Origin of the sequence: Acinetobacter sp. YH12137, assembly GCF_013418535.1 — a bacterium.
Taxonomy (GTDB): domain Bacteria; phylum Pseudomonadota; class Gammaproteobacteria; order Pseudomonadales; family Moraxellaceae; genus Acinetobacter.
The window spans coordinates 1-103,083 of record NZ_VPBW01000010.1 but is presented as its reverse complement, the minus strand read 5'-3'; the positions used below and the strand labels follow the sequence as shown (position 1 = coordinate 103,083).

General features: G+C 40.5%; 130 protein-coding genes and 1 pseudogene. 93 read left to right on the top strand and 38 right to left on the bottom strand.

Annotated features, from left to right (window positions below; all coding sequences use genetic code 11):
* Nucleotides 1–508 precede the first annotated feature (508 nt).
* Nucleotides 509–718: a hypothetical protein gene (locus FTU72_RS07725; protein ID WP_179992343.1), complete on the top strand. Its 210-nt coding sequence runs from the start codon at nucleotides 509–511 to the stop codon at nucleotides 716–718.
* Nucleotides 719–811: 93 nt separating this feature from the next.
* Here FTU72_RS07725 and FTU72_RS07720 read toward each other — a convergent pair whose 3' ends face one another.
* Complete coding sequence (locus FTU72_RS07720; protein WP_179992344.1) at nucleotides 812–1,153, bottom strand: hypothetical protein; 342 nt, start codon at nucleotides 1,151–1,153, stop codon at nucleotides 812–814.
* A gap of 581 nt (nucleotides 1,154–1,734) precedes the next feature.
* On the opposite strand from FTU72_RS07720, the gene FTU72_RS07715 reads away from it, so the two are divergent.
* From FTU72_RS07715 to FTU72_RS07700, 4 genes are all read left to right on the top strand, one after another.
* Entirely contained in the window at nucleotides 1,735–1,881 is a 147-nt protein-coding gene (locus FTU72_RS07715) for a hypothetical protein (RefSeq protein WP_179992345.1), read from the top strand.
* A gap of 556 nt (nucleotides 1,882–2,437) precedes the next feature.
* Nucleotides 2,438–2,728: a type II toxin-antitoxin system HigB family toxin gene (locus FTU72_RS07710; RefSeq protein WP_034706646.1), complete on the top strand. Its 291-nt coding sequence runs from the start codon at nucleotides 2,438–2,440 to the stop codon at nucleotides 2,726–2,728.
* 1 nt (nucleotide 2,729) lies between these two features.
* Complete coding sequence (locus FTU72_RS07705) at nucleotides 2,730–3,131, top strand: type II toxin-antitoxin system HigA family antitoxin (protein ID WP_004785978.1); 402 nt, start codon at nucleotides 2,730–2,732, stop codon at nucleotides 3,129–3,131.
* 212 nt (nucleotides 3,132–3,343) lie between these two features.
* Complete coding sequence (locus FTU72_RS07700) at nucleotides 3,344–3,496, top strand: hypothetical protein (protein ID WP_179992346.1); 153 nt, start codon at nucleotides 3,344–3,346, stop codon at nucleotides 3,494–3,496.
* Between the two features lie 41 nt (nucleotides 3,497–3,537).
* On the opposite strand, the gene FTU72_RS07695 is transcribed toward FTU72_RS07700, so the two are convergent.
* The 4 genes from FTU72_RS07695 to FTU72_RS07680 form a co-directional block, all read right to left on the bottom strand.
* Entirely contained in the window at nucleotides 3,538–4,173 is a 636-nt protein-coding gene (locus FTU72_RS07695) for an SOS response-associated peptidase (RefSeq protein ID WP_179992347.1), read from the bottom strand.
* A gap of 358 nt (nucleotides 4,174–4,531) precedes the next feature.
* Complete coding sequence (locus FTU72_RS07690; protein ID WP_373684485.1) at nucleotides 4,532–5,761, bottom strand: alpha/beta hydrolase family protein; 1,230 nt, start codon at nucleotides 5,759–5,761, stop codon at nucleotides 4,532–4,534.
* Between the two features lie 182 nt (nucleotides 5,762–5,943).
* Nucleotides 5,944–7,086 carry a catalase family protein gene (locus FTU72_RS07685; RefSeq protein ID WP_179992349.1) on the bottom strand — a complete coding sequence of 381 codons (1,143 nt, stop codon included), beginning with the start codon at nucleotides 7,084–7,086 and terminating at the stop codon, nucleotides 5,944–5,946.
* A 155-nt stretch (nucleotides 7,087–7,241) separates the two neighbouring features.
* Complete coding sequence (locus FTU72_RS07680; protein WP_064096117.1) at nucleotides 7,242–7,457, bottom strand: hypothetical protein; 216 nt, start codon at nucleotides 7,455–7,457, stop codon at nucleotides 7,242–7,244.
* 122 nt (nucleotides 7,458–7,579) lie between these two features.
* Here FTU72_RS07680 and FTU72_RS07675 point away from each other — a divergent pair, with 122 nt between their 5' ends.
* From FTU72_RS07675 to FTU72_RS07665, 3 genes are all read left to right on the top strand, one after another.
* Nucleotides 7,580–7,975: a transposase family protein gene (locus FTU72_RS07675; protein WP_008306679.1), complete on the top strand. Its 396-nt coding sequence runs from the start codon at nucleotides 7,580–7,582 to the stop codon at nucleotides 7,973–7,975.
* Nucleotides 7,923–8,393, top strand: coding sequence for a transposase family protein (locus FTU72_RS07670; protein ID WP_179992471.1), 471 nt, complete (start codon nucleotides 7,923–7,925; stop codon nucleotides 8,391–8,393). Before FTU72_RS07675 ends, FTU72_RS07670 begins: the two co-directional genes overlap by 53 nt.
* A gap of 136 nt (nucleotides 8,394–8,529) precedes the next feature.
* Nucleotides 8,530–8,670: a hypothetical protein gene (locus FTU72_RS07665; protein WP_179992472.1), complete on the top strand. Its 141-nt coding sequence runs from the start codon at nucleotides 8,530–8,532 to the stop codon at nucleotides 8,668–8,670.
* A gap of 113 nt (nucleotides 8,671–8,783) precedes the next feature.
* Here FTU72_RS07665 and FTU72_RS07660 read toward each other — a convergent pair whose 3' ends face one another.
* Complete coding sequence (locus FTU72_RS07660; protein WP_179992473.1) at nucleotides 8,784–9,641, bottom strand: IS982 family transposase; 858 nt, start codon at nucleotides 9,639–9,641, stop codon at nucleotides 8,784–8,786.
* Between the two features lie 279 nt (nucleotides 9,642–9,920).
* On the opposite strand from FTU72_RS07660, the gene FTU72_RS07655 reads away from it, so the two are divergent.
* Nucleotides 9,921–10,262, top strand: coding sequence for a hypothetical protein (locus FTU72_RS07655; protein WP_034170370.1), 342 nt, complete (start codon nucleotides 9,921–9,923; stop codon nucleotides 10,260–10,262).
* A 3,208-nt stretch (nucleotides 10,263–13,470) separates the two neighbouring features.
* On the top strand, nucleotides 13,471–14,637 hold the full coding sequence (locus FTU72_RS07650) for an MFS transporter (protein WP_179992474.1): 1,167 nt from the start codon (nucleotides 13,471–13,473) through the stop codon (nucleotides 14,635–14,637).
* A 15-nt stretch (nucleotides 14,638–14,652) separates the two neighbouring features.
* On the opposite strand, the gene FTU72_RS07645 is transcribed toward FTU72_RS07650, so the two are convergent.
* Together FTU72_RS07645 and FTU72_RS07640 are read right to left on the bottom strand one after the other, a co-directional pair.
* Nucleotides 14,653–16,143: an amidase gene (locus FTU72_RS07645; RefSeq protein WP_179992475.1), complete on the bottom strand. Its 1,491-nt coding sequence runs from the start codon at nucleotides 16,141–16,143 to the stop codon at nucleotides 14,653–14,655.
* Between the two features lie 49 nt (nucleotides 16,144–16,192).
* Nucleotides 16,193–17,623 carry a diguanylate cyclase gene (locus tag FTU72_RS07640; RefSeq protein ID WP_179992476.1) on the bottom strand — a complete coding sequence of 477 codons (1,431 nt, stop codon included), beginning with the start codon at nucleotides 17,621–17,623 and terminating at the stop codon, nucleotides 16,193–16,195.
* Nucleotides 17,624–17,948: 325 nt separating this feature from the next.
* Here FTU72_RS07640 and FTU72_RS07635 point away from each other — a divergent pair, with 325 nt between their 5' ends.
* Nucleotides 17,949–18,395: a hypothetical protein gene (locus FTU72_RS07635; protein WP_034171190.1), complete on the top strand. Its 447-nt coding sequence runs from the start codon at nucleotides 17,949–17,951 to the stop codon at nucleotides 18,393–18,395.
* A 62-nt stretch (nucleotides 18,396–18,457) separates the two neighbouring features.
* Here the strand turns inward: FTU72_RS07635 and accC are convergent, their stop codons facing one another.
* The 3 genes from accC to aroQ are packed head-to-tail and all read right to left on the bottom strand — an operon-like array spanning nucleotide 18,458 to nucleotide 20,735.
* A complete protein-coding gene (accC, locus tag FTU72_RS07630) occupies nucleotides 18,458–19,828 on the bottom strand; it encodes an acetyl-CoA carboxylase biotin carboxylase subunit (protein ID WP_175967543.1) in 1,371 nt (456 codons plus the stop codon).
* An 18-nt stretch (nucleotides 19,829–19,846) separates the two neighbouring features.
* Nucleotides 19,847–20,263 carry an acetyl-CoA carboxylase biotin carboxyl carrier protein gene (accB, locus tag FTU72_RS07625; RefSeq protein ID WP_004785952.1) on the bottom strand — a complete coding sequence of 139 codons (417 nt, stop codon included), beginning with the start codon at nucleotides 20,261–20,263 and terminating at the stop codon, nucleotides 19,847–19,849.
* Nucleotides 20,264–20,279: 16 nt separating this feature from the next.
* A complete protein-coding gene (gene aroQ, locus FTU72_RS07620) occupies nucleotides 20,280–20,735 on the bottom strand; it encodes a type II 3-dehydroquinate dehydratase (RefSeq protein ID WP_004785950.1) in 456 nt (151 codons plus the stop codon).
* Nucleotides 20,736–21,768: 1,033 nt separating this feature from the next.
* Between aroQ and ybaK the strand changes: the two genes are divergently transcribed.
* The 3 genes from ybaK (at nucleotide 21,769) to FTU72_RS07605 (ending at nucleotide 24,259) form a co-directional block, all read left to right on the top strand.
* Nucleotides 21,769–22,236 (top strand): Cys-tRNA(Pro) deacylase, encoded by a 468-nt coding sequence (ybaK, locus tag FTU72_RS07615; protein WP_159122961.1) that lies wholly within the window; start codon nucleotides 21,769–21,771, stop codon nucleotides 22,234–22,236.
* Nucleotides 22,237–22,458: 222 nt separating this feature from the next.
* The gene (locus tag FTU72_RS07610) at nucleotides 22,459–23,712 is read left to right on the top strand and encodes a YncE family protein (RefSeq protein WP_034705621.1); all 1,254 of its coding nucleotides are present in this window, start codon (nucleotides 22,459–22,461) and stop codon (nucleotides 23,710–23,712) included.
* 64 nt (nucleotides 23,713–23,776) lie between these two features.
* The gene (locus tag FTU72_RS07605; RefSeq protein ID WP_179992477.1) at nucleotides 23,777–24,259 is read left to right on the top strand and encodes a hypothetical protein; all 483 of its coding nucleotides are present in this window, start codon (nucleotides 23,777–23,779) and stop codon (nucleotides 24,257–24,259) included.
* A gap of 109 nt (nucleotides 24,260–24,368) precedes the next feature.
* Here the strand turns inward: FTU72_RS07605 and FTU72_RS07600 are convergent, their stop codons facing one another.
* The 4 genes from FTU72_RS07600 to tusD are packed head-to-tail and all read right to left on the bottom strand — an operon-like array spanning nucleotide 24,369 to nucleotide 25,760.
* Nucleotides 24,369–24,680, bottom strand: coding sequence for a TusE/DsrC/DsvC family sulfur relay protein (locus tag FTU72_RS07600; RefSeq protein ID WP_034705617.1), 312 nt, complete (start codon nucleotides 24,678–24,680; stop codon nucleotides 24,369–24,371).
* A 14-nt stretch (nucleotides 24,681–24,694) separates the two neighbouring features.
* The gene (locus tag FTU72_RS07595) at nucleotides 24,695–24,979 is read right to left on the bottom strand and encodes a DsrH/TusB family sulfur metabolism protein (protein WP_125279645.1); all 285 of its coding nucleotides are present in this window, start codon (nucleotides 24,977–24,979) and stop codon (nucleotides 24,695–24,697) included.
* A 17-nt stretch (nucleotides 24,980–24,996) separates the two neighbouring features.
* Nucleotides 24,997–25,347, bottom strand: coding sequence for a hypothetical protein (locus FTU72_RS07590; protein ID WP_005235449.1), 351 nt, complete (start codon nucleotides 25,345–25,347; stop codon nucleotides 24,997–24,999).
* A 44-nt stretch (nucleotides 25,348–25,391) separates the two neighbouring features.
* A complete protein-coding gene (tusD, locus tag FTU72_RS07585) occupies nucleotides 25,392–25,760 on the bottom strand; it encodes a sulfurtransferase complex subunit TusD (RefSeq protein ID WP_166135495.1) in 369 nt (122 codons plus the stop codon).
* A gap of 280 nt (nucleotides 25,761–26,040) precedes the next feature.
* Here tusD and FTU72_RS07580 point away from each other — a divergent pair, with 280 nt between their 5' ends.
* Nucleotides 26,041–27,060, top strand: a complete 1,020-nt coding sequence (locus FTU72_RS07580; RefSeq protein WP_180052635.1) for a site-specific integrase — start codon at nucleotides 26,041–26,043, stop codon at nucleotides 27,058–27,060.
* On the opposite strand, the gene FTU72_RS07575 is transcribed toward FTU72_RS07580, so the two are convergent.
* From FTU72_RS07575 to FTU72_RS07505, 16 genes are all read right to left on the bottom strand, one after another.
* Complete coding sequence (locus FTU72_RS07575; RefSeq protein ID WP_034171181.1) at nucleotides 27,057–27,335, bottom strand: hypothetical protein; 279 nt, start codon at nucleotides 27,333–27,335, stop codon at nucleotides 27,057–27,059. The two genes, FTU72_RS07580 and FTU72_RS07575, sit on opposite strands and share 4 nt — an antisense overlap.
* Nucleotides 27,335–27,697: a hypothetical protein gene (locus FTU72_RS07570; RefSeq protein ID WP_180052634.1), complete on the bottom strand. Its 363-nt coding sequence runs from the start codon at nucleotides 27,695–27,697 to the stop codon at nucleotides 27,335–27,337. Before FTU72_RS07570 ends, FTU72_RS07575 begins: the two co-directional genes overlap by 1 nt.
* A complete protein-coding gene (locus tag FTU72_RS07565; RefSeq protein ID WP_180052633.1) occupies nucleotides 27,690–27,917 on the bottom strand; it encodes a hypothetical protein in 228 nt (75 codons plus the stop codon). The genes FTU72_RS07570 and FTU72_RS07565 overlap by 8 nt, the downstream gene beginning before the upstream one ends.
* Nucleotides 27,910–28,272 carry a hypothetical protein gene (locus FTU72_RS07560; protein WP_180052632.1) on the bottom strand — a complete coding sequence of 121 codons (363 nt, stop codon included), beginning with the start codon at nucleotides 28,270–28,272 and terminating at the stop codon, nucleotides 27,910–27,912. The genes FTU72_RS07565 and FTU72_RS07560 overlap by 8 nt, the downstream gene beginning before the upstream one ends.
* Entirely contained in the window at nucleotides 28,272–28,556 is a 285-nt protein-coding gene (locus FTU72_RS16405; RefSeq protein WP_257220881.1) for a hypothetical protein, read from the bottom strand. The genes FTU72_RS07560 and FTU72_RS16405 overlap by 1 nt, the downstream gene beginning before the upstream one ends.
* Nucleotides 28,557–28,633: 77 nt before the next feature.
* Nucleotides 28,634–30,064, bottom strand: coding sequence for a hypothetical protein (locus FTU72_RS16400; protein ID WP_257220253.1), 1,431 nt, complete (start codon nucleotides 30,062–30,064; stop codon nucleotides 28,634–28,636).
* Nucleotides 30,061–31,137 carry an ATP-binding protein gene (locus FTU72_RS07545; RefSeq protein ID WP_034171179.1) on the bottom strand — a complete coding sequence of 359 codons (1,077 nt, stop codon included), beginning with the start codon at nucleotides 31,135–31,137 and terminating at the stop codon, nucleotides 30,061–30,063. The genes FTU72_RS16400 and FTU72_RS07545 overlap by 4 nt, the downstream gene beginning before the upstream one ends.
* Complete coding sequence (locus FTU72_RS07540) at nucleotides 31,137–31,673, bottom strand: hypothetical protein (RefSeq protein ID WP_180052631.1); 537 nt, start codon at nucleotides 31,671–31,673, stop codon at nucleotides 31,137–31,139. Before FTU72_RS07540 ends, FTU72_RS07545 begins: the two co-directional genes overlap by 1 nt.
* Nucleotides 31,670–32,137 (bottom strand): hypothetical protein, encoded by a 468-nt coding sequence (locus FTU72_RS07535; RefSeq protein WP_373685626.1) that lies wholly within the window; start codon nucleotides 32,135–32,137, stop codon nucleotides 31,670–31,672. The genes FTU72_RS07540 and FTU72_RS07535 overlap by 4 nt, the downstream gene beginning before the upstream one ends.
* A gap of 188 nt (nucleotides 32,138–32,325) precedes the next feature.
* Nucleotides 32,326–32,679, bottom strand: a complete 354-nt coding sequence (locus FTU72_RS07530; RefSeq protein WP_005104451.1) for a hypothetical protein — start codon at nucleotides 32,677–32,679, stop codon at nucleotides 32,326–32,328.
* A gap of 205 nt (nucleotides 32,680–32,884) precedes the next feature.
* Nucleotides 32,885–33,220: a hypothetical protein gene (locus FTU72_RS07525; RefSeq protein WP_180052630.1), complete on the bottom strand. Its 336-nt coding sequence runs from the start codon at nucleotides 33,218–33,220 to the stop codon at nucleotides 32,885–32,887.
* A gap of 93 nt (nucleotides 33,221–33,313) precedes the next feature.
* Nucleotides 33,314–35,035, bottom strand: coding sequence for a hypothetical protein (locus FTU72_RS07520; protein WP_180052629.1), 1,722 nt, complete (start codon nucleotides 35,033–35,035; stop codon nucleotides 33,314–33,316).
* Nucleotides 35,011–35,256 carry an ABC-three component system middle component 6 gene (locus FTU72_RS16560; protein ID WP_373685625.1) on the bottom strand — a complete coding sequence of 82 codons (246 nt, stop codon included), beginning with the start codon at nucleotides 35,254–35,256 and terminating at the stop codon, nucleotides 35,011–35,013. Before FTU72_RS16560 ends, FTU72_RS07520 begins: the two co-directional genes overlap by 25 nt.
* Nucleotides 35,243–35,818 (bottom strand): ABC-three component system protein, encoded by a 576-nt coding sequence (locus FTU72_RS07515; protein WP_180052628.1) that lies wholly within the window; start codon nucleotides 35,816–35,818, stop codon nucleotides 35,243–35,245. Before FTU72_RS07515 ends, FTU72_RS16560 begins: the two co-directional genes overlap by 14 nt.
* Nucleotides 35,818–35,988 carry a hypothetical protein gene (locus FTU72_RS07510; RefSeq protein ID WP_180052627.1) on the bottom strand — a complete coding sequence of 57 codons (171 nt, stop codon included), beginning with the start codon at nucleotides 35,986–35,988 and terminating at the stop codon, nucleotides 35,818–35,820. Before FTU72_RS07510 ends, FTU72_RS07515 begins: the two co-directional genes overlap by 1 nt.
* A 111-nt stretch (nucleotides 35,989–36,099) precedes the next feature.
* Nucleotides 36,100–36,801, bottom strand: coding sequence for a LexA family transcriptional regulator (locus tag FTU72_RS07505; protein WP_180003582.1), 702 nt, complete (start codon nucleotides 36,799–36,801; stop codon nucleotides 36,100–36,102).
* 115 nt (nucleotides 36,802–36,916) lie between these two features.
* Between FTU72_RS07505 and FTU72_RS07500 the strand changes: the two genes are divergently transcribed.
* The 35 genes from FTU72_RS07500 (at nucleotide 36,917) to FTU72_RS07330 (ending at nucleotide 58,281) form a co-directional block, all read left to right on the top strand.
* The gene (locus tag FTU72_RS07500; RefSeq protein ID WP_180003580.1) at nucleotides 36,917–37,171 is read left to right on the top strand and encodes a YdaS family helix-turn-helix protein; all 255 of its coding nucleotides are present in this window, start codon (nucleotides 36,917–36,919) and stop codon (nucleotides 37,169–37,171) included.
* Nucleotides 37,172–37,228: 57 nt separating this feature from the next.
* A complete protein-coding gene (locus tag FTU72_RS07495; RefSeq protein ID WP_180003578.1) occupies nucleotides 37,229–37,720 on the top strand; it encodes a phage regulatory CII family protein in 492 nt (163 codons plus the stop codon).
* 51 nt (nucleotides 37,721–37,771) lie between these two features.
* Nucleotides 37,772–38,536, top strand: a complete 765-nt coding sequence (locus FTU72_RS07490; protein WP_180052626.1) for a phage antirepressor KilAC domain-containing protein — start codon at nucleotides 37,772–37,774, stop codon at nucleotides 38,534–38,536.
* A 223-nt stretch (nucleotides 38,537–38,759) separates the two neighbouring features.
* Nucleotides 38,760–39,686, top strand: a complete 927-nt coding sequence (locus FTU72_RS07485) for a YdaU family protein (RefSeq protein WP_180052625.1) — start codon at nucleotides 38,760–38,762, stop codon at nucleotides 39,684–39,686.
* Nucleotides 39,679–40,455 carry a hypothetical protein gene (locus FTU72_RS07480; protein ID WP_180052624.1) on the top strand — a complete coding sequence of 259 codons (777 nt, stop codon included), beginning with the start codon at nucleotides 39,679–39,681 and terminating at the stop codon, nucleotides 40,453–40,455. The genes FTU72_RS07485 and FTU72_RS07480 overlap by 8 nt, the downstream gene beginning before the upstream one ends.
* 71 nt (nucleotides 40,456–40,526) lie before the next feature.
* Nucleotides 40,527–40,739, top strand: a complete 213-nt coding sequence (locus FTU72_RS07475; protein ID WP_180052623.1) for a hypothetical protein — start codon at nucleotides 40,527–40,529, stop codon at nucleotides 40,737–40,739.
* The gene (locus FTU72_RS07470; RefSeq protein ID WP_179992496.1) at nucleotides 40,736–41,146 is read left to right on the top strand and encodes a DUF559 domain-containing protein; all 411 of its coding nucleotides are present in this window, start codon (nucleotides 40,736–40,738) and stop codon (nucleotides 41,144–41,146) included. Before FTU72_RS07475 ends, FTU72_RS07470 begins: the two co-directional genes overlap by 4 nt.
* Nucleotides 41,143–41,631 carry an antiterminator Q family protein gene (locus tag FTU72_RS07465; protein ID WP_180052622.1) on the top strand — a complete coding sequence of 163 codons (489 nt, stop codon included), beginning with the start codon at nucleotides 41,143–41,145 and terminating at the stop codon, nucleotides 41,629–41,631. The genes FTU72_RS07470 and FTU72_RS07465 overlap by 4 nt, the downstream gene beginning before the upstream one ends.
* Before the next feature lie 59 nt (nucleotides 41,632–41,690).
* Entirely contained in the window at nucleotides 41,691–41,966 is a 276-nt protein-coding gene (locus FTU72_RS07460; RefSeq protein ID WP_257220252.1) for a hypothetical protein, read from the top strand.
* Nucleotides 41,967–42,248: 282 nt separating this feature from the next.
* The gene (locus FTU72_RS07455; RefSeq protein WP_046205780.1) at nucleotides 42,249–42,434 is read left to right on the top strand and encodes a hypothetical protein; all 186 of its coding nucleotides are present in this window, start codon (nucleotides 42,249–42,251) and stop codon (nucleotides 42,432–42,434) included.
* Nucleotides 42,435–42,551: 117 nt separating this feature from the next.
* Entirely contained in the window at nucleotides 42,552–42,941 is a 390-nt protein-coding gene (locus FTU72_RS07450; RefSeq protein ID WP_180052621.1) for a hypothetical protein, read from the top strand.
* An 80-nt stretch (nucleotides 42,942–43,021) separates the two neighbouring features.
* Complete coding sequence (locus tag FTU72_RS07445) at nucleotides 43,022–43,195, top strand: hypothetical protein (protein WP_180052620.1); 174 nt, start codon at nucleotides 43,022–43,024, stop codon at nucleotides 43,193–43,195.
* A 90-nt stretch (nucleotides 43,196–43,285) separates the two neighbouring features.
* Entirely contained in the window at nucleotides 43,286–43,591 is a 306-nt protein-coding gene (locus FTU72_RS07440) for a hypothetical protein (RefSeq protein ID WP_168377685.1), read from the top strand.
* 39 nt (nucleotides 43,592–43,630) lie between these two features.
* Entirely contained in the window at nucleotides 43,631–44,068 is a 438-nt protein-coding gene (locus FTU72_RS07435) for a hypothetical protein (protein WP_180052619.1), read from the top strand.
* The gene (locus tag FTU72_RS07430) at nucleotides 44,028–44,669 is read left to right on the top strand and encodes a putative metallopeptidase (RefSeq protein WP_180052618.1); all 642 of its coding nucleotides are present in this window, start codon (nucleotides 44,028–44,030) and stop codon (nucleotides 44,667–44,669) included. The genes FTU72_RS07435 and FTU72_RS07430 overlap by 41 nt, the downstream gene beginning before the upstream one ends.
* Nucleotides 44,670–44,716: 47 nt before the next feature.
* Nucleotides 44,717–45,181 carry a DUF2280 domain-containing protein gene (locus FTU72_RS07425; protein WP_005236588.1) on the top strand — a complete coding sequence of 155 codons (465 nt, stop codon included), beginning with the start codon at nucleotides 44,717–44,719 and terminating at the stop codon, nucleotides 45,179–45,181.
* On the top strand, nucleotides 45,182–46,717 hold the full coding sequence (gene terL / locus FTU72_RS07420; RefSeq protein ID WP_180052617.1) for a phage terminase large subunit: 1,536 nt from the start codon (nucleotides 45,182–45,184) through the stop codon (nucleotides 46,715–46,717).
* A gap of 9 nt (nucleotides 46,718–46,726) precedes the next feature.
* A complete protein-coding gene (locus FTU72_RS07415; protein WP_180052616.1) occupies nucleotides 46,727–48,211 on the top strand; it encodes a DUF935 family protein in 1,485 nt (494 codons plus the stop codon).
* Nucleotides 48,211–48,414 (top strand): hypothetical protein, encoded by a 204-nt coding sequence (locus FTU72_RS07410; RefSeq protein ID WP_180052615.1) that lies wholly within the window; start codon nucleotides 48,211–48,213, stop codon nucleotides 48,412–48,414. Before FTU72_RS07415 ends, FTU72_RS07410 begins: the two co-directional genes overlap by 1 nt.
* Nucleotides 48,392–49,597: a phage minor head protein gene (locus tag FTU72_RS07405; RefSeq protein WP_180052614.1), complete on the top strand. Its 1,206-nt coding sequence runs from the start codon at nucleotides 48,392–48,394 to the stop codon at nucleotides 49,595–49,597. The genes FTU72_RS07410 and FTU72_RS07405 overlap by 23 nt, the downstream gene beginning before the upstream one ends.
* 66 nt (nucleotides 49,598–49,663) lie before the next feature.
* A complete protein-coding gene (locus FTU72_RS07400; protein WP_180047634.1) occupies nucleotides 49,664–50,053 on the top strand; it encodes a hypothetical protein in 390 nt (129 codons plus the stop codon).
* A gap of 88 nt (nucleotides 50,054–50,141) precedes the next feature.
* The gene (locus FTU72_RS07395; RefSeq protein WP_180052613.1) at nucleotides 50,142–51,113 is read left to right on the top strand and encodes a hypothetical protein; all 972 of its coding nucleotides are present in this window, start codon (nucleotides 50,142–50,144) and stop codon (nucleotides 51,111–51,113) included.
* 3 nt (nucleotides 51,114–51,116) lie between these two features.
* Nucleotides 51,117–51,488, top strand: a complete 372-nt coding sequence (locus FTU72_RS07390; protein WP_034171155.1) for a hypothetical protein — start codon at nucleotides 51,117–51,119, stop codon at nucleotides 51,486–51,488.
* 5 nt (nucleotides 51,489–51,493) lie between these two features.
* A complete protein-coding gene (locus FTU72_RS07385; RefSeq protein WP_180052612.1) occupies nucleotides 51,494–52,573 on the top strand; it encodes a major capsid protein in 1,080 nt (359 codons plus the stop codon).
* Between the two features lie 10 nt (nucleotides 52,574–52,583).
* Nucleotides 52,584–52,943 (top strand): hypothetical protein, encoded by a 360-nt coding sequence (locus FTU72_RS07380; RefSeq protein WP_180052611.1) that lies wholly within the window; start codon nucleotides 52,584–52,586, stop codon nucleotides 52,941–52,943.
* A gap of 7 nt (nucleotides 52,944–52,950) precedes the next feature.
* Complete coding sequence (locus FTU72_RS07375) at nucleotides 52,951–53,391, top strand: gp436 family protein (RefSeq protein ID WP_180052610.1); 441 nt, start codon at nucleotides 52,951–52,953, stop codon at nucleotides 53,389–53,391.
* A 7-nt stretch (nucleotides 53,392–53,398) separates the two neighbouring features.
* Entirely contained in the window at nucleotides 53,399–53,896 is a 498-nt protein-coding gene (locus FTU72_RS07370; protein ID WP_180052609.1) for a phage virion morphogenesis protein, read from the top strand.
* Nucleotides 53,871–54,293 (top strand): hypothetical protein, encoded by a 423-nt coding sequence (locus tag FTU72_RS07365; protein ID WP_180052608.1) that lies wholly within the window; start codon nucleotides 53,871–53,873, stop codon nucleotides 54,291–54,293. Before FTU72_RS07370 ends, FTU72_RS07365 begins: the two co-directional genes overlap by 26 nt.
* Nucleotides 54,294–54,302: 9 nt before the next feature.
* On the top strand, nucleotides 54,303–54,473 hold the full coding sequence (locus FTU72_RS07360) for a hypothetical protein (protein ID WP_162835337.1): 171 nt from the start codon (nucleotides 54,303–54,305) through the stop codon (nucleotides 54,471–54,473).
* Nucleotides 54,473–55,228, top strand: coding sequence for a hypothetical protein (locus FTU72_RS07355; protein WP_180052607.1), 756 nt, complete (start codon nucleotides 54,473–54,475; stop codon nucleotides 55,226–55,228). Before FTU72_RS07360 ends, FTU72_RS07355 begins: the two co-directional genes overlap by 1 nt.
* A gap of 266 nt (nucleotides 55,229–55,494) precedes the next feature.
* Complete coding sequence (locus FTU72_RS07350) at nucleotides 55,495–56,019, top strand: Rha family transcriptional regulator (protein WP_180052606.1); 525 nt, start codon at nucleotides 55,495–55,497, stop codon at nucleotides 56,017–56,019.
* Nucleotides 56,020–56,021: 2 nt separating this feature from the next.
* Nucleotides 56,022–56,285: a hypothetical protein gene (locus tag FTU72_RS07345; protein ID WP_180052605.1), complete on the top strand. Its 264-nt coding sequence runs from the start codon at nucleotides 56,022–56,024 to the stop codon at nucleotides 56,283–56,285.
* Between the two features lie 314 nt (nucleotides 56,286–56,599).
* On the top strand, nucleotides 56,600–57,160 hold the full coding sequence (locus tag FTU72_RS07340; protein ID WP_180052604.1) for a hypothetical protein: 561 nt from the start codon (nucleotides 56,600–56,602) through the stop codon (nucleotides 57,158–57,160).
* A 167-nt stretch (nucleotides 57,161–57,327) separates the two neighbouring features.
* Complete coding sequence (locus tag FTU72_RS07335; RefSeq protein ID WP_180052603.1) at nucleotides 57,328–57,798, top strand: hypothetical protein; 471 nt, start codon at nucleotides 57,328–57,330, stop codon at nucleotides 57,796–57,798.
* Nucleotides 57,799–58,281 (top strand): Pmp3 family protein, encoded by a 483-nt coding sequence (locus tag FTU72_RS07330; protein ID WP_180052602.1) that lies wholly within the window; start codon nucleotides 57,799–57,801, stop codon nucleotides 58,279–58,281.
* On the opposite strand, the gene FTU72_RS07325 is transcribed toward FTU72_RS07330, so the two are convergent.
* Nucleotides 58,278–58,568 (bottom strand): Arc family DNA-binding protein, encoded by a 291-nt coding sequence (locus FTU72_RS07325; protein WP_180052601.1) that lies wholly within the window; start codon nucleotides 58,566–58,568, stop codon nucleotides 58,278–58,280. The genes FTU72_RS07330 and FTU72_RS07325 overlap by 4 nt on opposite strands.
* 116 nt (nucleotides 58,569–58,684) lie before the next feature.
* On the opposite strand from FTU72_RS07325, the gene FTU72_RS07320 reads away from it, so the two are divergent.
* From FTU72_RS07320 to FTU72_RS07220, 21 genes are all read left to right on the top strand, one after another.
* Complete coding sequence (locus FTU72_RS07320) at nucleotides 58,685–58,840, top strand: hypothetical protein (RefSeq protein ID WP_180052600.1); 156 nt, start codon at nucleotides 58,685–58,687, stop codon at nucleotides 58,838–58,840.
* A gap of 74 nt (nucleotides 58,841–58,914) precedes the next feature.
* On the top strand, nucleotides 58,915–59,739 hold the full coding sequence (locus tag FTU72_RS07315) for a BRO family protein (RefSeq protein WP_257220256.1): 825 nt from the start codon (nucleotides 58,915–58,917) through the stop codon (nucleotides 59,737–59,739).
* A gap of 95 nt (nucleotides 59,740–59,834) precedes the next feature.
* The gene (locus tag FTU72_RS07310; RefSeq protein ID WP_180052598.1) at nucleotides 59,835–62,900 is read left to right on the top strand and encodes a tape measure protein; all 3,066 of its coding nucleotides are present in this window, start codon (nucleotides 59,835–59,837) and stop codon (nucleotides 62,898–62,900) included.
* Nucleotides 62,897–63,316 carry a hypothetical protein gene (locus FTU72_RS07305; protein WP_034171144.1) on the top strand — a complete coding sequence of 140 codons (420 nt, stop codon included), beginning with the start codon at nucleotides 62,897–62,899 and terminating at the stop codon, nucleotides 63,314–63,316. The genes FTU72_RS07310 and FTU72_RS07305 overlap by 4 nt, the downstream gene beginning before the upstream one ends.
* The gene (locus tag FTU72_RS07300) at nucleotides 63,306–65,276 is read left to right on the top strand and encodes a hypothetical protein (protein WP_180052597.1); all 1,971 of its coding nucleotides are present in this window, start codon (nucleotides 63,306–63,308) and stop codon (nucleotides 65,274–65,276) included. The genes FTU72_RS07305 and FTU72_RS07300 overlap by 11 nt, the downstream gene beginning before the upstream one ends.
* A gap of 9 nt (nucleotides 65,277–65,285) precedes the next feature.
* Complete coding sequence (locus FTU72_RS07295) at nucleotides 65,286–66,905, top strand: hypothetical protein (protein WP_180052596.1); 1,620 nt, start codon at nucleotides 65,286–65,288, stop codon at nucleotides 66,903–66,905.
* Nucleotides 66,906–66,958: 53 nt separating this feature from the next.
* A complete protein-coding gene (locus FTU72_RS07290; RefSeq protein ID WP_180052595.1) occupies nucleotides 66,959–68,173 on the top strand; it encodes a hypothetical protein in 1,215 nt (404 codons plus the stop codon).
* A gap of 55 nt (nucleotides 68,174–68,228) precedes the next feature.
* Nucleotides 68,229–68,519 (top strand): carboxypeptidase regulatory-like domain-containing protein, encoded by a 291-nt coding sequence (locus FTU72_RS07285; RefSeq protein WP_257220251.1) that lies wholly within the window; start codon nucleotides 68,229–68,231, stop codon nucleotides 68,517–68,519.
* The gene (locus tag FTU72_RS07280; RefSeq protein WP_180052593.1) at nucleotides 68,516–68,902 is read left to right on the top strand and encodes a hypothetical protein; all 387 of its coding nucleotides are present in this window, start codon (nucleotides 68,516–68,518) and stop codon (nucleotides 68,900–68,902) included. Before FTU72_RS07285 ends, FTU72_RS07280 begins: the two co-directional genes overlap by 4 nt.
* A gap of 17 nt (nucleotides 68,903–68,919) precedes the next feature.
* On the top strand, nucleotides 68,920–71,007 hold the full coding sequence (locus FTU72_RS07275) for a hypothetical protein (protein WP_180052592.1): 2,088 nt from the start codon (nucleotides 68,920–68,922) through the stop codon (nucleotides 71,005–71,007).
* Nucleotides 71,000–71,233, top strand: coding sequence for a hypothetical protein (locus FTU72_RS07270; protein ID WP_180052636.1), 234 nt, complete (start codon nucleotides 71,000–71,002; stop codon nucleotides 71,231–71,233). The genes FTU72_RS07275 and FTU72_RS07270 overlap by 8 nt, the downstream gene beginning before the upstream one ends.
* A 61-nt stretch (nucleotides 71,234–71,294) precedes the next feature.
* Nucleotides 71,295–71,864 (top strand): hypothetical protein, encoded by a 570-nt coding sequence (locus FTU72_RS07265; RefSeq protein ID WP_179992526.1) that lies wholly within the window; start codon nucleotides 71,295–71,297, stop codon nucleotides 71,862–71,864.
* Nucleotides 71,851–72,606 carry a TIGR02594 family protein gene (locus FTU72_RS07260; protein ID WP_179992527.1) on the top strand — a complete coding sequence of 252 codons (756 nt, stop codon included), beginning with the start codon at nucleotides 71,851–71,853 and terminating at the stop codon, nucleotides 72,604–72,606. The genes FTU72_RS07265 and FTU72_RS07260 overlap by 14 nt, the downstream gene beginning before the upstream one ends.
* Nucleotides 72,603–72,881, top strand: a complete 279-nt coding sequence (locus tag FTU72_RS07255) for a hypothetical protein (RefSeq protein ID WP_179992528.1) — start codon at nucleotides 72,603–72,605, stop codon at nucleotides 72,879–72,881. The genes FTU72_RS07260 and FTU72_RS07255 overlap by 4 nt, the downstream gene beginning before the upstream one ends.
* Nucleotides 72,882–73,116: 235 nt before the next feature.
* Nucleotides 73,117–74,127, top strand: coding sequence for an NAD-dependent epimerase/dehydratase family protein (locus FTU72_RS07250; protein ID WP_179992529.1), 1,011 nt, complete (start codon nucleotides 73,117–73,119; stop codon nucleotides 74,125–74,127).
* 135 nt (nucleotides 74,128–74,262) lie between these two features.
* Nucleotides 74,263–75,657 (top strand): class II fumarate hydratase, encoded by a 1,395-nt coding sequence (fumC, locus tag FTU72_RS07245; protein WP_179992530.1) that lies wholly within the window; start codon nucleotides 74,263–74,265, stop codon nucleotides 75,655–75,657.
* A 236-nt stretch (nucleotides 75,658–75,893) separates the two neighbouring features.
* Nucleotides 75,894–76,067: a hypothetical protein gene (locus tag FTU72_RS07240; protein WP_166135486.1), complete on the top strand. Its 174-nt coding sequence runs from the start codon at nucleotides 75,894–75,896 to the stop codon at nucleotides 76,065–76,067.
* 339 nt (nucleotides 76,068–76,406) lie between these two features.
* On the top strand, nucleotides 76,407–76,898 hold the full coding sequence (locus FTU72_RS07235; protein WP_005235543.1) for a hypothetical protein: 492 nt from the start codon (nucleotides 76,407–76,409) through the stop codon (nucleotides 76,896–76,898).
* Nucleotides 76,899–77,317: 419 nt separating this feature from the next.
* Nucleotides 77,318–77,920: a nitroreductase family protein gene (locus FTU72_RS07230; RefSeq protein ID WP_034706681.1), complete on the top strand. Its 603-nt coding sequence runs from the start codon at nucleotides 77,318–77,320 to the stop codon at nucleotides 77,918–77,920.
* Nucleotides 77,921–78,051: 131 nt separating this feature from the next.
* The gene (locus tag FTU72_RS07225; protein WP_034706678.1) at nucleotides 78,052–78,417 is read left to right on the top strand and encodes a hypothetical protein; all 366 of its coding nucleotides are present in this window, start codon (nucleotides 78,052–78,054) and stop codon (nucleotides 78,415–78,417) included.
* Nucleotides 78,418–78,432: 15 nt separating this feature from the next.
* Nucleotides 78,433–78,801 (top strand): hypothetical protein, encoded by a 369-nt coding sequence (locus FTU72_RS07220; protein WP_180012506.1) that lies wholly within the window; start codon nucleotides 78,433–78,435, stop codon nucleotides 78,799–78,801.
* A 34-nt stretch (nucleotides 78,802–78,835) separates the two neighbouring features.
* Here FTU72_RS07220 and FTU72_RS07215 read toward each other — a convergent pair whose 3' ends face one another.
* A complete protein-coding gene (locus FTU72_RS07215; RefSeq protein WP_180012504.1) occupies nucleotides 78,836–79,117 on the bottom strand; it encodes a damage-inducible protein J in 282 nt (93 codons plus the stop codon).
* Nucleotides 79,118–79,798: 681 nt separating this feature from the next.
* Here FTU72_RS07215 and FTU72_RS07210 point away from each other — a divergent pair.
* The 6 genes from FTU72_RS07210 (at nucleotide 79,799) to urtE (ending at nucleotide 86,505) form a co-directional block, all read left to right on the top strand.
* On the top strand, nucleotides 79,799–80,566 hold the full coding sequence (locus FTU72_RS07210; RefSeq protein ID WP_180012343.1) for an alpha/beta fold hydrolase: 768 nt from the start codon (nucleotides 79,799–79,801) through the stop codon (nucleotides 80,564–80,566).
* Nucleotides 80,567–80,883: 317 nt separating this feature from the next.
* Nucleotides 80,884–82,170, top strand: a complete 1,287-nt coding sequence (gene urtA / locus FTU72_RS07205) for an urea ABC transporter substrate-binding protein (protein WP_159123013.1) — start codon at nucleotides 80,884–80,886, stop codon at nucleotides 82,168–82,170.
* Nucleotides 82,171–82,264: 94 nt separating this feature from the next.
* Entirely contained in the window at nucleotides 82,265–83,902 is a 1,638-nt protein-coding gene (urtB, locus tag FTU72_RS07200; protein ID WP_005235555.1) for an urea ABC transporter permease subunit UrtB, read from the top strand.
* A 4-nt stretch (nucleotides 83,903–83,906) separates the two neighbouring features.
* The gene (gene urtC, locus FTU72_RS07195; RefSeq protein WP_034705328.1) at nucleotides 83,907–84,980 is read left to right on the top strand and encodes an urea ABC transporter permease subunit UrtC; all 1,074 of its coding nucleotides are present in this window, start codon (nucleotides 83,907–83,909) and stop codon (nucleotides 84,978–84,980) included.
* A complete protein-coding gene (gene urtD, locus FTU72_RS07190; protein ID WP_179992534.1) occupies nucleotides 84,977–85,795 on the top strand; it encodes an urea ABC transporter ATP-binding protein UrtD in 819 nt (272 codons plus the stop codon). Before urtC ends, urtD begins: the two co-directional genes overlap by 4 nt.
* A gap of 11 nt (nucleotides 85,796–85,806) precedes the next feature.
* Nucleotides 85,807–86,505, top strand: a complete 699-nt coding sequence (gene urtE, locus FTU72_RS07185) for an urea ABC transporter ATP-binding subunit UrtE (protein WP_180012340.1) — start codon at nucleotides 85,807–85,809, stop codon at nucleotides 86,503–86,505.
* A 61-nt stretch (nucleotides 86,506–86,566) separates the two neighbouring features.
* On the opposite strand, the gene FTU72_RS07180 is transcribed toward urtE, so the two are convergent.
* Nucleotides 86,567–87,271, bottom strand: coding sequence for a phospholipase D family protein (locus FTU72_RS07180; protein WP_004785869.1), 705 nt, complete (start codon nucleotides 87,269–87,271; stop codon nucleotides 86,567–86,569).
* A gap of 249 nt (nucleotides 87,272–87,520) precedes the next feature.
* Here FTU72_RS07180 and ureE point away from each other — a divergent pair, with 249 nt between their 5' ends.
* The 9 genes from ureE to FTU72_RS07135 all read left to right on the top strand — a co-directional run bounded on the left by ureE (nucleotide 87,521) and on the right by FTU72_RS07135 (nucleotide 93,821).
* Nucleotides 87,521–88,003, top strand: a complete 483-nt coding sequence (gene ureE / locus FTU72_RS07175; protein ID WP_180012338.1) for an urease accessory protein UreE — start codon at nucleotides 87,521–87,523, stop codon at nucleotides 88,001–88,003.
* Nucleotides 87,990–88,655: an urease accessory protein UreF gene (locus FTU72_RS07170; RefSeq protein WP_180012336.1), complete on the top strand. Its 666-nt coding sequence runs from the start codon at nucleotides 87,990–87,992 to the stop codon at nucleotides 88,653–88,655. Before ureE ends, FTU72_RS07170 begins: the two co-directional genes overlap by 14 nt.
* An 81-nt stretch (nucleotides 88,656–88,736) precedes the next feature.
* Nucleotides 88,737–89,351, top strand: coding sequence for an urease accessory protein UreG (gene ureG, locus FTU72_RS07165; protein ID WP_004785864.1), 615 nt, complete (start codon nucleotides 88,737–88,739; stop codon nucleotides 89,349–89,351).
* Between the two features lie 13 nt (nucleotides 89,352–89,364).
* Complete coding sequence (locus tag FTU72_RS07160; RefSeq protein WP_180012334.1) at nucleotides 89,365–89,931, top strand: HupE/UreJ family protein; 567 nt, start codon at nucleotides 89,365–89,367, stop codon at nucleotides 89,929–89,931.
* Between the two features lie 43 nt (nucleotides 89,932–89,974).
* Complete coding sequence (locus tag FTU72_RS07155) at nucleotides 89,975–90,850, top strand: urease accessory protein UreD (RefSeq protein WP_180012331.1); 876 nt, start codon at nucleotides 89,975–89,977, stop codon at nucleotides 90,848–90,850.
* A gap of 160 nt (nucleotides 90,851–91,010) precedes the next feature.
* Nucleotides 91,011–91,313, top strand: a complete 303-nt coding sequence (ureA, locus tag FTU72_RS07150; RefSeq protein WP_004785859.1) for an urease subunit gamma — start codon at nucleotides 91,011–91,013, stop codon at nucleotides 91,311–91,313.
* A gap of 9 nt (nucleotides 91,314–91,322) precedes the next feature.
* Nucleotides 91,323–91,634, top strand: coding sequence for an urease subunit beta (locus FTU72_RS07145; protein WP_004785857.1), 312 nt, complete (start codon nucleotides 91,323–91,325; stop codon nucleotides 91,632–91,634).
* A gap of 33 nt (nucleotides 91,635–91,667) precedes the next feature.
* The gene (gene ureC / locus FTU72_RS07140) at nucleotides 91,668–93,368 is read left to right on the top strand and encodes an urease subunit alpha (RefSeq protein ID WP_180012330.1); all 1,701 of its coding nucleotides are present in this window, start codon (nucleotides 91,668–91,670) and stop codon (nucleotides 93,366–93,368) included.
* Nucleotides 93,369–93,554: 186 nt separating this feature from the next.
* Nucleotides 93,555–93,821: a hypothetical protein gene (locus FTU72_RS07135; RefSeq protein ID WP_180052591.1), complete on the top strand. Its 267-nt coding sequence runs from the start codon at nucleotides 93,555–93,557 to the stop codon at nucleotides 93,819–93,821.
* Nucleotides 93,822–93,823: 2 nt separating this feature from the next.
* On the opposite strand, the gene FTU72_RS07130 is transcribed toward FTU72_RS07135, so the two are convergent.
* A protein-coding gene (locus FTU72_RS07130) for an IS3 family transposase (RefSeq protein WP_179993407.1) occupies nucleotides 93,824–94,983 on the bottom strand; the annotation gives its coding sequence in 2 pieces (ribosomal slippage) (nucleotides 93,824–94,749 and nucleotides 94,749–94,983; 1,161 coding nt in all).
* Nucleotides 94,984–95,170: 187 nt separating this feature from the next.
* Between FTU72_RS07130 and FTU72_RS07125 the strand changes: the two genes are divergently transcribed.
* The 6 genes from FTU72_RS07125 to FTU72_RS07100 all read left to right on the top strand — a co-directional run bounded on the left by FTU72_RS07125 (nucleotide 95,171) and on the right by FTU72_RS07100 (nucleotide 99,868).
* Nucleotides 95,171–95,629: a DUF2971 domain-containing protein gene (locus FTU72_RS07125; protein ID WP_180052590.1), complete on the top strand. Its 459-nt coding sequence runs from the start codon at nucleotides 95,171–95,173 to the stop codon at nucleotides 95,627–95,629.
* Between the two features lie 85 nt (nucleotides 95,630–95,714).
* On the top strand, nucleotides 95,715–96,680 hold the full coding sequence (puuE, locus tag FTU72_RS07120; RefSeq protein ID WP_180012326.1) for an allantoinase PuuE: 966 nt from the start codon (nucleotides 95,715–95,717) through the stop codon (nucleotides 96,678–96,680).
* A gap of 142 nt (nucleotides 96,681–96,822) precedes the next feature.
* Nucleotides 96,823–97,326 (top strand): 2-oxo-4-hydroxy-4-carboxy-5-ureidoimidazoline decarboxylase, encoded by a 504-nt coding sequence (gene uraD, locus FTU72_RS07115; protein ID WP_180012324.1) that lies wholly within the window; start codon nucleotides 96,823–96,825, stop codon nucleotides 97,324–97,326.
* The gene (gene uraH, locus FTU72_RS07110) at nucleotides 97,323–97,643 is read left to right on the top strand and encodes a hydroxyisourate hydrolase (protein ID WP_180012322.1); all 321 of its coding nucleotides are present in this window, start codon (nucleotides 97,323–97,325) and stop codon (nucleotides 97,641–97,643) included. Before uraD ends, uraH begins: the two co-directional genes overlap by 4 nt.
* Nucleotides 97,644–97,677: 34 nt before the next feature.
* Nucleotides 97,678–99,033 carry a nucleobase:cation symporter-2 family protein gene (locus FTU72_RS07105; RefSeq protein ID WP_125278692.1) on the top strand — a complete coding sequence of 452 codons (1,356 nt, stop codon included), beginning with the start codon at nucleotides 97,678–97,680 and terminating at the stop codon, nucleotides 99,031–99,033.
* 121 nt (nucleotides 99,034–99,154) lie between these two features.
* Nucleotides 99,155–99,868, top strand: a complete 714-nt coding sequence (locus tag FTU72_RS07100) for an outer membrane protein OmpK (protein ID WP_180012320.1) — start codon at nucleotides 99,155–99,157, stop codon at nucleotides 99,866–99,868.
* Between the two features lie 53 nt (nucleotides 99,869–99,921).
* Here the strand turns inward: FTU72_RS07100 and FTU72_RS07095 are convergent, their stop codons facing one another.
* Both FTU72_RS07095 and alc read right to left on the bottom strand, forming a co-directional pair.
* Nucleotides 99,922–100,419 carry an ureidoglycolate lyase gene (locus tag FTU72_RS07095; RefSeq protein WP_175967571.1) on the bottom strand — a complete coding sequence of 166 codons (498 nt, stop codon included), beginning with the start codon at nucleotides 100,417–100,419 and terminating at the stop codon, nucleotides 99,922–99,924.
* Nucleotides 100,420–100,431: 12 nt separating this feature from the next.
* The gene (gene alc, locus FTU72_RS07090; RefSeq protein WP_180001969.1) at nucleotides 100,432–101,436 is read right to left on the bottom strand and encodes an allantoicase; all 1,005 of its coding nucleotides are present in this window, start codon (nucleotides 101,434–101,436) and stop codon (nucleotides 100,432–100,434) included.
* 213 nt (nucleotides 101,437–101,649) lie between these two features.
* Between alc and hpxO the strand changes: the two genes are divergently transcribed.
* Complete coding sequence (hpxO, locus tag FTU72_RS07085) at nucleotides 101,650–102,807, top strand: FAD-dependent urate hydroxylase HpxO (protein WP_180001970.1); 1,158 nt, start codon at nucleotides 101,650–101,652, stop codon at nucleotides 102,805–102,807.
* 55 nt (nucleotides 102,808–102,862) lie between these two features.
* Here hpxO and FTU72_RS16265 read toward each other — a convergent pair.
* A pseudogene (locus tag FTU72_RS16265) lies at nucleotides 102,863–103,083 on the bottom strand (DDE transposase); the annotation flags it as partial.

Here is a 103,083-nt window from a genome sequence, read left to right as displayed (position 1 = left end):
TTCTTGACTCAAGCATTAATGCAGTACGATCTTCAAAGTTAAGATGATGGTATGACAATTTTATATACTCCATAAACCCTTTAAATTAATTAGGTGGTTTATGTCGCACTTCAAGTTTTACTCTGCCATGTATAAGAAATTATAATTTTAAATAATTAATAAAATTCAATATCTTATAAATATAATCATATTTTATATAAGTAGCAAAATGTATTTCTAAATTTTATTTTAAATTTAAGTTTATATACAATTTTTTGATTAAGTTATGACTTTAATTGAAAAATAAAATTTATAAAAGATAGAAAGCTTTCAATATGTGTTCATTCTATTATTAAAAGTAATTTATGTTTCTTATAAATCCAGACTTCAATTACTTAACTTACCTTTTTTTACATTGAATTAATATGTAACAGGTAATAACTTGGCGAATTTTTAAAAATAGGTAGAGTAAATATTAAGTCGAATCCTAATCATCGGCGATTTAAAGCAAATAGTAAGGAGTTACACCATGGCTAATAATCAACAGCAAAATCAGCAAGACCAACAGAACCAACAACAACAGCAAGACCAACAACGTCAGCAAAACCAGAATCAAAATCAGCAACAGCCGAACCAGCAGCAACAACAGCCGCAGGGCCAACAGGACCAGCAACGCAATCAGCAACAACAGCAACAGCCACAACAAGATAACCAGCAGCAAAATTTGCGTAATCAATAAGATTAGTCAAAGCTGCAGCGTTCATATCTAAGCTGTGTAATCTCTACAAAAAACCGCCTTCTTTAAGGCGGTTTTTTTATTGTTCAGAATAAATCAGCATTGAATATTGGATTTTACTTTATAAAAGTCGAGCGCATTTTTCAGATCTTTCAGTAATTCCTGCTCCTCATATTCTTGTGGCATTAGTTTTATTAGGGCCGGCATATAATAAGTTTTATATTCTTTAGGATAATCCTCACATAAAATATGTGTTCTTTCCTCAAGGCTAATAGTAGAAGAATCTAATTTATCTAAATAAGCACTCAATCGGGCATCGGATTGTTCAAACTGAGCTTTCACTGCCGGATCAGGTTCAGCTGATACATCTGCCTGTTGTTTTTGGCAGCCTGTGATGGCCAATGCCAATAGGGCAATTATGAATAATGATATTTTCATGGCAACAATATATTGTTATCAGTCGTTGGAAAAATTATAAAGAGAAATGAGTGAAAGAGCACCTGCCTTTAAACTCATTGACAGCTGAGAAAATAGAAAATTAAAAGGACTTTGATAAAATAAATAAAATATCTACCAATATGTATAAGTTGCATCTCTGCTTTTATGACTCACTTGATTGAATGAAAACTGAATGAATCAAAGTTTTTTGTATTTAATTGCATCTAAGTTGATGAAAAATAGCCAATAAAATATAAAACATAACCTATATTCAACATTTGGTAAAATAGCCTCTATATTTCATATACATATTAGATGCATGACAAGTGGTACTTTATCACCACTATAACAACTCAGATAAAATAATTTAAAATCAGCAAGTTAAAAAGCCTTGTTTAATCTAGACAGTTAAACAGGGCCCATTTTTTAGATCATAAATATGTCTAAAACAGATGATTCTCCGATATTTATCCTTCACATAAGTTTTCATATACAACATAAAACCTGAAAATACGTTCAAGTGTGAAACATGAATAGATGTTATTTATATATCTCTTTTCATGAAAAGACAGGGTAGAGCTATGATGAGATGTATCTGTGCATTTGGTATGGGTGTCATGGTGGGATGTTGCTTTAAATCTTGCAAAGAAAAAATGTGCCGGATGATGAGCAAGGATCAGGGTACCAAAGACCAAGCGCCAAAACATGAAGAGAGTGTACAAATTTAGAGGCTATAGCTTGCCTGTGCGATCGCAGTACAGGTGAGTGATTCAATCGTTTCAAGGTAAATAAATCGTGGAGCTGTAAGCCATTATCTTTAAAGCAACTAAGCTCGATCCATGATCGAGCTGTTCACAGTCAGGAGAAACACATGTTCCAATTTATATGTTGTTTATTTGGTCTTCATGGTGCGACTGAAATTGATTACACAGTCGATGATTTTGAAGTCAAAAAGTGTCGTGATTGCTTGAAAGATTTAAATTAACTCTCTAGACCTTCGCGGTATAGATGGATGTTGAACCCCCGTTTGATATAGATCGACGGGGTTTTCATTTTTTATTATTGATATTTGATATTTGAAAATAGAACTAATATATCAAAGCGATATTTTTATAAGTTATTGATAGTTAATTAATAAAATTACTAAAAATAAGGGTTTATTTAATTTTAACTTGTGATTTGACCATAACAATACTCATCTCAACTAAATTCATCCTTTAAGCGTTATTGCAATATGCGATATTTAGGTTATACTCTGAATATAGCAAAATGCGATAAATAATTATGCATGTGATCACTCACGCTCGGATTCTGGAAGCAATGCAAAAGTGGCCACACGCTGAAACTGCATTGGATGGTTGGTATCGAATTATCAAGGCCAATGATCCTAAGGATTTTGCCGACATGAAGCGATTATTTCCCGCAGTCGATAAAGTCGGGAAATTTCATGTCTTTGATATTGGTGGCAACAAGATCAGGTTGATCGCAGTTGTGATGTATCAAGCAAAACGTGTCTATATTCGCCATGTCTTATCCCATCAGGAATATGACAAAGGTCATTGGAAGGAGGCTTAATATGAATGCAATGATTAAACAGGCCGTTGATCACTGGCGTTATGTTGCACCTTTGCTCAGCAAGCCAGAAACTGAAGAAGACTTTAATACGCTCACTGAAGCTTTAGATGAACTTCTGGATATTGTAGGTGATGATGAGTCGCATCCCTTAATGGGGCTGATTCTTCAACTGGGTGATTTAGTCTCAGCTTATGAACATGAGCATTTGCCGATGCCAGAAGGCGATGGTCGTACTGCACTGGCTTTCCTGATGGAACAGCATGGTCTCAGCCAATCAGATCTATCTGACATAGCTACCCAGTCGGTCATTTCTGAAATCCTGAATGGTAAACGTCAGCTCAATATCCGTCATATTAAAGCTTTGTCTGAACGTTTTAATGTTTCTGCAGATACTTTCTTTTAAGTAATAAGAAACCAAATTTTAAGATCGATGAGCTGTGTTTCCTGAAAGCAGGTTGCACAGCCAAATAGATTTAGATTCGAACCAGAAGTCTATATAAGCTCTGATTAGAAGAATGTATGTTTATTAAAATGTATGGAAAACATAAATATTATTGATGTTTAACCTTATATGTCCTAATAATTTTCTAAGCATCTAGAGGAAAGGGAATATATATGACAACTCATGCAGAACACCAAACAGAGCAAGAAGATAATCCGCAAAAAGAATCTAATGATGATAAAGGCAATCAAGCAACCTATAAGGGCGTAAAGCCTAAGAAAAAGCCTAATGCCGAGCCAGAGCATCCGCTGAGGGAGCAGAAATAAGTATTTTATATGAATAAAGCCCTAGCTTGGTTTAGGGCTTTTCAGTTGGTCCACAAACCTTGCTCTTTAGGCCTTGCTATAAATTCATCTTTCATTTCAAAGAAAAAATTATGAGCTTGTTCATGGTCGCAGTTGAGCCAGTCGTGTCGTAATTCTTCAGGAATCACAATAATCGAACGTTTTTCATCATTCGGCTTGTGAAACCGTTTCATAAATGGGTGCTGATCCGAATTTATGGTAAGCATCGAAAAGGATCTGATTTTCTCACCTTCAATCAATGCATCCTCATAAATTGCTGCAACCGTGAAAGGATGACCATCTTCACGTGAAATACCAAACCAGTGTGGTTTATCGTCTATATATTTAGGCTCAAAGAATGTATCGACTGGGACTAAAGTAAACTGGTTATTTTTCCAGGCATGTCGAAAACTTGGTTTGGATGCCACTGTTTCACTCCGGGCATTGTAGGTATGTCTGCCATATTTCAACTCTTTTGCCCAAGATGGAACTAGTCCGAAACGTGCAATATCCAGCTCAAACTTGTCCGCACCACGCATAATGATTGGGGCGGGTGCTAATGGATAAACATGTATTTTTATTCCGAGTTCCAGTTGTTCTTCATGAATATCTAGTAAGGAAAGACGTTTTTTTGAAGGGAATTCATAGTTCGAGCACATAAAGAACCTCTTTCATTCTCATTGTTGTTTGCTAAAGAATTAAGGAATCAAAATGGGGAACTCAAAAATCAAAATTATGAGTTTCAGCAAAAGCTCTAATACTTGCTTTAGCTACACGTTTGCGAAGGAATAAAATTTGGATTAATTAAAGTTAGTTGGCCTGTAGCAGGCCCGGATTAATCTCAAATAAATGAAATATTACGTTTCGATATTCGTTACTGCTTAACTGCGATAAGCGTGTTAAGGACATACTAAGGTCATAAGAGCTAAACTTTTAATGCTATGCAGTCTAGTAACAGACTGCATATTTCATAGACTTACCATGATCATAAATATCTAATCGACAAAAATATGAACATTAATTTGTCTCACAAGTACTCATAAATTTTCCTTGTTCAACTGAGTTGATAAAGTCTTCGACCATAAATTGACTTTGTCTTAAAGAGCCATGATGATCTGCACCTTCAACAGTTTTAAATGCAATCGGCTTTTGTTTGGTACACATTAGCTGATAATAGGCATGAGTACCTTGATAATCTACAATCTGGTCTTTATTACCCTGAACTATCATTACAGGGACAGTAGGTATCATATTTTCGATGGATTGTTTTTTTGAATATTCTATTAAGGGATTAAGATCTGCATCAGTTTTGAAAACTGTTTGAGGTGCTTCTTTCACATCAGCTTGTAATTCCGATAAGCCATGATTACGCGCATAATTGACAATCTGGGCCATTTCAGGACTCAATAAATTCATAATATTGAGGCTAGGATCCGCGGCTTCAGCACCTAAAAGAACGATAGGAAGAAATGCAACCACACTTTTTTCGATTTGAGGATGCGAGGCTGCGTATTGAGCAATTCCCTCATATTGATATCCTCCTGGGGCGACGACCAGTGCTCCACGTAACTTTAACTCAGGTGCATCTTTTTGCCCATGTGCAGCTACCATTAGGGCAGCAGCGCCTCCCTGACTGTGACCCATGACATACCATTTCCTGTTAAAATGATAAGGCTTTAAAAAATGAAGTGCTCTTACAGAGTCAACCACAGTATGCAGTTGGCTCTGTGCATTCATGTAGGGGTGTTTGCCGGGTGTACCTAAGCCCTGATAATCGGTGGCAACTACTGCATAGCCTTGGGCAAGCCAGGCATCAAGTGGTTTGGAAGCCAGCTCTTGATAGGCATGCACGGGTCCACCGACATAATCACCAGAAGGGGCACAGGTATCTGCCACTCCGGTGGTGCCATGTGCCCAGGCTAAAACGGGCCAGCCACCTCTAGGTGGTTTGCCTTGTGGCAATAAAACAAATCCGGAGACAACAATGGGTTCTGAATGTATACCACGGCTGCGATAGGTAATTAAAAATCGTTGGGCGGCATGGGGAAATAAATCAGTACTTTGTTCTTCGATAGCGAGTAGAGTTCCGGGGGTCTTTGCAGCAATATCACAATTATGATGATTGCATTTCTGGGAATCCTGATTCTTGCATTTCCGGGAAATAGCAGGAGAGGCGAGCAAATAAGCAGAGCCTAAGCCCGCACAGCCCACTATAATTTTCAGGAGAGGACTTTTTGTTTTCATCACAGATACCATTTCAATTTTTATAATTTCATTTATAATGTAGCAGTCTTAGCCATGTTTCTAAATTAACTATTAACAAACTTTGTAAACTAAAATTATTAAGCTAAATTAAATAAATGATACAATAATCGCTCTAATTTTAGTTTAAGTTATAATTTAATTAATAATTCATATATATTTAGTTCTCAGTGTGGTTCTAATCTTTTAGTAGCATTCATCTCATGTCTAAGCTGACTGATACGCTCATAAATCACCTTTCGCATCCGGTTTACTCCTCCCAGAGGTTTGTGTTCCGGTACTGTATGCCATGGCGTAAAGGAGAGGTTTTCACAAAATTCGTTTTGTTCAGGTGTATCAAAAACCTGTTGAAGAATATGAATAGTCGCTAGCTTGTAAAAAGGTGCCTGGTTTTCTGGGCATTCGGTCATCGAATCTTCGACCGACATGCTGTTTGATGTTCGGGGTTGTACTAAAAACTCCATGCATGCCTTACTTTTTTGCAATTGATTCCGTAGATTTTCTCTTAGAAAATTATTGTGGGGATTATAGGGTATAGGATCTGTTCCTCTTGAACATGCTTGGGCTGAATACTTTACAGCTTGACGACCACTGCCTGTTCCTAATTGATAGGGCACCATGGACCAATATCGGGTTTGCAGAGGATTAGATATTGTATTTCTCGTATTTAAGGCAATCCAGGTTCCTTTAGCCCCTAATGCAAAAGGGGTATGCAATTTTTTGAGAAAGCTTTCACTATTTATATCCTGCATAAATGCCATATAACGAGCTGGATCATTCACAAAAAAAACCGGATGATTAATCATGATGAAATCTTGAGTAGACATTTCATCATGATTTAAAAGTCTTTCTCCCGGTACTGCCAAAAGCTTTATTGCCATGCCACGGGCATCTTTTTTAATATCTGCTTGTTGAGCATTACTAGATCCATTAGAAAAAAGTATCCAGGCTTGATAGGTTTTTCCGGGAAGAAAAATACCTTGTGCCAACTCTTTGGGAAGTGCTTCAGCTATCTTGAACTCTGCGCGTACACAACCGTGTGCCTTAGGGTGTGCATCACGTAGCGCGATACCGGTCGAATACTCTTTCCGAATAGATTTCTCAATAATGTCTGCGATCTTTTTAGCTGTGATTTCTTCATCAGGATAAAGGCTTTCATTTAAACCACGATCTATATTGGAATATGTGATAGCTTTGGGAGATTCAGGGGTTATAGGCGAGGTATCAGCATATATAGTGTTAAAGATATTGATGGTCATCAGCGGGAGGTAAAGTAGGCCCAAGCCTACAGCTCTTATAAAGTCAGGCATTGAGTATCTCCTTGATATACCGCTAAAGTTAGTTTTAACTTATGATCTGAAATTCTTTGAAGGCCCTTTAGACCAATAATAATGATCATATTTGTTTGATTATCATTCTTTATTAGATACTCTATTTCAAAGTAGGTTTTTACTTTTAATTCAACTTAATAATAAAAATAGGGATCCTGACTGTTTTTTGCCACTTTATTGCAGTTCTTGCACTTGATACTTTCAATAGAGTAGCGCCCATGAGTTTGCTTGCCTTCTGCAGCAGCAATAATAGAAAATTGCTGAGTATCATTAAAGCTATAGTCATCCTGTGCTTCACAAATAGAACACTTGATAATTTTTCTATCGCAGTAGATGTATGCTTCGTTCATTATGTATCTCCTGATTCTTGGTTTTATATTTTCACTAGATATCTTTCATAAATCAAAAAACGATCTTCTTTTTGGTTAATATTTGCACTCCGGATTTCTTAGCATTCGTGCATAATCTGCGGATGAAATACATCGATTCAAACAAGCTTTCTGATCCTCAGTTCAAGCGATACACAGGCATCTCATGGTCAACTTTTTATTTGATGGTTGAGCAATTGCAGAAGCATGTCTCTGCCAAAGGCAGACCGCCCAAGTTAAGCCTGGAGGATCAGGTTCTGCTCTGTCTGAGCTATTGGCGGGAATACCGAACCTTATTTCACGTTGCGACGAGTTACGGGGTTTCAGAGCCCACAGCCTCAAGAATTGTCCGTCATGTTGAAGACTGCCTGATTCGGTCCAATCTGTTTAATTTACCCAAAGATTTACCCGAGGGCGAAGGCATCGACTGGAATGTTGTAATCGTGGATGCCACGGAAATTCCAATCCAAAGGCCTAAAAAAACAGAAGAAAAGCTATAGCGGCAAGAAAAAGACCCATACCTTTAAAGTACAGGCCATCATTCATTATCAAACTCAAAAAATCCTGAGTTTATGTACCAGTCGCGGTGCAGTGCATGATTTCGAGTTGTTCAAACGCAATTTAAACCAGATTCCTTTTGGGGCTTTTATCCTTGCAGATAAAGGCTATCAGGGGATTTATGTGTTGTATCCGAATAGCCTGTTGCCATTAAAAGCCAAAAGACACTGTAAATTGGATCCTGAATTGAAAATCTATAATCAAGAAATCAATAAAAGAAGAATCGGAATTGAGCATGTATTTGGCAGCCTGAAAACCTTCAAAATTCTTGCTGAGCGTTATCGAAATAGAGGTAAAAGGCTTGGTTTGAGATTCAATTTAATCGCTGGAATCTACAACTTGGAACTGAGCAAAAAATGATTTATGAAAGAGGTCTAATCTATACAGATATACATAATTTAACTTTTTATTTAAAAAAACACTCTAAATGGCTTTGGAAAGCTACAAATATAGATGTTAGTTATATAGGCTTGCATTTATGAGCATGAGGTGAAAGATGAAGTTGTTAACGTTAATTGGTGCAGGTGTACTTGCAGGTTATTGTTATAAGAAAATGAAATACAAAAAGGACGGTTCAAACAATCCTACTCCTCAGAATGAACAGGTAGACAGTCAAGCAGCAAACCCTGTTGAATAATGCCTTTAAAGGGCCTCACAACTAGCAAGAAAAGGTTGTGAGGTCTCCCATTCTTTCAGTAGAGTCATCTCTGACAAGTCTTATATAAACCCCAATCATGGATAAGCCTAGTTTTACATCGTTGTAAATTGAGGCTTATTGTGATGACAGATTTGATAAGCACACAAGGATGCATAAATCCCAGCCAAATAACCTGAAATGGAACGATGGCGACTGCTTACCAAGTTATATTGTTGCTTCAGTAAGCTAAAGATGGTCTCTATTTTATTGCGTTGTCTTAGCATCATTTCATCTTCTGATGATAGCTTCACTGGTCGCATATTCTTGCGATGATAGGTAATTAATTCAATATCCTGCTTTACCAATTTTTCTTTTAAAGTTTCACTGATGTAGCCACGATCACCAAAGATTTTACCGATGTAGCCTTGAGCTAGCTTCGGCAGAATTTTTATATCTGAAGTATGGCCATTTGACAGTTGGGTCTGAATAAATTGACCCTGAGCATCTACTAATACATGTAATTTACATCCATAGAACCACCCCATTGAGCTTTTAGCTCGTGTGGCAATCTTTTTTAAAGATTTATGACGTTGGATACGCTGATTCTTACATACGGGTAAAGTTGTAGAATCAACCCAGGCACAAGCTGTTTGAGCGCTAGAAGTTAGAGAAATATGCAATGCTTGAAGTGCGAGTTGATGTTGATTGATTAAATGAACCATCCGCTGATAGGATGGGAGGGCCTTGAAAAGCTTATAATAAAAGCGCTGTATCATGCCATAAAAGGCTTTGAAATGATGAAGTTGAGAGTTCTTATACCAGACCGCGATAAAAATGATTTCAGATAAACAAAGAACCCCTGATCTCTGCCTGACCTTCGGATTTTCTTGTTTTAAATATTGCCAATAGATGGCTTCATTTTTCTGAAAAAAATCGTCAATCGTACAGAATAAAGTTGTAAACTCGAACATAGGATGGCTGGTTAAATAGTTTGTGTGGTAACTCACTTATCAACTTAGCCATCTTTTTTTTCAACTGAATTTCTTATCCATGATTCGGGTTATATAATATTCAGAACTTTGATATTTTCAGAGAAACAGCAAGCTCTTTTTAGCTATTATACCTTTTCATCTGTTCTAAATTTTCCTGATTAAATTTATTGATAAAGTTGAATGGTTTACAAAACTATTCATTTTAATAATAGCCATACTTTAAAAATAATGTGATCCTCTTTCTCAGGAGGACAGCTTATGAAAAAACTAATTATCTTGCCTCTTGTAGCTTTAATACTTCTGGGGTGTAGTCAACCAAATACACAGCAAGAAGCTGACTCTAAGATCCTACAGGATGAGGATTTAAAAAAATTTAGGGAGATGGTAAGGAATGCTTTACCGAATTCAGACCTGGTTCAATTTCATCAACAAGAGGGAGAATGTGGTGAGGTTAGTTTCAGAGATAAATCTACGAATGAAATGAAGCATCGGAGGTTTATTGTAGTGAATAAAAATATTGTGCTGATTGAAAGACGGCAGGTCGATCAGGAATATTTTGACCTTTCATGGAGGAATGCATGTCGTGATTATTTCGGGTAAAGAAAGAATATTTATTAAAATTCTTATTTGAAAATAGTGACCGCTATAATTGAATATCAATAAAAACATTTGATCATTGAGCCACTTTTTAGAGTGGCTTTTTAATGTCTGGATTTCTGAATTTTGTTCGAAATATGGTTACTGAATAGATCTGTATTTCATATTCTAGCTTCGTACTAATAGATAGAATGTTGATCAATTTATATAGATAATAAATATAAAAATTATTTAAAAAAGGAACAAATATTGCTTCTTGAAAGTATAGTTTTTGCTTTAGGTTCTGGATATGTATCTCTTTAAAATATGCGGCATTATTTTCCTTGTCATCCTTGCTGTTTCTCTCATGGTTTTAGGTCTTATTTATCAGGATCCTTTATTTGTTTTGATAGGGCTCTTGTTTGCTGTTTGCGCAGTATTATTATTTTCCATGATGAAGGAAAGTCTTGCTGACTTTTAGATCACTCATTTTGTTTAAAAGCTTAAAGATTTGGACTAGAGATCAAGGTGAATAGCAGGATGATAGTCATCAATATTATGCACCGAGATGGAATCAACAATTTAGAAAAATAATTGTGTTGAAAAGTCTTTGGATTAATCAGTGTAATAAGGAAGACTTATACGGGCAACCAGTCATGTGGATTAGATTGATAAGATGATCTGATAATACACTCATTGCTGGGTGCTATTTTGCAGAAGTTCATCGAAAGATGGGCTTTTTTGTTACCTAAAATAAAGCTTTATCAAGTTCATACTAGAAATTATTGACTCCAAAGATCACAATTTAGACTTTTTATATATGGATAGATATTTAATTTCTATATATATTTATATTTGTCATGAATTGGCTATTGTTTGACCGTTGTACATTTCGTCAACAATCCTGAATCAGCGCAAAATGATAAAGGGGAAGAGCCCACAGCAATGTGGGCTTTTTTATTGCCTAAAGAAAAGTTTGGCTTAATTTCTTACTAGGTATCTGGCTTGAATAGCTTAGCTAAGTAATAGATCTGGTCAAAGAGACTGAGATTAACTAGAAATTTGAATAAGTGACTTATTTCTATTTTATCGGTCAATATGATTGTTAATCATCGACTTAATATCAAAGTGTGATTGACTGCATACAATATTTTCATTATATTTTACCATATGTTCAAAAATCTCCACGTTTTGAATTTAGAGTTCTGCCCACATCGTCCCCAATGATGTGGTTTTTTTTTGACTAGAATAGCTAAGTGATATTTTCATTAACCTATAATTAAAGAAGAGGGTAGCACCTAGTTCTGTGAAGAGGCTATTTTTACATCAATAGGTATGATAGATTAGGGTTCTGGCGGTAACTGCCTATACGGATCAGTCCAGCAAGTTCATCTTGTGACACTCCCGTCGTTTGAAGTGTTACTATGAAGAAGCTCATCGAAAGATGGGCTTTTTTGTTGGTTTATTAAACAAAAGGGTTCATACTAAGGCTCATGCTTAAATTAAGTTGAATCTTTTGAAAAACAAAAGAGTTGTAATTTTAGGCGGAGTATTTTTGGCATTTATATTCTTTCTGTGTTTCCATTTATATAATCTTTCTAGCGAACAAGAAAGAGCAAAGAGTTTAGAAAAATTGTCTGATGAGCTTAAAGCTTCTGAATAGATAAGTTTAAAAGATAAAACGAAAGCCCATCATAAGTGGGTTTTTTTTACAGGTATATACATTTTTATTTCTTAAAAATAATATTTATTTAATTAAATGAAATGTTATAAAGAATCTTCACAGTCTTTTAAATAGATTGATGCACCTTATGAATAAATATAAAGCGATAGATCTAAGTTTTCTTAATTGGGTATATGATGAAATTTTAGCGACTTTCGAGCCCACAAAATCTAGAACAATAAATAAATCACGATTTCTATCAGAAAATCTAAAGTTAATTGCTGAACATCTCGGTGAAGATGCGTCAGTGACAACTAAGGTATCAGCAGTAAGATTTAAATATAGATCACAAACTAAAACTTTATGGGTATTTGACGTACCCGATATTAATGACAGGTTCACATTCATTAAATATTTATTCGATTTCTTTCCGAGTTTTTAAAGTCCATAGAAATAAGAGCTTTTTTGTTGCCTGATAAACTTTATACGGCGACCAGAACACAAAAATAATTAAATAGTGTAATTCCTGTCTAACAAATAACCAAATTTAACCCAAAGCCAACCAGCACCCACCATTCAGTAATGCTTCTTATACTATTGCTGCACTATATAAGTGCTACTTTAAAGGTGCTCCATGAATAATGATGAACTAGCTAAAAACTATAACGACGTGTTAAAGAAGCCTACCCGCTTAACTTCCCCAGGTTAAGCGGGTTATTTTTTGTCTGGAAAAAAGTATGCTCCGATTACTATTCTGCTTATTCTGCCTACATGGTGCGACTGAGATTAGCGACGGCAAGAAAGAATGCCGGGATTGTTTGAAAAAAGTTTAATTTAGAATGATAAATTTTTTTATTATCAATGAGTTAAGTATTCTGTGCTATTTTATTTTTCAATAATAATAGGCTAATAATTGGTTTGAATTTTGACTTAACGGGCTGGTTATGAGCACACATACAATGTATTCACACAACTGATTACTTAATATCAGTTATCAATTCTAATGTTATTAATTTTAATAACCCATATTTTGAATTCAAAGAGGCTCGAAAGGAGATGAGCGCTAAAACTCTTGTTGAGGTGGAGCGCTACTATCAATACTCAGCTATCGACCTAACTATCACCCAAGTCAATGGATGGGTTGAGTTTAAAGCAAAGTTAAAATCATAGCCGAACGTATTACGGCAAACTAAACCTCTTACATTCTAAATGTTGAGGGGTTTTTCTTTTCTTATTGGTGAGCCCCATGATAGACAAAGTACAAGCTAAATAAGGCTCAGATTTTGTAACGTTAAGCTGTCTAAATGTCAGAACCTCAGTCATTTTAATTCTTAGAACCATCAAATGATTACGATTGATAAGCTCATGATTGAACTAAAAGAATAAATTAAGAATTTAGGTAATGTATTAAGTTAAAATCTAACTTTTCTAAAATTAGTTAAAGAGCTTTGAAGAATCTATAGATGATTAGCTTATAGATTAACTAGACTCAACCGAGACCCATTCAATGCAACTAAGTGCAACTTATATTTATTTTAAGTTATCAAAAATGAAAGAGTATCTAGTTTGATGCAATCTCTAGCTATTCATTACAGACTCAGTTTTTTCTACTTTTTTTATTATGCGATTGTGGGCGCATTCATGCCTTTCTGGAGTCTGTATCTAGAGGATCAAGGCTTTAATTATCAGGAAATTGGGATTTTATCTTCGATTGCGATTGTCACCCGATTTTTTGCGCCATTTATTTGGGGATGGATTGCAGACAAATCCGGGAAACGCATGTTGCTGGTGCGTATAGCTACTTGGATGGAAGCCTGTATCTGGTTCATGATTTTTATCATTCCCAATAGCTTCCAGTCAGTTGCTTTGCTCATGCTGATTTTCAGTTTCTTTCAAAATGCAATTTTGGCTCAGTTTGAAGGCGTGACTTTATTCTGGTTAGGTGAGAAAAGGGCAGAGCTCTATGGCAAAGTCCGTAAGTGGGGATCTATTGGATTTATTATTGGCGTATTTGGTTTAGGGGCAATTTTTGAAATTATCAGCATCAGTATGCTACCAATCTTATTGCTCTGTATTTCATTTCTGGCTTTTCTCTGGTCATTTACCATCAAAGAACCTACAGCAGCACCGACAGCTCAGAAAAAACTTGAAGCCTTATGGCCGATCTTCAAGCGTCCAGTGGTATACAGTTTTTTCCTGATTGAATTGATCATGCTGTTTTCGCATGCACCGTTTTATAGTTTTTATAGTAACTATCTCAGCCAGAATGGATTCAGTACCAGTCAGATCGGATTGCTTTGGTCGGTTGGAGTCATTGCTGAAATCATTATGTTTGCCTACGCTACATTCTTTCTGACACGCTGGTCATGGCGTCATCTGGCAATGCTATGCCTGTTAATGACTGGTTTAAGATGGTTGACTGTCGGCATATTTCCATCGTCATTTCTGGCACAGTTTTTTGCCCAGACCATTCATGCCCTGAGTTTTGGTTTATTCCATATGATTGCCATGCGGGTTATTTTTCAGAACTTCTCGGCTGGACAGCAAGGCCGTGGACAGGCACTGTATAGCACCATGTGGGGCTTAGGCGTGGCGAGTGGCAGCATTCTAGCCGGTCGTTATTGGGATCAGGTCGGTGGAACATCAATCTTTATTGCTGCTGCGCTGTCGACCTTGCTGGGCCTGTTGCTGGTATTTGGCTTACCCAGCAAAGTCGAATTGCAAAAGCAGGTTTAAGATACGATTGAATGATTAAATGCGGATTTTGGAATATTGATTAAACCAGGGCTGAGCCTGTTCTAATTGAGCGGCCAGTTGTAACAGCAAATCTTCACGGGCAAATGGTGCAATAAACTGTGAGCCCAAAGGCAGGTTATCTTCATTCCAGTATAGCGGTACAGACATTGCAGGAAGGCCGGTAATATTGGCTAACTGGGTGAATGGCACCCATTTTAGGTTTTCTTTCACAATCTGGTCGACCAGCTTACCTTGTGCCAATAAATGTGCCTTATTCATTTTTAATAAAGCTTTAAGAATCGGCTTCTGCCAGTTTGGTGTCTTGACTTCGCCATTTTTGGGTGCAACAGTGGCCGTGGCTGGTGTCAGGTAGAGATCATAATCATCAAAGAAATGATTCATCTGGGTCACATATTGTCCCCAGTTGGTCAGATTTTGGATATATTCAATTGCCGTCGTTTTGGCACCAAAAGCAGCTAGCGCCAGAGAATCCAGTTCAAAATCGCCTGATCTGGATGGATAGCCTTTCTGGATTTCGTCCAGCATATAAGAAAACTGGCTAAACCACGTCGTAATAAAATCTTTAGCCAGTTGCATGCCATCAATCTGCGGTTGATCCTCAACGACTTCATGACCTAAAGATTCCAGTAAACGGGCAGTTTGTTCTACCGCTTTAATAGCATCTTGAGAAACAGGCGTATCAATGCTGGAACGCGTATTAAATGCGATTTTTAATTTTTTTGGTGGTTGCTGAATCACTTCCAGATAATGTGTATGCGGACGTTGAATCGTAAACAGTGAACTGCGATCTTCACCATGGGTGGCATCCAGCATTGCCGCACTATCCCGAACAGTTTTGGTGAGTACATGTTGAATGGCAGCACCGTGCATTGCCTCACTCATTTGCGGTCCCCACGGCGTACGTCCACGGCTTGGTTTTAAACCAAACAGACCACAGTAGGAAGCCGGAATACGAATTGAGCCACCACCATCACCTGCACCGGCAATTGGCACAATGCCGGCTGCCACAGCAGAAGCAGAGCCGCCTGACGAGCCACCACTGTTATGTCTTAAATTCCACGGGTTTTTACAGCTTCCCCAGGCATCTGGCTCTGTAATGCCTTTAATTCCGAATTCAGGGGTGTTGGTACGGCCAAAGGTCACAATACCTACCTGTTCCCAACGATTAACAATCTCGGCATTGGTTTCAGCGATATACCCGATACGCTTTAAACCCTGACATCCATAAGACGTCGGATAACCTGCATATTCCTGAAACAGGTCTTTGACCAGAAATGGAACTCCAGCAAAGGGGCCAGACAGTTTTTGCTGGGTACGCTGCAAGGCATGCTCATGCATGGGAATAATAATGGCATTGATTTCAGGATTAATATTTGCACTGCGTTCTAAGGCAACTGATAAAAGTTCACTTGAATGCACCTGTTTATTTTTAACCAGTTCAGCCAGTCCTAATCCATCGTATTGTAAGTATTCTTCAAATTTCATCTGCATTCCCTAGCGTTGATATTGTTATAAGGTTGTAGAGGGTTTCAGTTCAGGATGCAAGCACCACCTGATTACGTCCCAAGTGTTTGGCTTGATATAAGGCCTGATCCGCGGTATTGATCAGTTGCTGTAAATCCTGAGAAAGCGGGGCATGTTGATGCGTAATCCCGAGACTCACAGTAATCGATAACGGTGATCCATCAGGTTGATACATTGGCGTTTTAGCTACCAGTTCACGAATACGCTCGGCAATAAACTGGGCCTTAGATGGTTTGGTATCCCAAAGCAAAATCACAAATTCCTCACCACCAATACGCGCAAACAGATCCTGAGAACGTAAATTGGAACGGATGATTTCAGCAAAGTGTTGCAGTACTTTATCGCCCACATGATGGCCAAAATGATCGTTTAAACGTTTGAAATGATCAATATCCAGCATAATCAGGGAAAACTGCACACTCTTGGAATGTTGCAGTAAATATTCACCTTTCTGAAAGAAAAAATGCCGGTTCATGGTACGCGTCAGACTGTCATGATTGGCCAAATACAATACCCGTTTAAACAGATCATTGCGGTTCTGACTGATGATACACAGGATCAGCGGTGATAATGCCAGCATAAATAGTCCGATCCTTAATGAGATATAAATGGTCGAGTCTGCCAACGTATCATGTGTAGTGGCATAGAACTGGGTCAGGCTGTAATACATCAAAATGATTACAAAGGCATTAATAATTGCAATCGTAAAGATGCGATAGGTCAGTGCTGCCCAGATTAAAGCTGCCAACGGATAAAGCAGGGCACCTGGACCGACAAAAATATTACTCAGGATAATACACAGGATTACCGTACCTGCTGGCAGCAGATAACTAAAAGAGTTCTGCTTCTTTCTGCGGTTTTTAAATAAATACTTGAGATCTTTGGTTCTAGGAAAGGCTAGAAAAAGCGGCAGGACAATAATGTAATTTACCATTTCGCCTGTCCACCACAGCCCGAAATCAATCCATAAATTTTCCTTGGTCATAAAGGAATGGGGAAGATTGGGTAAGGTCGCAACGGCAAACACTGCACTGGCCAGGCATCCTGCGAATGCACAGATGCCGAACATATGCACGAAAGTGAAACCAGTATTGTAGTACTTATAGTTGATCTGGAAATATCGGATAAAAAACAGCGATACAATCGTACTAATCAGGTTGGCAAGTGTTAGAAACAGGCTTTGTAATAGATTATTACCTGTTGCCAAATCGGCAAACATGAACGCACAGAAAGCACCTAGCCACCCGCCCATATTGTTTAAATGGGGGAAGCGTAAAAACATGGCCAGTAAGGCAGCATTGGCAGGCCAGAGTATGGCTAAGTAATCCTGTGTTCTGGTCATAATGCCAATCAAACAAGTCACTAAAATAATGAAAAGAATGACCAAGTAGGCATATGTTTCAGGATTCAAGTTCTGGTCTGTGATTCGAGGTATTCGCAAATCTAAGTCCTGTATCTAATTTTTATTTGTGAAATATCACTTTGTTTGGGAAATGCTTTTTACCCAAAAGTACAACTTTATTCTTGGAATAATCTGTTTTTACTTACGTTATCAATATACGTTTGTATACGAAATATATACAAAAAAATTAAAAAAGGAAATCCATGTTTTTAAACTATAATGATAAAAATTTGTTTTATTTCGGTATTTAAACTGATGCAGAGCAGAATATGATCCCGAAAAATATGATAAGTTAAAATTAATTATTAGGATTGAAACGAAGCCTGTGAATATGAAAAAAACCTGTCTTAGCCTTGTCTTGCTCATGAGCTCATCTTGGCTAATGGCAACAGAAAACAATAATCAAACTGCAAATAGTATTGCGAAACCTATCGAAGTTCCGAATACCTTTACCATTAATACCCGTCCTGAAATTGTCGGGCTATGGGGAATGGAAATTCCAGATAATAAGAAATGTGTTGAATACTATAATTTTAAAGGCAATAACAACGTAGTGATTAAAAGCGGTTCAGAATGGACCACAGGGCTGTATGACTATCAGCCTTCACAAGATCCTGCTGCACAGATTCCAGCGCTGATTATGCAGGTTAAATACGACAATAATGAAAAAGACTGTTCCGGTAATCAGGTGGATCAGTCAGGCGAGATTTCGCAGTATTTTGTGAAGTGGCAGAACTCAAATACCATTAATTTCTGTGCCAATGAAAAAGCAGAACAATGTTTTGCTGTGCTTCGACGCATTTTGCCTTGATTGAAGGCTAGATATAAAAAACCGCTGAATTCAGCGGTTTTTTTATTAGATCAATTACTGGATCAAGCTTTTTCTTTGTCTTCAGCACCTTCAAGCTGCTTCAACAAATGTTTTTCCAGATAGTGAATATCCATTGCCTGTTCACAGAAATTTTCATCCTGAAGAATCAGATCTTTGTGTAATGGAATATTGGTTTTCACACCTGTCAGAATCATTTCATCCAAGGCCTGCTTCATGCGTGCTATTGCAGTTTTACGGTCTTTACCATGGGCAATTAGCTTGGCAATCATAGAATCATAATATGGCGGGATGCTGTAACCTGGATAGATATGAGAGTCTAAACGGATACCTGCACCACCTGGCGCATAAAAAGTCTCGATTTTGCCAGGAGATGGCATAAAGTTCGATGGATCTTCAGCGTTGATACGGCATTCGATCGCATGACCTTGAACACGTACATCTTCTTGCTGGATATCCAGACCTAAACCAGCCGCAATACGTAACTGCTGTTCAATGATGTCGATACCGGTGACCATTTCAGTCACAGGGTGTTCTACCTGAACACGGGTGTTCATTTCGATAAAGAAGAATTCGCCTTCTTCAAACAGGAACTCGAATGTACCGGCACCACGATATTGCATCAATTTACAAGCATTGACACAGGCCTCAAGAATGTCAGCACGAGCCTGTTCTGGCAGGTTAGGCGCTGGCGCTTCTTCAAGTACTTTCTGGTGACGACGCTGTAAAGAACAGTCACGGTCATATAAATGGATCGCATGACCATTACCATCGCCTAGAACCTGTACTTCGACGTGACGCGGTTTTTGCAGGAAACGTTCCATATAAACCGTGTCATCGCCAAACCACATTTCAGCATCACGCTGCGCAGCTTGTACTGATTCAAGCAGGGTATCCACACGTTCTACGATACGCATACCACGACCACCACCACCGGAAGCCGCTTTCACGATGAGCGGGAAACCAATTTCTTTGGCTTCAGCAAGCGCATTGTGAATCGTCACCGCATGATCACAGCCAGGTACAGTTGGTACACCCGCTTTTTTCATGGCAATAATCGCAGAAACCTTGTTCCCCATCAGGCGAATATGTTCTGGACGTGGACCAATGAAGATAAAACCAGAGCTTTCTACGATTTCAGCAAATTCAGCATTTTCAGACAGGAAGCCATAACCAGGGTGGATGGCATCTGCGCTGGTGATTTCAGCAGCTGTAATCAGGGCTGGAATATTCAGGTAACTGTCGCTACTTGCGCCAGGACCAATACACACGGCTTCGTCACAGAAGCGTAAGTGCATCAGGTCTTTGTCAGCGTCTGAATAGACACCGACTGTTTTAATTCCTAAAGTTTTGCAAGCTCGGGCGATGCGCAAGGCGATCTCACCTCGGTTTGCAATTAAAACTTTTTGCAACATTATGAATCCCCGAAGTGATTAGGCGCGGTAACGGAAAAGTGGCTGACCAAACTGAATCACTTCACCATTTTTCACCAGAATTTCTTCAATCACGCCGCTTTGAGTTGCTTCAATCGGGTTCATGATTTTCATTGCTTCAATGATACCCAGTGTTTCGCCAGCAGAAACAGTTTGGCCAATTTTTACAAAAGGTGCTTCGCCTGGGCTTGGAGCCGCATAGAACACGCCAACCATTGGAGATTTTTCAACTGCACCACGAGGAGATTTAGCTGCAGGGACGTCAGCTGCAGGTGCAGGCATTGCAGGAACAGCTGCTGCAACTACTGGATTACGACGAGTCAGAGCAATCGACTGATCACCTTCCTTAACTTCAATCGCCTGTAAGTCAGATTCAATCATCAAATCGATGAGCTTCTTGATTTTACGGATATCCATGAGACAGTATTCCTAATTAAGATTGTTTAGAAGATTGTATTTTTTCAATGACATAGTCGAGTGCGGCAGCATAGCCTTTTGCACCTAGACCACAGATCACGCCAATAGCTTTATCGGATAGATATGAATGATGTCGGAATGCCTCACGTGCATGGACGTTAGACAGGTGGACTTCAATAAACGGGATTGCCACGCCAAGAAGTGCATCACGAACTGCAACTGAGGTATGTGTCAGGGCAGCAGGATTAATAATGATATATTGCACGCCGTCTTGTTGGGCTTGATGAATTCGGTCAACAATTGCGCCTTCCCAGTTGCTCTGGAAAGTGTCAAGTTGTAAAGTAGCTTTTTCAGCCTGAGCAGTGAGCTGCTGATTAATATCTTCTAGAGTTAAATAACCATAAACTTCGGGTTCGCGCTTTCCTAGCAAATTTAAATTCGGTCCATGAATAACCAAAATGGTCGAAGTCATCTATGGTGCTCCAGTTAAAAAGTTTCAGGATAGGTTTGCAAGATGTCTACAAACTTCGCCTATTATGGCATGAATTCCTACATTATTTTTATAATTTCTTTGAATTGACATAGAAAAGCATGTACCACGCAGTGGCCATATAATGAAAACTTTGCAAGCATTTAGCAATGTTCAAAACTACCAAATCTTCGTCTTTTACATCATTTTTATATTTTAGATGAATTGGCTGAATTGTTACATTTATGCTGTGTAAGTTAGACCTCAATGTTTATTCATAATTCTTTTAAATTGAGTGTTTATTCGGCAATGGCTGGTCAAAAATAAAAATTATTACTCGAAGTCTCTGCTCATATCAAAAATTGTGGTGATCGGTAAAAGACCGGATTTTCATTAGATTTTTGAATGAATCAAATGTTTATTCTATTCATTATTCTGTAAACTAAAATATCAAACTTGGAATAAAAATCAAAAAGTTATTTGATAAATGGTATGAAGTGAAGTTTAGTATTAAATGGGTTTTATGTCGCTAGTAAAGCAAGTCACACATTATTTTTCTGCAAAAAGAGATAGGCTCATTGCTACTGAACATTGGCTAAATGATACTGGCCGTAAAAGTAAAATTAAAAACTTATGATTCTTCATTAATCTTTTACTGGCCTCATCTAATATTGACGAATGTGCTCAATTTTCTAAAGCTTACCTTTATTTGTCATTCTTTATGTTCACTCAATAACATTGGCAAAATGGCACTTCATGTATAGGCGTTGTTATTCATCTGAATGTTGCCTATGTTTTTAAATGATGAATTTTTAAGCTTAAGAACAAGATGGTATGCGGAATTACAATGATAAATGGGATAGTTAAGTTCAGTTAAAGTGCAATATGAATAGATATTCTGGATTAAAAGCTAATGGTATCTGATTGTATTTTGAACACATATTGATTATATAAGCTATTCAGAATCACAGAATAAAACCCAAGCAGACTTGATAAGCTATAATGAAGATCCCGTCAAAATACTATCGAAGCTGTTATGACACCTGCATGCAAATTATTAAAATCTCAAAAAATTGAATATAGCATTCACGAATATGAACATGATGCCAATGCCAAAAGCTTTGGTTTGGAAGCAGCAGAAAAGTTAGGGTTGGCAGTAGAAGAAGTATTTAAAACCTTATTGGTCACAGATGAGAAGCAGTATTTTGTAGCAGTTCTTCCAGTCAACCATCAGTTAAACCTGAAAAAAGTAGCATCAGCCTTTGGTTGTAAAAAGCTACAAATGGCTGATCCCAAACAGGCAGAACGTCTAACCGGTTATCTTGTCGGTGGGATTAGTCCGGTTGGGCAGAAAAAACGCCTGAAAACTGTCATTGATGCATCTGCAGAACAGCTGAATAAAATCTATGTCAGTGGGGGTAAACGCGGTCTGGATATTGGTTTAAAACCTGCGGACCTAGCTAAGGTTCTAGATGCTCAATTCGTTGATGTATTGGATGTCTAAAGTTCAAAGCATTTTTCAATAAAACTATCTTACTTAGAAGCGTTCATATCAATGGACGCTTCAACTTTTCTGGATTCTTATCTTTCTATTCTGTCGGAAAATTCTGTCGGAAAATTCAGCATGGTTTTTTCTTCATTGTATAGTGGATGATTGAGATCCACGGCCTGACTGTGGATTGAACAAAGATAAAAACAATAAAATAGAAAATATGGAGAATACCGCATGGAAATCCAGAAAAAACGATTATCACGGTTCTGTATGAGCTTGTCCGCGATGGCCATGCTCTCAGTCTTTTCAACTGCACAGGCAGACTCATCTACCTTGCCTCAGCCACCCAATTCCCAGCAAGTTTTCTTTGTAGGTAATAACTGGGATGGAACAGTTACAGTGATTCGATCTTCAGGTGACTTTGGCAAGGTTGGTGTGATCAACATGATTCCTGATCGTAAGGAGCGCCTGAAAGAGATTCACCTCAATCCCATTAAACTGATTGCCTATACCTATATTCAAGCTACTGCGGGTGAAGGTAATGATCAGCTGGTCGACGATATGTACTCCACGCCAGATGGACAGTCAGTGGTCGCATCCCGTCCAAGTTTTGCCGATGTGGTCTCTATCAACATCAAGACAGGCAAAATTAACTGGCGTACTCCAGTTGAAGGCTTCCGCGCGGATCATATGGCAGTTTCACCAGATGGCCAGCGTGTCGCGGTTTCCGCATCTTCCGGAAATGTGGTGCATGTACTGGATATTCATACTGGTAAGGAACTTGGTCGATTTGCGACGGGTGATAAACCGCATGAAAATATCTACTTTGATAATGGCAGAAAAATTCTGAACTCGGCCATTGGTAATGTAGAAACCTCTCTTGATGCGCAGTGGCAGGATTTCACCAAGGGTAAACGCTATATCACCATTGCAGATGCCAATACCCATCAGGTGCTTAAGAAAATTGACTTTAGACCGGCATTGGATGCGTTTGGTCGAAAAGATTTATCTAATTCAGTGCGGCCGATGGTCTTTAGCAAGGATGAAAGTAAACTCTATGCTCAGGTATCATTTTTTAATGGTTTGATTGAGTATGACTTAAACCAGAATAAAGTGACCCGTATTGGGCAGTTGCCAGGTAGCGATAGCATTCCCAAAGATCGTACCAAATGGGTGAATGATTCCCGCCATCATGGTTTATCGATCAGTGCTGATGGTGAGAAGCTCTGTGTTGCGGGCACGATGGATAATTACGCCACCATTGTCGACCGTCAGAGTCTGACTGCCGGAAAATTGATTCCTGCAGGTAAGCCATACTGGGCTACCCGAAGTCCGGATGGCCGTAGCTGTATCATTTCAGAAAGTGAAACGGATGTGGTGACCGTAATTGATTTCGCGACAGGCAATAAAGTGACCAGTGTACCTGTAGGCAATCATCCACAGCGTGTCCGGATCGGTTATGCCCCAGCAGACTGGTCTACACCGTAGCAAATAATGGCTTAAAAAGAGCAATGTGTTATGAACGTTGCTCTAAGCATTGTAGGTGGCATATATGAGGAACAAAACACTTACTTTATATCTGCTGGCGGGAATGTTATTGACCGGTATTCTGGTTGGGATTGCTTATCAGGTTCATAAGGATATCTATAAGGCAGAGTTCAATATACTGAAACCTGATGATCAGATGACTTTTCCAGCAAAGTCACTGATTACTTCGAATTTAAATCCTAAAACAGCTGTACCGGCAAGAACGGCTAGACACTCGGAAGTGGATTCTGAACAGCAGGTCTTATTACAACAGAGAGACCAGCTTTATCTGGATTTTACCCAAATGATGAATGGCTTAAGTCAAGGTGAAAAGCCAGACTATCGCCAGCTAGATCATTTGCTGTTACAACAGCAGAATCTGGTGAATGCTCGGGTCGTTGCTCCGGAAGAGGCGAGAGCTCAAATAGAATTTTTGCAGAAAGTTCTGCCTGAAATCTCTCCACAGCTTGATCAAGCCTTAAATGCATTGGATCAGAAAAGTTTTTAATCTTCCGGTTTAAAGCTTTATTTAGTTGTGAATACAGATCATAGATAAGCTTAATAAGAAAAAGCCCGTAGAAACGGACTTCTTCTTCATTCATTTTTTAGATTAAAACTTATAAGCAGTTCGCCGGTTTCGGGATACCAGCCAGTCGGCTTAAATGGCGTGCCACCAGACCTGTATTAAACTTTTCCTGTAATAAGGCATTGTTAATTTCCGGGTTGACTGTCTTCATCAAAAACTTAATCAACGGACGGGTTGCAGGAGAATGCCCAAACTGCTGATAAAATTGACGGACTGCCTGTAGCACTTCAAAATGCCAAGGAGTAAGTTGAAGTTCCAGTGTATCTGCCAGTACTTGGGCAACGTCTTCATTCCAGATGGTGTAATCGACTAAATGACCATCTTGGTCCAGTTCTAGATTCATATTTGACTCATGGATTATTTCATTGAGATGCAACGACTAAATTTCAGACATAGATCTGCAAATTCGGAGTAGTCGAGTAAAGCAACATTTTCCGATAAAGGTGAGATCAGAATTTCTGCATCATTTCTTAGGATATAAACTTGCGGCAGTTGCTGTACGAAAGCATGGTCCAGATACAGCACAGATTCTCCCATCAGGACCACCTGATCATCTGAAGCATGGAGCTGTGCTAATTGATCAAGGACTGACGCCGTCGCTGCATAATCTGGCTGGATCAGGTAAAGGGTTTGATCTGACATTTATTTATCCTTTGTCCTTACCAATACAATACGTGATCAAATTTTTGAACGAATTCTGAATTGAGTTCAATCAACTCAATCTCCTGCTCGCTTTGCTTTACAAAAGGAGAGTCCTGATTTTTCTGCTCAACCAGAATTGGGGTCAGGTCATAAAATTCGAAACTATCCACCAGATTTGAAGCCAGTTTAAAGGCATGTTTAAGCTGGTCAAACTGGAGCTCAGAACGTAAAAGACTCAAGGCCGCGCCTTGGAGTAATACTTTAACTTCAGCGCCGAAGGTCGCCAGTACCATCGTGGCAGACAGGCTTTCATGCACCTGTAAGCTGTTTAGGTTGGCTTGGGTTAATATAACAAGTACAGATTTCACACAAGATTCCTTTTAAAAGCAACACATCCTGAAAAATGAAGCATCTAGAATTGAATTAGACGTTGTGAGGACTGAACAGCATCAGCAAGCTCGCCTAGACCGACCAATTCAAAACCATCAGCAAGATTATGTTGCTGAATATTGTGACGTTGAGCATTTTCCTGATCTGTAATCCCACGCGCTAAGGCTGCACTGACACAAACAGGTAAGCGGATCTTCAGATCCTGCCAGGAACGTGTGAGATGACGCTGGTCGTCGGGCACCCATTGCAATGCATTTGCGACCGACACGCCATCTTGATAGAAAAATACACGGAAAGCTTCCTGTTTATGTTGTAAAGCTTGGGCGAGTCCAAGCGCATGCCAGGCATAAATAGAAGTCGGTGCGGAGGTAACAAGAATTAAGGTGCTCATCGAAATTCACTACAGGCTTGATCAACGCGGGATGATGATCTTGGCTACAAAGAAAGTAGGTAGTATACAATGATTTTAGATGATCTTTTCTGATAAAAAGACAAAAAATAAAATATAGAAATAATTAATTTTAATAAAAACAATAATTTAAAACTGTATGTTAATCTTATCCCGTCACTAAACCATACCCAAAACTGCACAAAATCCCTTCTATATCCTTTCATTTTTTTACTTTACCGATAAAATGCAAAGTAATCTGCACCAAATCTGCACCAATAAAATGAAAATACCCAAACCCATCCAGCGAGGATCCAGCTGGCGCATCATTGTCACTTTTGACAAGAAAAGATATTCAGCCACCCGAGACACAGCGAAGGAATGTGAACAGTGGGCCTATAATAAATTGCTTGAACTTCGGTCTGGTAAAAAGGCAATAGAACAAGGCGAAAAGCCGGATTATCCATTTAGGGAACTTTGTGCCAGATACTATCAAGAGCATGGTCGTCACATGCGATCTGCACGGACTATTAATTTTAAAATTAAAAACCTTGACCGGATTGCACCAAATTTAGCTGACAAGTCTATTTATGATTTCAAGCCTGCTGACATTGCAGAATGGCGAAATAACCGTAAAAAAGAAGTGAAGATAGCAACACTCAGGAATGAACACGCCATTTATTCAGCCGTGTTTACCTATGCCATGAAAGAACTGTTTTTGATTGATTCTAACGTCTGGCATGCGGTCACCATGCCGAGCAAGGAAAAATCCAGAAGCCAGCGTATTACAGAAGAAGATCAAGAATTGTTGCTAAAGGCGTTAAGTTGGGATGGATCCACAACACCAGAAACATCACGCCACTATGTAGCATGGGCATTTCGATTTGCTCTGGAGACCGCCATGCGTCAGGGTGAAATACTGGCAATGCGTAGGAAGGATATTAAAGAAGGCTTTGTGCATTTACCGATGACAAAAAATGGTGAATCCAGAAACGTGCCTTTATCTGGTGAAGCCAAAAGACTGCTTTCTTTATTACCTAAAGGAACAGATAAACTTCTGCCCATTGATAAGCAGATATGCTGTGCCACATGGATGAGAGCAAAAAAAAGAGCAGGGCTTACACATATTAACTTCCATGATTCACGACATGAAGCCATCACTAGAATGGTGAAGGTGAGAAAATTACCGGTTGAAGTGCTAGCCAAAATTACAGGCCACAAAACTATCTCAATGCTGGTGAATACTTATTACAATCCAGATGCTCAGGATTTGGTAGAAATGTTTAACGACAGTGAGAGCTAATTAGCTCTCGGTCTGCCTACTTTAACTTTGGTTGTCAGCAGGTCATGGGCCAACTTTGGATTGTATAGCGCCTTGCCTTGTGTGCCTTGATTGATCGAAACTAATTTTTCTCGAATCGTGGTCACTGACAGATTGTATTTTTGAGCCAGATAAGAAGCTGAAACCAGTTCGACTTCAACCTCTTTAAGCTCCTTCACCGTTGCACCACCGATAGTCTGACCCAGCATAATTTGAGGCGGTCTTTCGGCTTCAACGGTGATGGTGTATCGAGCCATTAAGTTACCTCCTTTAAACTTTTCACTACAGATTCCGGTAAACCAAACACATCCTTAAAAGCCTTATCAAATTCACCACTAGCAATAAATTGATCGATGCAGTTTTCCGGCTTCTGATGCTGAGCGATGTAGCTGCTCAATGCCTGATATATACCGTTTGAATTTCCTTTAGTTACACCGACATGAATCTTGTCACCGATGTTCTTAACTGGAAATCCAATATTGAGATTTGAAGCGTCAATGATTTCCATAAAAGGCACGAATTCATCCTGATTAAAAATCAGATCAAATGGCATTTCTTTATGCAGCTCATCACAAACATAGTTCGCCAATTGAAGTTTGGTTAGTTGAATTTCAGTCATTGGCTTCATCCTTAATCGATTGCAATGTGTAGGCCCTAGGGAGGTATTCTTCAGCACTGTGGCCTAGGCCGAAATCCCACTCGATATCTATAGTTTCAGGCTCTACCTCAAAGTCCCCATTATTAATCTTGGTGATAGCTTCTTCGTAGCTTGATGCTCTTACACTAAAAGTCTCGCGACCGGAAACCGGTACATCAAAGTGATATATTTTTTCAGTCATTGGCTGGCTCCTGTGCTTCGATCATGGCTTGCTTCACATAAGCGTCATACAAGCTATACGGTAGAAAGGCATCACCTTCATGCTCTTTCGCAACTGCCATAACCATTGTTTTAGTTGGCTTAATTGGCATAAGAACATATCCTTCCGGCACCGCTTGGGCTTTGGCCTCCTTCCAGGCAGACCAGCTAAAAAGAAGAGCTGTGATTAATTTTCCACACTTCTTTTCAATATCAGCAGGAACATCAGTACGTTTGATGTATGCTCCAAATTCAAAGAAGGTGTATTGCGCAACATGCTCAAGGCGTTTAAAGCATTCAGACTGCTCAAATTCAGCTTTTAATTTTTCAATATCCATCACGCCACCTTCATAATCTGATTAGCTACAATCTTTGCTAAGTTCTCACTGGTTTCATTCGAAACGTTCGGGCAGCGCAGGTGCATTTCATATTCATCGAATAACACTTGGCATGCTGCATTACCTGTTAAATCATTCTTCAAAAACACATAGCTCAGGGTTTTACGTGTACCTTTTCCGGAAAATGTAGAGCTACCATCTGTCAGTTCTTTCTTCGTATAACCCAGCTTTTCTAGCCAAAGCTTGAAACCGACTTCATGTTTCTTTTTGATTTTGAAAATCATCTCAATCCCCAACATTTTTTTGATTCTGGAGCCGTGCTGAATTTGCACGACTCGGGTTTTAGAGGTATTTAGGTGGCTCACTGAGCTTCACTAGTTGCAGAAATCTGATCCAGCTGGATGCGACGCTGCTCAATAAGTTCCATTAATCTTGGCTGAATAACTTCATCACATGCTGATACATCGATCTCTAAAGCATCCAGTTCAGTCAGGTCTTCAGCTCTTTGAATACGTACAGCTAATGAAGGCTGTGCATCTGCCTTATTCAGTTCGACCAGGCGCTTATGAATTGCATCAATTAATGGTTTGCGCTGTTCTTCAGACCAAGCCTTTGTATAGCCCACTAGAGCATTTGCTTCGGCTGGGGTATTTGCTTTGCTTGCACGGTCTAATAGATCAGTAAGAAGGCTTTGGTATTCTTCATCTTGAGCCTTGTTCTGTACCAGCTTTTCAGCCTCATGCTGCAATCTTTGCAGCTCAGTGACACTTAGGTTTTCAGATGGCTGCTCTACATTAGGTTTGGGCTGGTTTAATTGATTAGCTGCCTCATTGATCTGGTTGCACAACTGTTCTTGCAGATCAATATTTAGCTTGTCATCCGCAATGATTGCGCTGCTTAAATCAGCCAGTTCATTTGTGGTGGTGCATGCCTTAATTTGATCAATGTAGGCAGTACATGCTTCATTTTGTATTGCAAATTTTTTAAGAGAATCTACTGTTACTGGTTTTTTTGAAGCAAAAAGAAGTTCACGTTTTTGTGCAATACGATTTTTGAGTTCTCTGTATTCAGTTTCAGTTAGCTTGTGCTGATTGCTATCCAGATTACGTTCAACGCCTTTTAGCTCATAATCTGAACCACATTTTTCAATAGCTTCGACAACTTTCAGAATAGCTGGATCTGTTTCATCGAGTTCAGTAGATTGATCCGCTGGAACTTCAGTAGTAACGGACGGATCTTGTACTGCAACTTCGATAGGTTGAACCACTTCTGGCTCAGGCTGTTTTTCTATATTTGCAACAGTGGTATTAGAGTCAGCCGGAGTATTTAAATTATCAGCATCATTCTTGGCTTTGCCTGAACGTTTCTTTTTGGTTTTAGGTACATTGTCAATCACTGGTGGATAACAAATAACCCGGCCAAAAAGTTCACCTAATGCTTCAAGCTGTAATACCGCATTTTCCTGATCTAGTTGGGCGAAGCCGTTACGCACACATGCAAAGTGTTCACTACACTGTCTACTGAATTTGACATGGGAAATATGGTCTGGATAGACAATATAAATGTCCTGATCTTCTACTACATCATCAAGAGTCAAAGGCTTAGCAAATGTAATGCCAGCCAGCTCCATGGTCTCAACCTTGATGCAGAACTCATAGCCTGGCATAGCAAAAATAGTGGCAGGGAATTGAGACAGATCATCAAAATCCATTAATTCACCAACAGCGCGGCACATGATATTTCGGCCAGCCATCATTGCTTCAAAAGCTTCTTTGCTATTTAAAATATTCATGCTGACCATCCTTCCATATCTGATTTCGCCTGACAGGCATTTAAAATTTGTTGTTCGTACTTTGTGCCTTTGAAGTAATCCGCAGGCCGATTTAGATCATTAACGTGACTAGCATTCTGAATATCCTTCAGTGCAGCTTGATAATCATTTTCTAGACGTGCTTCATTTTCAGCATGTAGTTGCTGTTCATTAGCCTGTTGTGCTTGTTGATTGCGCTGAATGATGGAATGAATACCAGCGCATGTTTCGTCAAACTTCTGCTGTTGGACATCATGAAGACTATTTAATCCTCGCTTAGCACAGTACTTTTCAATATCAATTCCAGCTTGTTGCATAAGTGCTTCAAGTTCTAAGAACTGATTGCCGTTGATGCATGCGTTAGCAGATCCAGAGTTCAACCACTGTTTAAGCAATACTCCAGCTTGTTCAGAAAGAAGCATGGGTTCATTAAAAATTCGGGTACGGTCTTTTGTTCTAACTGCATAGTTGTCGTGAGTTAGATCCAGAACAGTGGTGAACTCATATTCGATACCGTCACGTTGTTCGGCTTTCATTCCGACCTTTTCAACTTTCTTTTTACCGTTACCTGCATCCACCTGAACGGTATCCATCTTGCTACGCATGGTCACAATAATATTGATGCTGGATTGAAGCATTGCATCGATAAATTTGCGGTGCCTTGGGGTAACTTGGCTCCATGCGCCCCAGCTATTACCCTTGAAAGTTGTACTGGCGAGCTTGTCGACAATTTCCAAACAACCACCAACGCCAGACCACTCATGAGTAATACTGTCCAGAATCAAAGTATCAAAACCAGCTTTCTCTGCAGCCTGAATAGCATCAATAAACTTTTCAGGAGTGTAGGGAGGCTGAATATTTGCATGTTCAAACTCAACAACATCCTCATATAGCTCAGCACTACTGTTCTCGGTATCAGCAACAGCAATCTTTCCACCAATTCCCTTAGCCAAAAGAAGTGCACCTAAGGTTTTACCTGAACCAGTAGGGCCAGCCAGAGCAAGGCGTAATTTCGCGTTTTTACGTTCCGCTTTTTTAAAAAATACAGTTGACATTACACAGCTCCTGGATGACGATTTTTGCGTTTAAAGTTCTTATAGTCCTCAGACCCAAAGAAGCCGGTACTTTCTAAAACTTGATGTCGTTTATTTTTGCGCATGGCGACTCGCGCATTTTCCAAACCATCTAGAATCCACTGTGGAGCTGTAGACTTATCCATTTTCTTCAGGGAGCCGTCAGGTTGGATGGAGTAAATCAACGTATTGCAGAAATAGTCAGCAATAGTTCCTGAGCTTTTGACACGTAGGGCAAAATAGCTCGCACGAGTTTTACCCACTCGATAGATTTCAAGTCCTTCAAACGTCTTGATGTATTCAGAGAAGTAACGATGAGTTGAGCCAAACTCTACTGGCATTGGAATGACAGGTAGTTCATCTGCTTTGAATTGCAGGAAACCAGTGTAAAGATCAGCAAAATTAACTTGTGCTTGGTCATTAAGCGAGGACCAATCATCAGAGCCATATTCACACCAGTAAACCAGCTGGCCATTCAAAAGTGCTTCAAAGATTTGGTCGGCAGATTTAAGAATCATGACTGCACCTCCACCAGACGGTGTTTCATGATATAACCAGCGATCATTGCGTTGATTTCGCGGTGATCCTGATAATCAGTGAAGTCGTTATATGGATTGCCATTGGCATCGAATACCTTGATTTCACCAAGTTCTATCACTTCTACATTAGTGAACTCGGAACCTGGTACACCGTAATCGTCTGGATGTGCTGCAACTTCAAACGAAGTGATTTCTAAACGAAAGCCATCTAGATTAAGCATTGCTTCACCGCGTACGTCGTCCAGCATTTTTAAAGACACAATGCCGTATTCAGATTGAATGTTTTGAGCTGGAGCTACTTGGCTAGTGCCAAAGTCAGCATGCCAACCAAACGCTAATGCGCTTACAGTTAAGGCAGTAGCAACAAGAGTCACCTTGAAGCTATTGTGTGGAGTCAATTTTGCATTCATAATAATTTCACTCACAGTTAGGTTGTGGGTCACGCTCCAGGTAGTTGTCGTAGGCTACGCTGGGGCTTTTTGTTGTCTGTGAATGTAATTTAGTATTTACTAAATAAGCTGTCAATAGTAAATACTAAATAAATTTAGTGAAAATTAAGTCTTTGCTAATCTTTATGTTTTAATAGACAAAAGAAAACCCACACAAGGTGGGTTCTCTTAAAGCGTAAATCTTATTTTTTGTATTCAGTAATACTGATAGGTTTGTCTTTCATAAACTCTACAATACCTTCACCAGCTTTGAAGTGAATTGAAACGCCGTCATCATTGGCCAAACGCATACCACTTCCTGAAATAGCTCGTTTAAGGTGATAAACCTTGCCAGAATTATCTGTCATTTCTGCAGTTTCAAAATTATCTGAAGATTTCAATTCAACTGTAAGATCCATTGGACCAGTAAAGTTAATTACCTGAGTTTCAGCTGGAGTATTGCTCACAACTTTTTCTTGTACCACTTCGTTTTTTGGATTTGAAGTGCAGCCAGTAATCGCCAATCCTAACAATGCTGCGCCTAACAGATATTTCATTGAGACTTACCTTTCTATTTATGAATCATAGGTGTCTTTATACTAATTGTTATAATGTAGCGTTTAAAGACAAGGTTACACTTACCTTACATAAAGAAAAACCCGCGGATAGCGGGTTAGTGATGCTCTACTTTGTTATTACAGGCCAGTCATGAGAGGCCTTAAGCTCAATATAAAGATTTAATATTTCAGAAGTAAGAAAGCTTTAGCATTGAATAGCATTTATCTCTTTGTAATGATCTAAAACCACATCCATATCAGCAAGAAGTGTAGCTTCAGAGTATTCACCAGGTGATAGCTTCAACAAGTTAGTCATATAGTTTTTTTGATACTCGCGCGGATAGTCTCTGCATATAATTTTAATCCGCACATCTTGTGTCGTGAATTCTGAATTTAGTTTTTCAATATATGCACCGAGAATGTTGTCTGACTTTTCCAGGGCAGTGGTCACTGCATCCAGATCGACATCAGCAGCTTGTTGCTTTTGGCAGCCGGTAAAAGCTAAAGATAAGAGTAGGGTGATAAACGTGATGTGCTTCATAGTTATAGTTTTATTGTTATTGGACTTTGAATTATAAGCGAGTTTGGGAAAAAGAAAACCCACCGTTGGGGTGGGTTGGCTGAAGGTGGTTATTTAAAAATTAAAAAATCTACTCTCTGGAGTAAGAGTTAGTATGACTTTGCCGCTAAAGTCAGTTTGATTAAAATTTTTAAATTTATCTTCAATGATTGGTGTTATAAGTTGACCATTAGCATTAAGAACCAAATCAGCTAAAGTATTCAATTCATCAATATCAATAATTTCAATTTTATCCTGAGTAGCAAATCGAGGATAAGGTAAGTGAATATTTGGGTCTTGTATAAAAGCCATATATGCGATATCAAAGGCAGCAACTAGTGATTGCTTTTTACCACTGCCTGCATTTGATTCAAATGCTTTGACATCAAATTTATATCCAGTACCGTCTTTATCAAATGACATATACCATTTTTCATTATGTAATTTCTCAGAAAACTTAGAAAAGTATGTGTTAAATATATGAATATTAACTTTGTTAAACTTGTCTATTGAAGATGCTAGTGCGCTTGAAAGTTCTTCAATTTCAGTTTTATATTTATCAATATCAGACTGCAATATTCCCAGTTGAGTTAATAATGCTTTATCTTTAGATAAGTTAGATGACAACTTAGTAATATTTTCATTAAGTTTAGTGAATTCTGCTAAGGCACCTTGCATAGATAATTTCTCAAGGACAGCATTATATTTTTTAGTATAGTTAGCTCTTTCTAGAGTGAGATCCTCAATATTTTTGTTTAATTTACTGACCCTCCGTTGTAAATAATTTTCTTCATTTTTAAGCATGCTATTATGAAACAAAATAGTTTCTTCAAATTGCTTCTGGATCTCAATATTTAATAGCTTCGCCTCTTCGTATATGTATTTTATGTCTTGAGGGTTATCGCAAAATTTGTTTTCTTGAATTTTATTAATTCGTGAAATTAGAGTGTCTCTATCCGAGATAAGGCTCGTTAATTGTTTGTTTAAATGATTAATTGTTAATTCAATTGAATTAAGTTCATTCTCATCAATCCTATAATCCTCATTAATTTTATAAGAATCACGTAATTTCTCTTTTTCTTCAATCTCTGTCTCTAAAAGATCAATTTTTTGTTGGAGTCCTTCGGGAACAATTGCTTTTAGCGAATTATATTTTTTAGTTAAACTTTTTAATTCAATATTTAAAAGCTGCTGCTTTTCAATAGCTTCTGGATTTTTAAAGCCAAATAAGAAGAAACGAATAGTACTATATTCAACTGTAGAAACAAATGAACCCATATACTTTAAAATATTTGAAACTTCATCATCATTTCGTCTTACAAACTTTGTAATTAATTGTCTGAAAGATGGTTTATTAATATTCGTTAAAAATAAACGCAGTTGAAGAATGTTCTTAAATTCTTCGAGAGAATATTTTTTATCATCAATATAATTCAGTATCTCAATTTTCTGTGTTTTATCATCAAATGCAATTTTTCTTGATATCTTTAAATCTTGTTGTATGTATAAATTATCAAATTCTTTACTTAAAATTAATTCGAAATTAACCTGATTTTGAATAAAAAAATCTTTGACAGCCTTATTTTCTACTTTCTTATTTTCATTATCAACAAAAAATTCTTCAATTTTTCCTGCAAGGCAAAAATTAATACATCTAATTAAAGTTGTTTTTCCTAAACTATTTGAGCTACGATTTTTATCAGCCTTTCCTAAGACCAGATTAAGCCCTTTTTGAAATGTAACAGCTCTAATAAGCTCTCCAGAACTTTTAGTCAGTGTGAGCTGTCTAAGGTACATACAAGCTCTCCTTCAATTGTCGAATCTATAAAACCAATAATGTGAAGCCAATCTATTACTAACATAAATCTGTTAAAACTAATTGGATTAATATTACTAAAAATATCGTATAGCTCAGTTAAATTAATACGATCAATTTTTGCATCATTAATAAGTTTTATTAATAATGCACCTAAGTAATATAACGAAATCTCAGGACGACTTTCATTAAGGATTAACATTTTTTTGAGCCATAAACTGAGGGGAAGGTTTTTCAAAAATTTTGCATGCTGCAAAGACATAGTATACAACAAACTCTACATGAGATAAATCTTCTGGCGAAAGCGTATATTTATAATATTCCTTAAGTTCTTCTGTTATTTTTTGTTCGATTTGTTCGATAATTTGATCAGAAGAATACTGTGGAAACGTGCGCTTTACCCTGCGAAAAATAGAATTTACATATCTAAAGATTTGAGGTTTTATGCTTCCCATATCATTATCTTCGATACTTCTTAACCTCTGTTCAATGATGCACATACCATCATCATAGTTTTCTTGAAAATCATGGTATGACTTAATCTCATTGAAAATTATTTTATCAGTAATTTCATATGGTTGATTATCAGGTTTTTCTACTTTTATATCATTATTGGCAATCATAAGAGCAATATTTGTTAATAAATTGAACATAATACTCTCTTTAGGCTCTGGGACTTTATTTAGGATAATATCCCCATCACCATTGAGCACAAAATTTCCGTGGCCATCAATATTGCCAAGAATATGTTTATCGAATGACATTATTTTTTACCTATTTTATCGCCATTATGAATACGGTTACCATTTCCTGTGATGTTTCCAATTTTATGGCTACGCTTATTTACAGCGAAAATTACTCCAAAAATAACACCTATTAAACCGATAACAGCTAGAATTATTTGAACCCATTGTGCTGTTGATAACTCCATCATCTTATCTCCATGTTCTATTCAAAAAGGACTGCTTCTAGTTAGAAGTTAGTTTACATAAGCCGCATATAGCGGCTTTTATTTCCACAAAGTCACCGGTGACTTACTTTTTGATTAATACTTAAAATCTTTATGATGTTGAACAACAACACCAATGATTGAAATTTCAATTTGAGACGAGTTGTAAGTAGGGAAGTCTGGGTTTAGTGGAACCAACTCAATAATATCAACTCCATGCTCATTGACCCCAACAACACGGTATTTTTTAAATGTAGTCATTGCTACACCATGCTGAATTTCCTGAGCAACGACTAATGAACCAGGCTTTGGATCTAAGGCTGCATCTACAACAATTTCATCACCTGGCATAAATTCAGGTGCCATACTTAAGCCATCAATTTCTAACGAAAAAACAGCGTTTGGATCTTTGCCTTCGTAACTTGTATATGTTTCATCTTTTGGATGAACTCCATCGTATACAACCTCTCTCCATATGCCAGCTTGTACAAAATCTAACACCGGAATCTTCCTTAATTTCCTTCTTGATGGTCTTACATTAGAAGCTGGTGCAACCACTTCAGACTGAGTGCCGGGCATATCTCTATCTAAATATCCAGCTTCCCAGCCAACCTTTTTCTCTAAATTTCGAGCTGCGCGCTCGCCAAAACTCCCATGACCTTTCACAAGTTGAGATATGTGGCTTGGATTAAGGTCGTAATGCTCACAGAAAGCAGCATCCGAAGAAAAACCCTCAGATTTTAATTTGGCATCAATAGCCTGGCGCAAATTAGCGCGTCTTAAAGAAATTATGTCCATTTAAGTATTTCACAGGCTTTTTAGTAAAAAGTAAATTCGCAAACACTAAATGTTTATTGACTTATTAAGTGATAAAAATTAGTATTTACTAAATTAATTAGTAAAGGAGATTAAAATGTCTTCTTCTCAAACAACCGAACTAAAAAACTATCTAAGTCAATTAACTCTCAGTGAGCGAAAAGCATTCGCCAAGCGCTGCCAAACATCAATTGGTTACTTAAATCAAATTATGTATGGCAACAGCAAGTGCGGGGCTTCTCTGGCAATCAAAATTGACAAGGAAAGTAACGGTCGAGTGAGTTGCGATTTATTGTGCCCAGATGTGGATTTTGACTACATCCGAAATCAAGCTTTATCGCTCACTGCTTAAACCAATTATCAACCAGTAAGCGTTTTTAATAAACGTGAACTTAATCAAGGTGTTCACATGGATATATCCAAGGAAAGTAAAACCGCGCTACACAAGATGATTCACCAATCAAATGGGATTACACCTAAAGAGATTGCTGATGTTGTTGGTGTGTCTCATAACACGATTTTGAATTATGCAAATCCAAACATGGAAAACCATTTGCCGAGTCTAAAAGCATTTGAAGCAATGCTGACCTATACACAAAACCCGGCTTCTTTAAAAGTGTGGGCGCACAAATTAGGTTTTGCATTAATGCCGGTAGAGCAAGCGGAAGGAAAAGATCATCAACTAGGTGTTCTTGAATCACTGCTTGGTATGAATGTTGGGAATGGTGCAGCAAATAAGCAAGTTTTATCTGCTCTGGAAGATGGTGTGGTAACACCTGCTGAAATGGATGAGACAGATCGCATCCTGGAAGAAATCGAACACAAGATTCAGTCTTTGCGTAAAGCCATGAAAGGTGAGTGTGCAAAGTATTTATCAGCTCTACAAACAGAAAAAGCCTGATGGTCTAGATCAGGCTTTTCCGGTTGTTCACTAACTGACAGGAAAGTAAACATGAATATGTTAGCACAAGGAAATTTTAACATAAACGAAGTAACGATGTCATCACTTGAGATTGTTGATTTCATTAATGAATATCGCGCAAAAAGTGAAACCAATCCGGTGCAACTTCGCCATGATCACTTTATGGCAAAAGTGCCGAAGGTTTTGGGTTTAGAGGGTCTCCCAAAATTTAGGGATACCTACATTAACCAACAAAATGGACAAACCTATCCATGCTATCGCTTCCCAAAACGCGAAGCTTGCCTTATGGCAATGTCATATAGCTATGAGTTACAAGCTCAAGTCTTTGATCGTATGACTGCAATGGAAGAAGCACTTAAGGCAAAAAATAGCTTTGACATCACCAATCCAGCACATCTGCTTCAAGCAATCGAAATTCAAGCCAAGCTCAATATTGAGTTAAGTGAAAAAGTAGCGGTACTCACACCTAAGGCTGAGGCACTGGAGACCATTGCTGATACTTCTAACACTTATTGCTTACGTGAATGTGCCAAAACAATCGGCATTAAAGAATCTGAACTCATTCAGCTACTGATTAATAAGAAATGGATCTACCGTGATTCAGATCGCAAGCTCCAGCCACATGCCCAATATGTCTTGAACAAGGTTTTCACCAATCGTACATCACCAGTAATTGTTAATCGCAATGATGGCAAAGAACGAGTGTTCCTGCATATGCGTGTCACTGCATTTGGCCTGACTCGTATCACTGGCTTGGTAAACAAAGTACGTAATACAAAGCAGGTGGCGGCATGAGCGTGGAAGTCAGAATTTCTAGTATAGATCGTGATAATAAAACGGTCATCGTTGAGGCATACAACGGTAACTCCAAAATATTCAGAAGCCCAATGAAATACAAGCAAGAAACCAAAAAGAACTTTGAGTCAATCTTAAAGAGAGAACTTAAGGCTTTTAGTTCTGCTGTCTGGGGGGGGCGAGGGTTTCACATAGTTTATTTATTCAGGTTGGAGGGTGAGTAATGCATAAATATTTACACCATATTGGTGACTTCATGCGTGACACCGTGCATTTAACTGCTCTGGAAGAATGTTTTTACCGTCGAGCACTTGATTTCTATTACCTGAATGAAGGTCCTTTACCCAAAGAAACCCAGTCGGTTTTTCGTCGGTTACGTGCATTAACCGATGAGGAAAAGCAGGCAGTTTTAAATGTGTTGAATGATTTCTTTACGGAAGAAGATGATGGATTTCACAACAAGCGTTGTGACTCTGAAATTGAAGGTTATAAAGAAAATGTTCAGAAAAACCGTGAAAATGGGAAGAAAGGTGGTCGACCTCCTAAAAAAAAGGAAGATAGCAACCCAAATGAAAGCGATTCTGTTGATTCTGAAAACCCAGAAAAAACCCAGTCGGTTATTTTGGGTTGTGAAAATGAAACCCAAAAAAACCTTAACCATAAACCATTAACCAATAACCAATTTATAGATAGTAGTAGTAATACGCGCGAGCAAGATTTTCCTTTGCCACCAATTCAGTTTTCTCAATATCAACCTGAGGATCACAAACGCTATTCAGTTCTTGAATGCGTGAACGTGTATCCAATTCATTACGACTTCATTGAACTCGGAAAACAACGCAATCCTGAACTACCAGAACAGGATCTGATTTCCATGTTTACCAACTTCGGTGATTTCTTTTCAGCGAAGGCGGATAGCAAAAACACTCCAAGCCTATGGCTGGTGAAATGGTTTACCTGGATTCAAAACAACAAAGACGAAGTACGCCGTCAGCGTGAAGCTAAGTCTCAACCTCAAAAACCAAAATCTTTTTCAGGTGCAGCAAGCCGTACTCAAAACGAAGTCAGCGACTGGATGTCTGAAATTGGCAGCAATGATCAGCCAGCAATGCGTGATGTGCATGAAGTGGAGGGTGTGAAATATGCTTAACGAATTATCTCAACAACAATCTACTCACGCTGTACAGCAATTCAGTGAAACGGATGCACGTAAGCTGGTTGAAGACATGCTTCTGATGTATGGCAAGAAGTTCACGGATCAGTGGTCAGGTTTGAAAAAAAGCCAGGTGATTGAGAAGTTTGTCGAAAAGCTTTCTGAACTGACTTATGAGCAGTTCCTACGTGGTTTAAAACGTCTGGATACAGCTGAATGGCCACCATCGATTCCTGAGTTCAAAAACTGGTGCAAAGGTGTGTATGAATATCAGACTCCGGATGAAGCATGGTTACAGGCATTGAACTATGAGAAATCAAACCGTGTTTGTCGCATCAATCGTATTGCCCGGGAAGCATTCTATGCCGTGGTTGGTCCATATGGCAGCTTAAAGCCTACCGATACTGTGCATAACGTGTATTGCAGTGTGTATAAGCGACTGATCGCAGAAGCCAAAGAGCGTGGTGAGCCTGATGAGAAGCTGAAAGCGGTTAAACAGCTGTCTGAACCAAAGCAGCCTGATGAGATAGATCATCAACCTGTTCCAAACGAAGTAGCTCAGCAAGCGCTTGAAGAACTTAAAAAGCGCATGAATGTAAAAAACCGTCATGTGCCAGTACCACAGCGTCTACAGGTTAAGCCAACTCCAATAGCTGATCCATGGCCAGATCCTTTTGAAAATCCTGAGTCGTACTTGGAGAAGTGTGAAGTGGATGGGGTGAAGGTGCCTAAGGTTATTCGTGAGCAGTTGGGAGGTGGGGTGTGAAAGACCAAAACGATAATAAAACCGTGGATTGGGTGAACGTAAGCCGGTCTAGATCATGTTTTGAAAAGAGAATGGATATCCTGGTCTATTCAGCTTATGCAACCAAGGATGTGACTGTAAGCAACATTATTGAGAATGTACTGAACAGCACAAGGGACACCATTCGGGCTTGCTTAAAAGACTTGGTAGATAGTGGTTATTTGGAAAAGACATCGGTCTGGACTTATAGACCAACTGAAAAGACCAAACAGTTATTTGGGGTGCATGGTAAGGGTAATACATGACCAGCTACTCAATCGCTGAATACAAAAAAATGGTGAAAGCCACCAGACCGAAAGGGCGCTCCACACGCCCTAAGGTCAAAGGCGAAAAAGTACCGAATGAGTTTGAAGCGAAGCTGGCTAGAGAACTAAAGACATTAAAAATTAAGTTTGAGCAGGAGTTTTATTTTCATCCTGATCGTCAGTGGAGAGCAGATTTTCACTTAATAGATAAAAAGATTTTGGTAGAGGTTGAAGGCGGGATCTGGAGCGGAGGAAGGCACACAAGGGGTAAAGGCTACCTTGGGGATATGGAAAAGTATAACGCAGCAACAATGATGGGTTTTCAGGTAATACGGTTTAGTACAGATCAAGTGAAGTCAGGTCACGCGATCCAGCAGATAGAGAAGATGGTAGGGGAAATACGATGAATGCAGCAGTAACGATTATGCAGGCAATGGATTGGACTAAGTTTAGTGCTGAGGATTGGTTTCGTCAGTTTGGGGCTTGGATGAATGGGGATACTGAAACCATGGTGGTCATGGTGAAAACTATGCCTACTCGACGAATTACCCAGGAACAGCGTGAACGTCTTCTAGCAATGTACATGAGTGATAAAACGCTTAAGGATCGTTTATGCACTCAGCGCCGTGGCATTCGCTGTCAGATTGATGACAATGAAGCGCGTGCAATTCAGCGAGTGATTATTGAATTAAAAACTATTGAAGATGAGATTGTTCAGGAATGGGTATCAACATTGTGGTCTCATTATGTAATGGGTAATTCATTGCGTGATATCGCTGAAAGCAACGATACCTCTGTACTCCATATCCGCCAAGACCTGAAGTGTGGACTGGCATTTGTGAAGTGTCGCTATCCTCACTTAACTTTTGATATGTTTAAAAAAACCGTTTGACTGTGCGCACGGGGTATGCGATATTCGTGATATAGTGATCGAAGTGTAAGTAATTCACTTTGACTGACAAAGAAGCTCGCCAAATGGTGGGCTTTTTTATCCAAAGATCATTTAGGTCTGTGGTATGTCTGGGTGGTTCAAATCCACTAATCGCATTCGGTTTAGTCGCCTTTGTTTCGGCTTATTTGTTGTCTTGGTTTACGAACTTTACAACTGTTTCATTTGGTCAGAAGGAGGTTACTATGGAAAAACAATTGCTTATACCTATTTTGATGTTTTTTAATGGTGTGGCGACTAATTTGTTTAGTGCGCAGCTTGGTGTAGGACAGACCTAAGTGATTTTTTGAGAAGCTCATCGAAAGGTGGGCTTTTTTTGTGCCCGATTAAGGAGAAAAGGAATGCTCCGCTTTATACGCCAAATATTCTGCTTCCACTGCTGGGAGTTTGAGAATGAGGTATTCAGGGTGAAAGAATGCAGGAAGTGTGGGAAATGCCAATCAGATAGCTAAAAAGTATATTTACCGAATAGACTTCTCGGTCTATTCCATTTATGCGATTTTTGATGTAAAAATGCCGGTTCAAATTTGCAGAAAGCAAATTTTCTCCTGGTGAAGCAAATGAAAGAAAATTTAGGCGTAGTTATTTTTTATGCGTTATGTATTCTTGGAGTTATCCTTGAATTGGTGGGGTTATTGAATATTGATGTAATGTTTCTGGTGATTGGGGTTGCATTTTTAATTAGTGCGTTTCTCATAAAGTCGGAATTCAAGCTATATGTCACTTTCTGGAAAGAAATCGAATAGCGTTATTTAAGTTTGGTAAGAATAAGAAGCCGCATTGACTAAAGTTAGTGCGGTTTTTTTATGAAATGTGAGAGTGCGTGAGTGCTCTTTTTTGTTGTCTAAAAAAGTGAGCTAACAATGAAAACTAAAATATTAGCAGTTGGTCTAATGTGTGCAATGGCAATGGTGGGTTGTTCTCGTGATGCTCAAGTTGCTTCACGAAATCTATCATATGCAGCTGATAACTTTCAGTTGGATCGACGAATTGTTTTTTATAATGGCGTTGCTGGTGATTATGTTCTTACTATTGAAGGCAAGTGTGCTTTTGAAGCTGTGAGCGAACGGAAGGTTGATGTGACCTGTAAGACCAGTGATACGGAATTCAAAAAGCATTCACTAGGTATTTCTGACAATGTTACTTATTTTTCTGAGCAGTTGAATAGTAAGGGTGTTAGTACCTACCAGTACAAAGTTGATTTCAGACCAAGCGTTATCATTCCTGATGTGGATCTGAAGTTACCTAAATAATTCGCCGAACGTATTACGGCAATCAAAGCCCCTCGCATTCTAGATGTTGAGGGGTTTTTCTTTTCTTATTGGTGGTACCCATGACAGACAAAGTACAAGCTAAACAAGACTTAGAATTTTGCAGTGCTGAGCTGTCTAAGTATCAAAATCTCAGTCGATCCGGCCTGACACGCAATGAGCTGCTGGCAATTGATGGAATCATGATTAAGTTGAAGGAGCGTATTAAGAATTTGCGTGTGGCTTTGTATGTTTGAATACACCAATTAACTTGATACTTTCGCTTGAAAAAATAGACAGATATCCATATATAACCTAAATAACTAATAATATTTTTGAGGGGTTATATGGGTTGGATTAAAGATAGGCTTTGGCGTCTTGGTGATGCATTTGAAGAATTTCCAAGAGTGTTGTGGCTCTCCATATTTTATTTTGTGATTGCAATGGTTGTGATGTTGGGTTTTTTCCCAGTTTTACATTCAATTGCAGCTTTTAATTTAATGGGGACAACGCCGTTTTATAGCTTAATAGCGGAAAATTATAATTTCTTGAGATGGGGATTCCTCGTGCTACCAGCTTTAATCTTGTTATGGGGTTGGGCGGATGCAGAGGATCTTTATCTAAGATTAAAAGAACGCAAATATCGATATTAAGAAAGCCTCCTCCGGGAGGTTTTTTATTAGGTACAGTTTATGGACATAGATGACTATTTCTGGAAAACCAAGAAGCGTCCAATTAAAACCAAACCCCGCAATAAGCCACTACCGAAAGCTAAAGAAAAGTATTTAGAAGCAGAAGAAACCCTATTCCAAGAATTAGAAGAATATCGAATTGGTTGTTGTCGGAAGTTTCAATTTGAATCAACCAAGAATTGGCGCTTTGATTTTTATATTGTGAAGTTGAATCTTCTTATTGAGATCGCCGGTAGCCCGTGGTCTGTTGGTCGTGGTGGGAAAAAGATAGCGAATTCATTTAATAAGTATGATCTTGCTGAAGATCAAGGTTATACATTTGTGCGTCTTGAGCCCCATCAAATTGAATCAAGTTATGCAATCAACTGGATTCGAAGTCAGTTAGAGAGATTAGAAGATGGAACAGTTCAGACCATTCCCACCGACAGATCTGATTGATCAGGCCGAGGAAGAGGAAGCCATTCGCTTGGCACCTGCACCAGAGCTTAAAGAATGGGTCGTTCAAAATTGGCTCACTTTAGGTGGTGAATTGCACAACCCAGATCATGATCATATTGCTGAACTACTTCACGACAATGATGAGTTCCTTGCATTTGCCTGGGCTTCATCTGCCGCTCTAGCGAAAAAACGTATGGTATTAGGCCAGTGTGAAAAGGTCATGTTTAACGTGGGTGGCTGGAAGAAAGCACGCCAAGAACAACAGATGCGAGACTGGTTTAGTTTCGTACCTCAATATCTGATTACCGTTGACGCTACTTATTGTGAACAAGCTACAGATCGAGACTTCTGCCGGTTGATTGAGCATGAGCTTTATCACATCGGTGTAGAGCGTGATGAAGATGGCGAAATCATTTATAGCGATGTAACTGGGCTGCCTAAGCACTACTTAGCTGGCCATGACGTGGAAGTGTTCTTTGGTGAGACTAAACGATGGGGAGCTGATGATTCAGTGAAACGTCTCGTTGAAATTGCCAAGAATGCGCCGTTTGTATCTGAAACAAGTATTGCTGCGTGTTGTGGAAACTGTGTCATCGGTTAAATTTTTTTGCCTACTTTGCATGACGTAGCATGACAAAAGGGGGATTTATGGCAGCACTTAAAGAGCCTGTAAAAATATTTATTGTTCAAGCTCTTGCATGCCGTGATACCCCTCAAGAAGTTGCGGAGTTGGTCAAGCAAGAGTTCAACATCGAAATCGATCGTCGTCAGTGTGAAAACTATGATCCGACTAAATACGCGGGTCGCAATCTCGGGAAAAAACTTGCAGATCTATTCAACCAGACTCGTAAGAAATTTGATGAAGGTTTGATAGATATTCCAATTGCCAGTAAGTATTACCGGCTTAAGCAATATCAGAAGCAACTTGAAAAAACCAAGAATGCAAAATTAGCACTCAAGATTCTTGAGCAGGCTGCTAAAGATGTAGGTGGTCAATTCACTAACCGACAAGAAATTACCGGTAAGGACGGCGAAGCATTACAGACCACCGTTGTTCATGCTACTCAAGAACAGGTCGAAGCTGCTGTAAAGAAGGCCCAAGAGGAATACTAAATGGATCTGCAAACACAGGTTGAAAAGAAGCTGTGTGAAGATGAGCATTTATATTTCACCCGGCGTTTTTTCAAGCCCCGGATGGGCTTTAAATTTACGGTGAATTGGCACCATGTTTATATCTCTTGGATCATTGATCAGGTGATAGCTGGTGAGATTGCGAACGTGGTCATCAACGTTCCACCAGGCGCGGGTAAAACTGAACTGACAACTAATTTAATCCCGCGAGGTTTGGCTCTAAATGCTCGATCACGGTTTTTGTATTTGTCCTTCTCTCAGTCACTGGTCGAAGGCGTATCAGATACGGCGCGTGACATTGTGAAGTCGAAAGACTATCGATTGATGTGGGATTTAACGGTCTCCAATAGTACTGACTCCAAAAAGGAATGGAAGATTACAGTTGAGGACTACGATGTTGGCCATGTGTATGTGGCCTCTATGGGTGGACAGGTAACAGGACGGCGCGCAGGAACACTGGCTGATGATGGCTTTACAGGCTGTATCATTATCGATGACCCATTAAAGCCAGAAGATGCTTTCAGTAAGATCAAGCGAGATGCCGCCAATCGCAAGTTACTTAATACGGTGAACTCACGTAAGGCCAAGTCTGATACACCCATCATCATGATCATGCAGCGCCTGCATACTGAGGATCCAACCAATTTCGTCATGACAGGCAATTTACCTGGTGAGTGGACTCAGATATCCATTCCGGCTTTGATTGATGATAAGTACATTGAAACACTGCCAAAGCATATTCAAAAGCTGGTACCGCGAGATGCAGAGCGTGATGAGCAGGGTCGCCAAAGTTACTGGACAAAGAAAGAATCACTTCAATCCTTATTACAGCTTGAAAAGGGTGGTAAGGATAAAGAAGGTGCCACGGTATCCCGTTATACATTCTCTAGTCAGTACATGCAGCAGCCTAAGAAATTAGGCGGTGACCTGATTAAATCTGAATGGTTCGGATTCTATAAAGATATTCCAGAGCTTCAGTGGCGCGCCGTCCTTGTCGATACCGCTCAAAAGACCAAAGAGCACAATGACTATTCCGTATTCCTACTTGTAGGCATGGGGATCGATGGAAAGCTGTACTTGCTAGATCTCTTGCGCGGTAAGTGGGAAGCACCAGAATTGAATCGTCAGGCTAAAGCCTTTCTGGATAAGCACAAGGAATACACCTGGCATACCAAACCTATCCGCTACATGAAAGTAGAAGATAAGGCATCTGGTACTCAGTTGATCCAAACACTCGGCACTTACTCTGGTGTCGCTGTGATTCCAGTCCAACGTAATACAGACAAGCTATCCCGTTTCATGGATGTGCAGGTCCATCTCGAAGCAAACTATAAGGATAAACCGGAAGATCGTTTTGTGATGGTACCTAAAGATGCTCATTGGGTTGGTGAATTCTTTGAAGAGTGTGAAGCATTCAATGCGGCATTTACCCATGATCATGATGACCAAGTAGATACGCTGATTGATGCGATTGAAGATGCAGTAATTGCGATTAATTACAGCCCTCCGGCTGCATAAGGTTGAGTTATGTCTAAGAAAAGGAAAAAGCCTGAGAATGCAAAACCTGAAGCTGGTGCACTGTATTCTCATGAGGCTGAACAGGCTTTAATCAGTTATCTGACCAAAATGCCAGACGGCGATGAAGTACTTCGAAAAGCCGGGGTCACACGTCCACGATTGAAAGTCATGATGTATGACGATGAGATTTATCAGGCCATTGAGAAACGCCAGGATAAACTTGAGAGTGCATCATGGCGTGTAGAGCCGATGGACCGACCGGAATCTAAAATCATTATGGAGCATTTACGTGAGTGGTGGTCTGAGATTCTCTTGGGTGCGCAGAATGCTCGCTGGTACGGATATTCTGTATTAGAGGCAATCTATACCAAGCCTGAGGAACCGAGCCTACATATTGACGGCGATACTATTACACCGTTTATTGGTTTTAAGTGGATTGGTGAAAAGCCAATGCAATGGTATGAGCCTAAGAATGATGGTCGTCTGATTTTGCTGGCCAACTACAACACAACTCGACAGGATCAGGAAGTAGACCAGCGCTTCAAGCACTTTTTGACACGTTGTAAATCTACTTATGAGAATCCATTAGGTGAGGCTCTTTTAAGTCGACTGTACTGGGTCTGGTTCTTCAAAACGTCTGGCTTTAAGTTCTGGGCCAAGTTCGTTGAAAAGTTTGGCTTACCAATGCTGGTTGGTAAAACTGCCGGCAAGACGACAGATATGCGTGATGCACTACTTAGAGCGCATGCCAGTTCGGTAATTGCTTTAAGCGGTACAGATTCGGTAGAGATCCAGACAGCCAATACCAATGGCAACGCATCACAGACATTCGAAACTTTTGACAAGAACCTTGAGCGCCGTATTCAAAAGGTGATTCTGGGTCAGACTTTAACCAGTGGTACAGATGGTGCGGGCTCTCGTGCTTTGGGTGATGTGCATCTTGAAGTGCAAAACTCAAAGTATAAAGCCGATGTCCGGATGATCATGCCAACGATACAAGCCATTATTAACGCGCTATGTGATATCAATGGCTGGGAACGCCACCGGGTCATCATTGGTGAAGAGAAATCACTGGAAGAGCCTAAAGCGGATCGTGATGTGAAGTTAAAGAATGCCGGTGCAGTCTTAACGCCACAATACTTTAAGCGTGAATATGGTTTGGAAGATGGTGATGTGATTGAACAGCCTCAAACTGCCTTCAATCAATTCACTGCATTGCCTAAGACGGCGTTTAACTTCAAGGCACAAGCAAACAAGTTATCACCAGAACAGCAAGAAGTTGAAGAACTGACTGATGGCCAAGATGAATTTCAGTTACTGAAACCAGATCAGGTCAAGGAATTAATATTCAAGTCTGATAGCCCTGAAAGTCTGGCTTACAACCTGATGCAATTAATACCTGGTGCAACTCAGACACAGTTCACAGCTAATCTGGATCAGGCTTTGTATGCTGCAGATGTGTTGGGGTATGTGACTGCAAGTGGGGGCAAGTGATGGCAGATATTCAGGCGTTATATGATGAGTTTGAGGAGTTTTGCACCAAATATTGTGGACTGGCTTTCGATGAATTCTCAATATATCAGCGTAAGAAATTAGGCCGTTACTTTGATGTTCGTGATGAATATTTCAAGCTTTGGCTGAATGCAAAGCGTGTTTACAACAAGGATGCCACCAATGCAACCAGTCACATTCCTTGAAGCATTAGAATACGCTCACAGTAAAAAGATTGTACTGCCAGATGAGTTTTATTCAATGGATCTAAAGACCCGGCATATGGCAACTACGGTTAGCTTTCTATCGAGTCTTGAGCAGATTGAAACGGTCATCAAGGCGGTGAATAAATCGATTGCCGACGGCGGTACTTTTAAAGATTTCCAGAAGCTCATTGAAGAATCTGAAATTATTCTGCCAAAGCACTACCTGGATAATGTATTTCGTACCAATATTCAAAGTGCTTACGGTCATGGTCGGTGGCAACAACAGCAAAGGAACAAAGCTAAACGATCATATCTGATGTATTCGGCGATCAATGATAGTCGAGTGCGTCCAAGTCATTTAGCCTTGAATCGGATTGTTCGCCCGATTGATGATCCATTCTGGCTGACACATTACCCGCCGTTGGGCTTTCGTTGTCGCTGTACTGTAGTTGCTCTGACTGAGAAGCAGGCATTGAAATACGGCATTACACCTGACGATAAGCTACCAGAGGTTGCTGAAGCTTTGGATTGGTCATCACATCCATTGCAGTTTGGTGAACTTGAATCACTAGTGGATAAGAAAATCATTGCATCATCTTTGGATAAGGAATATCTACTCGAGCAGAAGGAGCTCATAAGAGCTGAATGGACGGCGAGTAAAAAGCTCACCAGCCTATTTACTTCGATGGATGATAAGGCTCGGGAGCTATTCGACACAGTGGCCAATACCGTTATTCCACTTGATCCGAGCATCCGACCAAGTGCGATTCGGACTTTCCTGGACTATGTGCAGGGAAATGATGCTGCACTGACTGGCTATTTAAAATCTGCCACAAGCTCTCTGGCCGATGATGTGCTTAAGCGCTGGCTGAGTACCGACATGGCAGCTATTCAAGCTGTGGCGAGCAATGCGGCTTCAACCGTGCTAGGGGCTGCGACTCTTAATCAAGTAGCGGCTTATCAGGTAGGGCAAACAGTTCAATTGAATGCGCCGTTACTGATGGCTGACACAGCTTCAGATATCGTGATTAAGATCGAGAATGCTAGAGGCTTGGGTATTGATCTGGATATGTTGAATGCTGGTAACGGTGTTCTCATGCCGATAGGGTTATCTTTTGAGGTTGTTTCGATTGAGACGGTTGAAGGGCAAATGGTTTATACATTGAAAATTTTGAGTAATTGAGTTATTAATTGTCAGTTAAGTCCAAATAATTAATAACATATCAATAAATATTTAAGGGGAATCATAGTGAGAATCATACCTGTCTTTTTAGTTACATGCCTGATAACTTCATTAAGTTATGCATATGAAGAGCCTATTAGCCGAGGTAAGTGTTTTATTGTAAAAAATAATGCTCCTCAGAAAATTCAAAAATGCTTCATATCCGCTGTAGGCGGTGCAGGTGGCATTATGCGAAGTTATGAAATAGGAAATGACGTTTATGCGAATGAAATTTATGCAGGATCTGAGACTACCCCCGACATAGATAGAGTTGCAAAAAATAATTCTAAGCCATTAGATGCTAAAACCTACTATCGGCAAGATAAAACATTAAAAATTATTAAGAACCCCAGAAACAATGATTGGAATTGCATAAAAGACAGTAAATCAATCTCGAATTTTTGTTTTAAATATTGAATGACAGAGTTAACGCGTAACGTAAGTCATTAATAATGAAATTTCTCAAAACCGTCCGAAAGGGCGGTTTTTTTATGGAGCATGAAAAATGCCTGAACTAAATCAGGAGCATTTGCGCTGTCAGTTTACGGCTGTAAATGTTCCGATCACTACAGTAGAAGATGGTGAAAAAAAGCGCCGTACATTTGAAGCGGAAGTATATAGCGGTGGTCGCATCGACAATCACTATTACTGGGGCCGTGCGGGTGTAGTTATTGATCTTCAAGGACTGCAACTAAAACCCAAAACCGGGCTTGTTGAAGAGCATTTTGGTGGTAAGCGTGTCGGTGTGGCTACTTCATACGAAATCAGTCAAACCTTTAAGGCAAAAGGTCATTTTCTTAGCAATGCAAAAGCTAAAGAAATCGTGCAAGACATCGATGAGGAATATCCATTTCAAATGTCTTGGTGGGCTGATCCCGAATCCATTGAAGAAATTGCACCAGGTAAAACAGTTGAAGTAAACGGTCAGCAATTTACTGGTCCATTACATGTATTCCGAAATGTGCGAGTGCATGAAATCACAATTTGCGGTGTAGGTGCAGATACTCAAACCACTATCGAAGCCTTCTCAGGCAAAGCCAATCCAAACCCAACCAAAGAGGACACCGACGTGACCGAATTAGAAAAAGCACAACAGGCCAAAGAGCAGGCAGAGCGTGAACGTGATGATGCATTAGCTGAACTTAAGCAATTCAAAGCGCAAAAGCGTGCTGATGAAATTGCAGCTTTAGAAACTGAGCTGAAAACACAGTTTAGTGCTGAAGATAAGACGGCTTATACCAATATGGATGATTCAGTTTTTAGCTTTACTGCCAAACAGCTTCGCCAATTCTCGGCAGGTAATACACAGCAGCCAGCTGCACAACAGCCGCAGCCTGCACCAAATGTAAATCCGGCATTTGCTCACCTGTTTAGCCATCAAGCTAATCCGGGGCAAAGTGGCCAGTCGAATAATACCGACACTCACAAATTCACTTCTGGTGCACAAGCATTCGCAGAACAAAACAAGGGGAAATAATTCATGAGCCAGGTTATTCCAAAAATTACGGTCCAGTCTAAAAAGCTGGTCCTAGACAATGAAAAGTTACGTCGTGCCAATGCCAAAGTAACTACCGCTACAGCCTATAAAAAAGGTGACTTACTTACACTTTCAGATGCGAATGTACTCACACACGCTACTGATGAAAAAACATGGGATGTGATTTGTGGCCAAGACGTTACGGCTGCAGAAGCCACAATCAAGGCCGCTGATGGAATCGAAATTCCGGTCTACTACGGCGGGGTTTTCAGTATTGAAGCTGTATCGCTTAATGGGACTTTGCTTGCTGCTGAAGAATATGATGCAGCGCGTGCACAGGCAACTAAAAACAAAATCGAACTTTCTAAGGTGTAAACAACATGCCACAGTCTTTTAATATTGAAGGTGCTCCACTTGAACTTCTTGATGTGGGTGAGCTGGCACTGATCCACTCGAATTACCGTCCAATGGACACATGGCTTTTAGATAAGATTTTCCCTAATCGCCCGTTATTCACGCGTGATGATGTGCCACTGGCTGAATTATCAGCTGAACATGATCTGGCACCACTGGTATCTCCGCAACAGCCTGGTAAGCCATTTGATACTACTCAATCTGGTGAAGTACGCCACGTTAAACCGGCTTACTACAAACCAAAGAATCAGGTCACTCCGGCAGAAACTTTTGAAATTGCCTTGCTTGAGCGTTTACGTACTGCAGGTATCATCTCAACTGGTAACCAGCGACTATCTGAGCAAGAGCAAATGATCATTGCTCAAATCTCAGTGATGAAGCGCAACCATGATGCGATTGATAACTCAGTCATGATGATGGCGATTGATTTACTGAAAAATGGTAAATACACGCTTCACTCAGATGATTATGAGCTCAACCTGGTGGATTACCGTCGTGATGCGTCTTTGACATATACGCCATTAACCAAATGGAATGAAGCGGGTGCCAAGCCAGTAACGGATATTCGCACCATGCTTGAACGTCAATTGGCTGCTGATGGTGGTGAAGCTAAGCTGTCTGTTATGTCTGGCTTGGTTTGGGCGGCTCTCTGGAACAATGAAGAATTCAAAAAAGAATTCATCACGCCATATGCGGGTATTTCTGTTCCAGTGAATCCAAGCTTTGGTGTAAAAGAATCAGCAACCTTCAAAGGAACCTTTGATGGAATCGAATTCTGGGTATATGACGCAACTTACCGTAACAAAGGTCAAGTGAAGCGCTTTATTCCTAAAGATTACTTCTCACTAATCTCTGATACCAATGGTTCGGTAGCTCACTGTAAGATCAAGAACATGCTGGCCAACGGCGTTGCTCAGCAGTACTTTGACCGTCAATGGTACTGCGAAGATCCAAGCGGCATTATGCTGATGACTGAATCTGCTCCACTGGTTGTGCCGTCTAACAAGAATGGTGTTGTTGGTGGTACTGGCTTTATCACCCTATAAGGAGCAAGACATGCCGAAGTACACAGCAAAACAATCCATCGGGCATTTTATGCCAGGTGATGAAATCAAAGGGCTTGAAGCTAAACAACTTCAGGCCCTTTTAGCATCTGGGGCTATTGAAGAATATCAAGAGCCGGAAGAACCTAAGGCAGATGGTACCGCTGCACGTTTAGCTGAACTTGAAAAGGCCAATACTGAGCTGACAGCAGCCAATGAAGCCTTAACCAAAGCTAATCAGACAGCAACTGTCGACAAGGCTAAAGCTGAGCAAGAAATTGCTGAGCTCAAAGCCAAGGTGGCTGAATTTGAAAAGGCGAAGCCTGCTGCAAAACCTAAAGCAGACTCAAAACCTGCTGACGATGCCAAGTAGGTGATTTATGTATGCAACACGAGAGGATTTGGTGGCTCGGTTTGGTATACATGAGATGGAAAATTTAGAAGCAATGCAATCAACTAATGACGCGGTTGAAAATGCATTACAGGATGCTGCAGAGGAAATCGATAGCTATGTCGCGGTTAGATATGAGCTACCGTTACCAAGTATGCCAAGCACATTAAAACGAGTAGCGTGCAACATTGCACGCTATCGTCTTTACTTTCAGCGACCTACGGAAGAAATTGAGAATCGCTATAAAGCAGAGATTGATTTTCTAAAGCGGGTAGCTGACGGTAAAGCTATTCTAAATATCCTCAATACTGAAAACCAAGTGACTGATGAAAAGCCAGTAAATAAACCATCAACAGCACCCATCGGCACAAGTTACACCGGTGGTGTATTTGGTGATGCCACTTTAGACATGATGCCCAGCATGAAGTGAGGTGTTTATGGCTTTTGCAATAACCATTCAAGCTGATAGCTCACCGATTGAAGCGGTGCTTAATCAATTAGGTAACTTTGATTCTTTAAAGGATCGGCTGTTTGATGAGATTGGTGCTGGACTTGTGGATAGTGTGCAGCATCGATTCTTAACGGGTACTGATGTAGATGGGAACCCGTGGAAGATTTCATGGCGTGCACGTATGCAGGGTGGTGAAACGCTTCGAGATACTGGCCGCCTGATGAATTCCTACACACACAATGTTCTTTCAAGTGGTGTGGAGGTGGGTACAGATGTTGTGTACGCACCACATCTGCATTACGGCGCAACAATCTTACCTAAGAATGGCCAATACATCACCTTTGCAGTTGGTGGCCAGTATCGAAAGGTTAAGCAATCAGTTCTACCGCCACGGACCCAGCTCGGTATTAATGCTGAAGATGAGGTAATGATTTTGGATATTGTCGGGAGTTTTATAGATGAGCACCTTCTTCGCGGTGCGTGATGAGATTGCAGAAAAGCTGAAAGAAATTCCAGAACTTCTAAAGATCTATACGCCGTTAAACTCAGTCAGCGTAACCGAGATGTCGCAGGTTACGCCGTCAGCACACGTCAATTTTGTCCGTATCGACAAGAAAGCCAGTGCAGGGCGTGGGAGTATTAATCAGATCGGTCAGCAATGGGCAGTTACGGTTGCATGCCGTAATGCTCAATCTCAAATGACTGATGGCCGAGCGGTAAGTGATGAAGCTGGTCTTTTAACCGAGAAGGTCATTCAATTACTTTCCGGCTGGCAGCCTCAGGCATCACGAACGTCACTAGAAATGATCTCGGTTCGAGATGGCTACAGTCCAGGCTTTGCATACATCACGATTATTTTTGAATCACAAAAATTCATTTAGGAGCCAGTCATGGCAAAACAATACAAAGCATTGCAGCCTGTAGGTCGCTTTCAAAAAGGCGATGTGGTCGGTGGGCTGAGTGATGCACAAATCAAAAAATTACTGGCAGATGGTGTCATTCAGGAACTACCTGAACCTAAAGCTGCTCCAGCCAAGAAAACTACAGGGGATGAAAAGTAATGGCTAAAGAATATATTTCTCTGCAAGGTAAGTTTTACCTGTCAGAACTTGTGAATGGTGTTGCTAGTGCAATGCGCCATTTGGGCAACGTGCCAGACTTTGAGTTAGAAATTGGTGCTGATGTCGTTGAGCATAAAGAATCAACATCTGGTCAGCGTACTACTGACTTCACCATGATCAACGCAACATCAGTGAATTTTACGGGAACGCTGGAAGAAACTGATCCAGAAAACCTTCAATACATCCTGTCTGGTATGAATCACGCCGTAGCGACCACTACAGCGACAGATGTATCACTGGGTACTGTGGTGGCTGGTAAAGAAATCAAACTGGATGGTTATAACCTGAAAACGGTTTCATTCAAGGATTCAACCACTGGCACAGCTAAGACTGTTGATCCAGAGAATTACACACTGGATGCTGTATTTGGTACTGTGGTTTTCCATGATGTATCAGATCTGACTATGCCAATCTTGGCCACTTACACCACTGGAGCAGTGACTAACACCACTCTGGCATCCGACTTTGAAAAAGAGTATGAGCTTTTCTTCAAGGGTATCAATACAGCGAATGGTAAACATATGGCTGTACGTTTATGGCGTACTAAGAAGTCACCAGAAACCACTTTCCCGCTGATTCATGAAGAACTTGGTCAGTATGAAATCTCTGGTCAGGCTTTATCTGATGTAACGAAGCAAGCAGATCCAGCATTAGGCTTATATGGCCATGTTGTGACGATTCCGGCAGCGGAATAACCCCACACAGGCACAAAGAACTCCACAGGATGCGAAAGCATCTTTTTTTGTGCCTGTGTTTAGATTCTTTTCATTTTCATTAATCGCTTAATGCAAATGAAAGGGATTCATCCCACCACTTAATCAAACCGTCCTTATTGGGCGGTTTTTTTATGCCTGTTTTCAGGCAAACCACTGGCTAGAGCGACGGCTCGAAAAGCGCGTTTCCATGTTCAACGTGCCTGCCAGTTTATTTTTTTGAACATGGTCATATAAGAGGAAATCTTATGAACATGATGACAACATTAAATTTACGTGCCATGGTCTCAAATGAAAATGGCGAACCAAAGACAACCAGTTATGCAGTAGCGGAAGCATTCAAAAAAAGACACTCTGATGTGCTTCGAGCAATTAAAAATATGAAGTGCTCACAGAAATTCCGTGAACGCAATTTTGCGCTTTGCTTTGAAAACAACAAGTTACAGAACGGAAAGCCTAGAAAGTTTTACCAAATGACTAAAGATGGGTGGATGTTTCTGGTGATGGGATTTAGTGGCGAGAAGGCTGATGCAGTAAAAGAGCAATTTATTGATGCCTTTAACTGGATGGCAAGCCAATTAACCCAAGTCTTTCAATCTAAATGGGCTAGATATAATCATATTGTTGGTTACCGCGAAAATCGCAAACAGCAAGTTAGTTGCTCAGCCAGAGATATGAACGTGTGGAAACATGAAAAGCATCCGCTTGATGATGAAATAGCGCAATTAGAAAGTGAATTGCAGCCGTCATTGCCATTTGCTGGCGGGGTTTAATCATGAATATTGCTTATGTAGTTGCAGAATGTCGACCAAGCACAGACGAAGAAAATTATGCTGACATCAACATTGGTGATGATAGCTATGTGTTTTGCTCAATCGAACCAGTACCAGACACGGGTGATTGGCAGAAAAATATTGAAGCAGCCATATTAATTGGAATTGATATTGAGCGAACCAAGCCAAACCATCGACACATCACACTGCATGCCGAAAGCATCTTGAAACTATGCAAAGGCATACAAGGTGTGAAGCAAAGCTAATAATTATCGCCACCTTCGGGTGGCTTTTCTTTTCCGTCTTTAGCTTTGTAACATCCAATAATTTTTTTGTAATCTTTATGTTATTAATTGTATGCTTTGCTTATCATATGAATGATGAAAAGTGGAGCTCCGAAAATGCTGACCAAAGCCGAAATCGTTGTTGTCGTTCTAATGATAGTAGCCTTAATTCTCATCGTTTATGAGATGGGGCAAGGTCGTAATTGGGCTTTATAGAATTCAGCCTTTATTAAAGTTAAAAGAAAAGCACCTTCGGGTGCTTTTTTAATGCGTAAAATTTATATCGAGACCCCATCATGAATGATTTTTTCCTAGCAACAAACCGAAGCATCAAAATAAACGACATCGAAGTTCGCCAGATCCAAATGAAAGACTTTGATACCTGGGCAATGCATGCTGAAGTGCTGAAAAACTTCATCAAAGATAAAGATCATTCAGATGAAATTTTGACACAGTTATTTAAAGCTCATGGTGTACAGGTCATTTCGACTATTGCCTGTGTCACCGATCTGGACCATGAGTCACTGGTAGAACTGGCTGCTGATGAGAAGAGTTTTAAGGAGTTGCTAAAAGCTGTACTTTTGGTCAATCAGGCTTACTTCAAATACGAAAAGCCTAAACGTGGCATTAAAAAGAAAGATGACTCCACTTGGTTTGATTCATTCCAGTTTCTGGTATCAATGGGTCATCAGCATAGTGAAATCATGCAGATGACCTACGGCGCATTCCAGGGCTATGTTAAAGCAGCAAACAAGATGTACAAGCAGGGAATCTTTAATAACGCCGTTGCAGCGCGTGTAGCCCAATCTGATAAGAAAGGTTTTGAATCATTCAAGAAAGAAATGGTTTCTGATTGATCATGTATCACCCTAAAGTTATGATAGGAAAATAATAATTTAGGGGGGCATCATGAGGAAACATGAGGCAAAGATTAATAGATTTAAGCAGAAAGGCTCATAGAGAGTGGTTTTCGCAGTTTAGTGCTGTAGATATCGACTTATTAGAGTCCATTAATTGTGGATGCATGGCTGACCATAATTTTTTTAAGCAAGAAATTCTTGATATTGCTGGTGCTTTAGACAATCGGAAACTAAAAAATACACCACATCTTTATCACCAATTTGTAAATAGATATCTAGATCTTGTTCCAGAACACATAAGAACTCAAGCTGATAGGGATTTGCTTATTAATGATGGGTATTACAGAGCATGGTTTTGTAATAGGCAAATGTTTATTTTTCATTATCTTATTGCAAAAGACAATTTTGTTAAAGGCATGGGGCGCTCTTCACATCTATTATGGAGTCCACTTCTTGATGTTCATACTCCAGACTCATGTTATGGGTTTAAGAGTAAGATTTTCCATGTTGCTGATGAAGAGTTTGAAAAACTTGCTGTACAGCACTGGAGTAAACCACAGAGGGGTTGTAGGTGTAGCTTATTTAATACCACCACAGGAAAGGCTAGTAATTATATAAATTTAAAGGCAAATTGAATGGCTAATAATTGCATTAATTGTAAAAATTGCGGACACACAGGCTGGTCAAAACCAAGGGGCAGCATTCTTATTACTCTCGTATTAGCATTATTCTTTATCTTGCCGGCGATTGCTTATGAAGTATGGCGGAGACTGGGGTTGGGGGTATGTGAGAATTGTGGTGGTTCTAATGTCGCGCCTTCCAGCACTTGCACCACTCAGAGACCAACAGACATTGGTTCAATGATTATTCTTTTGATTTTGGGTGTGGCAGGTGCTTTTATTGTGGTTTTGGCATATAGCTTTATTGACGGTGCAATTAATGGATATCCGACTGGCGCTAAAACCACCAAAGACCTAGAAGACCAATGTGTAGCGCAAGGATTAAAGTACTATCAAAAGGTCGGGCAGTACCCAACACTCTCTAATGGAGAGGAAACATCAACCCATGTCTTGAGGGGTTGCAGGGATTCAATAGATGGAAAATTCAAAGCACCCTAGGGTGCTTTTTTATTTTTTAATTCATTAACGGTACTCTCCATAAGCTCTCTCGAAGCTCCTTGGCTTTTTAGGGCTGTGAATATTTTTTTAGTAAAAGCCTCAAGTAGATCGTTGACTGCATCATTATTAAGATAGTTACCTTGTTTAACCTTAAAGCTCTCCTCTAGGCGAGCAACCATCTCGGCGCTTTGTGAGCGATTATTCTCTTCGGCAGCATCTTCTATCTGTTTTTTAAGCTCAGGCGGTACACGCAATCGAACTATGGTGTGATCGGATTGATTACTCATCTAAAAACCTCAATGCCACAAATTGTGGTAAATACTTCATGATAGGTATTTACATTACCACAAAGTGTGGCTATAGTTATTAAACGCCACAAAGTGTGGCATTACTGGAGGATAATATGAAAGAAGATATCGTGTATGTAAAAGGTCGGCTTGATGGTGATCTCCATAAAGAGCTTAAAGCAATCGCAAAAGAGGAAAAGAGATCAATAGTTTATCTTTTAAATGAAGCAGTTAAATTACTAATTGAAAAAAACAAGAGTTCGAAAGCATGAAATCAATAGACAACAAAAAAGCCCAGACTTTCGACGGACAGGGCTTCAATGTTGTTAACAAAGGAATATTAACTATGTCTAGTTTAGCATTAAGTTTTAACGAAGTAAATTTCACACCTGTTGAGCAAAATGGTCAGGTTTGGTTGACAGCAAGCGAGTTAGCTAATGCGCTTGGATATGCAAAATCAGATGCTGTTGGGCAGGTTTATGAGCGTAATAAAGATGAGTTCACCCCATCGATGACAATGACCCTCAAAATGAGTGTCGTTAGAAAGACAGGTAAAGTTGAACTAGAGAACCGCATCTTTTCCTTGCGTGGTGCTCACTTAATTGCAATGTTCTCTAAAACCGCAATTGCTAAACAATTCCGTAAATGGGTTTTGGATGTACTGGATCGTGAAGTTGTTACCAAACAACTCGAAGGTCGCCAATCCATTTCACCTGAACAACAAGCCTTGCTTCATGAAATTGTGGCTCGTCGTTCTGGTGGTGAGCGGAAAATTTTTGCTGAAATGTGGGCGCGTCATAATCGACACTTTAAAATCCCGCGTTATGCTGAACTTTTAGAAATTCATTTTCCGGAAGCGATTCATTATCTGGAGACAATGGATATAAAAGCGAAGGCTGAAAAGCAGGAAGTTAAAGCTTTACCTTACCCTCAAGAAGTTATTCAGGTCGCCCAGCAGATCAGCCAAGAGTTCAATAACTCTAAGTGTGATTCTTGGCATGTAAGTGCTCGCAATGGCGTATTGACCGCAATGCCACTACCTCCGGGCTTCTACCCAACAATGGATATTGCTGAATTTACCAAGCGTTTTGATAGTGTATTGGATTTGCTGTACGGCACAGATACATTGCGTGTAGGAAGGCATTTTCTAAAAGAGCGTAATTCTAAATAAAACAATAACCTCCTTCGGGAGGTTTTTTTAATACCCAATTTATACCCGCCGCTGAGCGGGTTTTTTATTGCAAAAAAAATAGATTAGAGGTCAGCATGTCTGGTAAAAACTTAACTTTTAAGCTGGTGATGGATGCTGACACAAAAGCATTTGTTTCTAATATGCATCAGTCAGAAAAAGCAGCAAAAGAAGCATTTGCAGCACTTAAAGAAGGCTCAGCCAGTATTGTGGGCGATACCAGCAGCGCAACTAAAGAAGTGGATCAACTTGGCACACAGTCACAAGAAACCGCCCAACAAGTAAAGCAACTGGACAAAGAACTAGAAGCAGCATCACAAGAACTACAGCAAACAGAACAGGCATCTAAAGGTGTTTCAGGGGAACTACAGGGTTTAAAAACCGGCTTTAATGCTTTAACTGGGGCTTTAGCAGCACTTGGTATTGGCACCACGGCAATGGAAATTGCACAGACTGCCGATGAGTATAAAAACCTATCTGGTCGTCTATCAATAGCAATTGGAGAGCATGGCAATCTACAAAAAGCCATGGATGATGTTAAAAATGTCGCCATTAATACCAACTCCAATTTAACCGCAACTGGTGATCTATATTCTCGACTAACCAAGATCGGCCAAGAGATGAAATGGCCTCAAGAGCAGGCGTTAGCATTAACGGAAACAATTAACAAAGCTATTCAGGTTGGAGGTGGATCTGCTGCATCTAATGAAGCAGCAATTACCCAGTTAAACCAAGCATTAGGCTCTGGCGTACTTCGCGGTGATGAATTCAACTCCATGATGGAGCAATCACCACGATTAGCTCAAGCATTGGCAGATGGTTTGGATGTAACCACTGGCAAACTGCGTGAAATGGCTGGAGAAGGCAAACTTACTACTGATGTGGTAACCAAAGCTTTATTAAGTCAATCAGAGAAAATCACAGAGGAATTTAATAAGTTCCCCACAACTATTGGCGCATCTATTGAAAACTTAAAAACGGCTTGGACTGTCTACGTCGGTGAGGCTGATGCAGCAACTGGAGCAAGTGCAAAAGTTGCTGAGGCTATTAAATTTGTCGCCGAGAACTTGGATACGATTGTTTCTACATTGATGTTGGCTGGACAGGCATTTGTGGCCTATAAAGCTCTCAATATTGGCTTAATGTTTCTGGATAAAGCTAATAGCGTTAAAGCGGCATCAGTCGCTATTACACAAGAAACCACGGCGGTTGTTGCCAACACACAAGCTCAAATTGCAAATGCTACTGCAACGAAATCAGCCAGTACAGCCAAGACTCAACTCGCAACCAGTAGTAAAGCTGCTGAGGCATCTATGGCAGCCACTAGTACGGGTGTGATGGGGTTGGTTGGGCGTTTGGGTACGCTAGGGATTGCAATTACTTCTCTTGGTGTGATGGGTGCAGTAACAGTCGGTATGCTTACTCCACTTGGTGAGTGGATGGGTGAGGCTGCAGCAAAAGCCATGGGTTATGGCGAAGCTATTGAGAAACTAGAGAAGCAACAACTTCTAGAAGCAGCACAAGCCAAAGTTGCAGCTGAAATTAAGGCAGAGCAGGCAGCTGCCGCAGAGAAAGCGCGCGATAAGACCTATCAACTCACAGAAGAGTCAAAAAAACTAATCACTGAATTTGATGAGTTAATCAAAAAGGGGGAGCCAACTAAAGAGGCATTGGAAAAAATTTCCAATGCCATGAAGTTTGACTCAACTAAAGGCATTAACGACTCTATTACAGCTTTGATCGCACTGAAAGATCAGGGTGAGATTACAGCTGATGAGTTGCAGGTAAGTCTCGGAAAAGCGCTGGATGGTAAAGACTTACTTGTTTTTGAGACTAATGCTCGTGCTGCTTTTGCTGGAACTTCAAAAGAAGCGGAAAAGAATGCTCAAATCACTGAAGCTGTAATGAAAGCAGCTTTGGAGCGCACAGGCTTAAGCACAGAGCAGCTACAGGGTAAATTCTCACTTGCCTTTCAATCCGCGACCAATGATGTTCAGATCATTCTCAGCAACCTTGATCAGTATAAGCAAAAAGGTATTGATACTGGATTGGCTCTAGCATCCAACCTTAACAAGGCGATTGACACCGCTCAGACTCGTGCTGAACTAGATTATGCAAAAAGCTCATTAATTGCACTTGAGAAACAAGGTTTGATTACTGGTGAGCAGGCTGCATTCGGTCTAAGTTTGATTGAGAAAAAGGCCGCACAATTGCCAGCTGCTTTAAATCCCGTAGAAGCTGCATTTGCTGCTCTTGGCATAAAAACTAAAGAGCAGCTAAATGATGCTGCTATTAGTGCTCAGCGAAATTTTGATGTGGTAAGCAAGAGCGGTCAGGCAACTGCTGAAGCCATTAAGCAGGCTTATATACAGATGCTAAATGCTGCTATTGCAACCGGAGATAAAGCTCAGATTGCAACAGTTCAAGCTAAAGCTGCAAGTCACGGTTTGCAGGTTGAAATCAGTGAGACTGGTAAGGCCACTGTAAAAGCCAGTAACGACATGGAAGAAAGCTTACATCGTGTTCGCAATGCCACAGGTAATGCGGGTGATGGCTTCGATGATCTCGGCCGTAGGGGTGTTAGAGCAGGTAACGATACTACTGAAGCATGGGAAGAAGCTCGTAAAGCAACGGAAGCAGCTATGGCTTCTCAGGGCAAGATGAAGGCATCCAAAACTGGAACAACTGCTAAACATGGGCTTTCTGTTGAAGAAATTGAACAGAGACTTAAGGATATTGGTTATGAAGGTGATGCCAAGCAAAAAGCCAAGCAACTTTTTCAGGATGCCGAGCCGGTGGCTGGGGGTTATTACAAATCAGCCTCCAATGAATGGGTGAAGAAAAAGTATGGTACTACTGCTTACGATAACCAGAAGGCTTTAGGTAATGCTATGTATGTTATGGAGCAGATCGAGAAGTTGGAGCAGTATGTAGGTAAAAGTGGTAGATCAGCCGGATTGAATGACTATGCGCCGTCAATTCCTTCTGTGTCATCAAATGCTGCTACACAAAGCATTAAGGAAAGTGTGAATTACAACATCCAATTCGGAGGTCAAACCCTATCCCTTACAGGTGATGCAAGCCAAAAGGATGTAATGACCAATCTGGTAAATCAATTAAAAGGTATAGCGAAATCAACATGAAACTTATTCGCTTAGCAACATCAGAAACCGTCCCATTAGAGGACGGTTTTTTATGGTCTGATGAATTCTCATGGAAGGCCATTGAGCAGAATCAAGCCTATACGATGGATGGCTCTCTGATCATTCAGGAAGGCAAAAAGAAGTCTGGTCGACCAATCACTTTACAGCCGGCGGATCCGCAAATGGGATGGATCAAGCTACGTGAACTGCGGACTGTTTTGGAATGGTCCAAGCTGCAAGGTGAAAATTTTAAACTGCAGTTTGAACAGCCACATGATAGCCGGCAATTCACCGTCAAATTTAACCACCAGGATGGGGCTTTAGAGGCTGCACCGGTGAAAGGGATTCCAGCGGTATCACTGGATGATTATTACAACGTGACCTTACGCTTTACGGAGTTAGACGATGGCGATTGAAACTAAGGATTTAGTAATTTACAAGTCTGAACGCTTGACTGATAACTCGGATGGCGGTGGTAAATACTCTGGCGTAGTAGTTCAGGATGGTATCAGCAATAACCTGTTCAATGACGTATCGGAAATGGATCGAACCATGGGTGATGTATCCATGCGGAAAGTTTTCCCTGCTGTCACCACTGAAGACACTGATCTATTAATGGGTGCAACGGTTTTTGTATCTGAGCTACCAGAAGATCCAAACGTATCAGCATTGCTTTTCAGTACCAAAAACTGGACTGATGAACGCCAGTCTGCCCAGAACCGGTTGGAAAACTATCTAGCCAAAGGCGGTCAGATCGCCGGAACACCACTAGATACCCACTGGAAAGGTATGTCATCACTACAGGTGGCTATGTTCCCGCAAGAGGTTGAATCTTCGGTAGGCGATACGATTGTCCTGATCAGTGATGAAGGTAAGGCTTTGGAGCGTGAGCAGTATGTACGTATTACTAAAGTTGAAACACGAACTGCTGTAATGGTGGTAGATAACAAGAGTGTCGAGTACAAAGTTGCTACTTACTCGCTAAATGATCCGCTTGAGATCGACTTTGTGGGTCTTTCAGCTCGTCAGTGGTATCAGGGTAACACAGTATCTAAAACCATCATCCGCGATACGATTGTTGCTGATACCGGGCTGTATTACTCATCGACAGCATTGGCATCTGATGCAAACGTGGGCGAATTTACAGTCAATGCCAAAAGTATCTTTGCTCAACTGATTCCATCGGCCCAGACAGAAACTCCAATTATTGATGTGAATGCGGCTGGTGAAAGCGTGGTGTTAGTTGCAGGTAATGAAGGCACCATTACAGCCAGTTATCCAAACATGGTAATTGGTGTCAGCCAGAACCTGTATATCGGTTCAGCAGTGATTCCTTCCAGTGTGTCATTCACATTACAAGGCCAGCAGATTACTGATCAAGGTGGATTGCTCAAGAATACTCAAGGTACTCAGATAGGCACAGTTGATTATCAGCGTGGACTAATTCAGTGGACGGCAGCCGCTCCAAGTGGAACCATGAGTCTGAATATCACATTTAAACCTGCAGTAGCGCCAAACCAGTATTACCAAAGCCATGCTATTCCGGTAACTCAAAATAATCAAAGTACTAACTGGACTGGAGTGTTAATTCCTATTCCAGCACCTGGTGCTTTGTCGATTTCCTACATGTCACAGGGCAAGTTCTATGAACTTAAAGATGATGGCTCGGGGCAGTTAAAAGCTGCCAGTCCGTCTTTTGGTTCGGGCATGATCAATTACGAAACTGGTTCCTGGTTACTAACCACTGGCGCACTACCAGATGTAGACACACCAATTCTGCTGAATTGGGGAACACCAATCGTTACCTTCGTACGGTCAAATCTGAATGTAGATAAAGCTGCATTTGATTTCGATTTAGGTCGACCAGGTGTTTTGCCGGGCATCACAATTAACTGGATGCTTGAAGGTGAAGAGAAAACGGCAACCTCTAATGCGCAGGGTAAGTTTACTGGTGATGCAACTGGTGAAATTAATTATGCAACCGGTATCGGCAAGATCATTCCAAATAAGTTGCCACAAAAAGGGACAGTTTTTAATGTCACCTATAACTATGGGACTGCATTGGTTCAAGCCAAAAATGGGATTTCACCTGATGCAAATCAAAAGCTGACATTCACTATTGGTACCGGATCATCTATTCAACCCAACAGTGTGGAATTAAGAATCCCGGTTAAAAGCAGTGATGGGGGGGTGGCAGGCTTTGTTATGCTGACAGATGTGCCTGTGAGTGCATCGATTGGAAATCTAGTCAATGAGCGTGGTCAAGTACAAGGTTCAATTACATACGCTACCGGTGCGGTTGAAGTTACACCTCAGGGCGTGGGTCATCGTTTCAAATCCACGTTTACACCTATGGCCACTTATGCCGCAGCATAGAGAGGAAATATGTCTTTTTATTCTCCACAAACATCCAGTATTCAAGAAGAGCAGGTTGAACTAAAGGTCTTTGATATCGTTGATGTACAAGTTAAATACCGCGATACATCCGGTTCTAACTCGGCAACACACACCGTGACAGCCAATAAGCTCAAACTGGATTTATCTTCTGGCTTTGATGAGCAGATCCTGACAGGTTCAGCTCGCTTCAAAGTTGGTGCTGATACCTTTCTGGATCGTACTGGCTTGCTGTATCGCAATGTGAATCCAGCCAATAATAGTGGGATTCAGTCTGGTGTCATTCAATATGGCACCGGTATTGTTGAAATTGACTCATGGACACCGAATGCAGATAACACCATTACTCTGGAATCCTTAACCACCACAACCGACCTACTACCGGTCAATAAAATCAGCTTTAGAACGCCGATCATGCCGATCCGGCCACAATCTTTAACTGTGGTGGTGGGTACTATTGAATTTGGTCAGCTGACACTGACCGCTGATGAAAATGGGGTTATTGAAACCAGCCGTGCGCATGGCCAGGTGAATTGGGATAACGGCTTTGTCACCATCTACTTCTACACAAAAACCAAAATCACTGAAGCTAACCGTGCAGAAATTGAAGTGAATGACTGGTATGACCCACTATTAGAATATCAGGAAGGAGTGGATACTTATATCAATGTTCCGGTCTGGGTCGACGCTTCATCCGTGCGCTATAACGCGGTGGCTTATACCTATATTCCACTAGATTCAGAAATTTTAGGTCTGTCTGCTACACGCTTGCCGATCGATGGCCGGGTGCCGATCTTCCGTATTGGTGGCATTGGTATTGTCAGCTCAAGTAAAGCTCAGGAATTACCAAGCGCAATTGCAGGTACTACATATGACCTGAACGATCAGCGTATTTCATGGGCAGAACTTGAGGATGCTAACGGAACGAAAGCCGCTTTCGATTTGTATACAGTTGATTATGACTATGGCCGCGTGACGCTGGGTGGTGATTTTGTGCTGGGCAATCTGGTTGCACCGCTGACAGTCAAATATCGTTATCAGGACATGGGTCTGATTCGTGATGTGCAGATCAATGGCCAGCTAACATTCACCAAGCCTTTAACGCATAACTATGATGCAGTGGATACCATTGTGGGTTCTGCGTTGGTCATTGGTGATATACAGGCACGTTATACACGCAAGTTTGTACAACAAGCTTGGAGTAGTGTATGGAATGATGAGCCAACCGGATCGGCTATTTCAGCAAATTACAATGATTCACTGTATCCGCTGCAAGTCACAAACAAGGGTTCAATTCAGGAGCGTTGGGCAATTGTATTTACAGGTAACGAAACCTTCTATTGCGTAGGTGAGTACACGGGGCGCTTGGCTTTGGCTGGCTCAATCAGTGTTGACTATGCACCACTTAACCCAGTCACTGGTGTACCGTATTTCATCATTAAAAAAGAAGGCTGGGGGACGGGTTGGGCGAATGGCAATACATTGCGCTTCAATACGATTGCAGCAAATTTCCCAGTCTGGGTAATTCGAACTGTAAAACAGTCAGAGCCAACGGTAATTTCAGATCAATTCCAGATCATGCTACGTGGCGACATTGACCGCGTTGTCTAAAATTTAAATCAAATATGGCCGCTATATGCGGTCTTTTCTATGAGTGAATAAAAATGGTAATGAAGCAGACACAGACAAAATTATTTGATTTCTCTGATGCTGGTTTAGACTTCTGTGCTGGCTCTCAAAACTTATTCCCGGACAGATTTAAAAAGATGCTGGCACTGGGTTATAATGAGCAAACGGTTTCAAGTGTTACTGTGGCAGGAAATCAGGTAACTTTCACCTATGGCGGAGCACATGACTATGTTGCAGACCGTGTTTTAAAAGTTGATTCTGGCCCACTAGCATCAATCAATGGTGGTGAGTTTTGGATTGATTCAGTCACAACAAACACTATCACAATGACAATTGATGATGCTCCAATTTCAGTTGCGGGTGGATTTACCACAAAAATAGCATCACTAGGCTGGTCGCTTGAATATGAAAATGCCAACATTCACGTCTATGGATTTAAAGCACTGGATGAGTCAGGCCTATATTTAAGACTATGTTTTCAGAACCAAGCCGAACGACGCAATTGTATTAGTCCAAGTATTGGCAAGTCATTTGACCCAGTAACAGGCTACATTACGGATCAAAATGCTTTAACCGCCAATATGGAAATATCAAGCCCTGGAACTGGTTTTAAGTGGGAGTTCGGGTTTTGGAATAACACAACGTACAACAACTACACCTATTCTCAAGGATATTCGCAGTATGGAAAAGGCTGTGTGGTTGGTAGCAAGTATCATTTAATTTTTTTATTTAATGCATTAAATAATCAGCCGCGCGTAAATGGATTCGTGCCTGTGTTCACACATGGGTATGACCAACTTAACTACCCTGTAATGTTTGGTGAGACATTTGGGAACATTACCGACAAAGGCTCAAACTATATGGGGATGAACTCTAGGGCGTACATCGGGGAAATTCGTGTAATCTTTTCACTTGATTCAAACAACAATGGAGGTAGCGTTTTTAGGATGCCACAAGCATCGCAATCCTTTCTAAGTTCTAATATTGATTCATTTAACACAACCACGTGTGCACCAATACAAGTGTATGAGCAAGCAACATTACAGCATATAGGTGTTGTGGCTGGTGGCTTATACTCTGCTATGTATGCATCTACAAATAGACCCTCTACAGCAAATGGCGCACAACCCTCAACAACCAAAGATATTGATCTTCATAGTAATGTAGTAGTGCATTACACGTCAGCAGGGTCTAACGAAACCACCTTTTCGTTTGTCGCTGTTCCGATTGAGGAGATAAAAATTGCTTAAAATTTTTAGATGCTTTTTTGGTGGTTATGATCCCAACTATCAAAAGCTTAAAAATATGAGTTATGCGGTTATTAGATTGCCACGCCCAATTATCTCCGTACTGAATAGCAGCCAGGGTTTTGGTCAAATCAAAGGTACAACCAAAAAAGTGGGTGCCAATTATTCGCCTGTGCCTGTATGTGTGTTTAAGCGCAGTAACCGCCAACTCCTTTGTGAAACCACATCAAAAGCTGATGGCTCTTATGCATTTCGTAATATCGCGGTAGGTTTGGAGTGCTTTGTAGTGGCTTTTGACCCGAACAATCAATACAACGCAGTCATTCAGGATAAGGTAATCGCAAAATGAGTCAAACATCGATCAATGCTCGGCTTGCCATGATTCAAGCCTTTGCAAATTTTATGGATAGCGGTAGCCAAAGTGCTACCGTTGTTTTTTATGAAGGTGTGCAGCCTACAAATACGTCAATTGCAGCAGATTCAAACAATGCTCTGGTCACTTTGGTTTTTCCTGAGCCGTGTATTAAAGAAGTCACGCCAACTTATGTTGAATTACATCCTACTGATACAGGCTCGGTGATTAAGTCGGGCACAGCTACATGGGCGCGGATTTATAACGGTGCTGGTGATGTGGCAGCAGATCTAACTGTGGGTACTGATATATCACTGGCAAATACCAATTTAGTCGTGGGCGGTACGCTGTTTATCCAGTCCATCAAACTTAGACCGTAACTGAAAAGGGTGCTCATGTGGATTTTAAAAATAAGCTCGGCACCGTTGATGCGCATAACCTAAACCTAAACTTTAAGCCTGACAATACTGACAGTCACAACATCATTCTGAATTTTGAACATCTAGCCGATGGCTCGACTAACCTCAATTTCGGGGATGATGTATCTGCAGACATTGATACAGTTTTAGAGACTGAGTTTACATTTGAAATCACAGCATTCTATGCAGATAGTGGTGCAAATACTGCAGTCATAGATACAGTGCTCGACACTAAATTTAGCGTTGATGTAATTGCTGTATTTAGTGAAAATACTGATGTAATTGGCCAGATAGATACTGTTTTAGATACCAGTTTTAGCTTTGATGTTGAAGCGGTATTTGTTGAAAACCTATGTATTATTGATACGGTTTTAGATACTGAGTTTAAATTTGAGGTTAAAGCGATATTCGATATCAATCATCTGGTGGGTGTGTCCTATGGTTTTGACATGCGCTACCAGAAAGCGATTGCAGCCTTAAGTACTGCAGAAATACCATGGGCTAAACCAGTATTAAGAGTCTCAAATGAGGCTCTTTTTTATGAGCAAGGCTTGGTGATTTCTAATCAAGTGTATATTTGGCATGAGCAAGCCGGATCACTGAATCGTGCTATCAGATCGCTACATGAGCAAGCAACCGGTTTAAGCAGTGATGCTTATATTGTTTGGGAAGAAGGTGATAAGCGCTTTATTCATCGGCGCTACCTGCATGAAGAGACAATCAAGCTGCGTCATAACCGTGAAACTGTGTGGCAAGAAATGATCCGCCGGCGTAAGACTTTCACTTATTCACATGAAGTGGCCCAAGTCTTTGAAAAGCGTTTTTCATTTGAGTGGGATAAAAGCCTTGAGATTGTCACCAAGTCAGATCTGCCATGGGATAAGGCTAAAGCGATTCATTACCGCAAGCATCCGGTTCAGCCTTGGCCAAAGCCCGAAATACCCAAATATGAAGGCACCGGTGATTTAAATTTCATCTGTCTATGTCATGACGTTGATTCACATGATGTTGTTTTAAATTTTGGTGCAGATGACTGTATTCCAGCACTGCCAAAAAGGAACTGGTGGTATATCGTGAATACATTAATAGCCGAGCGGCTGGATACCGGCGAGAAGATTAAAGTGATTGATGGTAGCTACAGTACCAGCCGATCACAGTGGTGCTGGACCTATTCCATCACAGTTGCTCATACGGAAAAAGAAAAGCTTCAGCCAATAGATGGTCAGCCGGTGATCTTGAAGGTTACGATCAATAGTTTTGAGCATCATATCCTGCTTGAAGATCCAGAAGAAACCCGACGTTTTGCCAGTGTTTTATACACTTATCCAGGTCGAAGTGTTACAGCGTTGAACTCAGATAAATACGGACCAACACGCTCATTTATCCAGGATAACGAACGCACTTCTGTGCAGCTGGTTCAAGCGGAACTGGATCGAGCGAATAGCGGTACCAGTTTGGATTGGAAGCTGATTGATGAACTGGGCTGGATCGTGCCTAATGAGAGCCTGAGTTATGCCGAACTTGCACCAATTGATGCAATCAAGCAGGTAGTTGATGCAGGCGGTGGCTTTATTTATAGCCAGAAAGCGGGCAATACACTGACCATTTTACCCCGGTACCAGAAAGGTTACTGGGATACGATGACCGTGGATGATTACGACATTCTGCTATCTGAAAGTCTGGTGATGCAGCAAAACATCAAGAAGAACGATGAATATATTGCTGACTTCAATGCCATCACTGTAGTGAATAGCCGTAGCGGCGAAAGCCTGAAAGTACAGCAGCGAGGTACTTCGGGTGATGTGCCGCTTGAGTCAGTCACAGGGCCATTGTTTAACGTGGTGTCTGGTGCCAGTTACGGCAAAAATGAACTGGTGAAAGCTAATATTCAGGAATTGCACACCTTCGCTGACATTCCGGTGAGCTCGGAAATTGGCGAGATGCTACCTGGTAAAATCATTGCCTTTAATGGCCAGTGGTGGGGTGTGATTGATTCGGTATCAGGTAGCTTCTCACATGAAAAGGTCAATGAAACAGTTACAGTGGAGCGTATCAGCCGTGAGTAATCCATTATTTGAATTGCGAAAACTCTTAAACCCCACCCATGCCGAATACATTGGCACTATTACTTCAGTGAAGCATCCGGAATACAGGGTACAGATTGATGGAGGATCCGGTCCAGTGCTTTGCACATCAGGCACAGCTTACAACTTAGGTGCCAGAGTATTTATCTCAAATCAGGTCATCTTAAGGCCAGCACCAACTGGCGAGTATTCAGAAATAGAAGTCTAAACTTAACCAAATGACAGCACCTTTTTAGGTGCTTTTTTATTACCAAAAATTAGGGGGCGCAATGTCCAACGATTATTCAACTGATCCGCCACCAATAACACCAAGTCAGCTTTACGCAATTTCAGACAACATCAATCAGTTGCGGCAAAGCATGGAAAAATTGGCTGATGTGCCTCAAAAGATCGACCGAATGAGCATGCAGTTTGATCAACTTCAAGAAAAGCAAAAACACCTCGATAACAACCTGCAACAGGCAAAAGGGGATTTTGAAGCAGATCTAGACCGAACAAAATCAAGTATTCGAGCTGATATAAAGCAGCTGCGAATGGATGCCGAGGTCAGACATAAGGAAGTTGATATGCAGATCCGGGTATTGAATGAAAGCAAAACCAGAATTGATAGTGTAACTAATCTGGTTCGCTGGGGTGGTATTGCCATCATTGGTGTATTTGCAGCTGCTTGGAACAATCAAACCGCTAAAACTGACACAGTGAATACACAAGCAATGGCGAATAATCAAAAAATCCAAGTCCTTGAAAAACAATCTGATCAAACCCTTCGAACTTTGGAAGAAATCCGTAACAAACTTTATGAACGCAGTAATGTGAGAGGAAACAATGAAATTAATTAATGAAAGTGTATGGAAGTTTGACTCAGTAAAATATGGCGCCTATATGGCGCTTTTTTTATCCTGTGTACATTTAGTTTTGCAGGAAGTCTATAACGCCAATGTCTTGCCTGAACCGTATCAAAGCATTGTGTCTATTGTATTGGTATTCTTGGCTACATATGTAGGACGCAAAAAAGCTCAGCCAGAACTACATGAGCCAAGCCTATCTGGGGTAAATAGCCTTTTAACAGTACAACAGCCAACCAATGATCTGGCATGGATGATTGAAGCTAAAAAGCATATTGGACTACGTGAGGACACCAGTAAGACTAAGCATAATCCAACTATCCTGAAGTGGCTTAAATCACTTGGCGCATGGTGGTCAGAGGATGAAACAGCCTGGTGTGGAACCTTTATTGCTCACTGCTTAAAAGTAGCCGGTGTGAAATATCCGAAGCATTGGTACCGGGCATTAGATTATGTGAATTACGGTGCAAAGTTATCTAAGCCAGCTTATGGTTGTGTAGCTATTAAATCACGTAAGGGTGGTGGTCATGTCTGCTTTGTAGTGGGTCGTGATAGTAAAACAGGTAAGCTGGTTTGCTTGGGTGGTAATCAGTCAAATATGGTGTGTTATGCCTTATATGCTGAGTCTGAATTTCAGGAGTTCCGTTGGTATGGCATGACTAATCGGCCAGCCGATCACCGTTATAACCTTCCAGTTATGTCTGGCGTAACTGCTACAGGAGTGACTGAAGCATGACAGCATTAACAATTGAACAAGTATCAAAATCAACATTAGAAGTAGCTGAATCAGGCGGCCCAATTTTAAGCCAGATCGCAAAGTATATGGATGCTGCTGAAAAGCTGAAAAACAGCACTTTATCTGGTGAAGAAAAACGGAACTGGGTAATTGGGTATGCGAAGAAGGAAATTGTAGAAATATTCACAAACCTTGATTACTGGATACCGATTATCATCCGATTTATTAATGCGGCTAAAGCTGCATTTAATCTACTTAAAAAAGCTATCGTTTGATTAAGTAAGCCCTCGAAGTGAGGGCTTAATTCATTGTCATGAATTCCATACATTACATAACAATCAACTTTTGTTCGACCTGTAAAATAAGATATACTTATTGAGCAGATTAGCCGGCTCAGAAGAAATTTTGGGTCGGTTTTTGCGTTTTTGATCCTGTGGATAAGTCGGAGAAAGCACCAAATAAACACCATATCAATTTAAGATACTGATTCTAAAGCGGAGTTAATAAACAATGATTTTAGTGACGGGTGGTTTAGGCTTTTTAGGCTCACATATTGCTTTAAGTCTGATGGCACAAGGACTAGAGGTCATTGTGGTCGATAATCTGGCCAATGCCAGTCTCCAGACCTTAGAACGCCTTGAATTTATTTCCGGCCGCTATGTGCCTTTTGTCAAAATTGATATCCGTAACACTCCAGCATTAAATAAAGTTTTTGAACAGAATTCGGTACAGGCTGTCATTCATACTGCCAGCTTTAAATCATTGGAAGAATCAGTTTTAAAACCACTTGAATATTATAATGATAATGTCAGTTGTATCATGAGCTTGATGCGTGCCATGCAGCGTACTGGAGTACGCAATCTGGTGTATTTGTCTTCATTGGCTGTATATGGCCATTCCGGAACGGATTTAAAAGAAGATCAGGCTTTCAATTACACTTATCCAAACCCTTATATTAAATCACAGCAGATGGTGGAAGAAATCATTCGGGATACTGCCAAGACGGATAATGAATGGCGTATTGCGATGTTACGTCTTTCTAATGTCGCGGGTGCTTTTGAAAATGGCATTTTAGGTGAATGGGTACCACCTCTACCAAAGAATATTGTGCCTCTGGCCATGCAGGTGGGTGCGAAGCAGCGTGAATATCTGGAATTGCGCCGTCAGGCCAAGACCGAAGACTATACGGTAGAACGCAGCTTTTTGCATGTGATGGATGTCTGTGATGCGGTATTCAAATCACTACATTGGCTTTCTCAACAGCAACAATGGACTTGCGAAGCCTTTAATATTGCTGGAGAGCTAATTTCAATGCAGACTTTGCTGGATCAGGTTGCAGAAGTCACCCAATCTGCTGTTCCTACAGTAGATGCTTTGCCATATCCACATGCCGAAATGGATCAACTGGGTGCTAATACGGATAAAGCCCAACAGTTGTTACATTGGCAGCCACGCTATACCTTAAGGAAAATGTTAGAGGATGAATGGTTGTTCTATCAGAATACGTTAAGAGGGCAGTGATTAAGAATCCTATAAGTTAATTATTGATAATAATTATCATTTGCAAAATTAATCAAACTCATTAAGATGAATAGAGTACAGCATTGAAGCTGCTGTCTAAATGAGTAAAACATGGAATAACAATTGAGGTTGAGCATGCAAACACGTATTGAACATGACACGATGGGAGAAGTCGCTGTACCGAGTGAAGCACTTTGGGGCGCACAAACTCAGCGTAGTCTACAGAACTTCAAGATTGGCAATGAGCATTTGCCACGCGCCATGATTCGTGCCATGGGCTTGGTCAAGAAAGCAGCTGCGATCACCAATGCCGAGTTAAACCAGATTCCTCATGAGTTATCGACCTATATCATCGGTGCTGCGGATGAAGTGATCAGCGGTCAATGGGATAGCCAGTTCCCCTTAGTCGTATGGCAAACCGGTTCGGGCACGCAAAGTAACATGAACTGTAATGAAGTGATTGCCAATATTGCTAACCAGAAACTGGGCAATCCTTTAGGTGCACAAAAGCCTGTGCATCCAAATGACCATGTCAATCGTGCTCAATCGACCAATGACTCTTTTCCGACCGCGATTCATGTGGCAGCTAGCTTACAGATCAATGAACTGTTAATACCGGCAGTAACACGTTTACGTGATACCTTGCATACTAAATCTCAGGAATTTGCTGAGATTGTAAAAATCGGTCGTACCCATCTTCAGGATGCCACACCTTTAACTTTAGGTCAGGAATTCAGTGGATATGTCTCTCAACTGGATCATGCTTTAATTCGACTGTATCAGGCTTTGCAAGGGTTATATGAACTGCCATTAGGCGGAACCGCCGTCGGTACAGGCTTGAATGCCCATCCAGATTACGCCATTAAAGCCGCGGATACTCTAGCGGAATTAACAGGTTTACCTTTTGTCACCGCTCCTAATAAATTTGAAGCTTTGGCCGGCCGTGATGCAGCAGTATTTGCTTCAGGTGCTTTAAAGACTTTAGCGGTTAGCCTGAATAAAATCGCCAACGATATTCGCTGGTTGGCAAGTGGACCACGTTGTGGTTTTGGTGAATTACGTATTCCTGAAAATGAACCGGGTTCAAGTATCATGCCGGGTAAGGTGAATCCGACTCAAAGTGAAGCCATGACCATGGTCGTTGCCCAAGTCTTAGGGAATGACACGACAATTAATGTGGCCGGTGCATCAGGGAATTTTGAGCTGAATGTCTTTATGCCAGTGATTGCTTATAACTTGTTGCAATCCATCCAACTGCTTGGCGATGCATGTAACAGCTTTAACGATAACTGTGCAGTCGGAATCGAGCCTAACCGTGACAAGATTGAGCACTTCCTGCATGATTCATTAATGCTGGTCACTGCATTGAATCCAGTCATTGGTTATGAGAATGCAGCTAAAGTGGCCAAGACTGCCTATAAAGAAGGTAAAACCTTAAAACAGGTCGCAGTAGAACTCGGATTGGTAACTGCAGAACAGTTCGATCAGGTGGTTCGCCCTGAAAATATGGTGGCTCCAAACGTAAAATAAGTCTTCTAATTATGGTTAAATAATAAAGCCCTCTAAATGAGGGCTTTATAATATCTAAGGATTATTCATACAAATTTTAATAAAATCAATTGCACATGTTTTTTCTGGAAAATTCTCATTCAATTAAGCTTGCTTATTAAATGCTATGAACCATCTATCGTTCAGGTTTTGACAGATATGCAATGAAGGATTACTAATAGAAATTCCCTGATAACTAGAAAAATGAGGTAAGGGTGATGACTGACTTTGATGATGATTTTGATTTGGACGAATCCTATCCAGATGAGGATTTATATCCAGATTATACAAAAAAGAAGTGTAGCAGCTGTAGCGGTACCGGCTATAACGTTGTGGAAGCTAAACAGTGTATCGAATGTATGGGAACCGGCAAAACTGGTGAGATAGATTAACTCAAAATTATAAATATTTATTAAGCCTGCTCTATGAGTGGGCTTTTTTATTCTCCTCATCAGAAGTTCTTAATTTTATAGATTCATGAGCAAATAAAAGAAAGAATCTAAAATTACGGGTGAAATCGTATTAGAAGGATGGTTAGAGATAACTATTGAAGTTTTTTTAGTGCTAAAGCCTATCCTCATGGCTTCTCATACCGAATTAACATTGAATAAGCGTATATAGCTGCTAAAATGCAGTTCGTTTTTACTGCTGTTTTGTCGTTTATTCCGCATGAGTTTCTATAGCATATGAATAAACATCCATAAAATGGCAGGTTGTTTAAGGAAAATTTAATGCTTGATATTTATTTAACAGATGTTCAAAAAAAGGTTCAATTCAAGGATTATCCAGGTGAGCATCCTGTTAAATTTATTCTGAATTTTAAAAAGATTTTTCCAAGTGTAATGGAACTTCTTTTACCTGTTCTCCCGGAAAATGAAAATCTTGATGAAATGACCTGGGAATCAACCACTCAGGACTTTGAGACATTTCAGATGTTATTAACAGGGTGGGGCATTATTGAATTGCGTTTAAATGCGATCACCCAGTATAAAGATAAGACATTTGCAGATCAGTTGGTGAAAGAGGCGCAGCAAAAACGCAGAGAATATCAGAAGAAACATCTTAAGCTTTCTAGTGTGGATCTGGATTATCTATTTATGCATGATGTGCATGGCTTGATTGATGCTGAACTGGTAGAACTGGGTGAAAAATTCTATTTACCAACCTTACGTGATCTTTGGAAAAATAAAGTCTCTGCTCAAGTGCTTAATGCTAAATTCTAAGAAAATTTAAGCTGATTCATTCAATTTCATCCTCCAAATTGGGGGATGATTTTTTTATAGCGATTTCTAAGGATTGACATTTCCCTTATGACAATAAATAGCCTAAGCAAATTTCTATATTTATCATCAAAACAACTTTCTGCTACATCATTGAACATGGTGACTTATTTTAAAACAGAAATTGGCTCAGAAAAGGGCATTTATTTTATCGTTTGATAAAAAATAAATTAAAAAACTATTCTTTATCAAAAGAATATATAAAGATATTACTTTAATAATATAGCTATTCCAGTCATATTTTTTTAAGCTATCAGTACTTGTGAGTAAATGAATCACAGAATTCTTATTCATTAGAATTCCTTCATAAAAATAAGTGAAGGTTCCAGTTTTCCCGAAGATATATCCAAGGATTTAACCGAATGTCGAATCAGTTTTTAGATTTAATTACAAAACGCCGTACTATTTATGCCATTGGTAAAAATGTAGAACAGTCTCCTGAATATTTAACTGATTTGATTCAAAATGCGATTAAGCAAAGTCCGTCATCTTTTAACTCGCAATCATCTCGCGCCGTTATTTTATTCAATGGCGAACATGAAAAATTCTGGGGCTTTGTCGCTGATAAATTAAAAAGCTATGCCAAAGATGAAGAAAGTGCTGCAAAAACGACTGCAAAAATGGCAACCTTTGCTGCAGGTACGGGTACAGTTTTATTCTTTGAAGATCAAAATGTAGTAAAAGGCTTGCAAGAGCAATTCCCATCTTATGCCGAGAATTTCCCAATCTGGGCAGAACATTCAACTGCTATTGCTCAGTTCTCTACCTGGACAGCATTGCATACTGAAGGCTTGGGTGCATCTTTACAACACTATAATCCGATAGTAGATGAGCAGGTTCATGCAGAGTGGGATATTCCAGAAAACTGGAAACTTCGTGCTCAACTGGTATTTGGTTCAGTTGAAGGTGAAGCACGTGCGAAAGATTATCTGGAAGATGATCAACGCTTCAAAGTTTTCCAATAAGCTTAATTTCCGATCTGTCTTTAATCATTTTTAAGGACAGATCTCCAGGTTATTTATAAAAATACGCATTAGATTTTTTAAAACTAGGCTAAACTAAAGCGGTATTTGAAGAATTTAATGAGTCAAACCGAATGTCGAAAAACACGCAGAAATTATCACCATTACAGGAACTGATTGCAGAGCAGAAATTGCTGTGTGAAGAGGTCGGTTCTGCTTATGTAGAAGTAAGTGGTGATGATGTCGTTGCAGTGGCTGTACATACCCTGAAGCAGGATCCAATTGTCGGAATCCGTAGAAAGCCTGAGACAGAAGAAAATATTAGCTGGTATATTTATGGTGGTGAACTGGCTTCAAATGAAGATGCTTTTGAAACCATGACTGTGCGTGAGTTACAGGATATCGCCCCTGAAGTTTTACCTTATCTGGCTTTAGAGCAGGGCTACCGCTTCATGATTGATGCAGATGATTATGAAGATGTCTGGAAAGAAGAAAACTAAAAGAAGACCTTCGAAATGATCAAATCCTCATCTTTAATATGTACTTTCTTTATTTGCATGCAATTGAACAATATGGCTTTTGCCGAAAAGCTTTCACAAGCGGATTATGATCAGTTTATTGCTATGCAAACAAAAATAGTCAATGAAACCAAACATATTTTAGATGATCCAGATCAGAATGCTGATGCACAAAGTCAACGTCAGGCATTCTGCCAGCGTTTAACGGCTTATGAAGAGATTCAAAAAGTCTCTGAAGAAAATCAAGAGCTCAATATGGCGCCCACAATGGCTATGATTGCTAAAAACTTTTTGGATCGACAAGCACAGAGTATGAATAATTCAGGTATGACCACCGCAGTATTTTGTAAGAGTAGGGAAGTGTAATTAATCCATAAAAGCAAGAGCATTGTCTTGAGTTTTAATAGCCACCATCATCATTTAAAAATGCATCCTTCTGTTCTGGAATGGAAACTTTGACAGTTGGAATAGAGTAACTCGCTGCTGTTAATCGAGCTATATTGAAATCCTTAGTTCCTACTTGAGGAGTAATAGGTATTTGACTTGTTCGAACAATTTCACCATAAACTATCGTGATCAATTCTGCTGGAGTTAAACCCTCTTCTGCTATTACACATTCTGCTGATTCAACAACGTCTTGTTCCACTAAGAATTCAATGCTTTTTTTAACTAAATTGTTCATAAGATAGCCTTAGAATACATTTTATACACTACTTTAAACTATCAGATATGAAGCATATAGAAGCTAATGAAATTAAATATTCATATCTTATTTAGGGATGTTGGCCTGAATGAAGGTATATGAATCAAAAGGGTAGGGCCAAAAAATTAGCTCGTTTTTTCGACTCTCAGCTTGCTTATAAAATGCATAAATACTCTGATACGTAGCATAAGGATTTCAGTGCTTTTTAAATTACTCATTAAACAAACTTTATAAAAATATATTTATATACAAATTTTACCGGGTATATATCAGCTACTTTTGAGATTTATTAAGAAATATTAAATATTTATGTGTTTCTTTTTTACTCAAACGAAGGGCGGTAAAATCATTGGACGCTAAAATAGCCTAAGCAATTTTCTACTTTATATTTATTCTCGCAAAATCCATATCCCATAATTAAAACTTAATACCAAATAAACCTCTAAAACTCGTATATTTCCTAAAAATTTTAAAATATTTTTTTTATTAATGATCTAGTGTGACACTCAATTATGAGCAGATATTGCAATTTAGCCTAAGCATATTTTATTTCCATAAAAATAGCCTAAGCAAAATTTTAAATTATGTCATTGGCAATTGATTAACTTCCAATATAACTCCACTATTAACACCTAACATAGGAAATCACGGAATTCTCAAATGATCCTGAATTATCAAATACAAACCCATGAAACATCAACTTTAGCCCCAATGGTATTTATTCACGGTTTATTTGGTAGTTTAAGTAATTTAGGTATGTTAGCCCGACATTTTTCAGAGCAGGCAACTACGATTCAAATTGATGTCAGAAATCATGGTTTATCTGGCCATTCTGATGAAGTGAATTATCAAATCATGGCCGAAGATATTTTAGAAACTTTAACCAGTTTAAATATTAAAAAATTTATTGCAGTCGGGCATTCAATGGGCGGAAAAATTGCCATGAAGCTGGCAGACCTGGCGTCTGATCTGATTGAAAAACTGGTTGTATTAGATATCACGCCAATTCAATATCAAGAAAATCATCATTCTGAAATATTTAAAGCCTTGTTTGCAGTCCAACAGGCGCAAGTCGCTTCACGAAATGAAGCAGCAAAAATTATGCGTGAATATATTCAAGAGGAAATAGTCATCCAGTTTCTTTTAAAATCATTTAATAAAGAGCAGTGGTTGTTTAATGTGCAAGCACTGTTTGATCATTATGAAGATATTACTGCTTGGAATAAGATAGAAAAAAATGAACTTCCAGCATTATTCTTAAGAGGTGGAAATTCATCGTATATCTCTACACCTGAACATTTTGAAGCCATCAATCAGCAGTTTGCTCATGCACAGGTTGAAGTGATTGAAAGTGCAGGGCACTGGCTACATGGTGAAAAGACGGCGGAAGTTTTGCAGCATATGCAAAATTTTATTGATGAAAAATAAATTATATTGATGAGCAGATGTATTTTCTGCTCATTTTATTTATGCATCATTAGTAAGCATTTTAATATTTTGATTTAAAAGGCTGCGCTATTTTGATGTGTTTTTAGGATAATTAATTGATTTTTCGCCTCAGAATTTATTTTCTATTTTAGGGCAACATGTATTTATTGGTGCAAAAATTAATCTCTATTTTTATTTTAAATAGATAATCATAATGAAATTCAGTGGGTTAAAATTATAAATTAAAAGTGGCACAGTATTTGAATAGCTTCTCTCAAATTTTCTAAAAAAGCCTAACTAAGGTTGGAGAGAAGTACATGAAAGTCGAACAAAAAAAGTTTTCTAAAAATTTAATTGTTGCTGCAATGTTGGGAATACTGACTTTAACAGGTTGTTCAAAGTCGCCTGAAGATAAAACGGCCGCTACCTCTGAGCCGAAAGCAGCTGCAACTAGTGGGGAAACGATTAAGGTTGGTATTTTACATTCTTTATCTGGCACGATGGCCATTTCTGAAACTTCATTAAAAGACACAGCATTGATGGCGATTAATGAAATCAATGCCAATGGGGGGGTCTTAGGTAAAAAGCTTGAACCGGTTATCGTTGATCCAGCATCTGACTGGCCACTATTTGCTGAAAAAGCACGTCAGCTCATCACTCAGGATAAAGTTGCGGTCATCTTTGGTTGCTGGACTTCGGTATCACGTAAATCGGTATTGCCAGTGGTTGAAGAGTTAAACGGCTTATTGTTCTATCCAGTCCAATACGAAGGTCAGGAACAGTCTAAAAATATTTTCTATACCGGTGCTGCACCTAACCAGCAAGCGATTCCTGCTGTTGAATATCTGATGAGTGAAGAAGGCGGTAAAGCAGAACGCTTTGTATTACTAGGTACAGACTATGTTTATCCGCGTACCACCAACAAAATTCTTCGTGCTTTCCTGAAATCTAAAGGCGTTGCTGATGCTGACATCATGGAAGAGTACACACCATTTGGTCATAGTAATTATCAAACCATTGTCGGCAATGTGAAAAAATTTGCTGCAGGCAAAAAGACTGCGGTGATCTCAACCATCAACGGCGATTCAAACGTACCGTTCTATCGTGAATTGGGTAACCAGGGCATTAAAGCTTCTGATATTCCAGTTATGGCATTCTCTGTAGGTGAAGAAGAGCTTCGTGGTATTGATACCAAGCCATTGGTCGGCCATTTAGCGGCATGGAACTACTTCATGTCCGTGAAAAATCCGAAAAATACTGAATTCAGCGGCAAGATGAAACAGTATGCCGTGGAATACAAATTGCCTAATGCAGACAAGTTTGTAACCAATGACCCGATGGAAGCGACTTATGTGGGTATCAATATGTGGAAACAGGCGGTAGAAAAAGCCGGTTCTACTGAGGTGGATAAAGTTCGTGAAGCGATGGCAGGTCAGACCTTTGATGCACCATCTGGCTATCAGTTACAAATGGATGCTAACAACCATCATTTACATAAACCAGTGATGATTGGTCAGATCCGTGGTGATGGTCAGTTTGACGTGGTTTATAAGACTCCGAAAACCATCGCTGCTGAGCCATGGAGCCCATACATTCCTAAATAATTTCCTCCAAAGCCTGCTGCTCCGGCAGTAGGCCTTTCTGGTTTTTCATCTCCCGGACGGGACAGCGTTAAATATATAAATAGGGAGGGCACTCATGTCCACTCGCCTAAATCTCGCGGCCATTTTTTTAATTTTGAGTCAGTGTTTGTGTCTCAATATGGTGCATGCGGAAACTCAATCTAGCGAAACAACCGTATCGCAATCATCTCAACAGTCACTTGATGCTATTCAGCAGTTTGTTCGTGGGGACTTTGCCACTCGTCGTGCTTTATTAAACCAGTGGCCTGCCAGTGTTGAACAACTTGATCAGCTGGCAGAGTTTGTTGAAAAAGATCAGCTTTATACTGACAGTTCAGGCAATACTTATATTCTGGAAGCAGAAGACAAACTGGTTAGCTATCCTGACGGAAAAACCGTGGAAACCTGGCCATCTGATTTATCGCAAATTACGCTGGTAAATACCTTAAATAAAGCACTGACCTTTGGTTTAGCAAAAAAGAAATTAAATTCAGAAGAAGCCTCTCAGCGACTTGAGGCGATTGATATTCTGGAAAATAACTTGTCCGAACTTGATGCTAAAGCCATCAATCAGATGTATTTAAATGAAAAAAACAATACGGTTAAATCACGTTTTGCCCAGTTAAAAGCACGTCTGGATTATCAATCTGAAAATGTCCTGACCAAAATAGAAGCGGCAAAAGTTTTAAAAGATTCCAACAGACCAGACGTTCTTGCACTGGTTCAAAATGAACTGGCTCAGCCAAATCTGCATCCTGATTTAAAAGCAGCGCTGGTCGATGCCAGAAGTAGTATCAAAACCCGAATTCAGGCCAGTGAATGGGCTGGACATGTATTTTCCGGTTTAAGTACTGCCAGTATTTTATTGCTTGCGGCTTTAGGATTAGCCATTACATATGGCTTGCTTGGTGTCATTAATATGGCGCATGGCGAGCTGATCATGATCGGGGCGTATACCACTTATGTAGTGCAAAGTTTCTTTAAATCGCATTTTAGTGGTTTGGTAGATTGGTATCTGATCGCAGCGATTCCTGCGGCATTTATTGTCAGTGCAGCGATTGGCATGCTGATCGAACGTACCGTGATTCGTCCTTTATATGGCCGTCAACTGGAAACCTTATTGGCAACCTTTGGGGTGAGCCTGATCCTGATGCAAGTGGTGCGGATGATCTTTGGGGCACAAAATGTCGAAGTTTCTAACATTTCATGGCTTTCAGGCGGGATCTCGATTACTCCAAGCCTGATGCTGCCTTATAACCGTATTGCAATTATTGTCTTTACTGTAGCTGTCTTGCTGCTACTTGTTTATCTACTGAATAAAACCCGTTTTGGTTTATTTGTCCGTGCCGTAACGCAAAACCGTCAAATGGCTCGTGCTGTCGGTATCCGATCCAGCCGGATTGACATGATGGCATTTGGTCTGGGTTCAGGTCTTGCCGGTCTTGCCGGCTGTGCCTTGGCGCAAGTGGGTAATGTTGGACCAGATTTGGGCCAGAACTACATTATCGATGCTTTCCTTGTGGTTGTTGTCGGTGGTGTTGGTCAAGTATGGGGTGCAGTTCTTGCCGCTTTGGGACTAGGTGTCAGTGGAACCGTACTGGAAATTGGTATGGGTGCAGTATTGGCGAAAATTATTCTCTTGGTTCTTGTGATTTTGTTTATTCAGAAACGCCCACAAGGTTTGTTTGCCATTAAAGGACGCTTTGTGGAGTAAGCCTATGAAAATCACATCATTACTTTCAGATAAACCTTATAGCGCACTCGCAATTGCGATCTGTTTTGTTATTTTATTGGCATTGCCATGGCTGCATTTATTGCCAGCAGATTCGAGCCTGCATCTGTCTGCTTACTGGGTAACTTTGATCGGAAAGATCATGTGCCTGGCGTTGGTGGCTTTAGCACTTGATCTGGTCTGGGGCTATGCCGGTATTTTAAGTTTAGGTCATGGCCTGTACTTTGCCTTGGGTGGTTATGCATTCGGGATGTACCTGATGCGTCAATCAGCAGGTGATGGCTTGCCTGACTTTATGCGTTTTCTGAGCTGGACTGAATTACCCTGGTTTTGGGTGGGGACTAATCATTTCTGGTGGGCCATGATACTTGTGGTCTTGGTACCAGGACTAATTGCCTTTATTTTCGGCTTCTTTGCTTTCCGCTCAAAAATCAAAGGCGTTTACTTCTCGATTATTACTCAGGCGATGACTTTTGCGGCAGCACTTTTATTCTTCCGCAATGAAACAGGCTTTGGCGGGAATAACGGTTTTACCGGTTTCAAAACCATTTTAGGCATGGACATCACATCAGCACCAATGCGTGCCAGCCTATGTTTTATCACGGCTCTGGTGTTATTGCTGTGCTTTGTTGGTCTACGCCATTTAATGAATAAACCTTATGGTCGTGTGCTTGGCGCGATTCGTGATAGTGAAAATCGTCTGCAATATCTTGGTTACCGCACCTTATGGTACAAGCTTTCAGCCTGGGTATTATCTGCTGTGATTGCAGGTATCGCTGGTGCACTGTATGTACCACAAGCCGGGATTATTAATCCGAGCGAAATGAATCCGGTGAACTCGATTGAAATGGCAGTCTGGGTAGCGGCTGGCGGTCGCGGTACCTTGATCGGTCCGATCCTGGGTGCAGGCTTAATTAATGCAGTTAAAACTTACTTTACTGTCGCTTATCCAGAAGCCTGGTTATTAATTCTGGGGGCATTATTTATTGTGGTCACCATCTTCCTGCCTAAAGGCGTGATTGGATTATTTGACCGTTTTAAAAAGGAGCGTAGCGAATGAGTGAAATTTTACAACCTCATGGCGGCCATGCTTCTGAAGGCTATGGCCGACCAAAAGAGCAAGGGCCAGATTTTAGCCATGGGATCGCACTTTATCTGGAAAAAGTCAGTGTCTGGTTTGATGCTTTCCGTGCCTTAAATGATTTATCGCTGTATATCGAAGAAGGTGAATTGCGCTGCATCATTGGGCCAAACGGCGCGGGTAAAACCACGTTGATGGATGTCATTACCGGGAAAACCCGTCCTACTGAAGGTTCTGCATTTTTTGGCCAAACCTATAATCTGGCGAAAATGAGTACTGAAGAAATTGCAGAAGCTGGCATCGGGCGTAAATTCCAGAAACCAACGGTGTTTGAAAATTTCACCGTGATGGAAAATCTGCTCTTGGCTGCACCTAAAGATAAACGTGTTAAAAAAAGCTTTTTCAGCAAGCTCGATCCGGATGCACAAAATGCCTTGGATGAATCGTTACAGCAAATCCGCTTGCAGGAATTTATTCACAAACCTGCAGGGCTTTTATCGCACGGTCAGAAGCAATGGCTGGAAATTGGTATGCTGCTGATGCAACGTCCAAAACTCATTTTACTGGATGAGCCAGTGGCAGGGATGACCGATGCCGAAACCGAACGGACTGCTGAACTTTGTCTGGAGCTGAAAAAAAATCATACGCTGGTGGTGGTCGAACACGATATGAGCTTCATCGATACTATTAGTGAAAAAGTCACGGTGCTGGCACAAGGGGCGATTTTAGCCGAAGGCACATTGGCAGAAGTACAGGCCAATGAAGAGGTCATTGAAAAATATCTTGGACGTTAAGGGGCTGACTGATGCTAGATGTTAAAGATGTAAATCAGTTTTATGGCGGTAGTCACATTTTACGTGATGTGTCTTTCAATGCGCCTGTCGGTGAGTGCTCAGTGGTTTTGGGTCGTAACGGTGTTGGTAAAACGACATTACTGAAATGTCTGATGGGAATTTTGCCCATCAAATCAGGTCAGATCCTTTTAGATGGCAAAGATATTGCCAAACTGAGTCCTGAACAGCGGGTACGGGCAGGTTTGGCTTATGTGCCACAAGGACGAGATATCTTTTCAACCCTAACAGTAGAAGAAAATATTTTGATTGGCATGGCGAAATTTAAAGGAGCCAAAACCCGTAAAGTTCCGGAACATCTTTATGAGATTTTTCCGGTATTAGAAGAAATGAAGTATCGACGCGGCGGTGACTTATCCGGTGGCCAGCAACAACAACTGGCGATTGCTCGCGCATTGGCATCTGAACCGCGTGTGCTCATTTTGGATGAACCGACTGAGGGGATTCAGCCATCTATCATTAAAGATATTGGTCGGGTAATTCGTAAGTTGGCTGATGGCGGTGAAATGGCAATTGTTCTGGTAGAACAGTTCTATGACTTTGCTGAAGAACTGGCAGATGGTTATACCGTCATGGCACGTGGGCAAGTGATTGCTCAAGGTATTGGAAGTGAAATGCCAGAAAAAGGGATTCGGGATCTGGTGGCAATTTAGTCATACTGCTTTTAAAGCCTCCCTTTTACAAAGGGAGGTTTGGAGGGATTTATAAATATAATTAAATCTCTGTATTCTCACTCCATAAAAAATACATGCCATATTGTCCAGTTCGGAATTCTCCACCTGCAGATTTACCTTCATCTGTTAAAAAATGCTTTCCATTTTCATTGAGTGTTAGATAACCTTTGGCAATCAATTTCTCAAAAGTGTCTGCTGTTTTTAAGCCTAGTTTTGCTGCAAGCTTCGCTGTGGTCAGCTTCGTGAACGCTGTATTTTCTTCTGATTTATTCTCTTCAGTTGGGATGGTCTCTGCTTTTACCTCATCTAAAGTAATACGGACTTCATCACTAATTCGAATAATCCGTTGTGCTTCTTCATAAGCTTCTTTAAATACATCATTATCTTCGTACTTGCGGATTAGAATCCCCATTTCATTGTTATTCACTTGGCTAAATTCATAGAGATTCAAGCTTGAAATGATGCACTCTGATTCATTCAAATAGCATTTTGCATGTAGATTTTTACAAAAACTTAGACGCACATAATCCAGTTTTTGCATCCATTTAATTTCATCAGGATGCAGATCACTTTTACCGTAAACAATACGGATATCAATTTTTAGCCGATCTTTGTCTTCCAATAGCTCTTTAATACGATCATTGAGACGCAAATATGGGCTAATTAAAATTAGACGTTCTTTGGCATTTTTAATGAGTTCTTCTAAAAAGAAATTTGTGCCGCTTGTATTTAAGAATTTTGCCATTTATCTCTCATATTCTTATTTAATAATTGTAGAGATATTAGCTTAAATTTTTGAATCAAGAAAATAATTTAACTTACGGATTAGCTCAACAAAAAAAATTGAGATTTTATCTTTCATTCAATTTTAGATCTTTTAACAAACCAAGTTGGCACGATAACTGCTTTATTTTGATGCAAATTTTAAATGCTAAAAATTATTTGGTTTCAATTTGGAACAAATACAGGATTTATCAGCATCAGTAGGGTAGTTATGAAAATTTATACGCAACGTTTGGAAAACATTGCACCAGAAAGTGATTTTGAGTCTCTTGAACTCACATTCGATACACGACAAAAGAGCCGTTTTCGTGCAACTTTAAAAAATGGTGTCGATATTGGTGCAGATTTACCACGTACTGGAATCTTGCGTAGTGGTTCTTTTATAGCAACTGAACAGGGTGACATTCTTCGGGTCGATGCGAAGCCTGAAAAATTGATTCAGGTGACTACGGACAATAGCTTTGACTTATTGAAAGCAGCCTATCATCTGGGGAATCGTCATGTTCCTCTAATGCTCACACCTACTGCATTGTACTTTGAACCAGATCATGTACTGGCTGAAATGGTGCAAGGTTTAGGTCTTGAAGTTAATGAAGTCATGCACCCATTTGAACCTGAAAGTGGGGCTTATGCACAGCATCAGCATGACCACCGTTTAAGCCCAATCAAGGCGTTACATCATGTCCATCACTAATGCGTCTCAGCTGCTCAGCTTGCTGACTCTATCTTCAACGGCGTTGCCGATTGGAGCGTACTGTTATTCACAAGGGGTGGAAAGCGCGATTGAAAAAGGCATGGTGCATGATGAAGCCTCTTGTGTGAGCTATTTCCAAGAAGTATTGGAAATGCTGCTGGTGCGTTTTGAGCTTCCCGTACTCAAGCGTCTGGTGGAGTCTTTTAATGATCCTGAACAGTTTCAGTATTGGGCAGAGCTATACCGCGCGAGCCGAGAATCCAAAGAATTACTGGCTGAATCACAGCAGTTGGCATTTTCCTTGAATGCATGGATTAGAGATGTGTTAAAGCAGCCGCCGAGCGTAAAAAAGCAATTAGGGTTTGTGCCGGTGTATGCACATTTATGTGGTGAGCTAGGCTTAGATCTTGCCGATGTCTTAACTGCTTATAGCTTTACAGTTTTGGAAAATCAGGTGCTGGCAGCAGTAAAAACCATTCCACTCGGGCAAATGAGCGGGCAGCGGATTATCTGGCAATTACATCAGGAAATTCCTGAAGCTGTACAGGTTGCATTAGCTTTGGACGATCATGAAATCAGCAGCGCATTACCGCAATATGCCATGTTAAGCATGTCGCACGAAACCCAGTATTCACGCTTATTTCGGTCTTAATTTTCAGATTAGATTAGCAGTAAAAAAATTGAAAAGCATCATTAAAACTGGTGCATAGAAAATGTAATAAAGGAAATCAACATGTCAGAACGTAGTCCATTACGCGTTGGAATTGGTGGTCCGGTTGGATCAGGTAAAACCGCTTTAACCCTGAATTTATGTCTTGCACTGCGTGAAAAATACAATATGGCAGTGGTGACCAATGACATCTACACTAAAGAAGACTCGAACTTTTTAACCCGTCATGAAGCGATGTCGCCAGACCGCATTGTCGGTGTAGAAACAGGTGGTTGTCCACATACTGCGATTCGTGAAGATGCGTCCATTAACCTGGCTGCGATTGATGATTTGTGTGAAAAGTTTGATGGACTAGAGCTGATCATTATTGAAAGTGGTGGCGATAACCTTGCGGCAACCTTTAGTCCCGAATTGTCCGATCTAACTCTCTATGTGATCGATGTTGCCGGTGGCGAGAAGATTCCACGTAAAGGTGGTCCTGGAATTACCAAGTCGGATTTGCTGATTATCAATAAAACAGATTTGGCGCCAATGGTCGGTGCCAGCCTGGAGGTGATGGATCAGGACGCGAAGCGGATGCGTGGCGATAAACCATTTTTATTTTCTAATATGAAAACACAAGATGGCTTGAACGAGATTATCAGCTTTATCGAAAAACAAGGTTTATTTAAGTCTTAAGGGGAAATTCATCATGCGTCTATTCAAACAGTTACTGGTCGCAGGTATTGCTGCTTTACCTATGTTGGCAATGGCTCACGCGGGACATGACCATCACAATGGATTCTGGTCTGGCTTTGTCCATCCTTTTACCGGTTTAGATCACCTGATGATGGCAATTGCTTTTGGTGTATTGATGTGGACTACAAATCAGCGCTGGAAAATCACGGGTCTCATCGGTCTTGCAGTAGCGATGGTTGCAGGCTTTGTGCTCGGTAGCGAAGGTCTGCTTTCAACTTCAATGGCTGAGTCAGGCATCATCGCTTCACTGGTCATTTTAGCTGTTGCGCTGTGGACTAAATCGAATAAGGTTTTGCCTGTCGCTGCAATCTTATTGGCCAGCTTCCACGGCGTAGCGCATGGAAGTGAATTGGGTCAAGGTGGTCATGTATCGCTATTAATTGTTGGCATGGTTTCAGCAATGGCTTTGATTTATGGTGCAGGCTTGGCTCTGGGTGCATTCGTGAAAAAATATGTGCCTTATGGCAAGCAGATCGTTGGTGGTTTAGCTGCAGTTGTTGCTGTCATTGGCTTGGCTTAATGCTTCGTTAATTATTCGCAGATGAAATTGAGTTGATTTGTTGATGCACGAACTGGCAGAAAAAAGCACGCAGCAGAACTTATGGTATGCACGTCTGGAAATGGGATTTCAGGCGCAGCAACAGACTACGCGAACCATTTTGCAGCACCGCAAGCATCATGGACCGGTACGCATCCAGAAAATGTTATGGCCTGAATCTAACGGAATCTGTCATGCCATTATCGTGCATCCGCCAGCAGGGATTGCCGGTGGGGATCATCTCACTTTTGATATGCAGGTAGATGCTAATGCTCATGCCTTGGTGACCACACCAGGTGCGGGTAAGTGGTACAGAACCAATGGCAAGCAGGCCTTTCAGCACATTCATATCCGTTTAAATGACAATGCGATTTTTGAATGGCTGCCTCAAGAAACCATGCTATTTGATGGCGCTAATGCCAGTTCCGAAACAATCGTCCACTTAGATGCAGCAGCCAGTTTTATTGGTTGGGATATGCTGGTGATCGGCCGTCAGGCACGAGATGAGCAGTTTGCACAGGGAGCTTATCAAAACCGGTTTCAGCTTTGGCGCAAAGACATATTGCTGGTTGCAGACACCTTGAATTTTAAGGGCAATGACCGCTGGCTCAGTTCATGTCTAGGTATGAATGGACATGCGGTGATGGGTAGCTTCTGGGCTGTACCGCCTGAAAAATATCGCGCGAGTTTTTATCTGGAACAGCATCTCGATTTAATTCGTGAGCTTATTATGCGGATGGATGTACCGATTACCTTGACTTTGCTTAGCGATGTAATTAGTGCACGTTTTCTGGGAGATGATGTCCGTCAATGCCATGATGGTTTTGCTGCAATTCGCGCTCGATTAAGACGTTACTGGTTCGGTCTGGATGAGGCATTTCCGAGGATTTGGCGGACGTAATCCTTTAATTCCCTCTCCTTATAGGAGAGGGTTAGGGAGAGGTGATTAAACATTTATTAAAACCCTCCCTCTAACTCCCTCCCAAAGGGAGAGAACACCAAATATCGAATCTTGCACATATTTTGCTTAGAAATACATATATATCAATGAGGAACCAGTTATGGAACTCAATCCTACAGAAAAAGATAAACTGCTGATTTTTACTGCGGGTCTGGTGGCAGAGCGTCGTAAAGCTCGTGGTTTAAAACTGAATTATCCAGAAGCCATTGCCTATATTTCTGCGGCATTGCTTGAAGGTGCGCGTGATGGCATGACGGTCAGTGAGTTGATGCATTACGGTACGACTTTACTGACACGTGATGATGTCATGGAAGGCATTCCGGAAATGATTGCAGAAGTGCAGGTCGAGGCAACCTTTCCAGATGGATCAAAACTGGTCACTGTCCATCAACCGATCGTATAGGAGCAGCATATGATTCCAGGGGAAATTTTTACACCTGAGAGCGATATTGAAATGAATGTCGGTCGGGAAATCTTGAAAGTGACTGTTGCTAATATTGGTGATCGACCGATTCAGGTCGGATCACACTTTCACTTTGCTGAAGCCAATGATGCCTTGCAATTTGATCGTGAGCTGGCCAAAGGCTTTCGCTTAAATATTGCTGCTGGTACGGCGATTCGTTTTGAGCCAGGGCAAAAACGTGATGTGGAATTGGTTGCACTAGCAGGTAAACGTGAGGTTTACGGTTTCGCCGGGCGAATCATGGGCAAGCTCGATTCATAAAAATTGCAGCAGAATTATAAAGGTTTATAAATCATGAAAATGTCACGTCGTGCTTATGCCGAAATGTTTGGACCGACTGTAGGAGATCGTGTTCGTCTAGCTGATACTGAATTATTCATTGAAGTCGAACAGGATTTCACCACTTATGGTGAAGAAGTTAAATTTGGTGGCGGCAAGGTCATTCGTGATGGTATGGGTCAATCACAACTTTTGTCATCTGAAGTGGCTGACACTGTCATTACAAATGCGCTGATTGTCGACTGGTGGGGCATTGTTAAAGCAGATATAGGCTTAAAAAATGGTCGAATCTGGAAAATCGGTAAAGCCGGTAATCCGGATATTCAGCCAAATATTACTATTCCACTTGGCGCGGCTACAGAAGTCATTGCTGGCGAAGGACAAATATTAACAGCTGGCGGAATTGATACCCATATTCACTGGATCTGTCCGCAGCAAGTTGAAACGGCACTGATGTCTGGCACAACCACGATGGTCGGCGGCGGTACAGGTCCGGCAGCTGGAACTTCTGCGACAACCGTGACTCCAGGGCCTTGGCATATTGCCACAATGCTACAAGCGATTGATGATTTACCAATGAATATTGGTTTATTGGGTAAAGGTAACTTGAGCCAGCCAGAGCCAATTGCAGAACAAATTAAAGCTGGTGTAGTGGGTTTAAAATTGCATGAAGATTGGGGCTCGACACCAGCAGCGATTGATAACTGTCTGACTGTGGCCGACCAGTACGATGTGCAGGTCGCGATTCACACTGACACACTAAACGAAAGTGGCTTTCTAGAAGAAACTTTAGCAGCTTTTAAAAATCGAACCATTCATACTTATCATACTGAAGGTGCAGGTGGCGGACATGCACCGGACATTCTAAAAGCCATTGGTCAACCGAATGTATTGCCATCTTCAACTAATCCAACTCGTCCATATACCGTCAATACCATCGATGAACATTTAGACATGTTGATGGTCTGTCACCATTTAGATCCAGCGATTGCAGAAGATGTGGCCTTTGCAGAAAGCCGTATCCGACGCGAAACCATTGCTGCAGAAGATATATTGCAGGATATGGGTGCGATTGCCATGATGTCATCAGACTCTCAGGCGATGGGTCGTGTGGGTGAAGTAATTTTACGGACTTGGCAAACGGCGCATAAAATGAAAGTGCAACGTGGGCCTTTGGAAGGTGATACAGCCTATAGGGACAATAATCGGGTTAAACGTTATATCGCCAAATATACGATTAATCCTGCAATTACTCACGGTTTAAGCCATGAAATTGGCTCTGTTGAAGAAGGTAAGTTAGCTGATCTGGTATTGTGGAAACCTGCATTCTTTGGGGTGAAACCATCCATGATTATCAAAGGTGGGATGATTGCAGCAGCGCCGATGGGTGATATTAATGCTTCTATTCCAACGCCACAGCCTGTGCATTATCGTCCAATGTTTGGGGCTTATCCGCGTGGAGTGCATAACACCTGTATTACGTTCTTGTCGCAAGTCGCAATTGAGAATGGCGTACATGAAAAATTAGGTCTGAAAAAGTTGATTTCACCATGTAAGGCGACACGCCAGGTAACTAAACAGGATATGAAACATAATAATTACTGTCCTGTGATGGAAGTGCATCCAGAAACTTATGAAGTTCGTGCTGATGGTGTGCATTTGACTTGTGAGCCAGCGGAAGTGTTGCCGATGGCGCAAAGGTATTTCTTGTTTTAATTACCTCTCCCTGACCCTCTCCTTAAAGGAGAGGGAATTTCCACTATTTAAATAAATTCTTGGAAAGTTCCTTCTCCCTTTGGGAGAAGGTTAGGATGAGGGGTATTTTCTTATTTTTGATCTTGATGAGTATGTTTAAAAAGTATATAGATTACTAATTCAATAGATTAGATAGAGTTTGCTAATTTGCTCAATATTTTAGAATATCCATTCGTTTATCAAGATGAAAACTACATATATTTATATAAACATCAGCCTATTACTGATAGTCGATTAAAGCTTCTAACAGAAGGGACTATAAGTTTTACAAAGCCTGAAAAATTTAATGATCCTTTAGACTGTGTGTATGCTGTGGATGATAGTTACCATCACTCAGCGGAAGAAGTACAAAATATATTTTGGAAATACTGCCGTATAAATATAGCTATGGAGGAGGCACAAAAGTTAGCTTGATCCTAGACAGTATCGTGGACAACCAGCCCCTCTAAACTTTTAATATATTTCTGTTCAAAGGCTTCTGGACTTAACCAGCCGTTTGCAGAATGTCTTCTGACTCGATTGTAATAAATTTCAATATAGTCAAACAAGACAGCATTCGCTTCTTTTCGAGTCGAAAACACACTGCCATGTACCACATGACCTTTTAATGTATGAAAGAAGCTTTCAGTCACTGCATTATCCCAACAGTTTCCACGTCTAGACATACTCTGAGTACAATCATTTTTCAGTAACAGCGCTCTAAAATCACGACTACAGTACTGTGAGCCTTGGTCCGAATGAACCATAACACCAGTTGGATAACCCTGACGAGCCATTGCATAGTTAAACGTATCACACACCAACTGGCGGTCTATTCGATGGCTGGTTTGCCACCCCACGATACGACGGCTAAATAAATCTAGCATCACACATAAATACAACCAACCTTCTTTAGTGCGGATATAGGTAATGTCTGTTGTCCAGACTTTATTAGGCTGAGTAGCTGTAAATTGGCGATCCAACAAGTTGGGTGCTGTAGGCAAACGATGGGTTGAATCAGTCGTATGCTTGTATTTACGTGCAATCCTGCTACGTAAACCAAGCTTTTTTAGGATCCTTCCAATAGTACGTTCGCTCATGTTGTAACCTAAATCATGCATGTCATGTACTAATGAAGGTGCACCCAATCGTGCATGATGCTGCCAATATACGGCTTTTAAGTCATTATATTTCTGTGCCGTATTGGCTTGATGTTTTCGCCAGGTATAATAGCCTGAAGTGCTGACACCCAGGCATTTACAGGCAGAAGATACGGTGACTTCATTCATATCTAGATCTTGAATTACCGTGTACTTTTCTTGGCATGATCTGTTAGAAAGTACACATGCGCTTTTTTTAAGATGTCATTGGCTTCCTTGAGCTGTTTGACTTCTTTCTCTAATTCCACGATCCGCTGTTGTTCTGGTGAAAGTTGACGTTTGCTTGAACCTGCCGGATTGGTTTCACGAATCCATTTATCTAATGTTGAATAACCCACACCTAATTTCTGGGCGATTGCAGCTACAGACTCGTGTGAGTTTGAAAGTGCATAATCAATCGCTTGCTGTTTAAATTCGGGACTAAAACGTTTAGCCATTTCTTGAATCTCCAAAGATTAAAGTTACGTTATCTTTAGAGGCACGTGCTGTCCATTATTTTGTCTAGGATCAGCTAAACAATTAAAAGAGATAGAAACTAAAGATATAAATAACCTTAGTTATTTTCAAGATATTAATAGTCGCATGGGAATCTGCTGCTTAAACCACAACCCACTTAATATTCTTATGTGGTCTCATTATGCAGATTTTCATAAAGGTTTTTTAACAGAATTTAAATTTCATAAAAGAGATATGCTTATATCTAGTCAAAAATATAAGAACTTTTTACCTATTCCTATAAGATATTCTAATGAAATGCCACTAATTACATTAAAGGATCGTTTAAACCCTAAATGGAAAATATTAGAGATCTATACAACGAAATCTGAAGAATGGAGCTATGAAAAAGAGTTTAGAATTTTAAGACCTTATACAAATGAACCGATCCAAAAAATTCCTTATACAGATTTAATTTGTACTGTAATTGGTGGAATTAAAATTTCATCCAAAGATGAGGAAAAACTTAAAAAGATATGTAGTAAAAATAAAATTCCCTATTTTAGAGTAGAAAGAATATTCAATAATTATGGTCTTACAGTTCCTAATCATCCTAGATTAGATCGAACTATTAATGAAACTTCATGAAAATTTAATGAACCTTTTTGGCGCATAAATTGCTTGTCACGCTTATTCAATTTTACTGTTTGATATAACACATCAGGGATTAAACGTGACCAGCACATATCTACGCGGACAAGAACTCATAGGTCAAATTCGAAACCAGCCTTATTCACGTGATTTGATTGGCTATCATGGCGATGTACCAAAAGTAGAATGGCCTAATCAGGCCCGTGTCGCAGTTCAGTTTGTACTGAATTATGAAGAAGGTGGTGAAAACCACATTGAACATGGTGATGCCGGTTCAGAACAGTTTCTATCTGACATTATTGGCGCAGCCAGCTTTCCAGACAAACACATGTCGATGGATTCTATGTATGAATATGGCTCACGTGCAGGTTTCTGGCGGATTCACAATGAGTTTAAAAAGCGTAATCTGCCGATGACTATTTTTGGGGTTGGGATGGCTTTAATCCGCAATCCTTATATAGTCGAAGCGATTAAAGAAGCCAATTATGATGTAGTGTCACATGGTCAGCGCTGGGTGCATTATCAGGACATGCCGATTGAACTTGAACGCCAGTATATGGATCAGGCGATTAGCGTACTGGAAACCCTGTTCGGCGAAGCACCGATTGGTTGGTATACCGGTCGGGATAGTCCAAATACCCGTCAATTACTGGCTGAATTTCCTCAGATTCAATATGACTGCGACAACTACGGAGATGACTTGCCATTTTGGAGCACATTGACCAATCAGGCAGGGGAAACACGCCCTCATTTGATCATCCCCTATACTTTAGAAAGCAATGATATGAAATTTAGTTCACCGGGCGGCTTTAATAGTGGGGAGCAATTCTATCAATATTTAAAAGATGCCTTTGATGTGCTCTATGCTGAAGGTGAAACTGAACCAAAAATGTTATCGATTGGGATGCATTGTCGTATTTTAGGGCGGCCGGGACGCTTCAAAGCCCTACAAAAGTTCCTCGATTATGTGCAAGGTCATGAAAAGGTGTGGATTTGCCGACGGGGTGATATTGCAGCACATTGGTATAAATATCACGCACCAAACTGAGAAAAATATATTAAAAAAGAGAACCTTGAGTTCTCTTTTTTTGCTTTATACATCATATAAAAATATAAGATCAAAAAGATTTGGCACTGTTATTGCAAAACCTGTACTGAACAAAAAATGAATATCATCAGGCGATTTAATAGTGCAACTCGTTGAATTTAATCAGGCATCTCCAGAAGAGGCCATTACCTTTTTAAAGCACTGTGTGCAAATACCGAGCTGGTCGACCCAGATTGAAGCAAAGCGTCCTTATGCATCTGTTGAAGATGTATTGAATATAGCCAGACAACAGGCTGCAACCTGGACCTGGGACGAAATCAAAGCAGCTTTGGATAATCATCCACGTATTGGTGAAAAAAAGGCACAGGCTGAATTAAGCGAAGTTGAAAAAAACTTTTCCAATCGTGAACAGGCTGCGATAACTCAGGACGAAGCAACTCAGCAAGCTTTGCTAGAAGGCAATATTGCTTATGAAAAAAAATATGGCTATATCTTCCTGATTAAAGCGGCTGGTTTAAATAGCCAAGAAGTGCTGAATGCCTTGAAAGACCGTTTAGTTAATGATCCGGAAACTGAAAAAGGTATTGTTCATACGCAACTGGCGGAAATCGCTTTATTAAGACTGTCACAGGAGCTGCAAGCATGATCAGCACTCATATCTTAGATACGCATCTCGGCAAACCTGCAGCACATGTTTTAATCAAACTCTTTGATGAAAAAGGTGAATTACTCGGAAAAGCATTTACCAATGCAGATGGTCGAGTCACAGATTTTGGTTTAACCGAATTTGAGGAAGGTAAATACAGTCTTGAATTTGCTACTTCTGATTATTTTGAAGGCTTAGGTCTAGAAACTTTCTTTCCTAAAGCAGTCATTCATTTTCAGGTGAAAGATGCCTCTCAGCACTTTCATATTCCTTTACTGATCAGCCCATTCGCGTACTCCACATATCGCGGAAGCTGATTTTTTTATTCAAGCTTTCAGGGAGAGAAAAAGAATGACAGAACAAAGCACCAACATTTCACCAGAACATGAATATCTGGGCGCAGGCAAAAGTGCAGCCTATGGCTTGCAACATGTATTGACCATGTACGGTGGTATTATCGCACCACCACTCATTGTGGGTACTGCCGCAGGTTTGGAAGCTACACAAATCGGTTTATTGATTGCGGCTGCATTGTTTGTTGGCGGTCTGGCTACGATTTTACAAACCATTGGAGTGAAATATATCGGGGCTAAATTGCCACTGGTACAAGGGGTTTCCTTTGCGGGTGTGGCGACGATGGTGGCGATTGTAACTACAGGTGGCGGCTTATCAGCTGTTTATGGTGCAGTCATCATAGCTTCATTAATTGGTTTCTTCCTTGCGCCTTATTTTTCTAGAATTATCCGTTTTTTCCCGCCAGTCGTGACCGGCTGTGTGATCACGATTATCGGTTTATCACTTTTACCCGTAGCCGTTCGCTGGATGATGGGGGGCAATAAAAATGCACCTGAATGGGGAAGTGTAGAAAATATCAGTTTGGCCGTGATGACCTTGGCCATTGTGATCTGTCTAAACTTGAGTAGAAATGCCTCGATTCGTCGCCTGTCTATTTTATTGGCGATCGTATTGGGTTCAATGCTGGCTTATCTGTTTGGTTTTGGCGATTTTAGTAAAGTCGGCAATGGTGCATGGGTACAATTTCCGAGTTTCTTTGCTTTCGGCATGCCAACTTTTGAACTCAGTGCAATCATTTCCATGCTGATCGTGACGCTGGTGATTATGACTGAAACAACAGCTGATATTATTGCTGTAGGTGAAATTGTTGGAACCAAAGTAGATTCAGAACGTATTTCCAATGGTCTGCGTGCAGATATGTTCTCAAGTGCAGTTGCACCGATTTTTGGTTCATTCATGCAAAGTGCTTTTGCACAGAACGTCGGGCTGGTAGCCATTACCGGGATTAAAAGCCGTTTTGTGGTCGCTGCTGGCGGTATGATTTTAGTGGTTTTGGGATTACTTCCAATTATGGGCCGACTAATCGCCGCAATTCCGGTTCCGGTACTTGGTGGTGCAGGATTGGTGCTATTTGGTACAGTGGCTGCAAGCGGCATCCGAACTCTGGCAAAAATTGATTATAACGAGCAAAAGAATTTGATTATTGTTGCAACTTCAATTGCAGCCGGCATGATCCCGATTATTGACTATTCTTTCTATGCTAATTTTCCAAAATGGTTTCAAACCCTATTTCATTCTGGCATCAGTTCAACCTGTTTAATGGCGATCCTTTTAAACATTCTGTTTAATCATCTGCAAATGTTCAAGTCGAAAACAGAGGTTCCGGAAAAGATTGCAGAAACGCTGCATTAAAGTATGATTTCCTCCATATGCCCATGCCAGTCATGGGCTTTTTTATCAAAAATTAAAAAAGTTGGCTTTGTTCTTGCTTAATCCAGAATGAGATTTTTAATTCCATTGGGGAACCTTATTTATGAAATTTACTCAAGTTGCTGCTGCAACATTACTTGCATGGGGTGCAGCATCTGCACAGGCAAAACCAGTCTGGCAGGATTTTAGCGTTACTGGGCTTTATGGGGAAAACTATGAAGTTGTAGATAAAAAACAGGCAACCCTAACTGTTGAATACGCTGCAAAAGTTAAATATGCAGATGTCTTCTTTTTCATTGACCGTATGCGTGGTTCCGATGATATTAAATCAAGCTATTTTGAATTTTCACCACGTTTAAGTCTGGGTGAAGTTTCAGGTCAAAAGCTGGCATTCGGTCCAGTGAAAGATGTGCTGGTCGCAACGACTTGGGAAGGTGGTGAAGGTTTTGATAACTTCCTGTACGGTGTAGGTTTCGACCTGGCTATTCCAAAATTCAATTATGCCAGCGTGAATCTTTATCGTGTAAATAACGAAAATATGGAAGACGACTATCAGCTCACCTTGACCTATGGTGTGCCATTTAAACTGGGTACAGAAGAATTCCTGGTAGATGGCTTCCTGGACTGGTCAACTGCTGAAGATGATCATGCGAGCGAGATGAACTGGACGACTCAGTGGAAATGGAATGTCGGCAAGCATATTTCTCCTGACACCAATTTATATCTCGGTATTGAGCATTCGGTTTGGAATAACAAATACGGTATTCCGGATGCAGATGAAAATAACGTGAGTGCTTTAGTGAAATATCATTTCTAAAATAAGAAATAAGAAATTAAAAAGCCCTTATCAATAAGGGCTTTTTAATGGGCTTAATTTTCGATAAAAATCTTTTCAGGAAAAGTATAAACATCACAGTTTGGACCAGTGCCGATCCGATCGATCACCACAAAATCACTCGGAGCTTCAAAGGTCAGCAAAGGATGATGCCAGGTACCGGCACGGTAATTTACACTTTGTGTACCATTACTGATAAAAGCCTGAATTTGACTGAGATCAGGCTTTTCATGATCCAGATTAGGCGCAACCACAATTAGAAATTTCTGGCCCTGCATCGGGATGAACGCTTGTGAACCGACAGGGTGACGTTCCAGCATTTCGATTGCAAAGGGAATGGCTGTAGTCTGAATATTTCTAAAAATACTTAGACCAACTTTAGCATCTGTTTCAGCAACCGCCAGAGCATGATAACGCTCGGTCTGCTGATCATTAATATGGAAAAAATCATTGCCTTCGCAGGCAATGACCTCGCCATAAGGCAAGAAACTTTCAGCAGTTAAGGGCTGTATTTTTATGGTTTGCATGCTCATAGATATAATTACTCAGGCAACTTTTCCCCACAGTCGAATCCGGCTAATGCCACCATCCGGAATCATGTTCACCCGAATATGAGAAATTTTTCCCTGTTTTAAGATTTCCTCAACAAAGCTATGAATATGATCCATCTGCATCTCTTGTGCTTCAAGCAGGAATGGCCAGAACATACTTTGCGGAATTAACTGCTGGTCAGTCGCATCTTCAATATAAATCGCTTGGATAGAGACTTGAGCAGGAAAGTTACCTTTAAAATGCGCGGTATCAATCTCAATTTTTTCAATCTGACCACTCTGACCCAGAGCCAAGATACACCAGTCAAAGCCGGGTGCACGACGGCGCTTGGTTTCCCAGCCATCACCCATATTGATGCCACGCCCCGGATTAATCAGATTACGTGGATGACCAAAGTGCGCATCACTATAGGCAATGACACGACCGCCATTTTCCAGAGCGACCAGATCAATCACCTGATTGCTGTCCTGAACCTGAATTTTTACTTCACCATAGACTTTAAAGCGAGCTACACCCCCGTCAGGGAAAATATTTAGGCGTACATGTGTAAAGACTTCGTCTGAATCAATATTAAAAATATGATGCTGGCTCGGACCTAATATACTGTTTGGTAAAATTGAGTGCCAGGTTGCGGTGCTTAAGTCACCATTTGGTGCATAGCAGGCTTTAACTGCAGCAGAAGCTGGATAGTTTCCGGTAAAGAATGTGGTATCAATATCTAGTGCTTTGATGGTTCCAGCTACCCCCAGTTTGACAATCGCCCAGTCATAGCCGGCATGACGCTTGCGGCGGGTTTCCCAGCCGTCCATCCATTTGCCATGATTATCAAATTTATCTTCAACAAAAATTGGTGCATCAAATTGCAACATTCGTTTTGCTTCAGCAAAAAAATCATCTGAACATTCAAGAATTTCTGCACCAATCCGGCTATCAGCCAAGTTGGTAAGCTGCTGGATATGGGCAGGGATCTCGAAAATGGGTGCAAATAATGTTGCCATAACTATCTTCCATTCAAATTATGTTTAACGTGAATCTAATTTTTTATAAAAGTCTGTAATTCTGCTGAAAGACCTTATAAAAACAGGTTTTTAATGAATAGATGAATGCACGGCTTGTGCCAACTTTTGAGAAAAATCAGTGCATTATTTTCGAAATGGCACGCTTTTAGCTACACAGGGAGGAAGAAACACAATTTTGAGAGGAGCATATAGATGGAGATTACAATTATTGGTGCAGGGATGGGGGGATTGACCACAGGAATTGCACTAAAAAAGTTTGGGCATAAAGTCACCATCTATGAACAGGCAGAAAAGATTTTACCGGTGGGCGCGGCAATTTCACTTTGGTCAAATGGGGTAAAATGTTTGAATTATCTGGGCTTAACTGAGCAGGTGGCCAAGCTCGGTGGTCAGATGGATCAGCTGGCCTATATTGATGGTTTGACGGGCGACACCATGACCCAGTTCAGTTTATTGCCTTTGATTGAAGAAGTGGGACAACGTCCATATCCGGTGGCACGTGCTGATTTACAGAACATGTTGATGGACGAGTTTGGCCGTGAAGATATTCAGCTGGGCAAGAAGATGGTTGAGCTGCAAGAACAGAAAGACGGTGTTCTGGTTAAATTTGCGGATGGTACAGAAATTAAAACAGACCTACTGATTGGCGCAGATGGAACCCATTCCATTACCCGTGCCTATGTACTGGGCGAACAGGTTTCTCGTCGCTATGCCGGTTATGTCAACTGGAATGGTCTGGTAGAAATTTCAGAAAAGCTTACTCCAGCAGATCAATGGACCACATTTGTCGGACAAGGTAAGCGCGTTTCGCTGATGCCTGTGGCAGACGGAAAATTCTATTTCTTCTTTGATGTACCGTTGCCGGTCGGTTTAGAGAATAATCGGGCAGAATATAAAACCTTATTGAAACAGTATTTTGAAGGTTGGTGTGCGCCGGTTCAGCATCTGATTGACGCGCTGGATGAACAGAAAACCAATCGGGTTGAAATTCATGATATTGAACCGTTTGCCCAGTTCTATAAAGGTCGTGTTGTAATTGTTGGTGATGCCGCACATAGCACCACACCGGATATTGGTCAGGGTGGTTGCCAGGCCATGGAAGATGCAATCTATCTGGCTCGTTCTTTACAGATTAATACGCTGGGTCTGGAAGATGCCTTGAAACGCTATCAGAACAAACGCAATGAGCGTGCCAATGAGCTGGTCTTGCGTGCACGTAAACGCTGTGATGTGACACATATGAAAGATGAAGCCGTGACCAAAGAATGGTATGAGGAACTGCGTAAAGAGCAGGGACCGCATATCATGAAAGGGATTATCAGCAATATTATTGGCAATCCTTTAGATTAATTCTGCGTTTAATCTCTTGGCAAAAAGCCCTTCATATCGAAGTAATGCCAGTCAGTTAAGAGATTGACTGGCATTTTTTTGGGTATTTCTGTGGTTTCCCTTTCACAACTCGTGGGTAGTTTCTACTTCTTTTTTTCGGTAAAACATACCTTTTAGATTTTTCCATTAAACTTTCTAGATGTTTAGGCAAATTACCTGCGGAAGCCAAAGAATCAAACTTCAATAGGTTAAGGATAGCAATAGAGGTAATATGAAAGCTCATTCTCAAAGGACTGA

Bases quoted from the DNA above. Each gene is read 5' to 3' on its own strand.
- FTU72_RS07370 (WP_180052609.1), top strand. From the start codon at position 53,399: ATGGCTTTTGCAATAACCATTCAAGCTGATAGCTCACCGATTGAAGCG.
- ureG (WP_004785864.1), top strand. From the start codon at position 88,737: ATGTCAGAACGTAGTCCATTACGCGTTGGAATTGGTGGTCCGGTTGGA.
- FTU72_RS07480 (WP_180052624.1), top strand. From the start codon at position 39,679: ATGCTTAACGAATTATCTCAACAACAATCTACTCACGCTGTACAGCAA.
- FTU72_RS07385 (WP_180052612.1), top strand. From the start codon at position 51,494: ATGCCACAGTCTTTTAATATTGAAGGTGCTCCACTTGAACTTCTTGAT.
- FTU72_RS07305 (WP_034171144.1), top strand. From the start codon at position 62,897: ATGAAACTTATTCGCTTAGCAACATCAGAAACCGTCCCATTAGAGGAC.
- FTU72_RS07410 (WP_180052615.1), top strand. From the start codon at position 48,211: ATGGCAGATATTCAGGCGTTATATGATGAGTTTGAGGAGTTTTGCACC.
- urtA (WP_159123013.1), top strand. From the start codon at position 80,884: ATGAAAGTCGAACAAAAAAAGTTTTCTAAAAATTTAATTGTTGCTGCA.
- FTU72_RS07335 (WP_180052603.1), top strand. From the start codon at position 57,328: ATGGCTGACCATAATTTTTTTAAGCAAGAAATTCTTGATATTGCTGGT.
- FTU72_RS07430 (WP_180052618.1), top strand. From the start codon at position 44,028: ATGGAACAGTTCAGACCATTCCCACCGACAGATCTGATTGATCAGGCC.
- ybaK (WP_159122961.1), top strand. From the start codon at position 21,769: ATGACACCTGCATGCAAATTATTAAAATCTCAAAAAATTGAATATAGC.
- FTU72_RS07405 (WP_180052614.1), top strand. From the start codon at position 48,392: ATGCAACCAGTCACATTCCTTGAAGCATTAGAATACGCTCACAGTAAA.
- FTU72_RS07490 (WP_180052626.1), top strand. From the start codon at position 37,772: ATGAATATGTTAGCACAAGGAAATTTTAACATAAACGAAGTAACGATG.
- FTU72_RS07125 (WP_180052590.1), top strand. From the start codon at position 95,171: ATGTGGTCTCATTATGCAGATTTTCATAAAGGTTTTTTAACAGAATTT.
- FTU72_RS07340 (WP_180052604.1), top strand. From the start codon at position 56,600: ATGAATGATTTTTTCCTAGCAACAAACCGAAGCATCAAAATAAACGAC.
- FTU72_RS07685 (WP_179992349.1), bottom strand. From the start codon at position 7,086: ATGCCTGACTTTATAAGAGCTGTAGGCTTGGGCCTACTTTACCTCCCG.
- FTU72_RS16400 (WP_257220253.1), bottom strand. From the start codon at position 30,064: ATGAATATTTTAAATAGCAAAGAAGCTTTTGAAGCAATGATGGCTGGC.
- FTU72_RS07220 (WP_180012506.1), top strand. From the start codon at position 78,433: ATGATCAAATCCTCATCTTTAATATGTACTTTCTTTATTTGCATGCAA.
- FTU72_RS07320 (WP_180052600.1), top strand. From the start codon at position 58,685: ATGAAAGAAGATATCGTGTATGTAAAAGGTCGGCTTGATGGTGATCTC.
- urtB (WP_005235555.1), top strand. From the start codon at position 82,265: ATGTCCACTCGCCTAAATCTCGCGGCCATTTTTTTAATTTTGAGTCAG.
- FTU72_RS07255 (WP_179992528.1), top strand. From the start codon at position 72,603: ATGACAGCATTAACAATTGAACAAGTATCAAAATCAACATTAGAAGTA.
- FTU72_RS07670 (WP_179992471.1), top strand. From the start codon at position 7,923: ATGCCACGGAAATTCCAATCCAAAGGCCTAAAAAAACAGAAGAAAAGC.
- FTU72_RS07505 (WP_180003582.1), bottom strand. From the start codon at position 36,801: ATGGACATAATTTCTTTAAGACGCGCTAATTTGCGCCAGGCTATTGAT.
- FTU72_RS07710 (WP_034706646.1), top strand. From the start codon at position 2,438: ATGCATGTGATCACTCACGCTCGGATTCTGGAAGCAATGCAAAAGTGG.
- FTU72_RS07350 (WP_180052606.1), top strand. From the start codon at position 55,495: ATGAACATGATGACAACATTAAATTTACGTGCCATGGTCTCAAATGAA.
- FTU72_RS07475 (WP_180052623.1), top strand. From the start codon at position 40,527: ATGGATATCCTGGTCTATTCAGCTTATGCAACCAAGGATGTGACTGTA.
- FTU72_RS07395 (WP_180052613.1), top strand. From the start codon at position 50,142: ATGCCTGAACTAAATCAGGAGCATTTGCGCTGTCAGTTTACGGCTGTA.
- FTU72_RS07285 (WP_257220251.1), top strand. From the start codon at position 68,229: ATGAGTTATGCGGTTATTAGATTGCCACGCCCAATTATCTCCGTACTG.
- urtD (WP_179992534.1), top strand. From the start codon at position 84,977: ATGAGTGAAATTTTACAACCTCATGGCGGCCATGCTTCTGAAGGCTAT.
- FTU72_RS07360 (WP_162835337.1), top strand. From the start codon at position 54,303: ATGGCAAAACAATACAAAGCATTGCAGCCTGTAGGTCGCTTTCAAAAA.
- FTU72_RS07105 (WP_125278692.1), top strand. From the start codon at position 97,678: ATGACAGAACAAAGCACCAACATTTCACCAGAACATGAATATCTGGGC.
- urtC (WP_034705328.1), top strand. From the start codon at position 83,907: ATGAAAATCACATCATTACTTTCAGATAAACCTTATAGCGCACTCGCA.
- FTU72_RS07520 (WP_180052629.1), bottom strand. From the start codon at position 35,035: ATGTACCTTAGACAGCTCACACTGACTAAAAGTTCTGGAGAGCTTATT.
- FTU72_RS07660 (WP_179992473.1), bottom strand. From the start codon at position 9,641: ATGTTCGAGTTTACAACTTTATTCTGTACGATTGACGATTTTTTTCAG.
- FTU72_RS07600 (WP_034705617.1), bottom strand. From the start codon at position 24,680: ATGAATCTAGAACTGGACCAAGATGGTCATTTAGTCGATTACACCATC.
- FTU72_RS07445 (WP_180052620.1), top strand. From the start codon at position 43,022: ATGACAGACAAAGTACAAGCTAAACAAGACTTAGAATTTTGCAGTGCT.
- FTU72_RS07280 (WP_180052593.1), top strand. From the start codon at position 68,516: ATGAGTCAAACATCGATCAATGCTCGGCTTGCCATGATTCAAGCCTTT.
- FTU72_RS07725 (WP_179992343.1), top strand. From the start codon at position 509: ATGGCTAATAATCAACAGCAAAATCAGCAAGACCAACAGAACCAACAA.
- FTU72_RS07705 (WP_004785978.1), top strand. From the start codon at position 2,730: ATGAATGCAATGATTAAACAGGCCGTTGATCACTGGCGTTATGTTGCA.
- FTU72_RS07345 (WP_180052605.1), top strand. From the start codon at position 56,022: ATGAATATTGCTTATGTAGTTGCAGAATGTCGACCAAGCACAGACGAA.
- FTU72_RS07655 (WP_034170370.1), top strand. From the start codon at position 9,921: ATGAAAAAACTAATTATCTTGCCTCTTGTAGCTTTAATACTTCTGGGG.
- alc (WP_180001969.1), bottom strand. From the start codon at position 101,436: ATGGCAACATTATTTGCACCCATTTTCGAGATCCCTGCCCATATCCAG.
- FTU72_RS07595 (WP_125279645.1), bottom strand. From the start codon at position 24,979: ATGTCAGATCAAACCCTTTACCTGATCCAGCCAGATTATGCAGCGACG.
- FTU72_RS07680 (WP_064096117.1), bottom strand. From the start codon at position 7,457: ATGAACGAAGCATACATCTACTGCGATAGAAAAATTATCAAGTGTTCT.
- uraH (WP_180012322.1), top strand. From the start codon at position 97,323: ATGATCAGCACTCATATCTTAGATACGCATCTCGGCAAACCTGCAGCA.
- FTU72_RS07375 (WP_180052610.1), top strand. From the start codon at position 52,951: ATGTATGCAACACGAGAGGATTTGGTGGCTCGGTTTGGTATACATGAG.
- accC (WP_175967543.1), bottom strand. From the start codon at position 19,828: ATGTTGCAAAAAGTTTTAATTGCAAACCGAGGTGAGATCGCCTTGCGC.
- aroQ (WP_004785950.1), bottom strand. From the start codon at position 20,735: ATGACTTCGACCATTTTGGTTATTCATGGACCGAATTTAAATTTGCTA.
- FTU72_RS07440 (WP_168377685.1), top strand. From the start codon at position 43,286: ATGGGTTGGATTAAAGATAGGCTTTGGCGTCTTGGTGATGCATTTGAA.
- ureC (WP_180012330.1), top strand. From the start codon at position 91,668: ATGAAAATGTCACGTCGTGCTTATGCCGAAATGTTTGGACCGACTGTA.
- FTU72_RS07425 (WP_005236588.1), top strand. From the start codon at position 44,717: ATGGCAGCACTTAAAGAGCCTGTAAAAATATTTATTGTTCAAGCTCTT.
- FTU72_RS07610 (WP_034705621.1), top strand. From the start codon at position 22,459: ATGGAAATCCAGAAAAAACGATTATCACGGTTCTGTATGAGCTTGTCC.
- FTU72_RS07315 (WP_257220256.1), top strand. From the start codon at position 58,915: ATGTCTAGTTTAGCATTAAGTTTTAACGAAGTAAATTTCACACCTGTT.
- FTU72_RS07450 (WP_180052621.1), top strand. From the start codon at position 42,552: ATGAAAACTAAAATATTAGCAGTTGGTCTAATGTGTGCAATGGCAATG.
- FTU72_RS07180 (WP_004785869.1), bottom strand. From the start codon at position 87,271: ATGGCAAAATTCTTAAATACAAGCGGCACAAATTTCTTTTTAGAAGAA.
- FTU72_RS07575 (WP_034171181.1), bottom strand. From the start codon at position 27,335: ATGGCTCGATACACCATCACCGTTGAAGCCGAAAGACCGCCTCAAATT.
- FTU72_RS07095 (WP_175967571.1), bottom strand. From the start codon at position 100,419: ATGAGCATGCAAACCATAAAAATACAGCCCTTAACTGCTGAAAGTTTC.
- FTU72_RS07390 (WP_034171155.1), top strand. From the start codon at position 51,117: ATGAGCCAGGTTATTCCAAAAATTACGGTCCAGTCTAAAAAGCTGGTC.
- FTU72_RS07290 (WP_180052595.1), top strand. From the start codon at position 66,959: ATGGTAATGAAGCAGACACAGACAAAATTATTTGATTTCTCTGATGCT.
- hpxO (WP_180001970.1), top strand. From the start codon at position 101,650: ATGGAGATTACAATTATTGGTGCAGGGATGGGGGGATTGACCACAGGA.
- FTU72_RS07230 (WP_034706681.1), top strand. From the start codon at position 77,318: ATGTCGAATCAGTTTTTAGATTTAATTACAAAACGCCGTACTATTTAT.
- FTU72_RS07565 (WP_180052633.1), bottom strand. From the start codon at position 27,917: ATGACTGAAAAAATATATCACTTTGATGTACCGGTTTCCGGTCGCGAG.
- FTU72_RS07100 (WP_180012320.1), top strand. From the start codon at position 99,155: ATGAAATTTACTCAAGTTGCTGCTGCAACATTACTTGCATGGGGTGCA.
- FTU72_RS07645 (WP_179992475.1), bottom strand. From the start codon at position 16,143: ATGAAATTTGAAGAATACTTACAATACGATGGATTAGGACTGGCTGAA.
- FTU72_RS07240 (WP_166135486.1), top strand. From the start codon at position 75,894: ATGACTGACTTTGATGATGATTTTGATTTGGACGAATCCTATCCAGAT.
- FTU72_RS07215 (WP_180012504.1), bottom strand. From the start codon at position 79,117: ATGAACAATTTAGTTAAAAAAAGCATTGAATTCTTAGTGGAACAAGAC.
- FTU72_RS07260 (WP_179992527.1), top strand. From the start codon at position 71,851: ATGAAATTAATTAATGAAAGTGTATGGAAGTTTGACTCAGTAAAATAT.
- FTU72_RS07210 (WP_180012343.1), top strand. From the start codon at position 79,799: ATGATCCTGAATTATCAAATACAAACCCATGAAACATCAACTTTAGCC.
- FTU72_RS07145 (WP_004785857.1), top strand. From the start codon at position 91,323: ATGATTCCAGGGGAAATTTTTACACCTGAGAGCGATATTGAAATGAAT.
- FTU72_RS07485 (WP_180052625.1), top strand. From the start codon at position 38,760: ATGCATAAATATTTACACCATATTGGTGACTTCATGCGTGACACCGTG.
- FTU72_RS07325 (WP_180052601.1), bottom strand. From the start codon at position 58,568: ATGAGTAATCAATCCGATCACACCATAGTTCGATTGCGTGTACCGCCT.
- FTU72_RS07160 (WP_180012334.1), top strand. From the start codon at position 89,365: ATGCGTCTATTCAAACAGTTACTGGTCGCAGGTATTGCTGCTTTACCT.
- urtE (WP_180012340.1), top strand. From the start codon at position 85,807: ATGCTAGATGTTAAAGATGTAAATCAGTTTTATGGCGGTAGTCACATT.
- FTU72_RS07265 (WP_179992526.1), top strand. From the start codon at position 71,295: ATGTCCAACGATTATTCAACTGATCCGCCACCAATAACACCAAGTCAG.
- FTU72_RS07570 (WP_180052634.1), bottom strand. From the start codon at position 27,697: ATGACTGAAATTCAACTAACCAAACTTCAATTGGCGAACTATGTTTGT.
- FTU72_RS07435 (WP_180052619.1), top strand. From the start codon at position 43,631: ATGGACATAGATGACTATTTCTGGAAAACCAAGAAGCGTCCAATTAAA.
- accB (WP_004785952.1), bottom strand. From the start codon at position 20,263: ATGGATATCCGTAAAATCAAGAAGCTCATCGATTTGATGATTGAATCT.
- FTU72_RS07650 (WP_179992474.1), top strand. From the start codon at position 13,471: ATGCAATCTCTAGCTATTCATTACAGACTCAGTTTTTTCTACTTTTTT.
- FTU72_RS07540 (WP_180052631.1), bottom strand. From the start codon at position 31,673: ATGATTCTTAAATCTGCCGACCAAATCTTTGAAGCACTTTTGAATGGC.
- FTU72_RS07635 (WP_034171190.1), top strand. From the start codon at position 17,949: ATGAGCTCATCTTGGCTAATGGCAACAGAAAACAATAATCAAACTGCA.
- FTU72_RS07470 (WP_179992496.1), top strand. From the start codon at position 40,736: ATGACCAGCTACTCAATCGCTGAATACAAAAAAATGGTGAAAGCCACC.
- ureE (WP_180012338.1), top strand. From the start codon at position 87,521: ATGAAAATTTATACGCAACGTTTGGAAAACATTGCACCAGAAAGTGAT.
- FTU72_RS07330 (WP_180052602.1), top strand. From the start codon at position 57,799: ATGGCTAATAATTGCATTAATTGTAAAAATTGCGGACACACAGGCTGG.
- FTU72_RS07155 (WP_180012331.1), top strand. From the start codon at position 89,975: ATGCACGAACTGGCAGAAAAAAGCACGCAGCAGAACTTATGGTATGCA.
- FTU72_RS07365 (WP_180052608.1), top strand. From the start codon at position 53,871: ATGAGCACCTTCTTCGCGGTGCGTGATGAGATTGCAGAAAAGCTGAAA.
- FTU72_RS07455 (WP_046205780.1), top strand. From the start codon at position 42,249: ATGAAAGAAAATTTAGGCGTAGTTATTTTTTATGCGTTATGTATTCTT.
- FTU72_RS07415 (WP_180052616.1), top strand. From the start codon at position 46,727: ATGTCTAAGAAAAGGAAAAAGCCTGAGAATGCAAAACCTGAAGCTGGT.
- FTU72_RS07525 (WP_180052630.1), bottom strand. From the start codon at position 33,220: ATGAAGCACATCACGTTTATCACCCTACTCTTATCTTTAGCTTTTACC.
- FTU72_RS07675 (WP_008306679.1), top strand. From the start codon at position 7,580: ATGAAATACATCGATTCAAACAAGCTTTCTGATCCTCAGTTCAAGCGA.
- FTU72_RS07605 (WP_179992477.1), top strand. From the start codon at position 23,777: ATGAGGAACAAAACACTTACTTTATATCTGCTGGCGGGAATGTTATTG.
- FTU72_RS07515 (WP_180052628.1), bottom strand. From the start codon at position 35,818: ATGTCATTCGATAAACATATTCTTGGCAATATTGATGGCCACGGAAAT.
- FTU72_RS07715 (WP_179992345.1), top strand. From the start codon at position 1,735: ATGATGAGATGTATCTGTGCATTTGGTATGGGTGTCATGGTGGGATGT.
- FTU72_RS16405 (WP_257220881.1), bottom strand. From the start codon at position 28,556: ATGATTTTCAAAATCAAAAAGAAACATGAAGTCGGTTTCAAGCTTTGG.
- FTU72_RS07560 (WP_180052632.1), bottom strand. From the start codon at position 28,272: ATGGATATTGAAAAATTAAAAGCTGAATTTGAGCAGTCTGAATGCTTT.
- FTU72_RS07300 (WP_180052597.1), top strand. From the start codon at position 63,306: ATGGCGATTGAAACTAAGGATTTAGTAATTTACAAGTCTGAACGCTTG.
- FTU72_RS07250 (WP_179992529.1), top strand. From the start codon at position 73,117: ATGATTTTAGTGACGGGTGGTTTAGGCTTTTTAGGCTCACATATTGCT.
- FTU72_RS07580 (WP_180052635.1), top strand. From the start codon at position 26,041: ATGAAAATACCCAAACCCATCCAGCGAGGATCCAGCTGGCGCATCATT.
- FTU72_RS07465 (WP_180052622.1), top strand. From the start codon at position 41,143: ATGAATGCAGCAGTAACGATTATGCAGGCAATGGATTGGACTAAGTTT.
- FTU72_RS07530 (WP_005104451.1), bottom strand. From the start codon at position 32,679: ATGAAATATCTGTTAGGCGCAGCATTGTTAGGATTGGCGATTACTGGC.
- FTU72_RS07700 (WP_179992346.1), top strand. From the start codon at position 3,344: ATGACAACTCATGCAGAACACCAAACAGAGCAAGAAGATAATCCGCAA.
- FTU72_RS07235 (WP_005235543.1), top strand. From the start codon at position 76,407: ATGCTTGATATTTATTTAACAGATGTTCAAAAAAAGGTTCAATTCAAG.
- FTU72_RS07545 (WP_034171179.1), bottom strand. From the start codon at position 31,137: ATGTCAACTGTATTTTTTAAAAAAGCGGAACGTAAAAACGCGAAATTA.
- tusD (WP_166135495.1), bottom strand. From the start codon at position 25,760: ATGAGCACCTTAATTCTTGTTACCTCCGCACCGACTTCTATTTATGCC.
- FTU72_RS07170 (WP_180012336.1), top strand. From the start codon at position 87,990: ATGTCCATCACTAATGCGTCTCAGCTGCTCAGCTTGCTGACTCTATCT.
- FTU72_RS07225 (WP_034706678.1), top strand. From the start codon at position 78,052: ATGTCGAAAAACACGCAGAAATTATCACCATTACAGGAACTGATTGCA.
- FTU72_RS07495 (WP_180003578.1), top strand. From the start codon at position 37,229: ATGGATATATCCAAGGAAAGTAAAACCGCGCTACACAAGATGATTCAC.
- FTU72_RS07500 (WP_180003580.1), top strand. From the start codon at position 36,917: ATGTCTTCTTCTCAAACAACCGAACTAAAAAACTATCTAAGTCAATTA.
- ureA (WP_004785859.1), top strand. From the start codon at position 91,011: ATGGAACTCAATCCTACAGAAAAAGATAAACTGCTGATTTTTACTGCG.
- FTU72_RS07355 (WP_180052607.1), top strand. From the start codon at position 54,473: ATGGCTAAAGAATATATTTCTCTGCAAGGTAAGTTTTACCTGTCAGAA.
- FTU72_RS07665 (WP_179992472.1), top strand. From the start codon at position 8,530: ATGAAGTTGTTAACGTTAATTGGTGCAGGTGTACTTGCAGGTTATTGT.
- FTU72_RS16560 (WP_373685625.1), bottom strand. From the start codon at position 35,256: ATGTTAATCCTTAATGAAAGTCGTCCTGAGATTTCGTTATATTACTTA.
- FTU72_RS07695 (WP_179992347.1), bottom strand. From the start codon at position 4,173: ATGTGCTCGAACTATGAATTCCCTTCAAAAAAACGTCTTTCCTTACTA.
- FTU72_RS07510 (WP_180052627.1), bottom strand. From the start codon at position 35,988: ATGATGGAGTTATCAACAGCACAATGGGTTCAAATAATTCTAGCTGTT.
- terL (WP_180052617.1), top strand. From the start codon at position 45,182: ATGGATCTGCAAACACAGGTTGAAAAGAAGCTGTGTGAAGATGAGCAT.
- fumC (WP_179992530.1), top strand. From the start codon at position 74,263: ATGCAAACACGTATTGAACATGACACGATGGGAGAAGTCGCTGTACCG.
- FTU72_RS07295 (WP_180052596.1), top strand. From the start codon at position 65,286: ATGTCTTTTTATTCTCCACAAACATCCAGTATTCAAGAAGAGCAGGTT.
- FTU72_RS07720 (WP_179992344.1), bottom strand. From the start codon at position 1,153: ATGAAAATATCATTATTCATAATTGCCCTATTGGCATTGGCCATCACA.
- FTU72_RS07310 (WP_180052598.1), top strand. From the start codon at position 59,835: ATGTCTGGTAAAAACTTAACTTTTAAGCTGGTGATGGATGCTGACACA.
- FTU72_RS07380 (WP_180052611.1), top strand. From the start codon at position 52,584: ATGCCGAAGTACACAGCAAAACAATCCATCGGGCATTTTATGCCAGGT.